A 115,343-nucleotide genomic window follows, 5' to 3' on the forward strand; every position below is an offset into this window, starting at 1 on the left:
CGTTTTTATCGCCTGCATGGTGATCAGCACAATAGTGGTGTCATTGGCTGTGGACTTGGCTTGACTATTGTTAAACATATTGTTGATTTACATCATGCCCACATTCAGTTGGGGACATCTGCTTGGGGCCATGGATTAAAGGTTGATGTCATATTTCCTCTGAGAGCAGTCAATTATGCGTAGAGTTGGTTTGTTTTTATGCTTATCGTTTTTGGTAATGCCGGTGTTGGCTGGCCCTCCCGTGATTGAAATCGAAATTCGTGATCATCTTTTCTTTCCCGATGAAGTCAAAATCCCTGCCAATACCAAAGTCAAACTGTTGGTGAAAAATATGGATCCGACAGCTGAAGAGTTTGAAAGTTATGAACTAAACCGGGAGAAGGTAATTGCAGGCAATAGTCAGGCATTCATCTTTATTGGTCCACTTCCGGCCGGTGTGTATCCGTTCTTTGGCGAATTTTTCCCTAAAACGGCACAAGGCAAGGTCATAGCGGAGTAAATGACGTGTTACTGAATGCAGTAGTGATTGTTTTGCGCGAGGTGTTAGAAGCCTCATTAATTATTAGTGTATTTCTGGCGCTGAGTCAGATTTTGAATCGCAGTTTAAAATGGATGTTATTGGCATTAATCCTGGGGCTGATAAGCGGCGTTATTTATGCGCTAACGATTCGTCATGTATCAATGGCTTTTGGTGGTATTGGGCAGGAGCTTGTCAATGCCTCGATAAATATTCTGATTTTTATAGCCTTGCTCATTTTTGTCCATGTGGTGCCTCACCAAAATGACAGACGTTGTCGAGTTTTGACCATTCTGGCCATCATGAGCACCGTTATTTTGGCTATGATGCGCGAAGGTTCTGAAGTGTTGTTATTTATCACTGGATTCTTTGGCGTACCGGATTTACTAGGGCCAGTATTAATGGGCGGTGCGGTTGGCGCCGGTCTGGGTGTCAGTGTGGGGGTGTTCATTTATTATTTTATTGTGAACCTTATCCCCCGACATGGTGTGTGGGTTGGCTATCTATTATTGTTATTTGTGGCGGGAAGCTTAATGTCACAAGCGATAGAGTTCCTGATTCAGGCAGATCTATTCACCTCATCAGAACCTATCTGGAATAGCTCTAATATCATTGATGAACATTCTGTGGCCGGGCAACTTCTGTTTGCATTAGTAGGCTATGAAGCCACCCCTCAAATTAGTCAGGTTATTGCCTACCTTTTCAGTATGGCTACCTTGTTTTGTGTGGCGATGTTCAGCTTTATAAAGCGAGACCGAAACTCATGAAATACCGTTTAATCACCATTGCTAGTGCTTTATTTCTTACGCCTCTCCTGGTGCAGGCTGATGGTTCATCCATTGATAAAATCTACCATCCCTATGTGCAGCCATTAGAAAAAGAAGTCGAGTGGCGGATGATTAGCGCTGAAGGCGACAGTTTACAAAAACTCAGTTATGGGCAGTCATTGTCTGATCGACTCTATGTTGAAGGCTATCTTACCGCGAGTGAAGAAAACGATAATTTTCGTTTGCATAGCTATGAACTCGAAGCAAAGTGGCAACTAAGCGAGCAGGGAGAGTACTCGATAGACTGGGGACTGGTCACCGAGCTTGAAAAATCCAATATTCGTGATCAATGGGAAGCAGCTACTGGACTACTCATGGAAAAACAATGGGGTAGATGGGTAGGCGCTGCGAATCTGTGGTTAGAATACGAGTGGGGTGATGATATTGAGGAAGAGCTTGAAACAGCCTTAGGCATGCAAGCTCGTTATCGTTTATCCCCCAGCTTTGAACCTGCTGTCGAATATTATGCTGGTGATGAAACTCGTGCTATTGGTCCGGTTGCACTGGGCGATATTCGCTTTTCTGCAGGAAAAAAACTTCACTGGGAAACCGGGGTATTATTTGGTGTGGGCAAACAGTCCCCTGATGCCACATTACGTTTTCTGACTGAGTTTGAATTTTAGTCAATGTAAAGTTTTGTTAATCATTTAAGGTTTTGTTAATAAGCCATCACTAATATGACGACTATCTCATGAGAGTAGAGCCAAGTGATGCAAACAGGGATAATAAAACACCCGATCGAGATAGACAGTGGGCTGGCAAGCCTTATCAACACACATCTTCAAATACCACATCTGACAAACACAGTTTTGACTTTCCGTTTGAAAAAATCACCTGTGTTTTTTCCTCAAAACTGCCATCTATTCGGCTATCTAATAACGACCATACAAGCTCTGGCTCCCCACATACACTCTTTGGTCTTTACGCTTATTTCATCTCTCTTTTATTCAGGAAAACATGATGTTTAGTAATATATTGCGCCCCTTATTGATGACGATGACTCTGGGTTTATCATCGATCCCTGCATATGCGCAAAGTTTGCAGCTGGATAAAACCCAAATGGACAATCTTGGGGTGTCATATCAGGCTGCGGTATCCGTTTCTGAAACTAAAAGTCATCATTATCCCGCCAAAGTGTCTGTGCCTAATGCGAACCGCCATATTGTTCATACCAGTCAGGAAGGTGTCGTCACCCAAATGTTAGTAGCTGAAGGCGATGTTGTTAAGGCAGGTCAAGTGCTGGCCACACTTAATAGTCCAGCCTTGTTGACGCTACAAACCCAATATTTACAGGCTGAGGGCTTGTTATCGCAATTACTGACCGAGATGCAGCGTGATAAACAATTATTTAATGAAGGCATTATTGCCGAGCGTCGTTATCTGGATGCCAAAACACGCTACCAACAGCAAAAAACACTGGTTGATAGTCAAATTAAAACGCTGCAGCTAGCTGGAATGCCATTAGAAGCCATTAAAACATTAAAGCAACAACAAACCATGGACAGCCACTTACACGTTCGCGCCGCCAGTGATGGTGTGGTCATGGCACAAAATGCGGTGATTGGCCAACGGGTAATGGCATCAGATGTTTTATATGAAGTGGCCGATTTATCAACGCTCTGGTTGGAAATCCATGTACCACTTGCCATCGCCAGTAACATTAATACTGGCACAAAAGTGGTGGTGTGCGACAGAGATGTCTCAGCTGCTGTTATGACAGTCGGTAGGCAAGTTCATGATATTGATCAGGGTGTTTTAGTACGAGCTGAAACGGCCGAAAATGCCGATTTACTGACACCTGGCGAATTTGTACAGGTTTGTTTTGTGCAAAATAACAGTTCTGTGCTTTATGAGATTCCCTACAAAGCCATATTACGTATCGATGGCATAACCCATATCTTTTATTTTGATGGTCAATCCATCAGTCTGCGCCCTGTTCATATCATTTCTCAAACAGACAATAAAGTGACTGTATCAGATGAATTCTTAAGTACAGGCTATGTGGTAGAAGAAGGCGTGTCCTCACTTAAATCTGCCTGGCAAGCAGTAGGAGAATAGACATGGATGGTCTTATCCGTTTTTCATTGACGCAGCGTCTGGTGATGCTGATTCTGGTAGTTGTTCTGATCGGCTTTGGCTGGAAAGCCTTTAACGATACACCGATTGATGCCTTTCCTGACGTCTCGACAACACAGGTAAAAATTATCCTCAAAGCGCCTGGTATGACACCGGAAGAGGTGGAAAGCCGCATTACCGCTTTAGTCGAAGTTGAGATGTTGGGGATCCCCAAACAACGCATGTTACGTTCGGTTGTTAAGTATGGCCTGACAGATATTACCGTTGATTTTGAAGAGGGCACGGATATTTACTGGGCCCGCCAACAAGTCGCTGAACGTCTTTCAGCCATTAAGGATACCTTACCAGCCGATATTCAAGGTGGACTGGCACCGTTAACGACACCTTTAGGTGAAATGTTCATGTTTACTGTAAACAGTCCCACGTTGGATTTAATGCAGCGACGTGAATTACTGGATTGGGTTATCAGACCAGCCTTGCGTAGCGTCGAAGGTGTGGCTGATGTGAATTCATTAGGCGGTTATGTCAAAACTTTTGAAATTATTCCGGATTTAGCCAAGCTGGCTGCATTAAATATCAGCCTTGCCGACATCCAGCACACATTGGAAATGAATAATCGTAATGATGGGGCAGGACGCATCGATGAAGGCGAAGAGGTATTACTGGTTCGTGCACAAGGCAGTCTACAAAATCTGGATGATATAAAACGTTTAGTGGTTAAGTCAGATGCAAATGAACCCGTTTTATTGTCACAAGTGGCAGAATGCCGAATTGGTTCGTTGACACGTCATGGTGCGGTCAGTGCCAATGGACAGGGGGAGGCCGTTCAAGGTCTGGTATTGGGTTTGCGCGGTGCTAATGCCAAGAAGGTTGTCGCCGGTATCGAAAAACGTCTCGCCGAGTTACAACCCTCATTACCAGATGATGTGACGATCGACGTCTTTTACAACCGTGGTGAACTGGTCGCTGATGCCATTCATGGCGTGAATAAAGCATTGATTGAAGCCGTCGTATTAGTCTTGGTGTTTTTACTATTATTCCTAGGTGATATCCGTGCGGCTATTGTGGTAGCGCTTGTGTTACCACTATCTGCCATGATTACTTTTATCATGATGCGTCAGTTTGGTTTATCAGCCAACTTGATGAGTTTGGGTGGCTTAACCATTGCCATCGGTATGTTGGTCGATGCCGCCGTGGTAGTAGTTGAAAACATCGTGTCACAACTATCGGATAAATCTCGGTCAGCGGTACTGCCAAGACTGCATTTGATTTATCGTGCAGTGAAAAATGTCTCGGTGCCTGTCACCTCAGGCATCATCATTATCGTTATTGTTTTTCTGCCATTGCTGACTTTACAGGGGCTGGAAGGAAAGCTGTTTATTCCCGTCGCCTTGACGATTGTATTTGCACTGGCCGGCTCCTTACTTTTATCACTGACAGTGATTCCTGTGCTGGCCTCTTTTTTACTGAAACACGTCTCTCATGATGAACCGTTGTTACCGAGACTATTAAAAAGACTCTATTCACCTGTATTAGCCTGGTCTCTGGATCATACAAAAAGCGTGGTGGTGATAGCGCTACTGTTATTAGCATTTGCTGCCGTTTTATACACCCAAGTGGGTAAAGCCTTTATGCCGGTGATGGACGAGGGCGACTTGATTGTGCAATTAGAAAAATTGCCTTCAATCACCTTGGAGCAGTCAGTCGCTTTAGATAAACGCGTGCAACAGACATTATTAAAAAATGTGCCGGAAATTACTGGCGTAGTGGCTAGAACAGGGGCAGATGAACTCGGGTTAGACCCAATGGGATTAAACGAAACAGATATGTTTTTAATCCTGAAACCACGTGAGCAATGGCAAGTTGCAACAAAAGAAGACTTAAAGCTAAAAATAAGGCAGGTTCTGGAACAATTTCCAGGTTTGAATTACGGGTTTACACAACCAATTGAAATGCGTGTGTCAGAAATGCTCACGGGTGTCAGAGGTGATCTTGCCATCAAAATATTTGGTGAAGATGGTGACACGCTCAATGAGCTAGCGAAACAGGTTGTGCAGGTCGTTTCCGGTATTCAAGGTGCTGAAGATGTCATCACCAGCCAGAATGATGGGGCGCAGTATTATCAAATTGATCTGAATGCGTTAACACTAGGTCGTTTAGGCTTAAGTGTTGAAGATGTATTACCACAATTGCGCATGCTGGTTCAGGGAAGTCAGGTAGGCACGATTTATCAAGGGGCCAGACGATACCCTCTGGTCATTCAAGGTGAACGTAACTTACAGAAAATGGCTAGTTTGTTTGCGCATGCACGATTAAATGTCGCCGGTAACAGACAGGTGCAAATTTCTGATCTGGCTACATTAAGACGCGTTGAAGGACCTGTGTCTATTCGTCGAGAGCAAGGACAGCGTATGACGGTCGTAGTAGCAAATGTCGCTGATCGTGATCTAGTGAGTTTTGTTGAAGAAGCCCAGGCGGCGGTAGCAAAAAACATCAAGTTGCCTAGTGGTTATCAGTTTTCCTGGGGCGGTCAGTTTGAAAATCAACAGCGAGCAGCTAAACGCTTAATGGTGGTCATTCCTGTAGCTTTATCTTTAATTTTCTTATTATTGTTTTCCACTTTTCGTTCCCTACGCCAGGCCATACTGGTCATGAGTAATGTGCCTTTTGCTATGGTGGGCGGGATAACCGCACTTTGGCTGACCGGTGAATACTTATCCGTACCAGCTTCTGTTGGCTTTATCGCCTTACTAGGTATTGCTGTATTAAATGGCGTGGTAATGGTGAGTTACTTTAATGAGCTGTTAGAAACAGGTATGGCAGTAGATGATGTAGTCAGAGAGGGCGCGATGCGTCGCTTAAGGCCCGTGATGATGACGGCCACCATTGCTGCCTTCGGTCTCGTGCCTTTGCTGTTTGCCAGCGGGCCTGGTTCAGAAATTCAGCGGCCATTAGCCATTGTGGTTATCGGTGGTCTGGTCAGTGCTACCTTGCTAACCTTGGTTTTATTGCCATTATTATTCAGACGATTTGGAGTCGCAAAATGACATGTTTATTGGCACTGATTGTGAAGCCGACATTAGAAGCAGCATTAAGTGACTGGTTGTTATTACATCCATCCATTGATGGATTTACTACACAACAAGCGTCTGGGCATGGTACTGGACACCCTATGAGTATTACCGAGCAGGTGGCAGGGCAACGGCAACAATTGATTTACTGGTTAGAGCTGGATTCTGCGATAGCTAGTACTATAATTGATGAGTTGGCAGCGAATTTTTCAGGATCAGGAATTCATTACTGGCAATTACCGTTATCAGCAAGTGGGCTTATTCGCTAATCGCTTCTTCTGCCTGTTTTTGCATACGTTTTTCTAAGTCCTGCCATAAAGATAAACGGGATGAACCACCGACACGTTGGCCTTCGCCGCGTGACTTGGCCAGCCACAAACCAGTACCGTTGAAACTATAAACAGGGGTTAAATCGTTACGCTGGCTGGCAGGTTTGATTTCAGTGATTAAGTTATCCAGCACTAATGGCACAGAGCGTTTTGTTTTGAAGTAGGTCAGTACCATATGAGCTTGATTTAATTCTTTTGCTTTAACGTAGGTGATACGTAATTTGTCTTCATCAACACCCAACTCTTTCAAGGTGAAATATTTGGCTATTGAATAGTCTTCACAGTCACCACCGCCGATAGATAGCATTTCCAGTGGGGTTGCCCAGTAGTCTTTTTTATTCCAGAGATCGATGTCATCGATAAACAACACATTGGTGTTAAAAAATTGATTCACCAGTGCCAGCTTTTCAGCTTCCGGTAAGTCTTTATTTTCGTCCACCAGTTTTTGCCAGTCTTCGACACGCTGACGAGCAAATTTATTATATTGCGCCTCAATATTGTCTAACACACGTGTGCTGATATTGAGATCAGCGACAAGCGGCAACGACAATATCAAACATGTCAGTATCAGCAATAACGACAGAGGGCGTTTAAACAGCATGGATAGCTCAGACTTTAACGACTGATACCGTAGATGCCAGCTTGTTTAACAATCGCAAAATCTTCATCGTTTGTGACTGCCTCAGCAAGTACTTTGATATCCAGCAAGCGAGAGACTTCATGCATGATTTCCAAAAAGTCTGGTTTACTGGCGTTACTACCAATGTTCTGTGTCAAATCACGTGCGAGTCTGATGTAATCCAGATGCAAATGTCGTAACTCATCAATGGCAATAATATCCGCAGAATAACGTTTGATAAGACTATTTGCACCCAATGACTTCACAAAACGACTGAAGTTAGTAAAGGCTTTGAGGTTTTTAGTGGCGGCATAGGCCGAGACAGAAAAAGTCAGTAACTCAGCAGAAATAACGGACTGCTCGATACGAGATTCCAGCCATTTATGGAAACTGGCTGAATCAATTGAGTCCATCGTCAGGTTGATACTGACAGGACAGCTAATACGATCTTGCTCCATTTTGAGTAGGACTTTGTTCACAATGCAACGGTCCACAGGTTCCGACAATCCAAACTCTTGTGCCATAGAGAAAAAAGTCCCGACAGACAGGGTGTTACCCGCTTTATCTTTGACAAAGCTAAAGGCTTCCTGCATCACTTTGACAGGCTTAGGACCATCATAATTATAGGCTTCGGCTGTGAAGTAGATTTCTGGCGTATCACGATTAATAGCGTGGGTAATGGCGGCTTTCCATTCTTGTTCAGAAAGAGAACTGATGGAGTCATCTTTAATGAAAAAGGCGTTTTGTCCAATAATACTGGCCTGCTCATAGGCTTCAATTAAAGCAGGCATTAAACGTTCAAACTCACTGGTGCGATCAAATTTAACTAAACCAATGTGAACCAGATCGTCGACTTCATAATGCTCAGCCAGTTCTGTCATTGCCTGTTGCAGATTTTTAGCAAATGACTGAATCAGATTGATATCAGACTCATCATAAATAATGGCAAACTCGGCACCATACAGACGATAGGCATGACCATTGCCGGCCACGGCATTGTTCAGTATACGGGCCATATCTTTTAAGAGTGTATCAGCGAGTTGATTCCCTTTTTGTTTACTGATATCGGCTAAATCAACAAACTTGATGTAACTCACATACCCGGTATGGCCGCTTGATAGTCGCTTTTTCATGTCGGCGGTGAAAGTGGCTTGATTGAGTAATCGGGTTAAGCCATCACGTTTGAGATTATCATTCAGGGCATCGAGCCTTTGATTAAGTCGAGTGATGGTATCGCCAATCTTGACTGACATACTGTTCATAGACTGAGCAACATGGCGGACCTCTTTGGTCCAAGGCAGACGATCAATCGTAGTAAATTGACCGGAAGAAATTTCATTAGCCTGTTTTTGTATCGCTTTAAGTGGTTGTAAGGTAAACCGTAACACCAGCATGAGTAATGCAAATGCACCCACAAAAATAATCACGGAATACAATAAGGTTTCTTTGGCTTGTTTATAGAGTTTCAAATAAGCATAAGCAGGGTTGCTACTGACATACAGTGTGCCGGATATTGACCAGCCAGAGCTGATTTCTGATGAAGCTGTGGCAGACTTCATGGGTAACCAGTTGATTAGCCATTGGGGCACGCCTTCCATTTTGACTGGATTTTTCAGACTCACCAGTGTTTTACCATCAATATCTTCTAAACGCATTTCACGGTAATAACCCATATCAAAAATGGCGCTCATCATTGTTTGTAATATCGGATCATTTTCATCTTCCATATGCGGGCTAAGTGAGAGACCCAACGATGTGGCGGTATCCTGCATATGTATTTCAGATTCAACTTCGAGATAGTCACGGATACTGCCCATGCTGATCACAAAGCTTGCTGAAAAAACAATCAGAAAAAGTAAGCTGATTAGAATTAACAACTGCTTAGAAAGTGACATATTGATTTCCTTATTACGATGTTCAGGCCATTTTAAGTACTGCCTGATGTATATCGGCTAACTTGATGGAATCTGATGAATTATCACCAAAACGCTAACAATACCCTGACCACGACATCACAGCAAGCATCATCAGCGCGGGCAATAAGTCTTTTGTTTCAGCAGGTAGATTGCTACGATCAGCGTTTCATTTATAGGCGATACAGATGTTATTAGTATTAGTGCAGATGGGGCTTCTCATTGCCTGTGGTTTTGCCTGGAAACAATGGGCACCAAGGCATATTCCAGCTCTGGCACACCGCCGCGCCTTAACCGATCTGGTTTTCTTTATTTTACTGCCAGCCCTGGTGTTAGATGTCATCTGGGGCGCACCCATAGATAAGACCTCTCTTAAAATTTCTCTCACGGCATTTTCTGGTTTGCTAACAGCAAGCATTGTTATGTGGTGTTTATTGCGATTTATCAAAACCACGCCTGAACAAAAAGGCGCGCTGATGCTGGCTGCAATCTTTCCGAATGTGACCTACCTTGGTTTACCGGTCACTAATCAGGTACTCGGCTCATGGAGTAATGCCATTGTGCTGCAATATGACTTATTTGCTTGTACACCGGCGTTGATGACTTTTGGCATATTAATGGCGCATCATTTCGGTAGGGCGGGCCAGCAAAAAGTCCATCCCTTAAAAGAACTCACCAAGGTGCCGCCATTGTGGGCGGTTGTGATCGCGCTTTTATTAAATGTGCTGCATGTGCCACGCCCAGAACTGGTTCATCACACATTAACGACATTATCTGGTGGTGTGGTGCCACTGATGCTGATTGCCTTGGGCATGAGTATTCGCTGGGACAGCTTAAGACTACGTTATTTACCGCTTTTATTGCCGGTCGCTGTGATTACCTTATTATTAGTTCCGGTGGCTGTGTTTTTCACGGGGGCTGGTTCGAACTGCCTGCGGATATTGCATTGGCCGTCGTGCTTTTGGCTGCCATGCCGACTATGGTGTTTGGTGTTGTGATATGTGAACGTTACCAATTAGATAGTCCACTCTATGCTGCCGCAGTCACATTGACGACCTTATTAAGCGTTGTCACGTTACCTTTGTGGTTTCATTATTTACCCGGCCTGTAGTCAGACCAGATAAAGCCGGCTGCTTCAACGGCCGCAATCACATGTTGCATGGCTTGCTCAATTTGTTCAGCGTCACCACGCAAGCTGAATTCAATTTGAGGCTCATCGCCGAGTTTGGGCAAGCTTGATAATTTTAACTGCGGATATTGGGCGACAATCTCATTCATTGTCGGCAGTAAATCTGACTCACGCCCTTTCGTAATGGTAATGATTCTTTCCGCTTTGGGACGCAAGCCCTGTAAGTGTGGGTAATGGGTATCTAAAATCCATTCCAGCATGGGCCAGGACATTTCAGGGAAGCCCGGCATAAAGTGATGGTTATCCAGACTAAAACCCGGCACGCGATTAATAGTATTGGGAATAATGCGGCTACCTTCAGGTAAGTGGCCCATCAAAATACGATTAGGATAGGCATCTTTACCAAACTGATCTTCAATTGCTTTGACTGCATCAGGGTGAGGTTTGATCTCAACGCCTTTCACTAAAGCAGCCGTCTGGCGGGTTCTATCATCCGGAGTGGCACCAATACCTCCGAAGCTGAACACCAGATCAGGACTGCTCATTGAAAAGCGTAAGGCGCGTTCCAATTGCTGTGGATCGTCACCAACAATTAGCGTCCAACTTAATTCCAAATCACGTTTGGCCAGAACGGATTGTAAGTGAGCGAAATGCTTATCCTGGCGTTTACCACTCAGAATTTCATCACCAATGATTAGCGCGCCAATATTCATTATTCAGTCTCTGGACGATTACGCATAAAATCGGCTGTCTGTACAAACGACGCCATCAGCTGTTCTGAAAATAAGGGATCTAAATCCATCGATTTTAATGCCTGAGCCATACAATAAAGCCATTGATCACGTTCTTCGATACCAATAGAGAAGGGCAAGTGTCGAGCTCTCAGTCTTGGATGACCGTATTTATCAGTATATAAAGGCGGGCCACCCAACCAGCCAGTCAGAAACAAATATAATTTTTCTTCACTGATACTGATGTCTTTTGGATGGTAATCACGAATATGTTGTGTTTGAGGCGTCTCACACATCACCTCATAAAAAGTTTTGCATAGATGTCTGACACCGGCTTCGCCACCGATACGTTCGTAGGGAGTTGCTATTTCAGCCATGATTGAATTCAACAAAAAAAGACTAGTTTAACCTTGTTGAACAAGACGATAAAGCGAATCAAGGTTGCGAGCTTGGCCGCAGACCGGGATAATTGGCCCATCTTTTAGCAATAAACAGGAGAATTATCCTATGAGCGATAGAATTGTCATGCGTACAGGTGAAGCACTGGTTGGCGGTGGTCCTGCTTTTACAGCGGCTGAGCCAGAAGTCGTTATCGGTGAATTAGACGGTCCATTTGGTACCGCATTCGCTAACCTGATGGGCGACCAAGTACAAGGTCACTCACGCGTATTAGCGCTGATGAACACTGACATGCAAGTTAAACCTGCCACATTAATGGTCAGTAAAGTCACTGTTAAGAAAACAGCTTACACCAACATTCTGATGGGTACAGTTCAAGGCGCTATCGCTAACGGCGTATTAGATGCTGTTCGTAACGGTACTATTCCAAAAGAAAAAGCGAATGATTTAGGTATCATCGTTTCTGTATGGTTGAACCCAAGCATCGTGACTGTAGAAGACTTAGATCACGAAGCTTTATTCAACATTCACCGCGAAGCCACTCGCCGTGCTATCGAAAAAGCCATGAATAACGAGCCAAGCATCGATTATTTATTGGAAAATCAAGATAAATTGGTTCACAAATATTACCAAAAAGAACTTGATGCTAAAAAATAAAAACTGGAAACTCAATGAGTTAGCTGTGGTCTCTGTATAAGAGGAGATATTCACAGCCTCAAGTTTTAAACGGTCTGTCTTTTAAACTGGACAGACCGTTTTTTTTGCCATGTATAATCGGTGGCAAATGAAGAAACATTCAAGGTAGATATGGACCTCTATTCCATTGATAAATTAATGCATGAAACCCGACAGCTTGCGGCGAAATACCGTGAAGCTACTGGGAGCACCTTACCGATTACTGGCGAGATTGCCCGCTTTGATGCAGCAAGAGCGCTCAACCTTTCACTGATTAATGACCCCAACAGTCCGATTGATGCGACCGGCAAGGAAGGGCATCGGCAGGATAAACGTATTATTATCAAAGGCCGAGCCATTTTTGATAGTAGTAAAGCCAGTCCCAGAATTGGACAATTAAATCCTGAACAGGATTGGGATCTGGCTGTATTAGTGCTGTTTGATGAGCACTACGACGTCGATGAAATCTATGAAGCAAGCCGTGAAGCTATTGCGGATGCATTAGATAATAAAAAAGACAGTAACCGAAAAAAGCGCGGTGCCATGTCTATCGCACAATTCAAGATTATTGGTGAACGGGTATGGACCCGCGAAAACGGTCTAGAAACCGACGTATGGGAAAACCAAGACGACTAATCATTTGAGGGTAAATGGATGACTATTACGGGATTTATATTTTGGGCTGTCGTTGTTGTTTTAGTTGTTTACCTCATCATCATCTATAACAATCTGGTCAGTCTCAAACACAATGTCAGTAAAGCCTGGTCAAACATTGATGTATTACTCAAACAACGCCACGATGAACTGCCCAAGCTGGTCGAAACCTGTCGGCAATATATGCAGTACGAACAGGACACCCTGGAAAAAGTCATGCAGGCGCGCGCATCCGTTGCCACTGCTCAACAAAACGGTGATATTTCAGCGTTAGGTTCTGCCGAAGGCGCATTGAGAATGGGATTAGGCAGCTTATTCGCTGTAGCTGAAGCCTATCCGGAGTTGAAAGCAGATCAATCATTCCAGCATTTACAGGCTCGGATTACGGGGTTAGAAAATACTATTGCAGACCGACGTGAATTTTATAATGAAAGCGTCAATATCAATAACGTCCGTATCGAGCAATTTCCCGATGTTATCCTGGCACGCTTTTTTGGCTTTAAATCGTTTACCTTGCTTGAATTTACATCCGAAGAACTTGTTGATCTCGATATCAAGAGCTTGTTTGAACGCTAGATGCAGGACTGGTTGGCTTCACTTTCTATTGAGATAAATAAGCTCACTGTTACTGAGTTTTATATTGCAACGGGCGTCTTATCGGCGATAGTGATCGTCGTGTTTTATCAGATGGTCAAACACTATAAATATGCCAGACTGATTGAAAATGTACCAACGGCTAAAATCCGCTCCGCACCACAGGGATATGTAGAACTGATTGGTGCCACTAAATTAATGGATGGCCCACCGATTATTTCGCCGGTATCAGGTACAAGATGTGTCTGGTTTCGTTATACGATTGAAGAACAAATCACTGAATATGAAGGGAAAGGGCGCATCAAGTCGCGCTGGAAAGTCATTAAAAAACATAGCAGTGATGATATTTTCTTGTTAGATGATACTTCGGATCAGTGTGTAATTGATCCGGATGATGCCAATGTCATTACAAAACGTAAAAATCGCTGGTACAAACGAGATACTTTTCCTGCACGTCGTTATACCGAATGGACCATTCTGGAAGGGGATTATCTTTATGCGCTGGGTGATTTTCAAACCGTTGCCAGTGTTGAAGACACAAGTTTAAAAAATATGATGACCGCCACCTTAAAAGATTGGAAACAGGATCCTAATGATCTTTTACATCGTTATGATACCAACCGTGATGGTCAGCTTAGTCAGCAAGAGTGGGAGCAAGCAAGACAAGATGCTTACCAGCAAGCGAAAGCAAAAGTCGGTGCCATAGCACATGAAAAACCACTGAGTATACTGAAAGCATCAACACAGAAAGACCAGCCATTTATTTTATCTACTGAATCAGAAGCGAACTTGATCAACCGTCACAAAAGCATTGCTTATGCATGTGGACTTGGCTTTTTTATCGTGGGTATCTGTCTGGTGTGGATGATAAATCAACGAATAGGGATAGTATGATCGAACGCATTGATGAACTATTTGCAGACAATGGTTTATTATCCAAACACATTTCAGGTTACACCAGTAGAACCCAGCAATTGGAGATGGCACGGCAGGTCGGTGAAGCGCTAACGCATGGCGATATTCTCATCGCTGAAGCCGGCACGGGTACAGGTAAGACCTTTGCCTACCTTGCACCAGCCATGCTTTCAGGGCAGAAAGTGTTTATCTCAACGGGCACAAAAAACTTACAAGATCAATTATTTAACAAAGACTTACCGAAACTTCGTGAAGTACTTTCTGTGCCATTAAAAACGGCCTTATTGAAAGGCCGAAGTAATTATCTCTGTCATCACCGTCTGGAACTGGCTGAATCTGAACCCGGTCAGCAATACCATCAACACACCTTGCAAACCTTGCGTGAGTGGAGCGGTAAAACAACCACAGGTGATTTAAGTGAAACGGATTTATTAGAAGAAAACTCGCCGTTGTGGCCCAAAGTGACGTCAACGGTTGATAATTGTCTTGGGCAGCAATGTCCCCAATACGATGAATGCTTTATTGTTGAAGCGAGACGTAAAGCACAGGAAGCCGACATTGTCGTGGTGAATCATCATTTATTAATGTCAGATATGGCACTAAAATCATCTGGTCAGGGTGAGGTTTTGCCTGATGCCGATGCGTATATCATTGATGAAGCTCATCAACTTCCTGCCATTGCCAGTCAATTTCTCGGCCATCGGGTCAGCAGTCATCAAATCCAGGAGTTAAGCCGAGACAGTATCCGTGAAATGGAAGCTGAAGCAACGGATATGAACGATATCCGCACTGCGGCAGAACAATTAGATAATCGCTTACATCAATTTAATCTATCCTTGGGTGAACATGAGCAACGCGTTCCCTGGCAACCCGTGTTAGAAAAGTCACAAGATATTATAGAAAAGCTCGATACCTTACTGGAATCATTAGAGAAATTAGAAATTCAACTCGATGCAGCTTCCGAGCGGGGCAGAGGCTTAGAACAATGTCACCAACGCTGTCAGGATTTGATTGAACGTTTGTCCATATTTCAGCAAAACGAACAAACAGACTTAGTTTTATGGCTGGACAACCGTAGTTCGAGTTTTATTTTGCATGCCACGCAACAAGAAGTCAGCCAGTATTTCCAAGCCTGGATAAAAGATAAACCACAGGCTTGGGTCTTCACTTCAGCCACACTCACGGTAGCAGGCAAGTTTAATAACTTTACTCACCAGTTAGGTTTGGAAGATCCAGTGACAGCCAGTTGGCAAAGTCCATTTGATTACGGCAAACAAAGTTTACTTTATATGCCCTCAATCCCGGTCGAGCCATCCAACCCGAATTACAATAGTCATGTGGCAGAAGTCGCAAAATCAGTCATTGAGCACAGCCAGGGGCGAATCTTCTTATTATTCACCAGTTATAAAGCGATGCATGAAGTCGCTGAAGCCTTAAAAGAATCTGATTATCCCGTGCTGGTTCAAGGTTCTGGTGCTAAAACGCAACTGCTCGAAGAGTTTCGCAGTCATGGCAATGCCATTTTGCTAGGTACCAATAGTTTCTGGGAAGGGGTAGACGTTAGGGGAGAAGCTTTATCCTGCGTGTTGATTGATAAAATTCCTTTTGCTTCACCTGGCGATCCGGTGCTGGAAGCACGCATTAATGATTTAAAAGAGCGGGGCGGTAATCCCTTTCGAACGATCCAAATCCCTGCTGCAGTTATTCAGCTGAAACAGGGAATTGGCCGTTTGATTCGTGATACCCATGACTCTGGTGTGTTGGTATTATGTGATCCACGTTTTCTGAGTAAACCCTATGGCAAAGTGTTTATGCGGAGTTTACCGCCAATGCCAATCAGTCAGAATATTGAAGATGTGGAAACTTTTTTGCCAGACGTGTTTGATAACCACTAATTCAGATCAGCTGCATATTCTTTTAACACTTCCATAGGAACCACTTCAATGGCACGCTGATGTGTGGCAGCCAGGTAAATTTTAGGCGCCATATCATGCTCATATGCTTCCAACCAGCGCTGAGCACATAAACACCAACGATCACCTGGTTTCAAACCAGGAAAACCAAACTCTTTCACCGGTGTGGTTAAATCATTACCACGAAAACGTGAATATTCCAGAAATGCCTGACTGACTTGAACGCAGACTGTGTGCTGACCGTAGTCTGCATCACTCGTATTACAACAACCATCACGGTAGAAACCTGTGAGAGGATCTTCACTGCAGCTTTCTAACTTCTCACCAAAGACATTCAGCGATTCATCAATATCCATCTAACTTTCCATTAGTCATATTTAATGTATTTAAAGCGAGCATCATCAGGTGTGCCCACTAAGGCGCCATCATCAAGTCCAGGCTGCCACATCACCACTTCTTCAAATTTTTTCGCTAACTCAAAATCTTTATCGGTAATACCTTTTGCCGCATGATTAGTCAGCTTGACGATAACAAAGGCATAAGACACCGTTAAATCCGGATGGTGAAAACCCGCCTCAGCTAAATGACCAATGGTATTCACTACCATTAAAGTACTTTTCCAACCACTGGTTTTATATTTGCGACGAATCCAACCGTTCTCTAAATACCAATGTGGAAGCTCTTCTTTTAAACGCGCTTCAACTTCTTCATCTGTATAGGTTTTTTCAGTACCATCTTCACGCCAGCCCATAATTAGCTCCTTATGTTTATTTCTATCCACTCCAGTTATACAGAAATGAAATCATGAGTCAAAAACAGATCAGGGTTTGTAAGCAAAGCAGGTAAGCGTAAGATAGGGAGTCAGTAAGCAATCAACGAGGTAATTTATGTCAGAGCAAACAAGTTTTAAGGATGCAGGGTTTTTATCAGAGCAATCAAGAACTGGCACGCTCAGTGTAGAAATGCACCAAACCCCGCAATACCTTGTTTGTGAAGATTTAAGTCAGCTGGGTCAATCAATTTTAAATCACTGCCGTATTCGTCCTGATGATAAAAGCGAAGTTTATTTAAGTCTCTATTTCCAACGTATGTTGTCTCACTTTCAGTCCGTTCTGCTAATGGCTGAACGAGGCATGATCCACGAAACAGAAATCATGTCACGCTGTTTGCTGGAAACCTTATTTAATCTGGCAGCGTTTTATCGTCATGAAGACTTTCTCGAAGCCATGACAGATGGCGACACCGATCAAAGAAGGGAAGTACTGACACGTTTTTATCTAAAACAGCTTGAGGTCCATGCCCTGACAGAACTTGAAATGAATGATTTGGAACGCATGATTAACAGTGCTGATGAAATTAACCGCGGTGATGTCAGCACTGCCATCAAAGCTGAAATGGCTGGTTTGATGAGCGAATACCGAACTGAATATGCGTTTTTGAGCGAAACGGTACATTGCCGAATTCATTCTGTCGAACAAGACTTGGAAATGGACGATCATCAAGTTATCGTTGGTATTGCCACACGTGCAGAAGACACCAATCGTTTAGCCAGTTTATTAATGAATGCGGCTGATTATCTGATTGATGGCATCACCATCATACTTGAGTTACACAAACAGCCTGAACAACACGCTCACTTTGAACAAATCAGACGACAAGTTCAAAAAGTCTGGCAAAACACGACTGTTAAGGTCGCTCATCGTTAAAAACAGTATTTTTCAAATTTTAAAATCTGCAGGGTGATTACCCGAAATAAATGTCAGATTTTAAATTTTGAACGTACAAAGAGAAGGGGCGTTTATACTCATTAAATGCTCCTTTTTTTATAGTCATCATTTCTTCTTTGTTTTTCTGAGTATCATATTCTCTCGATATAGTTCATCCACTAACTGCTGATTGATATGCAAAGCCAGAATTTCACTACTGGTAAATTTCTCCCCGGATGGTGACCAAAGAAAACCATTTCCAAAAGACCATCCTTCAAAACAATGACGTCTTCCAATTGTTGGCATCTTGCCACCAAGCAATAAAAGACACTCAATAATCACTTTAGGGGCACAGTTTGTTTGCTCATAACGGGCCACGGTTCTTGGTGATAATTCCAAATATTCTGCGACTTGTTTCTTTGTCATTCTGGCAGCATATCGAGCCTGTCTAAATGTCTTTTTCATCTTAAATATCTGTTTATCAACTGCCAGAAGAGGCTAATTTTAATAAGAGCATGTAAATACTCACATCTATTACTCACACTGTTCTTAGATATTCTATTTAACATAATATATATTATGCGAACTTATATAGATGTAAAAATGAGAGCCAAATGCCTCGACTTTTAAGATGCTCAGATTATGCTTTGGGATGTTCTTATAATATGGCTTATGACAAATTGACCGTTGTCATTGAGGATGTTTTTTGTGTCGTTTTGTAGGTATTCAAAATTTAAAATCTGACTTTTATTTCGGGTAATCACCCTGCAGATTTTTAAATTCAAAATTCAGTTATGTATACTTTTTTCCAGCTTGTTGACTTATCAATCTGACAATTATGATTTCGTAAATCTGTACTCAGTTATGCTTACTTAATCTTTATGTTCATCTTGATTGTTAAATTAGCAAAGTTATTCTTTTTGAATAAAGCTGATTTCATTTCTATACATTCATGAAGTTGTTTCTTATCTACTAGTTCTTAGTATCTGTCACATCAAAATGAGAAATTAACCTTTCTACTTATTGTTTAATTCGCTTCTGGTCTGATAGTCAGTTTTTTAATGACAGATACCGCTAAAAATGAATGTTATGAGTCAATAATCTTAACCGCTCACCAATGTATACATAGATTATTTCTTATACAGAATACGAATCCATCAGCGTCAAACTCATAACATATTGTTTTTGAATAAGAAAGTTACACGTTTTTGTATCAAAAATCGATCAACAAAACTTTAATGGCCTCATAGTAATAGATGTCATAGATGATTTTGACCAGTTTCCGTACATAGCCGCTCCTTAATAGTAGACTGGCCTCTCGTATACAAAGGAGAGAGAAAAATGATCCAATCCGTAAAAGGTAATGGTCGAGAGCCTGATGGCCCGCCAGACCTGTTTGAATTAATGAAAAAGTTGACTGGCGGTGGTCGCGCCCGTGGCCGGTCACGTGGCAATTTTGGTGGTGGTGTTATTGCCATTATTCTGGTTGTTTTGCTTGTCTGGGGCGCCATGACATCTTTTTACACGGTGCAACCAGAGCAACGCGCTGTGGTAAAACGCTTCGGTTCCGTTACGGGTATTACTGATCCTGGTCTTCATTTCAAAATTCCTTTTGGCATTGACAAGATACAGCTGGTTGCTACCGAACGTGTATTAAAACAAGAGTTTGGTTTTAGCACATTGAAAACCCGTCAAGGCGAGCGTTCAACATACAGTGCCGCACAATTTGAAGATGAGTCGTTAATGCTCACCGGTGATCTGAACATGATCGATGTTGAATGGGTGGTTCAATATCGCATTGAAGACCCTATTAAGTTTCTATACCAAATGCGTGAACCGACACGTACCCTTCGCGATATTTCTGAGTCAGTGATGCGTCGTATCGTCGGTAATATGCTCGGTTCTGAAGTACTGACTATTGGCCGGGTGGAGATTCAACAAAAAGCGGGTGATGAGATTCAGGAAATACTCGACCAATATGATGCAGGAATTCGTATCAGCACCGTTGAAATGCAGGATGTGGTGCCACCTCGTGCCGTTCAACCTGCTTTTAATGAAGTGAATGAAGCTCGCCAAGAACGTGAGCGAATGATTAATGAAGCTCAAAAACGAGTGAATCAGGAAATCCCAAATGCGGAAGGTGCTGCCCTTCGTACTGTCGCAGAAGCTGAAGGTTACGCCACAGAACGAGTAAACCGTGCCGTGGGTGAAAGCGCCCGTTTTAGCGCTGTTCTGCATGAATATCAACAAGCGCCGGTCGTGACACGCTCACGTCTGTATCTGGAAACCTTAAATGAAATGTTGCCAGATATCGGGCAAATTTTGGTTGTTCAAGATGGCCAGATGTCTCCCCTCCCATTACTCGACGTCAACCGTAACGCCACTGGAGGTGACAAATGAAAACGTCTTTACTCGCTTTAGTCGCCGTCTTGGTCATCATCATTGGTAACCTCACGCTTTACACTGTAGATGAAGCCGAACAAGCCATTGTGGTCCAGTTCGGTGAACCGATTGGTGACGTCATTAATGAGCCCGGTCTTAAGTTCAAACTGCCTTGGCAGAATGTACGTTACTTCGACAAACGCCTTTTGGTCTGGGATGGAGATGTCACACAGATTCCAACGTTGGGTCGTGAGTTTATTCTTGTCGATACCACTGCTCGCTGGAGAATTACTGATCCCCTACTCTTTTTGACTAGTGTTCGTGATGAAGCCGGTGCACGCACCCGTCTCGACGACATTATCGACTCTGTGGTCAGAGACATGGTCTCCTCTACTGAGTTGGAAGAGATTGTTCGTTCGAAAGACTGGGAGGTCAATGTTGAAGAGCTGGATGATCCGGCCTTGGCAGAACGCAGTGACGTCAACCTGGAAAAACAACCTAAACTAGGTCGTGAACTGCTAGAAGCTGGTATTCTCAAACGAGCTCGTGACTCTATGCCAGCCCTCGGTATTGAGCTAGATGATGTACGTATTAAACGGGTTAATTACATTGAATCTGTTCGTCGTCAGGTAGAAAGTCGCATGATTGCAGAACGTCAGTCTATTGCTGAACGTTTCCGTTCTGAAGGTCGTGGCCGTAGCCAGGAAATCCTTGGTAATATGGAACGCGATCTTCGTCGTATTCGCTCTGAAGCAGCACGTGACGCCGAGAAAATTCGCGGTGAAGCCGATGCCAAAGCAACCCAAATCTATGGTGATGCCTTCGGTGCCGACGCTGAGTTCTATTCTTTCTTCCGTACGCTGGAAAGCTACCGAGCTTTAGGTCAGAACAGTACGCTCATGCTCAAAGCTGACTCTGATTTCTTCCGTTATCTAGAAGAACCGCAAGCTCAGTAAATCATTGCCTACCAGAGTGTCATGCCCAGCTTGGGTGTGGCACTCTGGATATGGGCATACCCCACCTTTAAATTATCCCTTCTTTGCATTTAGCTAAAACGTACTTAACCCAGTAGCTTCCATTGCCCGATATAACAATCTGGGCCAAAGTCTTTCATCCGCATAGTTTTCATAGTCGACACTGTAATGTCGGCCATAGAGGTTGTACCAGGATTCATCAAACCAGCTTTGGCCTAGTCGAAAAGCTACTGCGTTGGCTGGGCCGGTTAGAACGACACTTGTTTCAAGGTTGAGGTTATGCAGATTACGTCGGGTGAAGTTGGTTGAACCAAGCAGCATAGTTGTTTTGTCTGCTCCGCGATGCATCAGCCATTTAGCATGACATTGTTCGCCGTGGGTATCGCACCAGCGAACGGTGATTCCGGCTTGTGTTAATTCATAAGCGACCGGACGATTGGGTATGCCATTCTTTTCTCTGCCGAACGCGTCTTTGTTCGGGTCCAGTAACACTCTTAATGTTACGCCTCGTTTTTGTGCTGATTTGAGAGCGTCGATAATCTCACGATCAGATAGGTAGAACATCGCCATATCCAGTTTATCGTTAGGTTTTGCTTGGTTAATCATGGCTAACGCGGCTTTTTCTACGGCCTGTTCAGTGACGACCTGAACGGTAAGATTCGTTTCTGTAATATCAGAAGGTTGCTCTAGTTTCACTTTAGGCAAAGCCTTGCCCGACATTGCCAGCACCGCTTTTTCACTCTCCAGTAAATCCCATGCAGCCAGGCCATTAAAACGTAAGGCGACATTGTCGTGAGCGCTGCTGCCATCGTGTGGATTAGCTGAGGTGACTAATGCGGTTAATTCTTCTCCATTATCTGCAACGATCAGTTTGCGATGATTCGCTTTGAAATTCATTAGGTTGAGATAACTTCTTGCGGAAACTTCTCCTTCACCAAAAGGATTCGGAAGCCAGCCACTTTCGCTATTGCCAAATGGCTGAACAAATAAACGCCAAAAACCAGAATAAGTCGGGTTGCTATCACGTAGTTTGGTCAGCTTTGTTTGTGTGACAGGTATGCCAGCCGCTTTAAGTTGAGTGAAATGTTTTGAAGGCAGTCCGCCATAAAGACTATTAAGGGGATCAGAAATAAGCTGTATTTCCAGGTCAGGATAACGCTGTTTTTGTGTAATTAAGGCTTGGGTGAGTTCATCTGACAGTGCCCGATGTTGTTCCGAACTTTTGCCTTGATAGTCGTTAAACAAAAACATATCAACCAGCACCAGGTGGCAAGCATTGGCAATCATCTCGAACACTTCATCGAAAATCTGCTGCTGTGTTTGACGTTCACCTCTTACAGTAAAGGTTCTGTCTGCCAGAAACTGCACGTCACTCGTCATTCGTTGAGGGCCTGAGAAATCAACGCCCGGAGGCAATGGCTTATAAACGTGATAGACGGCGACACAAATAGATATCAAAAGTAATAACAATAGCCAACGCCATTTACCCCTTCTCTGCTTTTTTGTGCTGAATAAAGATCGTTGTTGTTTACTTTTGAATGACATGTTTATCAATAAGTCCGGTTGATACAGAGTGACGTGAGAAACGTTTTATCTTTGTTTCGAATTATGACTATTTACATAAAGTATCACTATTCATCGTTATCTATAAATCAACGTGGTTTGTTTTCGTAGACAATATGACTGCCAATGTCGCCTGTAGTGACTGAGTGAGTGCATTGCCTGATTGTTTCATTTTGCGTAATAGTTTTTTAATCATTCGACCTATTATTTTATAAAACCGAATGAGAAATAATGTCTCCACTGATTCGAAAATCGTCAGTGACTTAATGTTTAAAGAATCAAAACTGTAATTAATACAAACACCTATATGGAGATGTTAACAATGTTAAAACACATTTTATTAAGTACCTCAGCAGCGGTTGCTCTTAGCCTCTCAGCAGCGACATTCGCAGCTGATATTGATATGAATGCCAATGCCAATGACCTGGCTATTCAAGGTTATGACCCGGTGGCTTATTTCACTCAATCAGCACCGACTAAAGGCACGAGTGAATATACAGCGACATATAAAAATGCGATCTATCACTTTAGCAGTGAACAGAATCGTGATTTATTCCGTGCCGAGCCAAGCAAATATGCCCCTCAGTATGGTGGCTTTTGTGCCTTCGGTGTCACCAAAGGTAGAAAGTTTGATACCGACCCAATGGCTTGGCGAGTGGTGGATGGCAAGCTTTATCTGAACCTGAACAAAGATGTACAAAAAATCTGGGTTGAAGATATTCCAGGCTACATCACTAACGCCAATGACACCTGGCCGACTATCAAAACCTTCAGTGATAAAACACTTGAAACGTTCTAGTGCATAAGCCCTGGCTTAACTCAATTGGCTGAGTCAGGGCTTTTTATTAAGGAGTGTAAAAATGCAACGAATCAGATCACATGAAGCGCTAGATGCTGAGAAACAACGTCATGAATATTTATTACTGAAAATCTCAGCCTCATGGTGCAACCCTTGCCAAATCTATACACCGATTATTGAGTCAGTCTCGGCATAACGTAGTGATATCAGCGTGGCTGAAGTCGATGTGGATGATATGCCCGACGTGCGTGAGACCTTTCGTGTGCGGTCTGTGCCAACACTGGTCATGCTTAAAAACGGCCAAGAGGTTGATTCACTCGTGGGTTCACAGCCGGTTGAAAACGTACATACGTGGATTAACCACACTATCGAAGCTTAATACTTATATATAAGGAATGATGATATGAAAAATAACGCAATTATTGCAGCCGCCATTGCTGCGACTGTTTCCCTTGGCGTGACAGCCCCGATTAATGCTTATGCTGCCAGTAAAGAGAAATGCTACGGCGTAGCGAAAGCAGGTCAAAACGATTGTGCCAATCAGGCGGGTACGCATTCATGTGCAGCTCAGTCTAAAAAGGATAATGATCCGGGGAGTGGAAATTAGTACCCGCCGGTACGTGTACTGACCTTGGTGGCTTATCCAAAGATGAAGCGAAAAAGCTTCTCACTAACTAATGACCATGTGCGAACCTATGGAGGCTGAGATCATGCAAGTGGGTGTGGGGCTTCGTTCCAAACATTATGAAGCGGCTTTGCAATCAGCCTCCGTAGATTTCGTTGAAGTGCATACTGAGAATTTTTTTGCTGATGGTGGTGTGTCACATGCCATCCTGGAGATGATTGCTGAGAATTATAAGCTAAGCTTTCATGGGACTTCGCTCGGTTTCGGGTCTTTAACTCCCCCACCACTTGCCCATATCCTAAAGATGCGGCGGTTGATTGAACGTTATTCACCCTTTTTAGTATCTGATCACGCTTGTTTTAGCTGGTCGAATGAGGCTGGCCATACCGTTCATGCTGGTGATTTGCTTCCGATCCGGTTTGATAAAGAAACGTTGAATGTCATGTGTCGTAACATTCGACGCGTGCAGGATATTTTTGGTCAGCAACTATTGATTGAAAATATTTCATCATATTTACCCATCTCAGGCTCTATCATACCCGAAGCAGAGTTTTTCAATTTACTTTGTCAATCAACCGGCTGTGCGATGTTGCTGGATGTTCATAACATTCAAGTAAACGCTGTCAATCAGCAGTCCCCGTCACCTTCAGAGGCCGCTTTGGAATTCATATCTGAGTTAGATACTGGCATTGTCGGTGAAATCCATTTAGCCGGAATAGCTGAGCCCTCAGCTGAGATGTGGATTGATGATCATAGTGGACCAGTGAGTGATGAATGTTGGAGAGCATTTTCAGCAGCCATCAAACGTTTTGGTAAGGTGCCCACCTTAATTGAATGGGATACCAAGTTGCCTGACTGGTCTGAGCTCACCACTCAAGCCACCATGGCTAAAGATTATGCCAATCAGGTGTCTGGTCATGGCTAATTATCAGTCAGACCTATTACAGGCCCTTTGGCATCAGGGTGAGTCATCTTTTGGCTCTGAGGTACTGTCTATTTACAGAAATAATCTGCTAATGAATGCTAACAGAGCCTTAGCCATTACTTACCCAACCGTCGTGCTATTACTTGGTGAGGATGTCTTTAACTCGCTGATTAAAGAGTTTATCCAGCATGAAATATTAGAGGAAGGTGACTGGGGTGTATGGGGCAAAACATTTCCTGACTGGTTAGAGCAGCAAGCTAGCCTGGGTGATTATCCTTTTATTGCTGATTGTGCCCGGCTGGATTGGCTTTGCCATCATGCTGAACGAGCCACTGATATAGAGAATATCATGGGATTTGAGCTTGCCACAGAGACGGAATTGGCAAGTCTTAAACTTCAATATTGTGCTGGAGTGACGCTACTTGAATCCAGCTATCCTGTTGTGGATATCTGGCTGACACATCACTCCCGAGATGAAAATCAACGCCAATCTTTTCTTCAGCAGGCAAAAATCAAACTCACAGATGGTGCAGGTCAACATGCTCTGGTTTGGCGGCCACATTGGAAAGCCAATGTTCGTGAACTGGATGAGACAGAGCTTGATTGGATCAAGCTGACGCTTTCTGGTCACGGTATATCTGATGCACTGGACCAGGTTAATCCTCAATTTGATTTTGAAACGTGGTTACAACAATCCACCAGTGAAGGACTTGTCACTGGTTTCTATCAGGAGAAGTACGATGACTTATCTTAATTTACACGTCCCATATCTGGGACATCTGACAAAAGCACGTTCGGTACTTGAATCTTTAACGTTACTGGGCGTCAGGTTTTACTTGTTCTCTGTCTTTTTCTTTGCTGGTTTTAACAAATTAAAAGACTGGGAATCGACCCTGTTTTTATTTGAATATGAATATATGGTGCCTTTTTTAAGACATGATATTGCGGCTTATCTTGGCACGGCCGCAGAGATTGCTTTACCCGTGTTGCTGCTAATGGGCTTAATCACCCCGGTCGCCGCTACCGGCTTATTTATCTTTAATATTGTGGCGGTTTTTAGCCTCGCTGACATGCCAGCGGCAGCGTTATTACTACATGTTATCTGGGGTGGATTGCTGTTTGCTTTGATATTGTGGGGCCCAGGAAAAATAGCCGTGGATAGATTTGTTTTTAACAGTCACTAATATTCATCCGGCATCAGGAGGTGAGTGACGAAGAGTCACTGCCTCCTTTTGTTTTAGTTCAATGATGTTTGTGAACGTAGGTGCTCTACCATCCAGTCAATCATGGATTTTGTTCTGGCTGAAGAATAGCGACCCTCTCTATGCACCACATGCACTGGCACGGGTGGATGCTCGTAATCACTCAAAATGATTTTTAATGCCCCACTCTCCAGGCTCTCTGCCACCTGATAAGACAGGAAACGTGATATGCCCATATCGGCTAATACGGCTTTTTCTGCCGAGAAGTTATCGCTGACAGCTAAAAATGGGTCAACCCTGACGCTGCTTGCTTTGCCTTTATCAATAAACTTAAGCTCATTACTGGGGCTGAGTCCTCTGGCTAGAATGATTTTGTGATTGGATAAATCTTCTGGTTTTTTCGGATAGCCATATTCTTTCAGATATGCCGTTGACGCACATAACACACGACGAATAGCCCCGACTTTGATGGCTTTATAGGATGAGTCCTGTAACTCACCAATTCGAATTGCGACATCGACACCCTCTTCTAGCATATTGACGACACGATCAACGAATAAAGCATCCACCTGCATTTCAGGGTAGTTTTTTAAATAGCTGATAATGCCATCCATCACATATAGCCGCCCGAATAATACTGAGGCGGTAATTCTGACCATTCCTCTCGGTGTTGCATTTCTGCCTCTGACGGCATCATCCGCTTCTTCAGATAGAGCGACAATCTGCTTGGCATCTTTGTAATAACGCTGGCCTGCATCGGTGATTTGCAGGTGGCGGGTTGTCCTGTGCAATAGCTTTACACCGAGACGTGTTTCCAGTTCTGAAACGGCGCGACTAACGGCTGGAGGACTAAGTCTGAGTTTACGTGCAGCACTGGCAAAGCCTTCATTCTCAACCACGGCCACGAAGACAGTCATTAAATGTAGTCGGTCCATTCATTATTCCACTTTATGCAATAGTTAATTAATCATTTGGCTGATTATTATATTTCTGATAATAGCGAATAATGTTCTCGCTGCAAACACAACAGCATTATTTACTGATAACAGGAGAACAAACATGAGCAGAATCAAAACCATCACTGATGATATAGCCAACAATGAACAAGCTGAATTATTTGCTGCTATCCAATCATCACTGGGCATTGTGCCAAACTTCCTTCGGGTCTTTGCTAACTCACCGGATGCCTTAAAAGCGTTCCTGGGTTTTCATCATATTGCTGGCAATGGCTCTTTGGACGCCGTCACACGTGAACGAATTGCGCTGACGCTGGCTCAGAAAAATGAATGTGGCTATTGCTTATCAGCTCACACCGCTATTGGACGTAAAGCTGGTTTAAATACCGATGAAATCAATGCCAATCGCCAGGGCGACAGTCAGGATGCCAAAGCCGCTGTTGCTGTGAAGTTTGCCCGTACTCTGGCTGAACACACAGGCGAAGTGACGAATGCCGAAGTGCAGGAAATGCGTGATGCCGGTTTCACTGATGCCGATATTGTTGAAGTCATTACCCACACGGGCATGAATTTATTAACCAATATTCTGAGTAAGGCTAGTCGGGTAGATATCGACTTCCCGAAAGTTGAACTGAATCAGGCGGCTTAACGGATATTGCCCGGTCTTTTGCCGATCGGGCAACTATTCTTAGGAGGTGTTATGGCCAGAGCATTTGCAAAAATCGCGTTCACAGACAATGTAAAACAGTTACAGTCTGAAATGGGTAGCCGGCAAACGTATCAGGTATTCGAGCAAGGAGATACCGATGATGTGTGCATTGATAAGCGAACAGAGCAATTCATCAAACAACGGGATAGTGTTTATATTGCCACAAGTAATGATGATGGCTGGCCGTATATTCAGCATCGAGGTGGACCCAAAGGTTTTCTCAAGGTACTGAGTGATAAACAGATTGGTTTTGCTGACTTTCGTGGTAACCGACAGTACCTCACTGTAGGCAATATTCAGGGTAATAATAAAGTCTGTTTGTTTTTGATGGATTATGCTCAAACTCGCCGCCTTAAAATCTGGGGTCATGCTGAGGTGATTCAGAAAGCCGAATACGCTGGCTTGATGGCACAACTTGAACTCGCTGATTTCAGAGCACCTGTTGAGCGAGGCGTTGTCATCACCATTGACGCGGTGGACTGGAACTGTCCGAAGTACATTACACCTCGTTATACTCAGGATGAGTTTGCACAGTTTTTAGTTGATGATTAGCGTGTAATTGTTTGAAAAAGCTATTTTATTTGTCTTTTACATGAGCGACAAAACAATGATTTTATACAATATTGCATTATCGGGTAACTGCCATAAAGTACGGCTGATGTTAGCTTTTTTAGGCTTGGATTATCAGACCTATGATTTGGATTTAGGCACATCTGAACAGTTAAGTGACGACTTCTTGAAGTTAAATCCATTTGGTCAGGCACCGGTGATTGATGATCAAGGTCTTGTCATTCGTGATAGCCAGGCTATTTTGGTGTATTTAGCTAAAAAATACGGTGAAGACAGGTTTTGGTCGGATGATCCTGCTGAGTTAGCTAATATCACATCATGGTTATCGACAGCAGCCAATGAGCTACAAAATGGCCCAGCAAGATTACGTCTGCATCATAAAATGGGGCGACCTATCGACCTTAAACACGCTACAGATACAACGACAAAACTGCTGAATATCATTGACCGTCACTTAGCTGATAAACAATGGCTAATCGTCGACAGACTGAGTCTTGCAGATATCGCTATGTATCCCTATCTGGCTTTAGCACATGAAGGCCAGGTCGATCTTAGTCCCTATCAGAACATCACTGCGTGGCTGACACGGTTTGAAGCTTTACCAAACTATGTATCCATGCCAGGCATTAATTTATAAATCTATTTTGGAGAACAACACTATGACAACCGATATTAAGCCCCCTCTTCCGCCATTTGATGAAGCCTCGGCTACACAAAAAGTGCGTATGGCTGAAGATGCCTGGAACAGCCGTGACCCGGATCGTGTGGCACAGGTGTATACCGAAGATACTATCTGGCGTAACCGTGCTGAATTTCCTCGTGGTCGCGAACAAGTCAAAGACTTTTTGCAAAAGAAATGGGCAAGAGAACTCGATTACCGTCTAATAAAAGAGCTGTGGGCATTTGAACAAAATCGCATAGCTGTGCGATTTGCATACGAATGGCATGATGATAGTGGCAACTGGTTTCGTTCGTATGGTAACGAAAACTGGGAATTTAATGAGCAAGGTCTAATGCAACGTCGCTTTGCCTGCATTAATGATTTGCCGCTTAAAGAATCCGATCGTTTATTTCATTGGGCATTAGGTAGAAGACCTGATGACCACCCAAGTTTGAGTGATTTAAACTTATAAACAAGCAGCTCCGGACTTTTAGTTCGGAGCTTTTTTCACTCTGGCAATAACTGTGATTCTGAATCTTTGATAAAAGTGGCCCATGTTTCGTTGGGTAACCACTCAGTTAATAAAGCACGTTTTGCTTCAAAAACAGGTTTCTCTTCAACAATACGAAGATAAAGATATAAGAAAGCTGATGCACGGTAGTTCATGGCACAGTGAACCCAGATTTTATGCGCTGAGAATGCTTTCATAATATTAAGAAACTGCTCTAAATGAGTCTGACTGGGGGCGTCAAATGGCACAGGTATGTGGATATACGTCATACCTAGACTGGTGACGATACTGCCTTCATTTTCAATAGCTGACGTAGAATCAGGCATTGCCAGATTGATGATGACTTGAACCCCCTGCTCTGCAATTTTCTCAAACTCGTCGATAGTGGGTTGTCCAGAACTGGCAATGTTAAGTGTCACATTCAACGCATTCTTAATGGTGGTTTCCATTATCGAAATACTCCATTTCTTGTTATGGCGCTTTAAGATTATCATGACCTGTTAACAAGAATCATATTGGATAAGCAACGTCATGGCGACTCTTTGTGAACTCTTTGTTGAATTGACACTCTGAATACCTTTAATAATAAAAATAGAATGAACAATAACAATGAAGTTAAAAACAGGATTCGCTTTTTCGTGCTTGCTGATAAGTCAGCTTGTCTCAGCACGTGACTATATAGATGGACATTTACATTACGTCGATTTTTTTCAGGAAACAGATGGCATGCCGGCCTTACTGAAGGTGATGGATGAGAGTGATATAAGCCAGGCTGTCATTATGGGGATTCCCGTTGCCAAGACATGGGATGAAAATGAACCCAAAAAACCACGCTATTATGCGGGGGATGATGCCCCGATTTATTGGTATAGCGGCACTGATCTTGAGCTACACGCTGCGATAAAAAATCTAAGTACTGAACAACAGAAACGCTTTATTCCTTTCTTATCTGGCTTTAACCCAGATGATAAAAATGCGGTGAACCATATCCGTCGGGCATTAGAGCTTAACCCGGGATTCTGGCAAGGTATCGGTGAGGTGTTTACACGACATGATGATCTCACTGCTTTGATTCATGGCAGTGCGCCAAGGGCCAATAGTGAAGCCATGATGAAAGTCTATAAGCTGGCTGCCGAACATGATCTACCCGTCTTAGTTCATAGCAATATCACGTCTCAACGTGAGCGCAACCCCTTGTATCTTGAGGAGTTAGAAGAAGCTCTTGGCAAGAATCCCGAGGTCAAATTCATCTGGGCACATGCTGGTACCAGTAAAGAGTTGCACCGACATCAAGAAGAGCTCGATTTTATTCGGCCACTGTTAAAAACGCTTTTGGATAAATACGAGAATTTGACCATAGACTTGTCATGGACAATGATCGAACCCTATTTACTGGATGAAAAAGGTCAGCCACGAGCTAAGTGGTTGAGTTTGCTTGAGCAGTATCCGACCCGGTTTGTGATTGGCAGTGATGTGGTCGGCAGCTTTGATAATGTCGGTAAAATTATGCATGGGTTTGATACGGTATTAGATGCACTACCAGAGGGCGTAGCAAAAGCGATTGCTCATGATAACTTTCTCGCTCTGTTACCTGACTCTAAAGATATAAATACGATTAAGGAATGATAAAGGTTTTGTCCAGCTTCATTCACAGCAAGACACTAAACATCTTAAGTGTATCTCTTTCTGTAGCGACGTTATGAAACAAAAAGTGGTTTCTCTGCATTCATAATTTGATTGTAACGCGTCTATGATTTACCACGATTGTTAACCGACTATGCGTTGAGATGAGACAGAAAAGCCCAGCCAAGACCGTAAAATTGTTATATTTTGAAACAGGTGTGAAGTTCGTTTAATTATCAAATAATTAAATTCAGCCCCCACTGCATAGTCATTAAGGAGTGAGTCATGCCAAATCGTCGAGTTGGTAATAAATGCGCAGGATACGCACAGAGCTTTTATAAGCAGAATGGAAAAGCACAGCCTATTCTTATCTTGGCTATTGCACTTGTTGTTTTACTCGTGGCTGCCCAGCTGGCGCTACCAACATTAGTCAAAAACTACCTCAATAAAAAACTAGCCAATATGGGCGACTACAGTGCGCATATTGAGGATGTTGATATCGCACTCTGGCGTGGTGCCTATACCTTAAACAGCATTAAGATCGTCAAAACAGATAGAGATATCCCCGTCACCTTCTTTGAGTCGCATAGCATCGATCTTGCTATCAGCTGGTCCGTACTATTCCGTGGTGAAGTGGTAGCTGATGTAGAGCTTATCGAACCTGAAGTACATTTTGTGGATGCAAATGATGACAAGGTGCAAACAGGTGCTGGCACCGATTGGCGAGAGATGTTGCAACAACTGCTACCGATTAGAATCGAACGTCTTGCTATAAAACGAGGGCAGCTTCATTTTCACAACTTTCAGTCTGACCCGCCCGTTCACCTTGTATTGAGCGATTTGAATGGCCAGTTTACCGGTTTGAGCAATCGTGATGATGCTAAAGAATCGACATTATCTTTTAAAGGAACCATGCTAGAAACGGCTAAGTTATCTATCGATGGAAAGCTGAATCCGCTTGGAAGATTTCGCAATTTTGATATTAAATTAAAAGTAGAAAATGTGGATGCCGTCAAACTCAATGAACTGACTGAAGCTTATGCCAACTTTAATATGGAGTCAGGTCAGGGTGAGTTGTTAATGTCCCTTAAAGCTGAGGATGGTCAGTTGAACGGCTATGCCCGGCCCATTTTAGATAACGTGACCATCTTAGATCTTAGTGAAGACAGTGATGAAGGACTCATTAATGTTGTGTGGGAATCAGTTATGGCCGCATTGGGACAAATTTTCCGTAATCAACCTAAGGACAGAATTGCTGCCGAGATTCAAATCAGTGGTAGCTTGGATCAGGAGAATATCAGTCCATGGCAAGCTTTCTTATCCATACTGCATAATGCTTTTGTGGAAGCCTACGATAAACAATTTCGACAAGAATAGTGTGTTTGTTTAGTGATAAACAGCTTAGTCTGCGTAACCACTGCCAATGGCTCGAAATGGCATTTTTAGTCCGAGTTCTTTAACTTGTAAGCCTACCCAGGCCGGAAAAGTGTTGCTATTCGGACCAGGAAATAAAGAATACTCATCTGCCCAGGGGTAATTGGCTACTGCGGTTTTAATTTCAGGAATCAATTCGGCGGCTTTATCTCCTTTTAGAGACAAGATTTTTTCGGGTCTGGCACCATACCAATAGGTGTCTGGTGTAGTGGTTTGAAACTCACGTAATGCAGGTAAACCACGTTTTACTCGCCAGCCCACCACTTCGTAGACCGTATATGTTGCCGCATTTTCTGGTTTTACCGCTATCCAGGAATGCACAGCGAACCAGCCACGCCAGCTAAACGCATCGGCAGCATAGACTTCGATAATGGCTTGTTTTTCTTTATTTGGATCAGCTGCAATGCCTGCTGGTTCACGGCTGGCCGTTCGCCAGTCCTGAGAGGTACAAGCACTCAAGGCGACCACCAACATAAAGGATGTCACAACATTAAGTAAACGTGTCATCACGACCTAAACCTTGACTGGAATGTGGTAAAGAGATTTCAACGCGTAAACCGGTTTTTGTATTGGCAATATTTAACTCACCATTGAGAATATCGACGATGGCTTTGGTGATGCTCAAGCCCAGCCCAAAGTTACCTTTTTTCTTATCATGCACGAAACGATTAGTCACATTGGGTAGTAACTCAGCATCAATGCCCCCTGCTTCATCCGTTATCTTCCAGGTCACAAAATCATCTTGTTCTGTCACCAGGATTGACACTGACTGCTCTGGAACCGAGAACTGAATGGCATTTTTTATGACATTTCTGATGGCAACAGCGACGAGTTCTTGTGGCAAAAATAAATCCTGATCGCTATGAATAATTTTATGAATTTCTACCTGACTTTCTTTGATCATAGAGTGAAGCGGCGTTAATGCTTTGCTAGTGATTTCACTAGCGCTGCTGCTTGCCGTGATCGCTGCCATCTGCTCGGCATCGAGCCTTGCCAGCATTAATAATTGATCAAGCAGTTCTGTTAGCTGTTTAACCGCCAGGTTGGCTTGTTTCAGATTGCAGTCCGCTTCCGCACCTTGTTTGAGCATGGCGACTTGTAGTTGGGTCGTAATGCCTGCCAACGGTGTACGCAGTTCATGAGCAGCATCTGCAGTAAAGCGACGTTCACTTTCCAGCACGGCTTTGACTCTAGCCAACAAAGCATTAAAACCGGCAATCACCCCCTTGACTTCACTTGGCACATCGTCAATTTCGATGGGTGTCAAACTGCTGCCCGTGTGGGTATCAAAATGATCCTGTAGCTGTGTCATGGGTTTAAATACGCGCTGAATAATAAAATAAAGAGAGATAATCAGCGTCAAAACAGCCAGTACCCAGGGAATCACTACCCCAATCAAGACGATATTAAAGAGTTGACGACGTTTATCCAGCTTCTCGGCAGTCGTGACTGAAATGCCGTGCTCGGTTAATTTGAATACGCGCCAGATAGTGCCATTATCCCGAACGAAGCTGTAGCCATCTTTGACAGAGGTTAAGACATCACGGTTATCATCTTCAGTGCTGATAATTAATTCGCCATCAATACGAGTGACATTACAGACAATGACCTCTGTATTTTCTCTATTTTTTTCTATTTGTTGAATCAGTTCATTGGTTAATGATGAGGATGGCTTTTCATTCTTTACATCGTATTGATGAACAATATGAGACAACATTTTTGCTGAGGCGGCTAAGCGATCATCCAGAATCTGTTTCACATCGCTTTTAATGGTGTGGTACATGAATGGACCGATAGCCAAACATAAAATACCGGTGACTAAAAATACCGACAGTAGGAGTTTATTTCTTAGGCTACCTTTCATTGTTTATCCACGGCTAAAAAGTAGCCTAAACGGCGTTCAGTACAAATGAGATCCGTACCCAGCTTTTTACGCAAATTATGAATATGTACTGCGACAGCGTTACTTGCCACGCCCTCAGCCCAGCCATAGAGTCTGTCTTGTAATTGTTCCGTGTTCACCACTTTTCCTGGTTGATGCATCAAGGCTTCAAGCACAATCAGTTCACTTTTAGATAACTTGACGGGAAGACCATTCGCTTTGACTTCACCTTTAGTGGGATTGAAACTAATATGCGCGAAAGTAATCACATTATCTGCCCGGCCAGCGATACGGCGTGTGATGGATTGTAATCGCGCCACTAACTCATCAAAGTCGAAGGGTTTGGTTAGATAATCATCGGCACCAGCAGAAAGACCGGTGACTCTATCCGGGATAGCATCTCGTGCAGTCAGGATAAGTACAGGCAGTAATATTTTATTTTGACGCCACTTGGTCAGTAATGTCATGCCATCGTAATCAGGTAATGTTAAATCAAGTATCACGACATCATAGTTCACATGCTGAATAGCCTGATTGGCGGTATGAGCGTCTTTTACCCAGTCGGTGCTGTGGCCTAATGTTTCCAGCCCCTGTTTGATGCCATCACCGACGATGTCATTGTCTTCAACCAGTAAAATATACATACATGATTCCCAATAATTACACACTCATTATGGTTATTAACATTAAGTGAATATTAAAAACGACATAATGTAGAGCTAATGTTTGACTCATAGACTTGATGTAAATTACACAGCTTCGTGTATATGTTGCTCTGATTAACTAGCCAGTAACCCAATTAAATTTTTTATAAGAGATGTTTACCATGCGAGTCATTCCTTTAACACTCATATCTGCTTTTTCGTTAATGTTAGTTGCTTGTTCCGAGCCTGAGAATCAACCTACTGAACAGGCTGCTCCCCCTCCTGTTGAGGTGGATGTGGCAATTCCACTTCAACATAAACTGACGGATTGGGATGAGTTTACAGGCCGTTTTGAAGCCATCAATAATGTTAATTTAAGAGCACGAGTAACCGGCTATCTCATCGAGAAGAAATTTAAGGATGGTCAACAAGTTAAGAAAGGCGATGTCCTGTATGTGATTGACCCTCGTCCTTTTCGTTATGAGCTAAAACAAATTCAGGCTCAGCATGAACTCGCCAAAAAAGAATTGGATCGCGCCCATCTGTTGCGTGAATCCAATGCGATTTCTCAGGAAGAAGTCGACAGACGTTTCCAGGAACTTCAAATTTCAGAAGCTTCATTGAATAATGCCAAACTACAATTAGGCTTCACAGAAGTCACTTCGCCCATCGACGGTAAAATCAGTGATAGCTACGTCGATATTGGCAACATGATTGAAGAAAATCAGACCATTTTGACCCGTATCGTCAGTACCAACCCTATTCACTTCCGATTTGAAGGATCGCAAGCTGACTTGCTGAAATACCTGCGTCTTGACCGTGCAGGGCAACGCCCCAGCAGCGATTCCAGTCCTAACCCTATCTATATCAAACTGATGGACGAAGATAAGTTCTACCACGAAGGCAAAATGCACTTTGTTGACAATGTGGTCGACAACGCCACCGGTACTATTCAGGCCACCGCAACAGTGAACAACGATGACGGCATTATTTACCCAGGTCTGTTTGGGCGTGCTCGCTTGTTAGGTCGTGCTAACTACGACGCCATACTGGTGCCCGAGAATGCCATCAATACAGATCAGGATAAAAAATTCGTCTATATCAGCGATGAGAATAATGCCATCAAACGTCAATATGTCACTGTCGGCAATCTACTTGAAAACGATCTGATTGTGGTCAGCACCGGCCTAACCGGTAATGAAAAAGTCGTTGTGAACGGTATTCAACGTATTCGAGCCAGTGGTCAGGAAGTGACACCTAATGTTGTCGAACTTGAGTGGAAGCCTCTCGATGTTTTAGGTAAGCAAGCCACTGAAGACACAACGAACATCTCAAAAACTGATAAGGAATAAGCGACTGTGAATTTTCCAAAATTCTTTATTGATAGGCCTATTTTTGCTTCGGTACTTTCCATTATCGTTGTCATTATTGGCTATATGGCCTATTTGAGTTTGCCTATTGAGCAATACCCACAAGTAGCCCCACCGACTATTCAAGTATCAGCAACCTACCCTGGTGCAACAGCAGAGACAGTGGCTGAAACGGTGGCAACACCGATTGAGCAGGAAGTCAACGGGGTTGAGGGCATGCTTTATATGTACTCACAATCCTCTGCCGATGGTTCAATGACGTTGAGCATTACCTTTGAGCTGGGAACGGATCTGGATACAGCCCAAGTATTAGTTCAAAACCGTGTCGCTATCGCTGAAGCCAAATTACCAGAAAGTGTCCGTGCTTTAGGTGTGACTACCAAGAAAAACTCACCTGATCTGATGATCGTTATCAATCTCTCCTCACCAGATGGCACCTACGATCAAAATTATCTCGCTAACTATGGCGTATTAAATATACGTGATCGTATTCGTCGTATTGATGGTGTGGGTGAAGTCCCTGTTTATGGTGCCTCAGATTATGCGATGCGTCTCTGGTTAAAACCTGACTTAATGCAGTCGTATGATATCGCGGCGGGTGATGTTATCTCTGCTATCCGTAATCAAAATGTTCAGGTCGCCAGTGGTACCTTAAACCGTGCACCACAACCCGATCAGAACTATTACGAGTACATCGTCCAGACACAAGGTCGATTAACGACACCAGAAGAGTTTGGTGAAATCATTGTTAAAGCCAGTGATGATAGTCGTATTGTTCGACTACGTGATGTGGCGCGAATAGAACTAGCAGCTCAGGATTACATCACCAAAGGGTATTTAGGTGGAAAACAAGCCGTCGCTTTGCCTATTTTCCAACGTCCTGGTACCAACGCGATTGAAACAGCCAATCAGATCAAAGCCGAAATGGAAGATATCGCGGCTGAATTTCCACCAGGCATGACTTATGAGTTTGCCTACAACCCGACAGACTTTATCGAACAATCGGTTGATGCAGTAAAAATGACCGTTTATGAAGCCGTCTTTTTGGTGGTCATTGTTATTCTGGTTTTCTTACAAACCTGGCGTGCAGCGATTATCCCTATTGTGGCTATTCCAGTATCACTTATTGGTACGTTTGCGGTGATGTCAGCCATTGGTTTCTCGTTAAACAACCTGACATTATTTGGTCTGGTTTTGGCGATTGGTATCGTGGTGGATGATGCGATTGTTATCGTTGAAAATATGGAGCGGAACCTGCGTAATGGACTGTCGCCTCGTGAGTCAGCCCGTAAAACGATGGATGAAGTAGGTTCAGCATTAATTGCCATGGGGCTGGTTTTGGTTGCTGTATTCCTGCCTACCCTGTTCCTTGAAGGCATTTCAGGTGAGTTTTACCAAGCCTTTGGTATTACCATCGCTGTAGCCACCATGATCTCGGTCGCTGTATCACTGACCTTATCACCAGCACTCGCGGCCATTTTGATGAAGTCACACGATCAGGATAAACCAGAGAAACCCGTTAAATGGTACCGCTCACCGGTAAAAGCATTTTTCAATGGTTTCAACCGTGGTATGGAAGGCTTATCAAATCGCTACGGCTGGTTTGTCGGTAAAACCATTCGCATGGGACTGATTATGTTAGTGATTTATGCGGGCCTGATGACCTTAACCGCATTTCAATTTAACCGTGTTCCGACCGGGTTTATTCCGTCACAAGATCAAGGTTCTTTGATCGTGGCTATCACATTGCCTGACGGCGCCTCGTTTGATGCTACGGATAAAGTGGTTCAGGCGGTGACTGAAGAAATGTTAGCCGTACCCGGTCTGAAAAACGCGGTTGGTTTTACAGGGTTTTCTGGCGCGACAAGAACCATTCAATCTAATGCCGCCGTGATATTTACACCACTAGAACCATTTGAAGATCGTATAGCTAAAGGCATTGAATATCAGACTATCTTAAGTGATATGCGTGCTGTGGCTGCCAGCTTCAAAGAAGCCAAGGTGGCGGTATTTGAACGCCCTCCTGTGCCCGGTATTGGTAGTGCTGGCGGCTTCAAGATGATGCTGCAGGATCGTGGTGGCCGTGGCTTAAAAGTATTAGAGCAAGCAGCAACCGATATGGCCGCTGCGGCAAATAGCCCTGATAGCCCTGCTACAACGGCTGTTTATTCTTTCTTTAATACTAATAATCCGCAAATCTATTTGGATATTGACCGTAATAAAGCGGAACGACTGAACGTACCTGTGCCTGATGTGTTTGAGGCATTGGAAGTGTTTATTGGTTCAGTCTATGTTAATGATTTCAACTACTTAGGAAGAACCTTTAGAGTAACCGCTCAAGCTGAAGCTGAGGATCGTTTATCTGTAGATGATGCACTTCGAATCCGTGTCAGAAGTACTAATGGCGATATGGTGCCTCTAGGCTCGTTTGCCACAGTGCGTGATACCTCTGGCCCTTCTCGAGTGCCACGCTATAACTTATATCCAGCAGCAGGTGTTATGGGCAGTAGTGCGGAAGGCTTCAGTAGTGGCCAAACACTTGATGCCATGGAAGAACTAGCAGAAAAAATTCTGCCTGATGGCATTGGTTATGAGTGGACTGAAATTGCCTATCAGGAGAAAGCAACCGGTGATACTGCTGCTTTGGCTTTCCTACTGGCTGTTGTGTTTGTGTTCTTATTATTGGCTGCGCAATATGAAAGCTGGGCATTGCCGTTCTCTATCATCCTGATTGTACCGATGTGTCTGTTATCAGCCATCACCGGTGTGTATCTGGCGAAGATGGATAACAATATCCTGACGCAAATAGGCTTGGTCGTGCTGGTAGGTTTAGCATCAAAAAATGCCATATTGATTGTTGAGTTCGCCCGAGAGCTGGAGCGTCAGGGACGTTCTGTCTGGGATGCAGCCGTTGAAGCAGCCAGACTACGTTTACGCCCTATTTTGATGACATCCTTCGCTTTCATTCTAGGTGTTGTGCCCATGGCCATCGCTCAAGGTGCGGGTGCTGAAATGCGTCAGGCATTAGGTATCGCAGTATTTTCAGGCATGCTTGGCGTGACCTTCTTCGGGTTAATATTTACCCCAGTGTTTTATGTGATTTGTCGTCGGGTTGCGCTTTACTTCAAACCTGAACAGGCGACAGGAGAAAAATCATGAACAAAATGATCTTGTGTACCTTAATTAGCCTGTCCATCACTGGCTGTGCTCAATTTCGAGATTATCAGTCACCCACGACGGATAAGACGGTTGAAGCGACACAACTGAGTGATGACACCTACGAGTTTGCTAATGCACAGCAACCTATCGCAGATTGGTGGACAGCTTTTCAGGATCCACAATTAACGCAACTCGTTGAAAAAGCATTAGTACATAATCTGGATGTACGGATTGCACTGGCGAACCTACAGGCGGCTCGTGCTTTATCCAGAGCAGTGGGTTCAGATAGATACCCGACAGTCGATGCAAACGGTGGTTATAGTCGTAACCTGTATTCTGAGGAAACACAAAATGCGAACACTCGCGCGGCTGATATCTATGAAGCAGGCTTTGATGCCAATTGGGAATTAGATATTTTTGGACGTGTCAGCTATGGCATTGAGTCACAACTGGCTCAGGAACAAGCTATCGCCGCCGACTTGCAACAAATGTATGTCAGTGTCGCCGCAGAAGTCGCCAGACAATACTTTACTCTACGCGGGGCACAGTATCGTTTGGATATTGCTGAGCGAAATGCTGAAAATCAAAATGAAACCTTTGAATTAACAGAAAAGATATTGAATGCAGGCGGAGCCAGTGCTCTGGATGTGAGTCGTGCCAAAACACAACTCAGTCTGACTCGCTCCACGATTCCACCATTAAGAGCGCAGATAGATTCGACCATAAACAGTCTTTCTGTTTTAACAGGGCAAGTACCAGATGCTTTACGTAGTCGTTTGTCTGAGACTAAGGCTCTACCGACATTACCGCTAACAGTAGCCGTGGGTGACGTGCAACAGTTGCTTACCCGACGCCCAGATATCCGCTCAGCTGAACGTTCATTGGCGGCCAGTGTGGCGGATTATAATCTGACCGTGGCGGATTTATTTCCCAAGGTCAGTATTCTTGGCTCTTTAGGTTTTATTTCTACTAACTTGAGTAGCTTTGGTACCACTGCCCTCGCCGGCTCAATTGGTCCATCGATCAGTTGGCAAGTCTTTGATCGTGATCGCTTGAAAGCGTATGTCGATCAAGCTGATGCCCAAACTGAAGTCGCGTTGGCACAATATGAGAAGACGGTATTATCAGCACTTGAAGAATTACAGTCCGCGATGAGTGATTTTTCTAACGAGGAACAACGGCGTGCTGAATTGCAAGAAGCTGCGGCTTCGGCAAAACAATCTGCCACCATGGCCAGAAATCGCTTTGATAGTGGCTATGATAATTTTCTTGATGTGTTAGATGCTGAACGAACATTACTGGAAGCAGAAGATACCTTAGCAAATAGCGAAATTACTTCAGGGCTTAATTTAGTCGCTATTTACAAAGCATTAGGTGGTGGCTGGCAAGTCAAACCTCAGTAGCGTTAATATTATGAGGGCGTTGGCGCACCATTAGTGCCCATTAAATGGCGTTGGTTGTTGTCACTGATTTTAGAGCCGAATTTGCTGTTTGCATTAAGCCACTTCACAATAGCTGCTGAAAATGGCTTATCCCCTACAAATCCGGTATCACAATAGTTCTTCATTGTGTGATATTTTTGTGCTGCATTTATTCTGCTTAAATTATCTTTGAAAAGAAGATAATTTTGACCATTGCCATAAGCAGACTATCTAACATGTTTGATTGAATCTACTACGAAGGAAAGTGACGTGAAAAAGTTTAAAGATGTCGATAATATTGCGGAACAGATATTCAACGATAAGATTGGCAGACCAGCATATGCATTCGGTCTATGGCTTGCTACACTTCAAGCAAAAGAACTCGGTATAAAAAAGCTGAATATATTTGAATTTGGCGTTGCGACTGGCGCGGGACTGATAAACCTATGTGACATCTGCGCCATCATGACTAAATCTACAGACATGCAATATGATATTTATGGCTTCGATTCAGATATTGGTATGCCAGCACTATCAAGTGGATATAAGGATCATCCTGAGCTATGGCATGAAGGACAGTTCCTTGTTGACCATGATGAGATAAGAAAAAAATTGCCTGAAAATGCTCAACTCATTTCAGGAAATATTGCTGATACGATAGAACCTTTCTGTCAAGAACATTTATCTAATGACGCACCGGTTGGTTTTGTTGCTGTAGATGTAGACCTTTACTCTTCAACCTTATCTGTATTTGAGCTTTTTAAACATAATAATCCTGAGCTTTACCTCCCCGTCACTATTATGTATCTAGATGATATCAATGACTTACTGACCAATAACTCATGGTGTGGCGAAATGTTAGCAGTAAGAGAATGGAATGATCAAAATGAACTTCGTAAGATGGAAGAAATGCGTATTAGACAGAATCATAGCCCAGCGGGCTGGCATGATCACATATATGGCCTGCATGTGCTTGATCATCCTGTTCGCAATGGCAAACGTCCAGATGTATGTTTAGACATCAATATAACTGCAATTTAATCAATTCTTACAGAAACCAGTTCCGATAAATGATTTATTATTTTTTTCAAACTAGCTTAGAGAGAAACGAAGTCGTATATAACAAAACAAATCCCGACCGTTTTTAGTTATTTAATCTTGAGGTAAAAAATGATTGCCTCCCAAGCTTTTATATTTATCTGTCTTAATAAGTAAAATATTTACTTGCTAGTCATATCTGCTGCTTGTCTGATAACGCATTGCTGACAAATACAGGCTTTGCCTCTCTGAGTTGAAGGTACCTGCTCTAAAAGGGTCTGGCTAATTATCATATCCGCTTTATGACACCAACAATCAGCCGGGTTACTATCGACTGATAAATTGCCACAATCGTTTGGACCACCACATATGGGACATCTGTCAGCGCAGACGCTTTGACTCTCAGTCATATGTGATGAATTTCATTGAAGTCGAGTATTCAAAAAGTCAAACCTACTCACATTGTTTCCAGCCCTGATAATAAGCTGGTGATAGAAACGTTATAAGCCATAAAAGACCATCAATCATGGTGGCGTGTTTATTTTACTGATTGCAGATTAAGTTCTAGCCAGTCTGACAGTAATAATGGTTTGTAAAAGTAATAACCTTGAATCAGATCACATGCTTTTGAGCGAAGGTACGTCGCTTGTGTAACCGTCTCAACACCTTCTGCAACCACTTTTAACTTCAGGGCTTTTGCCATTGATATCACCATATCCACAATCGGGTAATCCCCATCTTCACTATTTATTTTGTCAATAAACGACTTATCAATTTTTAATTCATCAATTGGTAACTGACTTAGATAGCTCAGGTTGGATTGTCCTGTACCGAAGTCATCAATGGCAATCCCAAACCCGGCTGTTTTAAGTGCATGGATGACAGACGTTAACAGATTGATATTCTCTGCCATCACTGATTCTGTCACCTCGAAAATAATCTGGTGAGTGGGCACATTATGCTGTTTACATATGGCCTCGAAGGTTTCAACTAACTTGGTATCAGCGAGCTGTCGAATACTGAGATTAACCGATATTTTCTTATGAAAGTCAGGAACGCGCTGTCGAATAACTTTGAGCATTTCACACACTTGCTCAAGCACAAAATACCCAACATCCACAATCACACCTGTACTTTCTGCCACACCAATAAAATCTAATAGCGTAAGTGGTGCTGAATTCACATTATCCCAGCGTAATAATGCTTCAGCAGAATCCACCTGATTAACTGAATTGATTTTAGGTTGATAAACCACACTGAGTGAAGAAAAATCCAGACCACTTAACATGGACTGAGCCAGCGCTGCGACTTTCACCGTCCTGCCATAGTTAGTGTTTTCTACAAAAATAAGCTCACCAGATTTGCCTGTTTGTTTATAATTTTTCAGTGCATCTTCCAGCATGGGTAACATAGCACCATTTTTAACGGTGTCACTTTCAAAAAAGACATGACCGCACTAATCGATAATTTATGCTTAAGTTGCTGACTAACTGACTCTAATAAAATAGAAAAGGCATCCTGAACGGTATCTTTTATATTAGCGTAGTTAACCTTTTCAATAGGTTGAATTGATTTGATGATAAATATATCACCACCGACACGATATATTCTGACGGGTAAGTTTTGCATCAAATGCTTGAGCTCGGTGGCGACATCGACGAGTAACTGATTGCAGTGGGCATGGCCATAAACCGCATTCAATTCGTTAAACCTATCAATATTCAGCAGACAGCCGAGGTAGCTTGCCCTGTTACTTTTTTTACCATAGATTTTTTCTAAATCAAGTTCTAGCGCCTCTCTGGAATATACGCCTGTTAAAGAATCATATAGCGCGGCTTTGAGTAAGCGAGCTTGTGTTAATTTCTTCTCAAACTGATCACGGATCACATATAAGAAATGAAAATCCTGCTCGCTTTTATGTAAAGACACGCCTACTTCGACTTCGATAGTCTGACTATTTTGTTTGCTTAAATCCATCTGTTTGAATATGGGCGTGAAGTCATGCTGCTCAGTTATGGTTGACGCTTCTTGGTGATGAGCAAGTTGATCATCGGGAATAATATCTTTGATATTTCTATTGGTCAGGTCATCGAATCCAAAGAGAGACTTACTATAATCGTTAGCCAATTCTATGTTGCCTTCTACATCTGTGATCATGACGGCCTCAGTCAGCATGCTTAACAGATGCACGAATTGCTCTTTCAATTGTTCTAGTTGAGTCTGTGAAGTTGATTTAACGGTATTAGCTATATGCGTTCGATTCATCAGCATCGAACGAATTTTTCTCTCAAGTAACAGTTCGTTTACTGGTTTTGTAATAAAATCTATAGCACCACGAGATAATGACTTGAAGTGATTATCAAATTCGCCATGGGCGGTGATGACGATGACATTGATATGTTTCAGCTGCTCATTGTTGCTGAGTTCAGTTAAAACATCAAAGCCATCGACATCAGGAAGTCCGATATCTAACAAGATGATATCAGGAACGATATCCCTGGCTGTAGCTATGGCACTCGCCCCTGAGTTAGCCACATAAATATCGCCTAAACTTTTTAATACAGTTGATAATTCCAGAATAATGACTGGGTCATCATCAACGATTAAAATTTTTGTTTCCATACTCATGCTATTCACTCATCAGTTACATTCAGTATCAGTTTATTCACTTTCTTCCATACTAGAATAAGCTGCCAATTTATAGTTATTTCTCCCATCATTCTTCACTTCATACAATAAATCATCGGCTTTTTTTATAAATTCATTGATGGTGTGCTTGGTATCGTGTTTGTTGATGACGACACAGCCAAAACTCATCGTCACATTGATGGATATATTGTTGTAACTATATTCGGATGAAGCAATTGCTTGACGAAGTCTTCTTAAAATAATGTCGGCTTCTTCCACGGTCGCTTCACAATAAATTAAGAATTCTTCACCGCCAAACCGGGCAGCGGTTTCGAAAGGCCGAATACTATTTCGTATACGGTTGGATACATCGATTAATACGCGATCACCAATCAGATGACCATAGGTATCATTGATCTGTTTAAAAAAATCAATATCAGCGATGATAAGACAATGACTAGTCGATTTATCAGAACGGGCTAGTCTGGCAAGATGTGTTTCGCAGGCCTTAATGGCAGCGCGTCTATTCAATAAGCTGGTCAGTTCATCGGTATCGGCCAGTGATAAAAGCTTTTGTTGCATCTTAACAATACGCTCACCCACTCTTAACCGAGCGATAAATACGGCACCATGAATAGGCTTTTCAATAAAATCATCAGCCCCCACGTCTAGTGCTTTTCGTTCGATTTGACCAAGAGAATTGGAGGTAATCATGATGATATATGGCGTGAGACTTAAGTTCAGCGCTCTGATTTTCTGACATAACTCCAAGCCATTGACTTCTGGCATCATCCAGTCAACAACAATGATTTCCGGGGTGGTATCTCTGTTTGAGATAATTTCAAACGCTTGAGTGGCGTTATTGGCTATTAACGCATTCATCCCTGCTTTTTGCACGAAGCTACTGATCGTGATGCAGTCAATCTCATTATCGTCCACAATTAATACGTGCATGTACCCTTGTTTCCATGGCAGTTTGATTTGATATCAAGTTTCTACTTCTATAGCTTAACTATCAAGCCTTGATGTTCATTTTATTGGTAAATCGTTTACGATAAGTCCTGATGACAATCAATTGCTCAATACAATGTCTGTTGTGTCGATACAGTAAAAATAAACATCTTAGTCTTTAGGTAAGTGTAATGAATAATCCAGAAGCCTCTACCCAACGAACACAAGAAAATATCTCGGGGGATAGACGCGATTTTATAAAAAAATCTGGTGTATTAGCTGGCCTATCCGTTTTATCAAGCAAAGCGCCTTTTGTGTTCGCCAGAACAACACCAACTTTACGCGTGATGGGCACACACGTGACGCTACAAGAAGAGATAAGACAACAAGCCATGGCTGATCTTGGTATTAATATCGTTTTTGAACCAGGCGGCGAGGCTGAACTTATTCAAAAAGCCACAACCCAACCAGGCTCTTTTGATATCTATGAACAATGGACCGACAGTATCCGACAGCTCTGGCAGGCATCTGTAATTCAGCCCATTGATACGGACCGCTTAAGCTACTGGGATGAAATCAATGCCCTCTCAAAAACAGGGAAAATTGTACCTGAAGCTAATATAGGCTTGGGTGATGCACCACATAAAATTTTAAATATTCAATCTGATGGCAGTTTAGGAACTGAATTCACCGGCAAGATTAGTTTTTTACCCTATGTTCACAATGTGGATTCATTTGGCTACAACACAAATGCCATAAAAAAAGGCATTCCGTATGAAACGGAAAGTTGGTCCTGGTTATTAGATGAGCAGTATCGGGGTAAAGTGGGCATTGTTAATTCACCAACCATCGGTATTTTTGATTTGGCTCTCGCTGCAGAGAGTAAAGGTCTGATTAATTTCAATGATATGAGCGATATGACGCAAACCGAAATTGATGGCCTCTTTTCTATTTTGCTGGATTTCAAAAAACAACATCACTTTGCAGGTTTCTGGAATTCGGTACCTCAATCAATTGATTATATGCGTCAAGGACGGGTACACCTGGAAAGCATGTTTTCACCAGCAGTTTCTGCACTCAATGGCGACGGTATCCCTGTTACGTATGCAGCCCCCAGAGAAGGTTACCGTGCCTGGCATGGTGTGATGTGTTTATCCAGTGAATGCCAGGGGTATGTCAAAGATGCCGCTTATGATTATATGAACTGGTGGCTAAGTGGTTGGGCTGGTGCTTATGTTGCCCGTCAAGGTTATTACATTTCAAATCCGGAACGATCAAAACCTTTATTAGACAAAAATGAATGGGATTACTGGTATGAAGGAAAAGAGGCCACCGCGGATCTAAAAGGTACGGATGGCAAGATTTCAGTCAAGGCTGGTGATATTCGTACCGGGGGAGCGTACACCACACGTTTAAGCAATATCGCTGTCTGGAATACGGTTATGCCAAATTATGATTATTCGCTACAGAAATGGTATGAGTTTTTATTAGCATGAGTAAATGGCATCAAACTACACTGATGAGTCAGCTTGGGATACGCAAGCGTGTCTTTATTGGTTTCGCCAGCCTTGCGTTGATTTCTTTGTTTATTGTCATTGTGAATTTATTTTCTCTGACAAATGTTGAAAAACTATTCAACGACTATACAAAATCGATTTCTTATACACGGCTGATGTCTGAAGTCGAAGCAGATATTATTGAACTTAATCGAAAAATATTAGTGTTTCGCATCACGGATAGTCAGTCGTCCATTACAGATATTCAACGATTATTAAAAAGCCTGAAAACCAGTATCCATAGTCTTTCTGTTTCATCGGAGTCCAGTGAGGAATCAGCCGCCATTTATCCCAAATTTACCGACTCACTTGAGAACCTCTACGAGAAAACGGCAAAATTGAATGATGAGCGTATGGTGTTAAAGCAGTTACATACACAACTGGAGCAACAGTTTAGTTCTGTTTATAACATGCTCGACACCATGACAAAGCAACATAAGAAGTCTGAAGAAGTGATTTTATTGTATGAAATTCGTTCTTCCATCGCTTTTGCTCAGAATCAAATTATTCAATACTTTCAGAGCCGTACCAACAAAACGCGTTTAAATTTCGTTGACACATTTAATCAAGCAAAAACGGATATTGCTGTCTATTCAGAGCTCGCTTCCACCTCTGAAAAAGAAAGACAATTAATCATTAATCTCAACAATCAACTTGATACCATCAAAAATACCTTCTTTCGTACGATTCAAGCAGATCGCAATTTTATTTTTCTGGTTAATGTGGTGATTGCAGGGGAAGCCTCTGAATTAAAAAGCCTGTCTGTGCAATTAAAAGATTATTCCATTGAGAGACAAACAGCACTTTTTAGTAGCACCAATAATAATCTGGAACTGTATAAGTTTATTGCGTTTATCGGTTCCTTTTTTCTGATGGCCATCGCCCTCATGATTTCTGGCAGGGTCAGTCGCGCTATCACGGTCCCCATTTCTGATATCAGTAAGACATTTGAAGATATCAGTGCTGGTCGAGAAACCTTATCTATTCCTGGTATCGATCGGCATGATGAAATAGGCAAGCTAGCCCGATCGGCTACTCTCTTTAAACAAAGTGCGGATGAAACAAAACGCCTCTTAAAAGAAACAGAAGAGCTGGCCGAAGAGTTAAGTTTAAGGGAGGTTGAACTAGAGCTAGCGGCTAAAAAAGCGAATTCAGCCGCCGATGCAAAAAGTGCGTTTCTGGCGAATATGAGTCATGAAATAAGAACACCGATGAATGGCATCCTAGGCATGATTAATCTGCTAAGCGATACCCAGCTTACGGAAAAACAACATCAGTTTGCCCACAATATTAAAATCAGTGCCGAATCATTGATGCGAATTATTAATGATATTCTGGATTATTCAAAAATTGAGTCTGGCAAGCTCTCTATTGAAGAGACGGCATTTAATTTAGAAAAACTGATTTCTGATATTGGCAGAGTGGTTGAACCCAATGCACATAATAAAGGCCTTCAAGTCCTCTGCCCTGCCAATGCAATTGAGAATGTACAAATTATTTCTGATCCGATTCGTCTCAGACAAATCCTGCTTAACCTGCTTTCTAACGCCGTTAAGTTTACCGAAAGTGGTTCAGTCGAACTCATGATTGATATCAAGTCAGTCGATGACAACAGCCTTAACCTTGATTTTTCTGTTACTGATACTGGCATCGGCATATCAGAAAAAGAGCTGACCAATTTATTTGAGCGGTTTAGCCAACTTGATTCAGCTTCAACCAGAAAAGCCGGCGGCACCGGTCTTGGGTTAGCTATCAGTGCTGAGTTAGTGAGCATGCTGGGGGAAACTGGAAGTTGACTCAACTGTTGGGGCTGGCAGTCATTTTTATTTCACCATTACGGTGAAAAAAGATAAGGTTTTACCTCCTCGAGTACTGACCACAAAATTCACGCAGTTTTTTGCCTACACCAGCAATGAAAAATTAAGTACCTATTTAGAAAGCTTATTTTCTAAATGGGGGAATCATCTACATATCACCTCATCATTATTGCTGATTGAGACAACGGTTCGAGAGGAAGATACCGATGTGGTGCTGATGGTTGATAGCGCCATGCTGAACCACATCAACGAAAATAAACTCAAACAGCTCAAATCCAAAAATATTAAGATTATTTTGCTGTCATCATTGGCAGATGATTTGAGCCATTCACTGATAGGCGATTTGTCGGATATCACGGTGATTAAACCTATCAGTGCGTCAGAGTTATTTAATGCGAGTCGCTTATTATCAGAACAGCTTATTGAGCAACACGAACTCAGCAACCATACACCAGCAGATTCTTTATCACTACCTACCTTTTCATCAAGTAAAGTCCTTCTGGTTGAAGACGATGAAATCAATCAAATGGTAGCCAGCGGTATCCTCGAGAAATATGGAATGACGGCTGATATTGCAGAAAATGGTGCAGTCGCTTTAAATAAACTGCGTGAGAAGCAATACGATATTGTCTTTATGGATTGTATGATGCCGGTCATGGATGGCTTTACCGCCACACAACAGCTTCGCTCAGGTCAAGCCGGAGAGTTCAATCTGTCGACCCCGGTTATCGCCCTCACAGCAGATGTGATGGAAGGCGTAAAAGAAAAATGTCTCTCCGCAGGCATGTCGGACTATATTACTAAACCGATTATGCCGAATACCTTATTGGATATATTGCAGAAATGGCTTTAGCGAGTCTTACCGTTTGAGCATTTTCTCCATCAACATTCTCAATTGAACCGGTTTAATCGGTTTATGCAAAAGTTGAAAGTCATGTTGTTTAATTTCGTTCACCACACTTTCACTGGTATCCCCAGTGATAATAACGGTCGGTGTTTTACCCATTATCGTTTCAATATATGAGACAAAACGACAGCCACTATACTGACCAGGCATTCGATAATCGACGAGTAAAAAATCTGGCTTTTCCCCGTTATTTATTGCCCTAATGGCCATTTCTGTCGTGGTATAAGCCTGACAAGTGCAACCCCATCCTTGCAACAGTTCGGTCATCGCCTTAACAATACTGGCTTCATTATCGACGACCATGACATTCAGGTCTTCCAAGATATTGACACGCTGTGGCAGCTCAGCTTCTTGATGTTGGATGAGGTTTTGTTCATTACTCAAGGGCAAAGATAAGGTAATGTTGGTCCCCTTGCTGACTTCAGACTCGATCTCAATGTGATGTTCAAGTAAGTCCATAATTCGGCGCACAATGGCGAGGCCGAGACCTAAACCCTTTTGTCTGTTTCTTTCCGGGTTATCCAGTTGAACAAATTCATCAAAAATATCATCAAGCGAGTCTTTGGGTATGCCGATGCCGGTGTCATTAATATGAAGCTGGATGTGTTTATGATCTTTCACAGAGACGACAACCCTGATCCCGCCCTGCTTTGTATATCGAACCGCATTCACTAACAGGTTTGTGATAACGCGTTCAATCAGTAAAGGATCACTAAAAACGATATGCCTGGTTTTTTCTATGTCCAAACTGAGTCCATGCCTCAGTGCATCAAGTCGAAACTGGGGCTCAATTTTTGCTAACAAGCTGCCGAGATCAAAGCTGATTTTATTTGCCTGAACGATATTAGCATCCAGACGCGATATATCCATTAAGACGTCCAATAATTCATTGAGTGATTGCAAGCCTTGTTGGATATTATCTATGTCTCGCTGCTGTGACGGTGATGTCAGCTTCTCGCTTAACAACTCAGTAAACAGATTAACTGCATGTAGAGGCTGGCGAAGGTCATGGCTGGCTGAAGCCAGAAAACGTGACTTATCTCGATTGGCTTTATCCGCTACTTCTTTTTGTTCCTGTAGATCACGAATGAGATCCAAATTCTCATATTGCAATCTCAGTGATTGAGTAATGACTTTGTAAATATTGAGACAAAAAGCGAATGTGGCAGCTAAATAGACAATTGCACCAAAGCCCATCCAGTTGAAAAAATGCTCATCCTGCAACAACATAATGACACTGAGGGGTAACATGACGGGTAATGCAAACGCGGCATAGGCTATAGGTCTGGCTGAAAGTGACGCTAAACTGCCAGCGAGCATACAAACAAACGTCAAAATGACAAAAGCCAGATTAGAAATAGCCGCAGGGTCAAAAAACAGAATGCCAGCACTGCCCCATACACTGCCAGATAGCAACGCCAACAACACCTGAACTTTACCGTACCTGAAAATATCTTCACTCTGTGCCGTTGATGTATCTAATGTCTGATAGTGCCACCACCGCACAATAATCAAAAGATACAACACACAAAACCAGCTAATGGCTGCCATGGCATAGGATGTATTCTGCATGACTAATGTCATGGGTATCGCACCCAGCGCGTTACCAATAAGTGTCGCCGGGCAATTCCGGTGGGCAATCAGGATTTTTTCAATATCTATCTGTTGCTGATAAGGCCCCAGATCATTTGATGCTGGCTGACTGGTGAGTCGAAACATTAATCCAAACCAAGCTGATGGGCTTTTTTACTGGACTCGGAACGACTTTGTGTCCCCAGTGCCTGAAAAATAGCACTAACGTGTGACTTCACTGTCGGCATGCTGACCGATAATTGTTCTGCAATCGCCTGATTAGAGAAGCCTTGCCTCATCAGTCTTAAAACTTCCAGTTGTCGCTTTGTAATATTGTGCTGTCTTGCCCACTCCTCTGCGCCAGGTTTTAGATCTGAAGCAGCATTGTCTGGAAACACTTTCTGCCCAGTCATCACCTTTTCAATCGTGTTAAGAATGGTTTCACCTGAAGAAGATTTAGGAATAAAACTCATCGCACCGAGGTTAAATGCGGTATCGATATCTATCGGATCGGATGAAGCTGAGACAATAATAATCGGCACCAGACAGGATGAATCAGATAAAGACTGTAACAGTTCAAAACCATCCATTATCGGTAAACGAAGATCAATCAACGCCACATCATATTGCCCTGACATTAACTTTTCAAAAGCCTCTTGGCCGTTATTGACCGTTTCAATGATATCAATACTATCGGCTTTGCTAAGTAAGGCTGTTAAGCCATCTAAAAATAACTGATGGTCATCAACCAGTAATAGTTTCACGTCTGAGCCTCTGTCTTTTATTATTGTTATTGGTCATTATTAATAATTTTGAAAAATCAGCCTAGTTTAAATGAAAAAAAGCCGTCATTAACGACGGCTTTTTCTTCGCGTTTCACATTGACTTTAACGTTGGCTCACACGACGACGTATACCAATGAATCCCAGCAGTGCTGGTGCAAACAAGAAAATGGCTGCCGGTACGGGTACCGCACTGACACTTTCAGTAATCACCAGATTGGCAAAGGTATCACCGAAGATCACATCAAAATCAAAGCCACTCATCAGCGGCAGAATGATGTTATCAAAACTGCCGACTAAGCTGCTGAAGGTCATGAAATTAAAGATCCCGGCTTTAAGCTCTGAACCGATAAAGTCAAAACTCAACACACCCGCCAGTGTCGCCACGCCATTTACAGCAAATATATCCGTGCTATTACCATCAAACTCGATATTCATTACAACAAATGTACCTTGGGTGTAATTGCCATTCACCGTCAGTTTACTGATAGAGTTACCTGGGGTCAGGCTGGCATAATCGCTATAGCTGGTACCGTTCACTAACACATTGCTATTAATCACGCCGTGGCCGTTCAAGTTACCGCCATTAATCTTGACGCTCTTTTGGGTCATGCTGCCATTTACTGTTGTGCTGCCAGCCGTTTGAATAAACTCACCACTGCCAGACACAATGTGGCCATCTGTCGTAATAAATTGACCAGAGTTGGTGATAATGCCGTTATTTTTTAATGTCCCTTGATTGGATAAGACACCTGCATTCTCAATCGTTGCTTGGTTGTTGATCTCACCAAAGTTAGTGAAGTTACCGCTACTTTTATTGCTTATCTTTGAGGTATTCGATAGCGAACCAGTGGAGGCATTGGTCAGTTTTCCTTCATTGGAGACGCTATTTTTATTATACAAAAGCCAGTGATTATTAAACTCACCGGTGTTAGTGATGACACCGTTATTCTCCATGGCCAGAGTATTGAACTCACCGGCATTAGCAAATGTGTTGTTGTTATAAAACTCCCCGGTATTATTAAAAAGCGCACCCGTGTTATTCGTTATGCGACCTGCATTGGTGAGTCTATTATCGCTAATGAATCGACCGCTATTATTGATTTGGCCGGATGAAGCCACATTGAGATCACCTGAGGCTGAGTTAGTCAGCTGACCGCTATTGCTCAGTACCCCCTCAACGTTGAACTCATCGTTATTATTGAGCACGCCGGTATTATTGAGCGTTGCACCGACTTTATTTTTTAAGACAGAGGCATTAGTCAGTGTGCCAGCATTCTCAAAGGTGCCGCTATTTACAAACACGCCAGTATTGACAATATTGCCTCCAGCCAGGTTTGTCACGGTAGCGAAGTTATTGAAGGTACTGGTGTCAGTATTATTTATCACGCCAGTATTGGTAATGGTGTTTTCATTATCCAGCAGCCAATAACTTGTCAGCGTGCCGGAATTGGCAATAGTCCCCGTATTTTGAAGGCCGACAGAGTTAATTGCCCCTTCACTATTCAAGGTGCCATTGTTAAAAAACTCTTCCGTGTTATTGATTGTGCCGTTAACCGCATTATTGATAACACCATAATTTATCAGCCGAGCGTCATTTGACAGCATTCCCCGGTTTGTCATCGTGCCACTACTGGACAGTGTCATCTCAGCCGAACCGGTATTACTGATGTAATTATAGTTAGTTAACTGGCCACTGGTTGAAAATACAGCCGTATTATTTATTTGTCGGTTATTAATCAAGGCGCCATTATTCGCTAAGGTACCTGAGTTATTCAGCGTGCCATCGTTCGTTAAAGAGCCCGAATCACTGTTGGTGAGTAAGGTTTCATTATCAAGCTGACTGTAATAGCTCATATTAAACTCACCTTCATTAGTGATGTTCGAGGGTGAATATTTCTGATTCAGCAATTTACCCTTCAGGTTAAGGGTGCCATCAGATTTATTGATGAGGGTATTAACGTTAGCAACCTCTGCATAGTCATCAATCAAAAACTGGCTGTAATTATTTACTGTGGCGCTATTAACAAATTTACCCTGATCAATAAATTGGCCGTGATTATTGATATCGCCATAATTTGCCATTGTGGAATATAAAGTGGAGGTAAATGTGCCCTTATTGTTCAGCACACCGCCATTGGCAAACACACCGCTGTTGAGGAATTGCCCGTTTTCGTTGTTATTTAAAGTGCCAGCATTAGCAAATTGACCACTATCTGAGTTAATCAAGCTACCCGCATTGTTGAGTGTGCCGGTTTCGTTATTTCTGATAATGCCGTGATTGGTTAAGGTGCCACCGGCCTGATTGCTGAGTATGCCGTTGTTATTCAAACTTGCTGTTGTATGATTAACAAAACTGGCCATATTAGCGTTGTCGAATCTGCCAGTTTGCTGATTGTTGAAAGTTGCGTGATTATTTACGATACCATTTGCTTGATTATTGAAGGCAGAAGCGTTGGTAAATTGAGCACCACTATTATTGTTGACTACACCGTTGTTATTGAACGTGGCATCCTTCTCATTGGACATCGTGGCATTGTTGTTTATTGTGCCAGTATTCTCTAGCTTTCCCTTTTTATACTCGTTACCAAGGTAAGTATAGCCAGCTCTATTTACGAAATTGCTATCATTTGTAATCAAACCTGTATTCGTGAATTTATAAAATGTGGTGAATGAATGACTGGTGGTATTGTTTAGTTGACCTGTGTTAAGGAATATACCCTCATTTTCTACGCTAGAGTCATTTTGAAAAACACCTTCATTTTTAAAAGATGAACCGATTCTATTATGAAGAAATCTATTATTCTGAAATATGCCTGAGGCTCTGTTTTCAACTTCGCCATATCTGTTATTAAAAAACAATCCCGTATTTTCGTATAGACCGGCGTTTGTAATCTTTCCGTAATTTTTTATCGTAGGCAGCGATGTACCGTTGTTTGTTACCACCCCATCTTGGTCAATGAATATATTGCCACCGTTACGATGCTCACCGGTCATTTCCCATCTACCATTGGTAGAGATATAACCGCCACTAAAATTCTCAAGGTAATGAGACTTAAAGACGGAGTTACTGCCATTTTGGATAGCCGCTTTATTCCAAATATTGCCTCTATAACTATCAAAGGTGGCATTATTCTCGATTAAGTGCTCATTGGTTATCCAACCCCGGTTATCGATTAAGCCATTATTAATTACAGTGCCAGAAGTCATATTGACAAAACTATTACCACCACCCGATTTAGATAGATTGCCACCTGCTGTAATAGTTATTTTACTCGCGTTTTTATATCCATCTAAGCCGATATAACCATCGCTAACGGTGATGGGAGATGTGTTTGTACCGTGGAGTCCTGTGACAGCATGCACAACTGACGGTGTCAGTAAAAATGAGCTGCACAGCAACGTAGTTGAGAGCGACAGAAACTGTCGTTGTTTATTTATCATCACTCGGATTCCTTGCGTTTGTGCAACCCAGCCACCTTGTTAAACAACAAGGCCTGTGGCTTTCCGTCCCTGATTCACACCAAGTTTGGCCGATTAAATAACACGTCGATCATAATGAAAGGGGGTATAGCGACTATCAGCCAAAAGTATGATTTTGTGAGAAAAATAAAATAAGCAATAAAAAAGGGAGTCACTGACTCCCTTCTAAATATGGTGTGATAAAAGAAATTAACTTTCTTTCTTGTCTTTGCAGGATGGGCCTTTATCGCCCTTATGTTTTTTATGGGCGGCTTTGGCTTCTTCTTTGGTCACTTGACCATCACCATTGGCATCCAATTTTTCAAAACGTTTTAATGCCGCTGCGGTCGCTTCCTCTTTTGTAATTACACCATCACCATTGGTGTCGATATGAGCGAAATATCCTTTTTTATCGTGTTTAGCCATATCGTCAGTTGATACTGGTTCAGCAAATGTAGCTGAGCTAATGGCCATCGCAGCTAAGGCTGTGAAAAGTGTTGTTGATAATGTTTTCATCATAAATCCCTCTTTTGTTTGTTGGGATTTTTAGACTACGCCGACCCAAGTTAAGAAATGGTTATTACATCCAAACAAATCAATATTATTTTTCTATCGCTAGTTTTATCTCAGCTACAGCGTGTTTAATTTGTGCTTCATCTGAGAAGCGTCCCAAACTGATGCGTAAAGATGATCCTGCTTCTTCATCTGTCAGCCCAATCGCTTTTAATACATGCGAAAGCAAGACCATTTCACTATTACATGCTGATCCAGTAGAGGCACAGACATTGGGTTGGAGTTTTTCTAATAGCTTATTCGCATCGCAACCAATGAATTGCACATTAATATTGCCAGGGTGACACTGAGTTTGTGTGCCATTCAATTTAAATGGAATATGTGTCGCTTCCAGTTGTTGTAGAAACAAACGTTTCAAATGCGTTAATTGTTCACGGTGAGTTTTTGCTTCTTGTTTGGTGATACGCATCGCTTCAGCAAAACCAACACACAGTGGGGTGGCCAAGGTGCCTGAACGCATTCCAAACTGCTGCCCTCCTCCCTGAATGAAAGGCGGTAACTCGGCTTGAAGATCATTTTTAATATAAAGCGCACCGATGCCTTTGGGACCATAGACTTTATGGGCAGACAAACTCAGCATATCGACATTCCAGTCTTTCACGTCAATATCCATCGCTTCCGGTGCTTGAGCCGCATCACAATGAAACAGAGCGCCTGCCGCGTGTGCCATTTCAGCAAAAGTTTTCACATCCTGAATGGTGCCAATTTCATTATTGACCGCCATAATGCAGACCAACAATGTCTGATCAGACAATAATGATTGATAAGCGTCTACATCAATCAGCCCCGTGCTATCGACTGGAATTTCTTTGACTTTGTAACCTAGTTTTGCGGCATAAAAATAGGCGGCATTTTTAATACATTTATGTTCGATTTCACTGATAAGGATGTCACGGCGATCTGTTGTATTGCCAAATAACACACTGGCAATCGCCTGATTATTTGACTCTGTCGCACCCGAAGTAAAAATCACTTCTTCAGAAGAGGCATTAATACAGTTTTCAATTGTACTGCGTGCGGCCTCAACCGCTGCCGCTGACTGCTGACCTAGAACATGGGCAGTGGAATGTGGATTAGCAAAAATCTCATGGTTATAGGGTGCCATTGCGCTAACAACGCGAGGCTCTATCGGCGTTGTTGCCTGATAGTCTAGGTAAATTGAACTACCGGTTTGCATTGACTGCTCCACTTTTTAATATCAGATAATCAGAGGGTGATATAAAGATTGACGTCATAGGATAGCGAGAAACACCAGCTATTGGCTACGCATAAACGTATTTATTGCACTGATAAAATCAACATGACGCTCAGATAACAGGCAAAAAAAGCTGTTACCGAGGAGGAGTAAAATCGGTAACAGCTTGAAGGATCATTAGCATTTTATTTTTTTATTATTTCCTGATGCGCTTTGTTGCTTGCTTCATTCGAAGAGAGCTTGTGACTTTCAACCAGACTGGTTTCAATTTTATTTATATTTTTGGGATCAACGTTTTTGCTATCGGCAACGGCGACAGAAGCAGAGCTGGCGATACTCAACGCACTAATAGAGAGAAAGGTATTTAATCTGTTCATAGGATGACTCCTTAAATTGACTGAGCTAATGATTAGCTACAGTTCAGTTATAGACCCTGGATACTGAATTTTTGCTGAACGAGATTAAGGAAGGCTTAAGTAATTAAGTAATAAAACAAAATGTGTTAGCTACTTCAAATTATTGTGCAAATAAATGATAAGGCGAGCTTCCAGTCCAACGCTTAAAGGCTCGTCGAAAATTATTCATGTCATTAAAACAGAGGTACTCGGCTATTTCCTGGCTATTCATCTGTTTAACCTCATACAAATAAATAGCGGTATGTTTTCTGACCAAATCTAATTGTTGTTGAAAGCTGGTTTGATGCTTTTTGAGCTTTCGTTTCATGGAGGCCGGGCTGAGGCCAAATGAAAATGACACTTTATCCAAATTAAGCGGTTCGTCTATATGTGACTGAAGGTAGCTGTATATTTGATCAAGAAAACTATACGGGCTGTATTCTTCAGAGAGTTGCTTGTCACTCTCTTTTAAGGCGCCCTGCATGCCAAACTTAGATGCATTCGGCCAAGGTGTATCTAAACAGTATCTGGGTAGGCGTATTCGGTTCATCTGTTGATTAAAGCGAATAGCTTGTCCAAAGTTGACCCAATATTGTTCAACGTATTCAGGTTCATCGTAGCTAAATTCAAACTGCCAAGGCATTTTTTCACCAGCTAACCACGCCACCATCGACACAAAAGCGGACATGTAAGACTCAATAATAAATCTGTGTTGTTCTATGCTCCCAGTACTGTCAACCCAATACAAAAATAGCTCATCATCATTTTCATAATATCGGGGCGTGAATAGTGGCGACAAAATGGCATGATATTCACAAAGAATCGTTATTGCCTGACGTAAGTTATTCGCTTGCTGTAAAGCTTGACTCACAGAACCATAAAATCCAGGAAATAAACGCTGACCATATAAAAAGCTTATATCATCAGCATCCGTTAGTTTCTGACAGTTTTTGATTAACGTCAGATATTGGTCAGGACTAATGCGCTCTTCAGCCTGCTCAAAATCACCAAGCTGTAAACGCGTTCCTTTCAGTAGATGATACTCAGACACATCACGTGACAGTGCCAATTCGACTAATACAGCGGGCTGATAATGAGGTGTGATACAGGGGGTATCTAGCTCATATCCCAGCGTTTTTACCAGCTTTGCCATGGTTCAGATGACAGGTGCAGCTGTTTGTTTACGCTGGCTAAGAAGTTGATTTAATCGTTTAATTAACGAATCAGAATCATCCCTTTTTGCCATGGTAATGGCGGTCGTTGCTGTTAAATAGACACGCTGCTGTGACTCCTGCGTACGGTAAGCAAAACTGGCTACCGCATGTTGCAGATCCTGACTCAGCTGTTTTGCCTCAGCCTCATCGGTGTCGTGTAAGAGGATGACGAAACGGTCGCCAGCCAAGCGACAGATCAAATCCTTATCACGCAGGTTTAACAGTAATAGCTGACAGACCAGCTGGAGGATGTGATCGCCCTCTTTTATGCCATACAAACGATTAATCACATTGAAATCATCAAGATCAATGGCGATGAGCGCCAATGGTTGCTGATTCTTTTTACTCTCTGCCAAGGATAGCTTGAGCTGTTTTTTTAAATAAGCGCCGCCGCCAACAGGCATAAGCTTGTCAAACAAACGGTGCTCGCGAAAATACCGTTCACGTTTTACCATTTGAGCACTGATAGCAATTTCTTCCTGATGCCAATGATAGATACCAATACTTAATAATATTAAGGCAATAGGTATCGGCATACTTTCAAGCCAGTTGTGCCAGATTAAGGTTGATGGCATACGAATGAACTCATCCATAAAGTCCATCGACCAGGAAAAAACAATGGCGCATAAACCAAATGCCAACAGCCGCGTTACTCTGCCTGCAGGTCGACTCCGAAGTAATAAGGCCAACCAGAAAAAGGCTAGGATGACCATGCCGCCCTCTGACATAACATCCAACCAGTTCACCTCGCTTATCGGCTTTACGTCACCCCTTGCTCGTAAAATGAGGGTCCCGGAAACAATAGCTGTCGCCAAGCCATAAAAATAAGAAGTCTGTAAAAACGGTCGTTTTTTCATTGATTTAAGTGCACTAAATATCAGCTAGAAACATTGAATGTTGGCGACACTACGCTAAAAAAATGACAGTGTTGTGACATCACATGCAGTCAATTTAGCTCACAAAAAAATGACCATTTCTTCATTTTTTTGATGTTTAAACCGTGCAGCAAATAGTCATATGACGTTGTTTTTAAAGAATTAAGCTAGGTGGGATAGGCTTATTTCCAACTCAACATTTTTAACTTCGTCATGGTCATTTCAGCTCAAATATACGGTCACCACTAATCTATCTTATTGTTTTTAAATGCTTTTAAATTTTTCTGTCATCTAACTGTCATTTAGCCTACCTACACTTGCCGCCATCGAACCACTATGACGACAAGGATATTTATGAAAAAGACAAACCTGATGTTAGAGCGACCCAGTTTTAAGTTAAGTCTGATTGCTCTCGGGATAAGTAGTTTTATCAGTAATGGCGTCCAAGCTGAGGATGACCTCAATCTGGAAACTGTTCGCGTGATTGGACAGGCAGTACAGATTGACAAAGCACTCACTGAACAACGCAACTCAAATAGTATTGAGAGTGTGGTGCATGCGGATGGCATTGGCCAGTTACCCGATGATAACGCTGCTGAAGCATTACAGCGTTTACCGGGTGTGTCTGTGGCAAACGATCAGGGTGAAGGACGTTTTGTTACTGTTCGTGGACTGGCTCCTGAACTGAATGCCGTTACTATCAATGGTACTAATGTGCCCTCACCTGAGAGTGATACCCGGGCTGTTGCACTGGATGTTTTGCCGAGTGAGTTGGTGCAATCTCTTTCAGTGGTAAAAACATTAACCCCTGATATGGATGCGAACTCGCTGGGCGGCACCATCAATGTCAGAAGTCTGTCAGCCTTTGATCATGATGGCCTGTTCTATACGCTCTCAACAGAAGGTAGTTTTGATGATAATACTGACCAAATCAGCCCTAAAGGCTCAGGTGCAGTCAGTAATATTTTCAGTATTGGCGATGGGGTCGATAACTTTGGTGTGGCCGCGGCCTTGAGTTGGCAAAAACGGGACTTTGGTTCAGATAATGTTGAAACCGGTGGCGCCTGGGATTTCGATGGTAGTCAACCGCGTCTCGAGGAACTGGAACAACGTGATTACGAAATTTCACGTGAGCGTCTGGGTTTAGGGGTCAATTTTGATTACAAAGCCGACGTCAATACCAGTTACTACCTGCGTACTTTATTCAGTCGTTTTACAGATACGGAAACCCGTAACGCGGCTGGTATTGAATTTGCCGATCCCCTACTCCCAAATGAATCAGGCGATGACGCTGAAGGTTTCCGTGAATTAAAAGATCGTGAAGAGACCCAAGAAATTCAGTCTTATGTATTCGGTGGTGAGAAAACTATCGGTTTATGGAAGATTGATGGTCAGATTGGATATAGCCGTGCCAGTGAAGACACGCCAGGTCATCTTGCTGGTGCCAAGTTTGTTGGTGATTTCGATAATGTCAGCTACAGCGGCACCTCAAAACCGAGATTAAATGCCGGATCAGATTATTACGACCCAGCCAGCTTTGAACTTGATGAAGTGGAATGGGAAGAACAAAAAACTACCGATACCGAAAAGAATATCAAAATTGATCTTGCCAGAGACTTTGATATTCAAGGTTACGCTTCGCAATTGAAATTTGGCGGTAAGTTATCACGCCGTGAAAAAGATAATGAAGTTGATGCCTGGGCTTTTGAAGACTTTGGTACCAACGATACCAGTCTTGCTGCCTATAGTGCTGGTAATGTGGATTACAGTCTAAACCGATATGGTCAAGGTATTAGTAGCTCGGCATTAGAGCGTCTTATCGGTCGACTAGATAAAGCAGGCAATGTGGATGCTGAAGAGTCACAAATTAATGACTTTGTGATGAATGAAGATATTAACGCTGCCTATGTCATGAATACCTTAGACCTCGACGACTGGACGATTATCGCCGGCCTTCGTTATGAGGGAACAGAGTTTAAAGCAAAAGGTACAGGTATCAGAGACGGTAACTTTGAAGCTATTTCCAGCAAAAACAGTTACCACAACTGGTTACCAGGCTTACATTTACGTTATTACCTTGATGATAAAACTCAGGTTCGTGCGGCATGGACCAATAGTGTTGTCCGCCCAACATTTGAAGCCTTAGCCCCAGGATTTGCCATTGATGGTGATGAAGCAAGCTTTGGTAATCCAGATTTAGATCCGATGACATCAAAAAATCTGGACTTAGGTATCGAACATTACATGGGACGAGCGGGCGCGGTGTCGGCGTATGTGTTCTATAAAGATATCTCTGATTTTGTCTATAACACTGACCTCGGTGGTACAGGTATGTTTACAGACTTTGATCAGGCAGAAACTTTTGATAACGGTGATACAGCAAAAGTCTATGGTCTTGAGCTGGCCTATACACAAAAGCTGAGTTGGCTACCCGCCCCGTGGAATGGCTTGTTACTGGGAGCAAATGCCACATTCAGTCAATCCGATGCTGAAATTGAAGGTTTAGGACAAAAACGTGATATCGATTTACCAGGTCAATCCAACCAAGTCGCCAACTTGATGGTTGGTTGGGAAAACGACAAACTCAGCATGCGTTTATCGGCTAACTACAAGTCTTCTTATCTATCAGAAGTCGCAGGTATTGATGATAAAGAACATGATCAATATGTCGACTCACAGCTCTTCCTCGACTTTAGCACCAGCTACTTTGTAACCAAAAATGCCCAGATTACTTTGGAAGCAAAAAATCTTACTGATGAAGAGTATTACGTCTATACCGGCAGCAGTGCTTACAACGCTCAATATGAAGAATATGGGCCAAGCATTAAACTTGGTTTCACATTAACTAACTTCTAAAACATATTGAAATATATAGATATATAACATGAATAAATTACGATTAAAACCGACCTTATTAGCCTCGTGCCTGATGGCCTTTTTACCGCTATCAGCATTGGCTGATAAGACACTACACGCAGTTGATAATCAACATAACCGCCATATTGAATCAACACAGCTACTTAACAAAACAGTCATAAATCATGCTGACCGTCTTGTTGCTTATACACAAAAAGGCATTGCACTTGAATCTGTAGATGGCAAAACCATGAGCCTGCTTAAAGGTAACTTTGGTAGCGTTGACCATCGTCAGGTAAAGCAAGGCCTGTTATTGGCAAGCGTTGATCTGGATCGACAGCAGGCCATGGTGGCATTGTTTGATGACACTTCACAAGATTGGGTTGCTAGCACCTATCTCCCACAACCTGATTTTAAAATTGAAAGTGTCTGTCTATATCAAGATGAGACACAAAATGGGTTCTTGTTTCTGGTTGGTGAGCAGGGACAAGGAGAGCAATGGCTGGTGGCTGATGCCTCCTCTCCCATTGCTCTCCCTCAATTAATTCGCCACATAAGCACACCACCTGAAAGTGAATACTGCCAGGTTGATGATGCTCTTTCACGTTTCTATATTAACGAAGAAAGCGTTGGCATATGGGCTTATGATGCTCATCCTGAGGCCGACCTCAGCCGCTATCCTGTTGCGCTTGTTGAGCCATTTGGCCAATTAAAAGACAGCGCTGCAGGTATGACGATTGTGCCAGGTGGTTTATTAGTCCTTGATGCTGAATCATCTAGCTTATCAGTTTATGTAGAACATCAAGAACAATGGCAGCTTGAGACAACCTTTCCATTAAAGCAGTTGATCGAACCTGAAGCCATCAGTGCCAGAATGGATGGCGAAAAGTTAGATATTATTATCAAACACGATATGGGCACGGCTTCTTATACTCTGACTTGGCCACATAAAAAGACGTCGTCACCAGAAGCGATACCACTTGTTACACCTTTAAAACAAACAGACCCTGTACCCAGTTTAGGTGATGCTGCCGATGATCCTGCTATCTGGGTTAATCAACGTGATCCTGAACAAAGTCTGATATTGGGTACAGATAAGCAAGGTGGTCTGGGCGTCTACGACCTAGATGGTAAAACACAGTCCTTTTTAGCAGTGGGGAGACTCAATAATGTCGATGTTCGTCACGGCTTTCACTTCAACGGTAAACAAGTTGATTTAGCGATTGCCAGCAACCGAGATAACAACTCACTTCATGTATTTGCCATCGATCCCGACAGCAGAAAAGTCAGCGAAATAGGTGAAGTGGCTACCCATGCACAGGATATTTATGGTCTGTGTATGTATAAAAATAAACAAGGTGATATCTACACCATTGTTAATGATAAAGATGGTCGTTTTTTTCAGTATCTGATGCAGGATAAACACGGCAATATCGCTGGTGAACTAGTACGTCAGTTCAAGGTGGCTACCCAACCTGAAGGCTGTGTAGCAGATGATAAACATGATCGACTGTTTATTGGTGAAGAAAACAGAGCGGTCTGGACACTGGATGCCAGGGCTGATGAACCGACTGTGATGACACAGGTCATGCCAGTTGCGGAGCACCTCAAAGAAGATATTGAAGGCATCAGTTTGTATCAGACACAACAGCAGAACTTTTTAGTGATATCCAGTCAAGGTAATAACAGTTATGTGATTTTGGATGCCCTGCCTCCTTTTGCCTACCGTGGTGTGTTTCGTATTGGTTTTAATACGGCTGCAGGCATTGATGGCGTGTCGGAAACAGATGGCCTTGATGTGACTAGCATCAACCTTGGCCAATCTTGGCAGCAAGGCATGTTGGTTGTGCAAGATGGTCGTAACCGTATGCCTCGGGCAAACCAGAACTTCAAATATGTGCCATGGTCAGCCATTGCTGATCAGCTTGGCCTGACAGACATCAGTAAATAAGGAGTCAATCATGGAAACAGCAATGCATGAAATGACCATTTGGGGGCTGGTGAGTGATGCCAGTATATTAGTCAAAATAGTCATGTTAATTCTGGTATTGGCATCGATGGTGAGCTGGTATCTGATTCTTTGGCGTTCAAATGTACTCAGTCGTCTGGAGAAACAAAATAAGCTGTTTCAACAGCAATTCAGACAAACGGCGGATATGACGTCATTACCTGAAGCAACAACAAAAGCGACTTTACACAAAGCGATTCCAGCCATATTTCAGGCTGGCTGGCAGGAGTATGAGAAATATCAGCATATCGGCACCATGGCAGAAGATGAAAAAGTGGAAAATATTGAACGAGCCATGTTGGTCAATATTGGCGAGCAGGAAGCCGAACTTGAAAAAGGTCTTTCTTACCTGGCTACCATTGGTTCAGTCAGCCCCTACATCGGCTTGTTCGGTACGGTCTGGGGCATTATGAACTCATTTATTGGCCTGTCCCAGGTTGAACAAGCGACATTAAACACCGTGGCCCCAGGTATTGCTGAAGCCTTGATTGCCACCGCAATCGGCTTATTTGCAGCGATCCCGGCAGTGGTTGCCTATAACCAGCTGAGTAAACGTGCTGGTGCTATCAGCACACTTTATTATCATTTTGGTAATGAGTTCATCACGCGTTTACAGCGTGTGATGCACCGTGCGCCTTTAGCCAAGGCAGCGTGAGGTTGTCATGCTAAGAAAACCAGTTGCTAAACAAGCCTTAAAGGCAGAAATGAATGTGGTGCCTTATATCGACGTGATGCTTGTGTTATTGGTCATTTTTATGGTGACGGCTCCCCTTTTGGTACAGGGTGTCAAACTGGAGTTACCTAAAATCGCATCTGAAGCACTACCTACAGACAGTCAAAAGACGATTCTGACCTTATCCGTCGTGTCTGATGGGAGTTACTACTGGAATGTCGGTCCTGAAGTCGATATTCAATCCCGCTCAGATCAGGCTGTCAGCTTAGATGACATGGTCGAGAAAATAGAACAAATCAAACAACAACACGAGGCGTTATTGTTTTTTATCCGTGGTGATAAAAGCACAGACTATGCTTCAGTTGTAAAAGCCATCGCTGCGTTACAAAAAGTGGGCATTGCTGATGTGGGTCTGATTACGGAGTCACCAGATGCCTGAATTAGTAATACGTCAACACGATTACTTGAGTGAACCATTTTCTGCGGCCAAACTCAACAAATCTGCTTTAGTGGAAGTGGCGGTGTTTCATTTAGCCATAGCCGCTTTATTGCTTCACTCATGGACGCCTGCAGCCCAGATGGCGCCAGCGGTAAAAACAGTCAATATTCAAATGTTTGAACTGCCGAAACAGAAAAAGGTCATTGAAGAAAAAGTGATTGAAAAGACGCCACCGCCTATTGAGCCTGAGCCTGTTATTAAGCCAGAGCCCCCGTTAAAAAAGCGGTGGTAGAAAATGATCTTGCATTCAAACGTGTTGAAAAACCGGTAAAGAAAGTTATGCCGAAAAAGCCAGTGCAAAAGAAGGTTGAGAAGGTCATAAAACCCATTGAGAAAAAGCCTGAGAAACCGGTGAGCAAACCGCTGACTCAAGAAAAGTCGATAAAGCCTCCGACGAACAAACCCGTGGTCGCCACCAATAAAAGTACGAATTCACCTCAAAAAACACAAATAAGTACGAATAAGGTAGAAACTGACACAGTTTCTGTAGAACACTATAAACCGATAGAAAAACAGGCACCCGATTATCCAAGAGGCGCTTTACGAAAAGGGTTGGAAGGTGATTGCACGGTTCGTTATACCGTTAACACTCAAGGACAGGTTGAATCGCCTGAGGTGATGAATGATTGCCATCCCTTATTCAAACGGCCATCATTAGCCGCCGCTAAGACTTTTCGATATACGCCACGAATGGTCAATGGCAAGGCCGTAAAAGTGCCTGATGTCCGTAATACTTTTGAATACCGTATTCACTAATGGAATATAAACGCATATGACACACCCAACATCATCTGATTTTCATCAACGTCTGGCGTCATACGATGATGAGGTTATTAATCACACTGAAGAGAAAAGCCTGAATTCAATCGCGATGTCACGACGTGATGTATTAAAAGGCAGTTTAAATGCGGCTGCTTTAGGTTTTTTAGGGCTAAACCTTTCCAGTCGTCTAGCCTTCGCCGGTGATCATGCTCACCCTCCCGTGCCTTATATTGGTTTTCAAGCCATTCAGCCACGCACCGATGCCTTATTCGATCAGGTCGTGGTAGCAGAGGGTTATCAGGCCAAGGCTTTCTTTTCTTGGGGCGATCCTGTTGAATCGGGCGCGACAAAATGGAAAGCCGATGCCAGTAATACCTGGCAGGAACAGCTAAAGCAGGCGGGTGACAATCACGATGGTATGCATTTTTTTGCCTTCCCCAACGATAATAATCGTGGATTGATGGTCATCAACCATGAATACATTAACCCAACACTTCACCAAAACGGACTGAACTATGATGACCAAGGCAAGCGCTTGCTTGATGATGTCAAAAAAGAACAAGCTGCGCATGGCGTCAGTGTTATTGAAGTCAAAAAAGATAGTCTCGGTGAATGGCAACGCGTCTACCCTTCTCTATATAACCGTCGTATATCAGCATTAACGCCAATGAAGGTCAGCGGCCCTTTAGCAGGTCATGCCTTATTTAAAACGGCTTCTGATCCAAGTGCGATGGAAATTATTGGCACTTTAAATAATTGTTCGAACGGCTTCACGCCTTGGGGTACTTATCTGGCATGTGAAGAAAACTGGCATAACTATTTTGTAAATCATGACAAAAAGGATTATCAGTCACGTGTTTCACATAAACGTTATGGCATCTCAACAGGTAAAGAAGACAATTATTATGGCTGGAGCACGATTGATGCGCGTTTCGATGCTACGCCAAATGACGCTTTACCCCATCAAGGCTATGTGAATGAACCTAATCGTTTTGGCTGGGTGGTGGAAATTGATCCCTTTGATCCACAGAGTAAACCTGTAAAACGCACGGCATTTGGTCGCTTCTGCCGCGAATGTGTCGCACCAGCTATGGCTGACAATGGCCAACTGGCCTTCTATTCTGGCGATGATACCCGTGGTGAATACGTGTATAAATTTGTGCCTTCACAACGTTTTGATAAAGCAGATATGCACAAGAATCGCGACATACTGGATGAAGGCACACTCTATGTCGGTCGGTTTAATGATGATGGCACAGGACGTTGGTTACCATTAATTCATGGCAATGAAGGATTAACCGCTGAAAATGGCTTCCCCAGTCAGGCCGAAGTGCTGGTTAATGCCCGTGCAGCAGCTGATATGTTAGGTGCAACGCCAATGGACAGACCTGAGTGGGCAACAGTGAACCCACACAATCTGGATGTTTATATCTCCTTAACCAATAACTATAAACGAGGTAAAGCATTTGAGGTCAATGCGGCTAACCCTCGTCCCGATAACCGTCATGGCCAAATTATTAAAATCATGGAAGATCATGCTGATCCGGCAGCAACCACATTTAACTGGTCATTATTTGTATTGGCTGGTGAAAAACCGGGTTCTACAGACGTCAATGGCAATAAGGTTCCCGATCATTTAGTCGGCAATATTCAAGGGGATATTTTTTCATCGCCTGATGGCTTGGGTTTTGATCGTGATGGACGCTTATGGATTATGACGGACTACGATGATGACGATCCGGTGATGGCTAATATGGGCTGTAACCAAGTCTTATGTGCTAATCCACAAACACAAGAAATCAAACGCTTTTTGGTTGGTCCGAGAGGTTGTGAATTGACCGGGATTACCTGGAGCCCTGATTACAAAGCCATGTGGGTGAATATTCAGCATCCGGGCATAAGCTACCCTGCTTCTGATGGACAAACACGCCCACGCTCAACAACTGTGCTAATCACTAAAAATGATGGCGGTGTAATTGGTACATAGCGACTGAATAAAGAGATACTTTTAGCATGATAGGTTTTGAATGGCCTATCATGCCTACTCTCTGTCTTAGCAGCTTCTTTAGTGTCATTTCCGAATAACTGGGTTAAAAACAGGTACTGGTCTTATTTCTCTTTTAACAATTGTTTTTTACAGGCTTGCAACTCAGCGCGGTGTTCATTACTGACTTGCGGATATTCCATTTTTAATGATTCAAATGTATCAAGAATGATCTGAGAGGTAATTAACCGCGCATTTTTTTTATCGTCTGCCGGAATCACATACCAAGGCGCTTTCTCACTACTGGTCTCAGTTAAACATTTTTCATAAGCCGTCATATACTCATCCCAATAGCCTCGTTCATTCATATCGGCTGAGGTGAACTTCCAATTTTTTCTGGCTTGTCGATCCGTGCAATAAAACGCTTACGCTGTTCCTCTTTAGACAAGTGCAAGAAAAACTTAATTACCCGCGTGCCGTTTTGGAATAAATGATTTTCCAAATCATTAATGGAGTTGTAGCGCTGTTGCCATATCGCCTCATCTTTCAGCAATTTATCGGGCAGATTTTGACTATGCAGGATCTCAGGATGGACGCGAACTACTAATACCTCTTCATAATAGGAACGGTTAAATATGCCGATACGACCACGTTCAGGTAAACATTGGTTAGTGCGCCATAAAAAATCATGTTGCAGCTCTGAATAGCTGGGATGCTTAAAGCTGAAAACCTGGCAGCCCTGGGGATTAATACCTGACATAATATGACGAATGGTGCCATCTTTACCGGCTGAGTCCATCGCTTGAAAGATGATTAATACGGAATAACGGTTGGAGGCATAAAGTCGCCGTTGTAATTCACTTAACTGCGTCACATGTGATTTTAATTGTTTTTTGTAGTCTTTTTTAGAGTCATAGATAGCATTAATGTCAGTAGGCCATTTTTTCAAGTTCACCTTATGTCCCGCATGAACTTGAAATGTGTCGCTCTCTATTTTCATTGTCGCTATCCCCCGATTAGAACCCGTGTTATTTGAGTGTGTCACAATTTAGCCGGGAATACAGTCGTTTTTTTGGCCAACCACCGAGTAAAGATATTCAGCTCCAATCAATGGTCGTCTAAAGCTTAAAGTGTTGTTAGCTTAGTTTTTGAATAAGTTTGTGGGTAAGCATAAAGGGTGGAAAGCACTCACAAGTGGACGACATAAATTTATAGTAAAAAATTGAATGTACTTTTGTGAGTGCTTTCCATCGCGAATGCCTGAGTGTAGTTAAAGTTTGCCAAAGTCACAATATGTGTTTGTTATTAATATGAATTAACACACATAATCAGAGCCGGAAAATCAGGCTTGCTTTGATACTGCTAACGGACTAGGCACGAGTAAACTTGTCTTGTTTTACCGCTATCAGGAATCCCATGCCAACCAACATGACTAACGCCGTTGCCCACAATGCTACGTGATAATTACCATAGTAACTGGCAAGATATCCGGCTGCTGCTGGTGCAATGATCTGTGCAGTACCATAACAAATAGTGAGTCGGGCCATAGCTTTAGCTGGATTCAATGGGAATTTATGACCAATAAAGGTCAACATCAGGCTCACAATTCCAGTGAATGTACCACCAAATATGGCCGCTGCTATCAAATTAGTGATCAGCGAATCAGACAATACCGGCATAATGACAGCGACCATCTGTAAGGCATAGGTCAGCAATAAAGTGTTTAACTCTCCAAACTTATTCGCCACTTTATCCCATAAGAAACAGGCTGGTGCAGCAGCAAGACCAAGAATCACCCATATCCAGTCACCCTTACCGCTCAGTTGTGGCATTTCTTCTAGTATCGCGACAATAAACGTGGCACTCACAACGTACCCCACTCCGGCACAGGCATAAGCCAGGATTAGCTTTATCATCCAGCTACGGGAGGCTCTATAAGTGGCTGGCTCGTTTTATGTTGCGTCAGCTGTGGCTGAGGTATCCAGAACCAGGCAGGAATAAAAAAGAGTATGCCAAACAGCCCCATCACAATCCATTGGCTATCCCATGGCAAAAAATGATTCATTAACACCACGGCTGATCCAGGTATAGCAATGCCAAGTCCCAATCCCATAAAATGCAGCCCTAGTTCTGGCTTAAATTGATGGTGTTTAAGCCAACTGAGCACAAATCCCGATGACAATATGACCCCCGCCGTACCACTGATACCTGCAATAAATCGTAATATTACCCAGCGATACAATTCTGTTGTCATACCCATGGCTATAGTGGATAACACCGCAATCACTAAACACCACTGATAAAAACGAAACTTAAACACAAGGTTATTTGTAAACGAGACTAGAACCACACCCAACAAGTAACCAATATAGTTAAATGTCGCCAGCCAGCCACTATTCACCAGCGATAAGTCTGTCTGGTTCAGCATTAAAGGAAGAAACGGTGTATATGAAAATCGTGCTATGCCCACCGCTAGAATGACTGCACAGATACCCGCTGTAATGACTTTTATTCGTTGAAACTGTATGGCGCTGTCATGATGTGTCATGTTGAGTACTGTCAATCAAAATATGAAGTCGGCATCTTAGCACTAGCCATACATAAGTCACATGCTCATAGGTAAAATACATACGCTGGAAAGCAGCGCTTTCCAGCGTATGAAGATACGATCAGGTCGTCAGCGCTATGGTGCTATAAATACCGCTTTGTAACGATTACTGATAGCAGAACTTCCCACACTTGTAGCGATGAAATGGAATGCATGTAATCCTGATTCCGTTGTTTCAGAAGGTAATCTGACTAAGGCTGTTACAGGGACGATTTTACCTGGCTGTATCGTAATGCCCTGTTCTAAACCATCTACACTGGCTGATGGCAAACCCTCAATGTGATAGTTCACAACGAGTGGCTGATCTGTTTTATTTAGTAGCTTTAAGGTGTATTTATTTTGAATATCACCGTTACTCATTTGGATATATAACGGTCTTCTCTCATGCACCACATTAAACTCGGTGGGTTCAAAGTGGGTAAAGCCATAACCCACACCCATAATTGAAAAAGCCATAATCAAACTGTAAACAATCACTCGCGGACGTTTCCATAGGCTAACTTCAGCTTTACCTTGATGTAGTTCTTTATGAGATGCGTAACGAATCAGGCCTCTGGGCTCATTGATTTTGTCCATAATGCTGTCACAAGCATCGATACATAAACCACAGGTGATACAGCCCTCTTGCTGACCTTTACGAATATCGATACCCGTCGGACACACTGCCACGCAGAGTTTACAGTCGATACATGAGCCTTTATTGGCATCTTGTGTACCTGAACGGGATAACTTACCCCTGGGTTCCCCACGTACTGCATCATAAGCAGGTAATACAGTTTCCTGGTCATACATCACACCCTGTAAACGCGCATAGGGACACAACCAAAAACACACTTGTTCACGCATAAACCCCGCGAACCAATATGTGAAAAAGGTAAAGATACCCATTGCCACCCAGACTGGTGTGGGCGCTTGAAGAGAGAAGATATCACCCCACAATTGATAGGCATCTGTAAACCAGGCTGAAAACGTAATACCTGTCAGTATGGCAATTGCTAACCAAACACCGTGCTTACCGACTTTTCTGAAGGCTTTAGATGCAGTCCAGGGCTCAGTGTTAAACTTACGCTGTTTTTGTGGTGTTTTGCCTTCAAACTGTCCTTCAATAAAAGTAAATATATCTGTCCAGACTGTTTGGAAACAAAAATAGCCACAAAAGACTCGTCCTGCAATGCTGGTTGCCGCCGCTAACAATATGGCAAAGAACAGCAGTGTTAGCGACAACACCCATATATCTTGTGGATATAGGGTCAAAGCAAATAAATGAAATTGCTGCTCAGGAATGTCCAGCAATACAGCTTGATGACCATCCCAACGTAGATAAGGCCCCAAAAAGTAAATCAACCACACCGACATGCCAAAGTTTTTTAAGGTGCGAAACCGTCCTTTCATGCGCCTGGCAACGACATTCTCACCTTGTCCTGTATGTACCTCCCAGTCGGATAAGGCATCATAAACTTCAACTTTAATAGGTACTTCTGATAGTTTGCTCATCACAGGATCTCCTCTGTGGCTAAATGCTGAAAACGAGGTGTTTTTTATAGTTATACGATGGTTTTTGAATGAATTAAGCCTGGCCGGTACAAATCCGACAATAAGGTTAACCCTTGTTTTAATGACTCAAAATCACTACTGGCACCAAGCGAAATGCGTACGGCCTGACTATGGCTCCGAGACATGACAAATGCTGTTGAAGGCACAATAGAAACGCCAATTCGGCTCGCTTGTTCAGCAAAATCTAATGCTTTGTAGCCATGAGGCAACTTTAGCCACAGGTGTGGTGAAGCAGGATGTGACCATACATCGCTTTGCTGGAAAATTGACTTGGCTAATGATTGCCTTATGATATTTTCAACCTTAATCGCCTGGGTAATCTCATTGATTTTGTGGTGTGTTATCCAATGCGAGACAACGGCAGTCATCAGTGGTGGTGCCATTAAATGACTGATTCGCATTTCTTCGGTGAGGCCTAATGCATCATTAATATTCGGTGATGCAATATAAGCAACACGTAACGATGGGCTAAGGCATTTAGAGATCGTGGCAACATGCCAAGTACGATGTCTGGCAAGGTTATATAGCGACGGCAATTTCTCATCGAGAAAATGATAGTAAGGATCGTCTTCGATAATGGTGACGTTGAACTGATCTGCTAACGCTGCTAAAGACTCTCTTCGCTTTACAGACAAGGTCGCCGTGGTGGGATTATCAATATTTGGAATAACATATAAAACATCGATTGATTGTTTTACGCATTGCAGTTGAAACTGTTCTGGAATGATCCCCTGCTCATCCATGCTGATACCGATGACGTCCAGTTGCAACTGATCTGCCATCGCTCTCAATCCTGGATAAGAAAACTCAGGAGCGGCTATCGTTTTTGCTCCTTTGCGTTTGAGATAGCTTAATAAACAAAACAAAGCACTGTGAGCACCGCTAGAAATCAGAAGTTGATCGCTATTGAGCCCTGTCAGTTTCGGTGACAACCATTGCTGGCCGGCAAGCCGGTCATCCGGATGGCCAGCTGTTTCCTGGTAACACAGGTGGTGTGAGGCAGAAATACCTGACAGACTAAGTTCGCTGATGGCTTCGGCAATGCTCTTCTCGAGATTCAGCTCATTAGGTATAGGCGGGTTGTTCATGCTTAAATCCAGCGTTTTGCCTTCAATAAGCTGTGATGAGTTGTAATGAGAAAAAGTGGTTTGAGCAATAAAACAGCCATTGCCTCTTTGGGTTTCAACTAATCCCCTTCTGGCTGCTTCATTAATGGCTCTTGTTACCGTAGTGAGATCGACAGAGAGTGCATCAGCCATTTGACGTTGTGCGGGTAATCTGTCACCCGGTTTGAGAATACGGTTTTTGATGTCTGTTTCTATCGCATCAACAATACCGATGTATTTAACGCGAGCATTTGAATCTATTCTTGCTGACCAGGTAGACATAGCTTTCTCCATTGACGCTAACCGTACAATTTGGAGTAAATGCTATGCCTCACTTATTTTGTATGCAATAAAAACATACAAAACAAGTGTTTGTATGGATTATTATTTTTATATATACCTACAATCAGGACGTTTTAGACAAGAATAACAAGTCTATTTGCGCAAAATTGGGGCTGAACATCATTCCCACATGATGTCTGCATCAGCTTTTGCAGCTGCGTCGAATAATTCAATTAATGGCAGAGCACGTTTTGATATAGACACTGGAGGATTATCTTCGTCCTCATTATCAGTATTGCCTTCATCATTTGCTTTGGCTCTATTTACTGCTTGCTCCAGACGTTGTTTATAGTCATTAACGTCTTCTGCCTGGATAGCACCTGGAACAGTTCCACTATGTCCCATCAGTTTTAATAAATGAACAGCCACATCACCAAACAGGGTGATATCAGCATAAGCTTTTGTTTTAAATGTAACAATCATAAGGACTCCTGCTAGTAGAAATATGAACAAACATCATACGTTGAATCAGGTATCAAGACATTAACAAAGAAAGGAAGGAGTCGCTGGATTCAGTTATTGGTAGATATAACGGATTTCCTTAGCAGGAAGCGGCGCACAAAAATAGTAGCCCTGCACAGTCACCGCATAGTCGTTATCTCTAAAAAAGGCAAGTTGTTCTTCTGTTTCTACCCCTTCTACGACGACTTCCAGCTTTAATTGTTTAGCCATGGCAATGATGGCTGTCACTATGGCGGCATCGTTCTCATCATTGACCAAATCGTCAATAAAGGATTTATCTATTTTTAAAGCATGTATCGGAAATTTTTTGATGTAGCTTAGTGATGAGTACCCCGTTCCGAAGTCATCGATGAATATTTTTACACCAATATTTTTGAGTTTTTCTAATATGGCAAAACTTTCATTCAGATGATGCATCATCAGGTTTTCTGTGATTTCGACTTCAAGGTATTCCGCTGGGAGCTGATATCGATTCAAACTTGATTCAATTAACTCGAAAAGTTTGTTTGGTTTGCCAGTATGTAAAAACTGCCTCGCGGAAAGGTTAACTGATATATGTGCGGGAAAACCGGCATCCAGCCATTGTTTAGCTTGTTTACAAGCTTGGTCAATGACCCACTCGCCAATCGAAACAATAAGACCACTTTTTTCAGCAATAGGAATAAAAATGGAAGGTGAAATGTCGCCATGCTCAGCATTATGCCAGCGCAGTAATGCTTCAAACCCCACTGTGTCGCCATTCACAATATCAATCTTGGGCTGATAATATAACTGCAATTCATTGTCAGCAATCGCACGTCGAAGTCGGTTTTCCAGCTCAAAATGATTTTGTACTGAATTATTCATTTCATCACTGAAAAAATGATACTGGTTTTTACCCAATGCCTTTGCATGGCGTAAGGCATTATCCGCGTCGGACAAGGCTTGGTCGACGCTGTCTATCCCTTCATTGAAGAAAGCGATGCCAATACTGATAGAAACAAAGACTTCATGCTCATCGATTACAAACGGCTGGTGAAAGCTACTGATGATTTTTTCAGCAATATTAGCTGCATCAACAGGTTCGTTGATATAGGTCATCAATACAACAAATTCATCACCAGCAAAACGTGTCAAAGTATCGTTTTTACTGAGACTCTCAGGAAGTCGTTTCGCCACCTCAGCGAGAAGTGCATCACCCACCATATGACCGAGTGAATCATTAACGCGTTTAAAATCATCGAGATCGATAAACAGTAATGCTTGTGACACCTTTTTTTGCGCTGCAAGCTTAACTGCCTGCTGGAGTCTATCTGTGAGTAATGCACGATTAGGTAAGCCGGTTAAGGCATCAAAATGGGCTAAATAATCCAAGTCATGTCTGACTTTTTCTACCTGTTTCAGTTTTTGTGCGTTATCCAACGCAAGCGACAGAGTGTGAGCAAAACTTAAAGCAAACAGTTCATCATTTTTATCAAATTGCTGACCTGACAATTTTTCGCTTAGCAGAATATATCCAAAAGTATGTGCATCACGTCGTATGGGTACTAGTAATACAGGAGACAGATTATGCGATCTTTCTTTGCACTCTGGGCATAAATCATTGAGTAACTCAGGTGTATTAGGCAGTGAGTTTTTGTGTAGTGTTAGACATTGGTGGAGTACTGATAACTGTTGTTCTGTGAAACCGATACCGACGGTATCCGTGATGGAATAGTGGTTATCAACAAGTTGAACGGATGCCGAATGACATTGCACGATTTTTGCTAACGCGTTGATGCCTTGGTATTTTACTTCTGGCTCTGTAGAAATCCTTGCCAGGCAAGCTAATAAATCTCGAGAACGATCATGCAGCTCTTCCAAGCGTTTGGACCAGGAAAGGAGTTGTTGATGCTCCTGTTCGATCTGTTCTAATGAAGTATGGGACTCCGTGAGAAGATGTTGTTTACGACTGACAATACGTTCAAAAATCGCTGTACGTGTGATAACCCCGGCGAATCGATCCTTATCGAGTACGGGCAATAATTCTTGCCCATTGATATCCAGCATGGCCAGACTTTGCTCTATGGGTGTTTCAGGGGTGACAAAAATAGAAGAACTGGACTTACAGAGATCGGCAAATATCCAGTTAGGGTGTTTCGAGACTTCTTGTAATGTGACTAAACCACAAAACTTGCCGTCTTTGGGATTGTCATTAAAAACAGCAAAAATCGTGTTTTTATCAATTTTCCGAGGTCGTTCTTCATCCAGTACATACTGAACCAAATCAGTCTGTACACAATCCCTGACAAATAACGTATTCATTTTACTCTTGATAGGTGCACATCAATATCAAGCTCCATATGGAGAACCTCGTCTGAACCTAATAGGGATTTCGTATGGGTTAACACAAAATCCATCAGCTGCTCCTTACTGATTCTTCTTAACAATGACTGACGAATGAGAATATCGCCTATCACTTCATCATCTACTTCAATATGTTCGTAGGGTGTTTTTACCAGAAGATCTAACGCCCTTTTCATGGCAATGCAGCCGATCGGTGCATCCTTCCCCATCACTAGCATATCTCTCAGTGGGGGCATTTTATACTCACTAATTCTGGCTGAGATATATGAACCAGACTCTGAACCTAATGGCATCCTTTTCCTCATTTTTATTAGTATCGTTATTAACAAAAGCTAAAATGATGGCCGACTGTTTAATCGAGCTAAACTATTAAAAACAGATTTTTTATTAATTGCAAATAATAGTAAAAACCTAAATATCCATAGCTTCTCAAACTTCTAAAATGAGAATAACAAAACACATTTAAATGATTGATATGGATTATGAATACTGTATTCGTATCACACTAAATCCATACAGTTTGATAGCCCAATATAAAATTTGTTCAGAGTCATTCAGACGTCAGCATTGCTTTGCATCGCGCTTAGCAATCCTGAGTTTTCAGAAGAGTCTACCGTATGAATGGGCTCGCTTTATTAGGAATTACTCCTAAACAACGAAAACTGTGAATTAATCGGTATAAAAAAATAATTGCTCACATCAGATAGTTGAAATCGACTTGAAACAGCTTCTCCACAGCCATAATGTCGCGTTGATTGGAGATAAAAATAATCAGATGATCGTCAGGCTCAATCACAAGTGATTTATCTGAAAATAAAACGTGCTCATTTCTTAAAATCGCCGCAACAGAGGCGCTTGCTGGCAATTTTATTTGCTCAATATGACGGCCAACGACTTTCGATGTGGTCAAGTCACCATGTGCTATCACCTCGATGGCTTCAGCCGCCCCTTGTCGAAGTGAATGGACGGTCACGACATCCCCTTTACGAATATGCGTTAACAAACTGCCTATCGTGATCTGAGCCGGCGAAATAGCTAAATCAATGCTGGTGCCCCTGACCAGTTCCACATGGCTGGCTTTACCAATTATTGAGATCACTTTTCTTGCGCCCATTCGCTTGGCAAGCATCGCGGAAAGAATATTCACTTCATCATCATTCGTCACAGCACAAAACACATCTGTTTTGCTGATATTCTCTTCCTGCAATAGGTTAGCGTCACCCGCATCGCCATGTAGAACAACGGACTTCTTCAAGCCCTCGGCAATAAAGCGAGCACGTTTTGGGTCCATTTCAATAATTTTGACCTTATGGTTAGTCTCTATACGCTTGGCCAGTTGACGCCCTATATTACCGCCGCCGGCAATGAGTATGCGTTCATAAGTTTTATAGGCATGACGAAATACTTTGACCAGTTTCGAAATATGCTGAGTGAGTGCTAAAAAGAAAATTTCATCACCGGGTTGCAAAGCCTCTCTGCCTGTTGCTTGAATGGCTTGATTATCTCTGAATATCGCCGCGACACGCATTTTGATATCGGGAAGGATGTCGAGTAATTTACTGATAGGCTTGCCAGCCATGGGGCTTTGTTCACTGACTTCCACCGCCACAAGTTGGGCCATGCCATCAAAAAACTCAACAACCTGTAACACTTCAGGCTGTTCAATTAGTCGTTGTATGTAAGCCGTAACCAGTTGTTCTGGACTTATAATGACATCGGTTGCAAAGGCGTCAGGTGAGAATAAGGCGGGATACTCAACATAATCCGAAGCTCTTATTCTTGCCAGCTTTTTAGGTGTTTTGAATAAGGCATTGGCAACCTGACACGCGACCATATTGACTTCATCATTTTGTGTCACCGCAATCAGCATATCGGCATCCTCAATACCCGCCGCGATCAACGTCTCTGGCGAGGATGCATGACCATTCACAGCACGAATATCTAATCGATCCTGAATGCGTTCCAGTAAGTAACTGTCTGTGTCGACGACGGTGACATCATTTCCCTCGTTGACCAAACTCTCAGCAGTCGAACCACCTACCTGACCTGCCCCTAAAATGATAATTTTCATCGGATTTCCTCAACAGCTATCAATGACGCCAATAAGCGGGAATCAACAATATTAATAGTGTGAATATTTCTAATCTTCCGGCTAACATGCCAAACACACCTAACCATTTCACTACATCATTCACGCTGACAAAATTAACCGCCACCTCACCTAGACCTGGCCCCAGTAGATTAATGGTAGCGACCACAGCACCAAATGCACTTTCAAGATCTAAACCGGCTGCCATCATCGCTACTGTCAGAAATAATGAGACAACCACATAAAGCACATAGAAACCCCAGACTGAATACAATACCTCTTCGGAGACTGCCCTCTCACCTTGTTTAACCACAACCACAGCTCGGGGATGTGCTAAATGAAATAATTGTCGTAAGCCCAACTTGGCAAGCAGCATAACTCGCATGACTTTGACACCCCCTGCTGTTGAACCTGCACAACCACCAGTGAATGACAAAATCACCATGATAAGAGGGATATGCAATGGCCAACTGGCAAAAGTAGCCGTCCCAAAACCGGTACTGGTCAGCACGGAAGCAACCTGAAATGCCGCATAGCGTAGTGATTCTAATACCGTGCCATAAGCATGAGAAAGATAAAGGCTGAAAGCAACAAACAGACTAGCCAATAAAAACACTAAACCATAGGTTCTGACTTCAGCATCTTTTACATAGGGTGAAAGCAATTTCTTTCTAAAAACAATAAAGTGGACAGCAAAGTTAATGCCGCCTGCCAACATAAATATAATGGTGATGAATTCGATTAACGGGCTGTTATAAAAGCCCAGACTGTCGTCATGTGTCGAAAAGCCACCTGTCGCCACAGTCGTAAAAGCATGACCCACGGCATCGAATAAAGTCATACCGGCAAAATAATAAGCAACACCACACAAGGCCGTCAGGATAAGGTAGATAATCCATAAGGAGCGCGCTGTTTCAGCAATTCTCGGAGTCAGCTTTTCATCTTTAGCGACACCCGATGTTTCTGCCCGGTAGAGCTGCATGCCCCCCACACCCAATAATGGCATGATGGCAACGGCTAAAACGATGATCCCCATCCCACCCAGCCACTGAATTTGTTGTCTGTGATACAAAATAGATGGGGGTAATTGATCCAGGCCGGTAATCACTGTAGCGCCTGTTGTGGTAAAACCAGAGATGGACTCAAACACGGCATCCGTCACATCCAGATGTAATCCAAAAAGAAAAGGCAATGCGCCAACCAGCCCCAGTAGAATCCAAAATAAGGTGACCACCAGGAAACCATCACGCACCGATAGCTCTTGACGTTCCTGAGCGTTTGCTCTCCAAAGAAGCGTACCGATTGCAATCACGGATAGCATAGAAAGTAAAAAGACATCCAGTTCGCCATCCTGATAAAAAAGCGAAACAAGAATGGAAGGCACAAAGTTCAGACTGTAAAACATCAACAATATGCCAAATAACCTCAGTATCGCTCGCCAATGCATGTCTCGACTATCCTTATTGTTGTGAGGGTGTCACAGACGAAAAACAGAGTGTGATAAATAACTAAATACCGTTAACAAATCGTTTTACCTGTCATAATTGAAAAACTTAACGGCATTATGCCGCGCTGATATAACAAGATTGTAAAAATAATATAAAAATCCATGAGCAAAAATGACGCCCCTGCTAACAGTGACTAAGGCCATCTCTCCCATAAAAGGGTATTTACTGGCGACGCTCACCATGACTGGTATCAGTCTTGTCACCGCGTTGCTGACTCCCCTATTTCTTCACACCAGCCTGTTAATGCTGTTTATGGCTGGGATTGTATTTATATCCGCCAAAACGGCGCTAGGTCCCGCCATTTATGCCAGCGCTTTAAGTTTCACGATCTTTAACTTCTTTTTTACTGAGCCTTATTACACACTGGATATCACCCATCGTCATGATGTGGCGACCTTGGTGTTATTTATTTTTGTCAGCTTGATAACCGGAAATTTAGCATCAAAAATGCGGCTGGCCATTGCTGAATCGAAACAAGCACTTGAGCGGCAGCATCGCTTTTTTGCATTCAGCCAGAAAATGACATCAGCTATGAATGCAGCGCTTGTTTTAGACACGCTGCAGCAGGCTATTCAACACTCGTTATCCTCGGCGTTCTACCTGATTGAAAAAAACCAGCAAGAACTCGTTTTTACGCCATCCACACCCCCATCTCCCTCCATCAGCCTATTGGAAACAATCTGGGAGAACCCAGAAAATAGCGAACTAATAGATGGGGAAGTTATTGCACTTAGGACAGAGAATAAAACACGGGCACTTATCTACGTGCCATCGCCTTTAACTGAGGAGCAGTCAGCGGCGCTGCAGACTTTTTCGAATCTCGCGGCATTGGCGCTTCAACGCATTTTGCTTGCTGAAGATCTGGAAGCAAGCAGGCGGCTTTCAGAAACAGAACAGTTACGCTCCGCACTATTGTCTTCTGTATCACATGACTTACGGACACCGCTTTCATCTATTATTGGTTCGGCATCGAGTCTGCTTGAGTATCAGGAAAAACTGACAGCTGATGATCAAAAACAGCTGCTTCTCACCGTCCTGGATGAATCACAGCGTCTGGATCGTCATATTCAGAATTTATTAGATATGACACGTTTTGGTCAGGGCAAAGTCACGCTGAATAGAGATTGGGTTGATATCCGAGATATCATTGCGAGCACGCTATACCGACTACGTGATGCATTAGATTCATGCCATTTGAATATCTCAGTGCAAGATAATATTCCCATCATATGGGTACATGGTTTATTAATAGAACAAGCACTTGTCAACATCATTGATAATGCCGCCAGAGTGACACCAGCAGACGGTGACATTGATATTTCCGTTAAACTCACCACAACCAGTCTCGACATTGATATTAGTGATAATGGACCGGGCATTGCAGATCATGAAAAAGTAAAAATATTCGATATGTTTTATAGCGTGACGCATGATGATTCTGAAACCAAAACAGGCACAGGACTTGGTCTGGCGATTTCGAAAGGTATGATTGCTGCTCATAGTGGCAATATTGAGGTAATAGATAATTCATCTGGTGGCACCATCATGCATATCACCTTACCGAAACATCCTGTTGTGTACGGACCTCAAGAATGAGCATGTCATCAAAAAAATTCTGATTATCGAAGATGAACCACAGATCAGGCAATTTTTACGAATCAGTCTAGAGGCCCAAACCTATGATGTCTCTTTGGCTGTTACTGCCAAAGAAGCGATTGCCTTCTCTGAGTCGCTGCATTGTGATCTCATTATCCTCGATCTGGGACTACCCGATAGAGATGGTCAGGATGTTATCCGGATATTGAGAAAACAAACTCAAGCTCCGATAATTGTGTTGTCTGTAAGAGCGAGTGAAGATGAAAAAGTCCGAGCACTTGATTCAGGTGCCAATGATTATGTGACCAAACCTTTTGGTATCAGTGAGCTCATGGCCAGAGTACGGGCATTGATACGGATTCATGATAATCAGCCAAGACCCCATGCGATTATCCATGTTGATAATTTAACAGTGAACACGCAAACTCGAGAAGTCTGGTTAGATGACCACAGTATTCACCTATCACGCAAAGAGTTTGCCCTGTTGTATGAGCTGATAGCGACACCAGGTCGGATTCTGACGCATCAACAATTACTCAAGCAAATTTGGGGCGAACATTTTATGACCGAAACCCATTATTTGCGGATTTTAGTGGGACATCTTCGGCAGAAGTTGAATGACGACCCTATGCAGCCTAAATTTATCATTACCGTTCAGGGTGTTGGTTACCGTTTCAAATTTTAATGCCTTATGTATTGAAGGTCTGCTTCAATACCAATAGCATCAACATCCTAGTGACTCAACGTTCTTATCAGGAAACAAGTATGCTTACCCATTTAGTTAACATCATTTTTCTGCTTTTTTTGCTTAGCAGCGTGAGTGTACAGGCGACAACTTTAACCGTGGATGGTTTAGCAAATAAGAACACGCCTAAGGCAACGGATGTCGCTTTCCATTTAATTGATATGAAAACCGGTAAAACCCTGATTGCTCAGCGTGAAGATCAGTTACAGCCCCCAGCGAGTTTACAAAAGTTAGTCACTGCCCTCGCGGCAAAACTCTATCTGAAAGATGACTTTCGTTTTGTAACACGCCTTGAACGGAATAAAGAGGATGTCATTATACGCTTCAGTGGCGATCCTAACTTTAGCTCAGATGACCTGGATGGATTATTTAAAACCCTGCGAGCAAATCAGTCGGTTATCAAAGGTAATCTATATATTAATGGTGCCGCTTTTGATGATTACGAACGGGCCATCGGGCTTCCATGGGATAACCTTGGTGTTTGTTATAGCGCCCCTTCCAGCAGTATTTCCATTGATAAAAACTGTGCCATGGGCAATTTATATGTCAAACCTGGTGCAAGCAAAGCACAAGTATTACTGTCAGCTAAAAAGCCCATCAATATCGATACCTCATCGCTACAAATTATCAAAACAACCGTGAGTGATGATGATTACTGTCAGATGAAATTACTCGCTGATGAACAGAATCACTATCAAATCGGTGGCTGCATCAATGAAGCATCACTACCAGTGAAATTGAAGTTTGCTTTGCAAAACACCACAGCCTATGCAAAATCGTCTATTGAAGAAGCGTTAAATAAAGCCGGTATTCAGTTAAAAGGAAAAATCATCCGAGATGACAACAAAAATGGCGCCGTCATCACGGAACATCAATCAGCACCGCTGGATGTACTTATCAGACAAATGCTCAAGCGTTCAGATAATCTTATTGCTGACAATATCTTAAAAACAATTGGTCATCAGTTTTATAAACAATCTGGTAGCTACGAAAATGGTATTGCGGCACTGCAGCACATACTCAAACAACAGGCGAATATTGATCTCAGCCATGCCATGTTAGTGGATGGTTCTGGTCTGTCCAGAAATAACAGGTTGTCAGCTTCACAACTGATACAAGTGGTGTCTTATATATTCAAACATCCTGAACTCGGCCTGATTAGTGATCTACCCGTGTCAGGTGAGAGTGGCACACTGGCCTTCAGAAGCAGTGTGAATAAACCGCCCTTAAAAGGTCAGATACAAGCCAAGACCGGTACGCTCTATGGTACATACAATTTAGCGGGTAAGATTCGCACAAAAAGTAACCGGGACTTGCTATTCGTTCAAATCGTCACTAATTTTCACCCTGCGGATGAAAAACAGTCACGCTGGCCCGTGATGAAATTTGAAAAGTCGTTGTATGAGTCGATTTATCAACGTTTCTAACCGTGAGGCCTCTCGCAATTTAAGGTCGAAATAGGTAGAATTTTCGGCTTCTTATCACGTCAAATTCTTGGAAGATTAACCATGGCTCAGTACGTATACAGTATGAATCGGGTGGGCAAAATTGTTCCGCCAAAACGAGAAATACTTAAAGATATTTCTTTATCCTTTTTCCCTGGCGCAAAAATCGGGGTGCTTGGCCTGAACGGTTCAGGTAAATCAAGTCTGCTTCGTATTATGGCGGGCATCGATCAAGATTACATTGGTGAAGCACGTCCAATGCCTGACTTGAATATCGGTTACTTACCTCAGGAACCCGAACTGGATGACAGCAAAACCGTGCGCGAAGTAGTTGAGGAAGCCGTCTCCGATGTGAAAGGTGCGCTCGATGAACTTGATGCTATTTATGCTGCCTATGCCGATCCTGATGCCGACTTTGATGCCTTAGCCAAGAAACAGGCTGAATTAGAAAATCTGATTCAGGCAAAAGATGGGCATAATCTTGAAAATGCTTTGGAACGTGCAGCTGACGCCTTACGTCTCCCAGCATGGGAGACACCTGTTTCAGTCTTATCCGGTGGTGAACGTCGTCGCGTTGCCTTATGTCGATTATTGCTCGACCATCCTGATATGCTACTTCTTGATGAGCCAACCAACCATTTAGATGCGGAATCCATTGCCTGGATTGAGCGGTTCTTACAGGAATACCCTGGCACCGTGGTTGCCATCACCCATGATCGCTACTTCCTGGATAATGCAGCAGGCTGGATTTTGGAGCTTGATCGTGGTCGTGGCATTCCATATGAAGGCAACTACTCTTCATGGTTGGAGCAAAAAGACCAGCGCTTGCAACAAGAAGCTAAAGAAGAAGCGTCTCACCAAAAAGCCATTAAGGCAGAACTGGAATGGGTCAAACAAGGGGCAAAAGGTCGTCAGACTAAATCAAAAGCCCGTCTGAAATCATTTGAAGAAATGAATTCACGTGAATTCCAGAAACGCAATGAAACACAGGAAATTTATATTCCACCCGGTCCACGCCTGGGTGATAAAGTCATTGAACTCAATAACGTGACAAAATCTTACGGTGAGAAGCTGCTCTTTGAAAACCTGAGCTTATCGATTCCAGCAGGTGCCATTGTCGGTATTATCGGTCCTAACGGGGCGGGTAAATCGACCCTCTTCCGCATGATTTCTGGTGAAGAACAACCAGACTCTGGAGAAATCGAAATTGGCAGTACCGTTGAGTTAGCCTATGTGAATCAGTCACGTGAGCTGGATGGTAAAAAAACCGTGTTTGAAGAGATTTCTGATGGTGCTGATGTGATTACCGTCGGAAATTATCAAACACCCTCTCGCGCTTATTGCGGCCGTTTCAACTTCAAAGGCTCAGATCAGCAGAAGTTTGTTAAAGATTTATCGGGTGGTGAACGTAACCGTCTGCATATGGCAAAACTGCTTAAGTCTGGTGGTAATGTGTTATTGCTTGACGAGCCCACCAATGATCTTGATGTAGAAACACTTCGTGCCCTAGAAGAAGCCATTCTTGCATTCCCTGGTTCTGCCGTCGTGATATCGCATGATCGTTGGTTCCTTGACAGAATATGTACACACATCATTGCCTATGAGGGTGACTCTTCGGTTGTCTTCTTTGAGGGGAACTATAGTGAGTATGCTGAGGATTATGCGAAACGTTTTGGCAAAGACCATCAACCTGAACGTATCAAATACCGTCGTATTGGTTAATTCATCAGGCTGCCTGTTCACACAGGCAGCCAATCTTTCTTTGTACCAGTCAACACTGAATCTTTTTTCATCCTTCGCGTGTCTATGTGTCGATGAGTAATATGTTGTGATAGATCAACCATGAAAAACGCACAAAAAGCCCGCTTAAAACTTCGTTGCCCAATTACCCTGGGTCGTCAACATGAAATCAATGTGCCATCAGGCTGGTTCGAACTGGTTTTTAACCTCTGTGCCGCTATCGAGGATGTGGCTCAAGAGATCAATAAAAAACACCGACAACGCATGTTTCTACCAAGAATAGTCTTCATCGAGGAACATCAAGGTAAAATTCTATGTGATGTCATCAATGGCACTCGTGATATCAATCACATCATCAAACAAGCGCAAATGCGGTCAACTAAATGCTGCATGATTTGCGGTGACGAAGGCTCACAATTCCGTTTGGGTAGAACGCTGGTCACACGATGTGAAAAGCATCGTTCATATGAGATGTACTATTAATTATCCCTGTGTTCCAAACAGTTTTCATAAACGGCTTTCTCAATCTGCTCTTCTGACTGCGATTCAGGGAAAGTAAAAGCCAGGTTTATCGCCAGTTCAATCTTTCTCAAAAACGCCGTATGCTTGAACTCGGAGGGCGTTGCCTGTTGCATCTCTGCTTTCGTTTTACCGTCTAATCGTTGAGCGAAATAGTCTCCGGTTAAACTTGAAATTTGCAGACACTCTTTATGTGCTTCATCTTGGGCCATGACCATGGGGGCAAACCATACAGCTAGTAACATCAGCGCGACGTTCAATTTCATCATATCCTCGCATTAAGTGACTTATCACCCTCATTGAGACTAAAAAGAAATGATTTAATTTCTTCACACAAATTTTTAGTCAGATACCCGATAATAACGGCCTAAAGAATAAAGAATAAAGAATAAAGAAGGAAAAGCATGAAAGCGTTACTCATTATTGCTCATGGCAGCCGTCGACAAGCATCAAATGATGAAGTGAAAAAGATTGCTACACAAATAAGAGAACACGGACAACATGACTTTGATATTGTCGAATCTGCTTTTTTGGAGTTGGCTTCTCCCCTTATCCCTGAGGGTATAGAACACTGTGTAAAATCAGGCGCTAAACAGATTGTTGTTTCACCTTATTTTCTAAACTCGGGCAAACATGTCACGGAAGACATTCCAGAGATCATTGCAGAAGTCAAAGCGGCGCACCCAGACATCATTATTGAGGTCACACCTCACGTAGGCTCCTCACCTATTATGCTTGATCTGATACTAAAAACAGCATCAGGCTCATAACTAACTAGGTTCAATAAAGTCTTCATCGAGTCGATAAACAATTTAATAATTGACTCGAGACGCACATGTCACACCGCTGTTTGTACCTGATCATTTTTTTATTATCGTCATCGATATCATTCGCCGAAGACAGACCTAAGTGGCGTGCCAGCAATATTCAGTTTTTATATGGTAATCAATATGAACTGGGCCCCTCATCAAGAGAGTCAATAACAATTGAACATGCGTCATCGTGGCAGTTCGGAGAGAGTTATTTTTTCACCAATGTCTTTAATCGTTCTGATACAAGTACTGAATTCTATGCAGAGTTTTATCCCCGTCTTACCTGGAAGGCCCTAACAGCACGGCCACTCCCTCTCACTCTATTTGATGATATCTCTATTGTTGCTGGTATCAATGCAGGTAATTTACCCAAATCAGACCCGTTCAAGGCTTATCTGCTGGGTGCCGGTGTCAAGTTTAAAACGTCTGTATTTGACTATCTCAAATTAGATGTTATGGCTTTTAAAGCCGAACACCTTGAAACCACTGGCATACAAGTTTCTCCAATTTGGGGAATGACTTTTGATATTGCTCAACATCGCTTTTTATTTAAAGGCTTTATTGACTGGCAAAGTGCTGAAGCGACAGGCGGGCATGCCAGTCTGTTGGCTCAACCTCAACTACTCATTGATGTCGGTCATTACTGGCAACATGACAATCAATTCTATGCAGGTATAGAGTATTCATACTGGTACAATAAATTTGGACTTGATGGTGTGATTGAGTCTGTTCCACAAGTTATGTTCTTACTTCCCTTCTAAGCTAAGGCAGAAAATGAAACAACTTTATGCTTGGATATACGTCTATCGCAGTTACCTATTAATTTTACTGATAGGCAGCATGGCCACTGCGTATTTGATGCTGCAAGAAATGCATGAAATTGATGTACAAAGAGAACAAATCGCCAGTGCCTTTATCGCAAAACACGCATCATCATTACAAAGTACATTATCAGAACGTTTATCGAGCCTGGAATCCTTAAACGCATTTGTGATTGAAAATGCACACTATAATCTGCAAGTGAAAGAAGATGAGCAACAATTCCAAAAGCGCTTCGATCGTTTTGCCAATCAGCTTCACCAATCCGTAGATGGTTTTTTGAGCTTACAACTAGCACCACAAGGTGTTATTCGTTATTTAACTGGGCCTGAAAATAACAAAAAAGCATTAGGCTATGATTTATTTAAAGATGATGCTCGGAGAGAGCAGATCATCAGTGCTATTTATTTATACGAACAAGTCATAACCGGACCAATAAACCTGATTCAAGGCGGTAGCGCTATCATCGCCCGCAAGGCCATCTTTAGTAAATTATCGCCAAATTCATCCTCCGATAGGCTTGTTGATCATCACCTGTTAGCTGACACAAACCTTAAACCAAGGAATGATTTTTGGGGCTTGGCAACGATTCTTTTTACAACGGAAAGCTTACTCAATGAAGCGGGCTTACTCGACTCAGACATGAATGGCTTTGAATTGGCGTTAAAAGGCAGGCATGGCTTGGGTGAAGATGGCGAAGTATTCTGGGGACAAGCGGCTATTTTTGATAAGCCCGATCATATATCGCCTATCCATTTTCGTTCCGGTAGTTGGCTGCTTGCAGTCAAAAATACCAGCACTTACCCCATTGCTAGAGTGCTTAACTTTGCTGCACTTGGCACGCTATTGACGATTACCTTACTTGTGGCGGTATACATGCGGCAAAGAAATCGCTCCGCCAAACAACGTGAAACAGCTAAAGATGCTTTTTTAGCCATGGTAAGTCATGAGCTTCGTTCACCGTTAAATGGTGTTATCGGTTTGACGAGTTTGTTAAATAAAACAGCGTTAGATACAGAACAACGTCAACTGGTTGAATCATTATCAATCAGCTCCAAACAACTCTCCTCTATCATTGGCGACATACTGGACTTTTCAAAAATATCAGCCGGGAAGTTAGAGCTTGACTATCAAGCCGTTAATCTAGCCAGCACTATTGAGGATTGTGTACGTATTACTACCCCACTGGCCGAGCAAAAAGATTTACCTATTACGGTGAATATCGCACCGGTTCTTATGGAACAACTCATCATGACCGATGAGATCCGTCTGAAACAGATTGTTCTTAATTTGCTCAACAATGCTGTCAAGTTTACTCAATCAGGAAGTATTAAAGTCGATATCGATGCTATTGAAAATTTTGGACAGCAACGGTTAATCATAAAAGTCACGGATACTGGCGTAGGGATGAGTGCTAAACAGATGACAGGGTTATTTGAACACTTCAATCAACTGGACCAGACGACAAACCGTAAATATGGCGGAACAGGCTTAGGACTGGCTATATCTAAAAGTCTAGCCGTGTTGATGGACGGTGATATTCATGTGCAAAGCAGCATCAATAAAGGCTCCTCTTTCACGCTCGATTTACCCCTATCGTTGGTAGAAAAAACCAGACAGAGAGTGAAACGCCCCATCTTGCTATTGAAAACAAAATTTCTCAGCTATCTATTCTTGTCGTTGACGATCTTGAAATGAACCGCTTTATGATGCAAATGATTATCAAAAAACTGGGTGGGGATGCCGCATTAGCAGAAAACGGGATTGAAGCCATTAATCTGCAAAATGAACATCACTACGATCTCATCTTTATGGATTGGCAGATGCCGGATTGTGATGGTGTTGAAGCGACCAAACGCATCAGAAAACACTTCAACAATAATAATCCCTGGATTGTGGCACTAACTGCTAATGCTTCAACGACAGATAAGCAAGAAGCAATTGAGTCGGGCATGAATGATTATCTTCTTAAACCGGTCAGTGTAGAAGATATACAGCAGGCATTTGAACGTTATTTTGCTCTAGCCGATACAGAATAAAGCGAACAATGTTACATTTAAGTTCAACAATAATTAAAAAATAATATAACCATCATTTAACACAACAATAATGTCATATAGGTAACAATATGGAGAGAGAAACCACACACGCACTATGGGACCGTGAAGGTGCTTACAACAGATTACTGAATGATGAAGCCCTACTACAAAAGATGATGCAGATGTTTTTAGATAATGTTGAAAAAGCGATGTCTGTACTGGAGTCGGCACTATCACAGAAAGACTTCGTATCCATAAAAGCCCATGCACACAAATTAAAAGGCAGTGCAGCTGCAGTAGGTGCTTTAAGAGTTGTAGATGATTGTATTGCCATTGAAGAAGCTGCTAATGCGACTGATATCGAAAGAATTGAAAGTGAGATGTCATTGTTAAAGAACGATATATCAGATATCCAGTTGACCATGACTGATTACCTCAACCACAATACCACCTAGATATATAACCATCTTGTAACTGACAACCACAAGGTCTAATTGATGAAAGTCTTAATTGCTGATGATGATGAAGTGAGTCGTCTCACACTCTCTTCCCTACTTAAAGGTTATGGCTGTGAGTTACACGTTACCAAAGACGGTCACGAGGCCATGGCTGTCATCAATCAAACTGAAGCACCTGAATTAATCTTTCTCGACTGGAATATGCCAGGTATTAATGGCGTTGAGATTACCAGCCTAATTCGTCAAAACCTGATCGACTCTCCTCCTTACGTTATTATTGTTTCTTCAAACAATAAAAAAGAACAGATTATTGAAGCCTTGGCTGCAGGCGCGGATGACTTTATCACCAAACCCATCGATGGCCTCTTTTTAAAAGCAAAATATGCTGTAGCCGAGCGCATTCTGCGAGTGCAGGATCGCTTAATCAATACAAACAAAATGCTTGAAAAACTTGCGTATTATGATGAACTAACCGGTGTAATGAACCGTCGTGCTGGCTTCGTTGCTGTAGATATTGAGATAGAACGGTGTATTAGAAAGAACGAATTTCTGGCAGTGGCTTTACTTGATATTGATCATTTCAAACACATTAACGACTACTTCGGCCACCCGGAAGGCGATAAAGTGCTTAAACAATTAAGTAAACACGTTCAACAAACTTTACGTCCATATGATGTATTGTGTCGCTATGGTGGAGAAGAGTTTCTTATCGCTGCCTGTTTAAAGAAACGTGATGAAAGTGAGCTGCTTTTTGAACGAATCCGATCTACTGTTGAAAAGATGGATATGGAATTCAATCAAGCTATCGATGTGACAACGAGCATTGGCGTTTGTATTCACCAGCCAAGTCAGCACTCTAAGGTTGCTAATCTTATTAAACAAGCAGACGAAGCCCTTTATGAGGCGAAAGGCGCTGGGCGTAATAAGATTGTTACCGTTCAGAATTAATCAATCCAGAGGGCGAGTTGCTCTGCAATCTTTTTATAACCGATGGCATTAGGATGAATCGGATCCGATTTCCATTCTATTTCAGCTTCAACCTTTGCGATGATGCTGTCTTCAATGGCAACGCCCTTAGCTTCAGCTACACGTTGGTAGACTGGTGAAGCTTGCATCAATAACCCCGGTTTAGGCACCGAGACTAAAAGTACATCAGCACCACTTTGCTGGATGAGATCAACCATCTTGCCCAGGTTTGATTCCAGTTCGCCTACATTCAGCTTTCTCAATAAGTCATTGCCACCATGACATAAAATCACCAGTTGAGGATGATGTTTATTTAACAATTCAGGCAATCGCTCCAGTGCCTTCTCACTTATCTCACCGGGCACACCAGCGTTAATAACGGTTCGACCAGTAAGCTTTGCAAGTTGAGCAGGATAACTTTGTTCAGGGTTAGCGCCAGTGCCAAACGTCAGGCTATCACCAAACGCTAATATGACAGCGGAATCGGTGAGTTCAAATTTCTGTTTTTCATCTGAACAAGCTTGAAGGAATACAAGCGCGATGATTAATAAAAGAAATGTCCATTTTCTATTTATCTGTCTCATACTCTTAAGCTGCCACTGTAGGAAATAAGCGTCTAAAATTCTGACTGGTGACAGCAGCAATATTTTCAACCGTATCACCACGTAACTCAGCTAAAAACTCGGCCACATGTTTTACAAAAACCGGCTTATTGGTTTTCCCGCGGTGTGGCACTGGTGCCAGATACGGTGCGTCAGTCTCTATCAATACTCTGTCTAATGGCAATTTTTTAGCGACTTCCTGTAACTCTTTCGCACTTTTAAAGGTCACAATGCCTGATAGCGAAATATAAAAACCAATATCCAGTGCTCGCTGAGCCGTTTCCCAATTTTCAGTGAAACAATGAATAATGCCGCCGGCATCTCTTGCATTTTCATTTTCAAGTATCGTCATCGTATCTTCGCGTGCTTCACGCGTGTGAATGATTAAGGGTTTCTTCGTTTGTTTACCCGCTTCAATATGCACACGAAAACGATCACGTTGCCAGGCAAGATCACCTTCACTACGAAAATAGTCGAGACCGGTTTCACCGATAGCAATAACTTTAGGATGATTAGCTTCTACTACCAATGTATCCACAGAATATTGCTCATCTGCTTCGACATTAGGATGAATCCCTACACTAGCACTGACATTAGGGTAACGATCAGCAATGTTTTTTACATCCAGCGAGCTTTTTTATCGATAGCGATACAGAGAATATGATCTATTCCCTGACTTTCTGCCTCGGAAACCATAGCATCTATGCCGCCCTCTTCATCGGCAAGCAAATTGAGGTGACAATGTGAATCTATATACATAAACAATAACAACTTGAAATAGGGGAATGGAAGCCGTTAAGAATAGGCTTACATGGTATAAGTGGCTTTATCTGATTTAAGCTTATCGACTAAATAGTTTTCAATCTTACCTCTGACAACAGCAGCACTCCCGTCAATATCACTGAAATGGACACCAATACCGGCTGCCTGATTACCTTGAGCACCACGTGGTGTTATCCAGACGATAGTTCCCGCCACCGGTAACTTTTCTGCCTCATCCATCAGTGACAAAAGAATAAATACCTCTTCACCGAGCTGATAGCTTTTGGTTGTGGGAATAAACAAACCACCATTTTTTACATAAGGCATATAAGAGTGATACAGCATATTCTGATCGGTAATTTTCAGTGACAAAATGCCTTTTCTTGGATTAGAAGCCATTGTATTACCTGTTTATTGTTGATGCTGCTGAATCTGACGTGCATGTTGCATAATCGACACCATCAAATCTTCTAAAAGTAAGGTTTTATTTAGGTTATTCTGAGAGGATAGTAACTTCATTGTATGGATGATGCAATCTGAAATAGCCCAATAATGCTTGAGGAGATGGGATTCTAGCTGCTCTTTTCCATCTAACAGTGAAGCCAGTTTGGTTTGTATCATGGCTTGTAATTGATGTAACACAGAAATCAGATCAAACGCTTGCCATTGAGAGGCGAGTTGCACAGGATTGGCTTCAGCACGCATTAATGCTGCCATACCTCGAAAAACCTGTTTGCTCTGCTCAATCCCTTCTTCACCTATATCTAGTGCAGCTACTGGCCCACCATGAGCCAGTTTCAGCACAGTCTCAATCTCCTGCTGATTCCAGTCGGATTGGCTCTGTAACCATTCAGCAGCCAGAGCATATTCTGGTCGTGAGATAGTAATCGTTTGACAACGGCTTTTTATCGTTATTGGAAGTCTGTGGAGCGAGCTGGCCACCAGAATTAGGATGGTATTATCCTGCGGTTCCTCAAGCAGCTTTAACAAACTGTTAAAAGCATTGGTATTCATATGATCTGCTTGCTGGATAATAACAGTTTTAGCTGGAGAAACCTTAGGCATTAAGGACTGTAAATCTTTCAGCTGCCGGATTTGATCGACTTTTATCTGCTTACCGGCCTCCTCTGGCTTTAGAACAGTATGATCTGGATGACTTTCTGCTGAAAATAACTGACAGCTATGACAAGTATTGCAGCTCTCAAAGTCCTCCGTCGGATTTAGACATAACAGACTTTTAGTCAGCTTGTTGGCAAGCACATCATTGTCTAGTCCATAGATTCCGTTTAGCAAAAGAGCATGAGGCATTCGTTTAGACTGATAAAGTGAAACAATATGTTGCCAAGCAAGCTGATGCCAGGGATATAGCTCTGTTTTCATACTTTTTTCAGTAATTTATCAAGTATGTTAGAAACTTGCTGTTCAATAGCCGTAATAGACTTCTCTGCATCGATAATCTGAATACGTTCAGGCTCAGCGGCTGCACGTTCAAGATAACAATGACGAATTTTCTCAAAAAAGTCAGTTTTTTCTTGCTCAAACCGATCTTTCTGCAACAATCTCTGGTTAACACGTTGCTGCCCCACATCGACAGGCAAATCAAAGAGTAACGTTAAATCGGTTTTCAGACCTGCCAGCGTCCACTCAGACAGAGCGGCAATGCGTTCTTCATGAATACCTCGTCCCGCCCCCTGATATGCAAACGTTGCATCAACAAAGCGGTCACATACGACCCACTTTCCTTCTGATAAAGCAGGAAGAATGACCTGATTAATATGCTGAGCACGTGCAGCAAACATAAGTAATAATTCTGTATCATCACTCATCCGCTCTTCTCGTGGTTTGAGTAATAACTCACGAATTTCTTCAGCCAGTGGTGTACCACCGGGTTCGCGTGTGACGACGACAGTTTGATTGAACCGCTCTAAATAGGTTTTGATAAACTGGATTTGCGTTGACTTGCCAGCACCTTCAATACCTTCAATACTGATAAATTTACCGATCATTGTTTATTCAATTGATACTTTCTTACCGCTTTATTGTGGTCGGCCAGATTGGATGAAAAGATATGTCTGCCATCTATACCCGTTGCTACAAAGTATAAGCTGTTACCTTTAGCTGGATGAAGTGCAGCGTTGATTGATTCTCTACTTGGTAAACAAATAGGGGTCGGTGGTAAACCACTACGTGTGTATGTATTGTAGGGAGTGTCAGTTCTCAGATCTTTCTTACGTAAATTACCATCAAAGTTTTTCCTGATGCCATAAATCACAGTTGGATCTGTTTGTAGCCGCATGCCTTTTTCTAGTCTGCGCACAAATACACCAGCAATTTCTGGTCGCTCATCAGCCACGGCGGTTTCTTTTTCGATAATAGACGCCATGATCAACACCTCATAAGGTGATTCATATGGAAGGTCCTTAGCACGATATTCCCATGCTTGTTTTAAGACCGTCTGCATCTGTTCGTATGCACGTTTCAAAAATTCAATATCGGTGGTACCAGTAGGAAAATGATATGTTTCAGGAAGAAACCAACCCTCACCTACTACATCTGGTTTGCCTAAGGCTTTCATGACCTCACTTAGCTCCGCCTTTTCTATGGTGTGTTTGATTTTTGGATGAGCGGCTACTACATCAATAAGTGACTGTGCTGTCATTCCCTCAACGATGGTCAGTGAGTTCATTATCACTTTGCCAGAGACGAGTTTATTCATGACTTCTGGCAAGGTATCACTCGGGGACAACTCATATTCACCTGCTTTAATCTTGCTGGCTAAGTCATTGACTCTTCCATAAATTCGCAAGTGTATCGGCGTGATTGGAGTAATATTTTGCTCGTATAATTGCTGACTGACACGCTTAAGATTACTACCCGGTTCGACAACAAATGCTACCGGCTCAGCAATGGAAAGCGGTGTGGTCATAAAACGGTTGTATTGGATAACAATATAGGTACAGATGACAGCAGCTAACAACGCCGGCATGAGAGTTTTTAATAAAATCGTATTCTTCATATCAATTGTCAGTAGTGCTCAATGCCTTTTGCAAACGTTGTGTTATAGTGCCGTGAGACCATGTTTTATTGGTTCCGCTCAGTGCAGTGACTGGCCATATGTTAATCAGACTGTTTGTGAGGAAGACTTCATCCGCTTGGTACAAATCATCCATGTTTAAGGTCGTTATTTCAGTGGGCATATTTAAAACTGAGGCAAGTTCTATTACTCGCTGACGCATAATCCCTTCTATCCCGCTCTCATTCAGATTCGGTGTCAATAAATGTTCATCTTTGACCAGAAACAGATTACTCATTGTCCCTTCAACAAGCCGGTCTTGGTAGTCTAACATCAAGCCTTCTGCAATCGCGTCAGTAGACCATTCATTACGCGCTAGCACTTGTTCAAGACGGTTCAAATGCTTTATGCCAGCCAATAGTGGATTCGAAGAAAGTCGTATTGAACAGAGTTGAACTGTGACGCCTTCGGAATAATGAGTGGGATAGTCTGGTAAAGGATGACTGGCAATAATACGTTGGGGCAATGCATCCAGAGGCGGTTTATAGCCGCGCCCACCGCTACCACGAGTAATCATGATTTTTATCACAGCATCTTCTGCTGTCTGCGCACAAAGTGTGACTAACTCATGCTGAAGTAATGCTAAATCAGTGAAGTCGATTTGTAAGCGATTGCACCCGCGAAGTAATCGTTCAATATGGGCATCGAGGTATTCTAGTTTTCCATGTCGAAAAGGGATAGTTTCAAACAGACCGTCGCCGTATTGAAGGCCACGGTCTGCTACTGAAAGCGTTGTTGCCGGTTGACCATTTATCAGAATCACCGGTTCACTCAACTTAACTTAACTTTTTGAATATTACAGTACCGTTCGTACCGCCAAAACCAAATGAGTTAGACATGGCGACATCAATTTTCATTTGTCGTGCAGTGTTAGGTACGTAATCGAGGTCACAACTTTCATCCTGATTATCAAGGTTAATTGTTGGTGGTGCAACTTGGTCACGTATTGCAAGTAAGCTAAATACCGCTTCTACGCCACCTGCAGCACCCAATAGGTGGCCAATCATCGATTTAGTTGAACTTATCGCTACGTTGTTTGCCGCATCACCTAATGCTTTTTTGATGGCTTGTGTCTCAGCGGCATCACCTGCAGGAGTCGATGTGCCATGTGCATTGATATAATCGATTGCTTCAGGATTTAAACCTGCATCCTTGATCGCATTGACCATACAGCGTGCAGCGCCTTCTCCGCCTTCAGAAGGTGATGTCATATGATACGCGTCACTGCTCATGCCTGAACCAACAAGTTCAGCATAGATAGTGGCACCACGCTTCACTGCATGTTCATACTCTTCCAGGACAATGACACCCGCACCATCACCTAATACAAAACCATCACGGTCTTTATCCCACGGACGACTAGCCGCTGCAGGATCATCATTTCGCGTTGACAATGCACGTGCTGCGGCGAAGCCACCAAGACCGGTTTTCGATGTGGCCATTTCTGCGCCACCGGCAATCATGACATCGGCATCACCATATTGAATCATGCGTCCCGCAGCAGAGATACAGTGTGTACCCGTTGAGCAAGCTGTTACGATAGCCGTATTAGGCCCTTTCATTCCATACATGATGGATAAATTGCCCGATATCATATTAATGATATTACTCGGTACAAAGAAAGGTGAGATTTTACGAGGTCCACCATTCAAATAACTGTCGTAACCTGCTTCGATACCGGGTAAGCCGCCAATACCTGAACCAATAGCAACACCAATTCTTTCTGCATTTTCATCGGTAATAACCAGTCCAGCGTCTTCAATAGCTTCTTTGGCTGCTGCGATACCGTAATGAATGAAGGTATCCATTTTTTTGGCGTCTTTTTTAGGAATGACTGATGTGACGTCAAAATTTTTCACGCTCGCACCAAAGCGAACAGTAAAATCTGAAACATCAAACAACGTCAGCGGTGCTACACCACTTTTTCCTGCAACAATATTTTCCCAGCTTTCTTTTACTGTCAGCCCGACTGGCGTAACAGCTCCAAGACCAGTAACGACAACGCGTCTTTTCGACATCAGGTTTTCCCCTTAAACCTACAGGTATACATGACATAGCCGCCTAGCATGTTCTCACACACTAGACGGCTATCATAAGCGCTTTTAATTATATTAAGACTGATGTGCGTTAATATAAGAAACGGCTTCTTTAACTGTAGTGATTTTCTCAGCTTCTTCGTCTGGGATTTCACATTCGAAAGCTTCTTCCAAAGCCATAACCAACTCTACTGTATCCAGAGAGTCTGCGCCCAGGTCGTCGATAAATGAAGCATCCGCAGTTACTTCATCAGCGTTGACACCTAATTGTTCAACAACAATTTCTTTTACGCGAGCTTCGATATCACTCATAACTAATATTTCCTTTGGTGGTTAATACATCAAACAATGTGCAGGCATTTTATAGTGCCTGCACCATTGAGACAAGCTAAATGGCATTCATCTAACTTGACTCATAATTAAATTACTTAATTAATAGTCAGTTACAGACTATTAGCTCATATACATGCCGCCATTAACGTGCAATGTTTCTCCCGTCACATATCCAGCATGGGTACTGGCAAGATAACTCACCGCAGCGGCAATCTCCTCAGGTAACCCCAATCGCTTCAATGGGACTTGCTCAAGCAGCGCAGTCTTGTGAGCTTCTGGCAAAGAACTTGTCATATCGGTATCGATAAAGCCAGGAGCAACAGTATTGACCGTAATGCCGCGGGCACCCACTTCGCGAGCTAGAGACTTGCTGAAGCCGATTACACCAGCTTTTGCCGCTGCATAGTTAGTCTGGCCAGCATTGCCCATTGCACCCACTACAGACGTGATCGTAATAATTCTACCCCAGCGCGCTTTAGTCATCGCTCTTAGGCAACGTTTACTAAGCTTATAAATCGGAGTGAGGTTTGTATTAATGATGTCATCCCACTCATCATCTTTCATACGCATTAATAAGTTGTCACGTGTGATGCCAGCATTATTAACCAGAATTTCCGGCGCACCAAACTCAGACTCAATCGTCGAGACAACATTATCAATAGCATCAGCATCGGTGACATTAAGAACGATACCACGGCCTTGAATGTTGGCTTCTTTTAGAAAGTCTGAAATAGTCACGGCACCATTTTCAGATGTTGCTGTACCGATAACAGTTGCACCTTGCTCCCCCAAACTGATCGCAATCGCCTTACCAATGCCGCGTGTAGCTCCAGTGACCAGAGCAATTTTTCCATCTAAGCTCATTTTATTCTCCTAATGCTTGTTGTGCTTTCTCAAGCGTGGTCAAATCAAATAATGGCACTGCGTTAACTGATTTATCGATACGCTTTGTTAAGCCTGCTAAGACTTTTCCAGGACCACACTCAACAAGTTGACTCACATTTTCTGCTGCAAACCACTGCACTGTTTCCACCCAACGGACAGGACTGTATAACTGCTGAGCTAAAAGCGATTTAACAGACACCACATCGTCTGCTGCAGTTACGCTTGCATTGTGGATAACAGGCGTTGTTGGCATATGGATTGAAATTTCATCAAGTTTTTGAGCTAATTGCTCAGCCGCCGGGCGCATTAATGCACAGTGTGATGGCACGCTTACAGGCAGTATTAAGGCGCGCTTTGCACCTTTCTCTGTTGCTATTTCAGTGGCTTTTTTACCGCAGCTGTCGAACCAGCAATGACAACCTGACCAGGCGAGTTAAAATTTACAGCCTCAACAACACCGATAATGGATGCTTCGCTGCAGACATCACGTACGATATCATCTGACAGACCAAGAATCGCAGCCATAGCACCTTCACCAGCAGGGACAGCTTGCTGCATATATTGACCACGTAATTCAACCAATTTGACAGCGTCACTAAAATCGATAGCTTCTGCAGCGACAAGCGCTGTATATTCACCAAGACTGTGACCAGCAAAATAATCTGGCTTGATAGCAGAAACTGATTGCCATACACGCCACATGGCAATACCTGCTGTTAACATGGCAGGTTGAGTACGGTCTGTCTGGTTTAACGATTCTTCAGGACCATTTGAAACTAAATCCCATAGATCATAATTAAGTGCATCAGATGCTTGCTGGAATGTTTCTTTAACGATGTCATGTTCAGTAGCTATCTCAGATAACATACCGATTGATTGAGATCCCTGACCGGGAAAAACAAAAGCTGATTTCATTCATTACCCCTGAATATCAGTACTGAATAAGGGCTGAACCCCATGTGAATCCGCCACCAAAGGCTTCAAACAATAAAGTCTCACCACGTTTTATGCGACCATCACGTACCGCTACATCAAGCGCCAACGGTATTGATGCCGCTGAAGTATTACCATGTTTATCTACAGTAACCACAACGTGATCCATAGACATCTGTAGCTTTCGTGCTGTAGCCGCGATAATTCGAATATTAGCTTGATGGGGAATTAACCAATCGATATCGCTTTTATCAAGCTGATTAGCCTCCAGTGTTTCATCAACAATACTACTGAGCGTTTTGACGGCAACCTTGAATACTTCATTACCCTGCATATCGATATATGGAGATTCATCAGTCACTACGGAACCGGGACCCGTTGGGACTTGTAACAAACGATTGAAACTGCCATCTGAATGGATATGTGTTGAAATAATACCATGCTGTTCTGAGGCTTGAAGCACTACCGCTCCTGCCCCATCACCAAATAGCACACATGTATTTCTGTCAGTCCAATCGATGATGCGTGAAATAGTTTCAGCACCAACAACAAGCACATTCTTAACACCGCCAGATTTGATGAATTTATCGGCCACAGTCAGCGCATAAACAAAACCGGTACATACAGCTTGAATATCAAAGGCAGGACAGCCAGCGATGTTAAGTTTGGCTTGTAATAATGAGGCAGTACTTGGAAATATTTGTGTCGGTGTCGTCGTCGCCACAATAATCAGATCAATGTCATCATTGTTGATTCCAGCCGCTTCAATTGCTTTTAAAGACGCTTGATAAGCCAGATCTGTGGTTGTTTCATTCTCTGCAGCAATGTGACGCTCTTTGATTCCCGTCCGTTCTTTAATCCATTGATCACTGGTTTCTACCATTGACTCAAGATCATGATTGCTGAGTACTTTTTCTGGCAGATAGCTACCTGTACCCGCTATACGAGAATACATCACAATACTTGTCCTTCCAGTAACACTTCCAAGTGTTTTGTTATATTTTTAGGTACGTCCTGGGCGGCTTCTACAATAGCAATGTTAATGGCATTAGCGAACGCAAACTCATCTGCGCCACCGTGACTTTTAATCACGATACCTTGTAAGCCAATTAAATTCGCACCATTGTATGCACGCGGATCTAACTCGTTACGGAAATGTTTTAATACTGGTGAGGCAATTAATCCGGCCAATTTCGTCAACCAGTTTCGGGTAAATGATTGTCGCAAGTAATGACGAATCATATGAACAACGCCTTCACTCGTTTTCAACGCCACATTGCCGACAAAACCGTCACAAACAAGCACATCTGCTTCACCATGGTATAAACCATCACCTTCAACGTAACCGATGTAGTTAAGATCCGTTTGCTCTAGCAGCCGAGAGGCTTCTTTTACCCGCTCATTACCTTTGATTTCTTCTGAACCAATATTAAGTAAGCCAACCTTGGGTTTATCTTTACCATCAACCAATTCAGCAAGAACAGAGCCCATTAAAGCAAACTGAACCAGGTGTGCAGCACTTGAATCAACATTAGCCCCTAGATCCAGAACATAGGTATGCCCTTTCATCGTTGGCAAAGCTGAAACAATAGCGGGTCTTTCGATACCTGGTAATGTTTTTAAAACAAATCTGGCTGTAGCCATCAAGGCACCAGTATTACCGGCACTGACACAAGCAGCAGCTTGACCTTCTTTGACTAAGTTAATAGCCACTCGCATTGAGGAATCTTTCTTTCCGCGTAGTGCTTGGGAGGGTAATTCATCCATCTCTACCTGCTGAGAAGCATGATGGACAATTAATCTTGGTTCGTTATCAACACCATTTTTTTGAAGGTGTGAATGAATAGTTTCTTCATCACCAACAAGAATTAATGTGACATCTGGATGTTTTTTTAATGCTGATATGGCAGCGGGGATCACGACTTGAGGTCCGTGATCCCCGCCCATTGCATCAATTGATATCGTCAGGCTCAATTGTGTTTATGCCTTATTCGCTTTTATCCGCAACGACTTTACGACCACGGTAGTAGCCATCAGCTGATACGTGATGACGACGGTGTAACTCACCTGATGTAGAATCAACAGATAATGTTGTTTCTGTTAACGCATCATGTGAACGACGCATTCCACGACGTGATGCACTTTTTTTGTTTTGTTGAACAGCCATGACTAAAACTCCTAAGCCTTTTAAAAATTCAAAATTATTTTTTTGATTTCAATGCAGATAACACTGCAAACGGAGATGCCTGTTTTTCAGGTGTCTCCTCTATCTCTTCATCCCCAGATTGCCAGACTTCTTTCGGCAGACAATCAAAATCATGTTTAGGCACCAGGGGAAGTGCCAAGATTAATTCATCTTCAACCACGTCAGCAGGGTTCACAAACTCTGTTTCGTCAATTATCCAAGGCTCATACTGCTCTGATAATCGGCTAACAAGACGTTCATGCTTTACCAAACCTAACAGCGTATTGACTTCTACAGGGTAGAGTAACTCTTCCATACACCGCTCACAGGTCAGTGATAGTGTCGTCACAAAGTTACCTTGCATGTAGGGTGTGCCGGTTTGGTCAATATCAAATCGCATTTTGATTTTGACTGTACCTGAGTCACTAAATAAAGATGGCTTCAAACGTGACAGTTCTGTCAGTTCAATTTCACCTTCAAGTTCCCGTCCATTATGAGAAAATCGAAACGGATCAATTTCTTTTGGTAATTGCTGGCGCATAATCGACGGGATTATATAAGAAATATCGAAAAACAGCAAAGTGGATGCATTGTTGGCCTAATCATATTCAATTATTGTGTAACTCAATCACAGCATTACTTTTGTCAGAGTTTTGTTTGTTTAGATCGTTTCTCATGGCATCGATGTAATATAAGTAGTTCGCATCAATATCCCCAGTAATGTATTCACCATCAAAACATGATGTATCAAAACGCTCTACGTCCGACTTTTTATTGATCGCCGCTACCAAGTCAGGAAGATCTTGATAGACGAGCCAGTCGACACCTAATTGTTTTGATATTTCTTCAACATTTCTATCATGAGCCACAAATTCATTTGCTGATGGCATATCAATACCGTAAACGTTCGGGAAACGAACAGGTGGCGCGGCAGAAGCTAAATACACTTTATTAGCGCCTGCATCTCTTGCCATCTGAACAATTTGCTGTGATGTCGTACCACGAACAATAGAGTCATCTACTAAGAGAACATTTTTGCCCCTGAACTCTAAATCAATAGCATTTAATTTTTGACGAACGGACTTCTTACGCATGGTTTGGCCAGGCATAATAAATGTGCGACCGATATAGCGATTTTTAATAAAGCCCTCTCGATACACGACGCCCAAATCATAAGAAAGCTGTAAAGCGGCACTTCGACTGGTATCAGGTATCGGAATAACGACATCAATATCGTGTTCAGGAAATTCACGTTTAATTTTCTGCGCGAGTTTTGTACCCATGCGCATGCGACTTTTATGCACAGAAATGCCATCCATCATCGAGTCAGGACGAGCAAAATAAACGTACTCAAAAATACAAGGTGATTTCACTGGATTTTCAGCACATTGCTGAGAATAGAAGTTACCTTTTGTATCAATAAAGACACATTCACCCGGTTCAATATCACGGACTAATTCATAGTCGAGAATATCAACGGCAACACTTTCTGAGGCAACAACATACTCTGTACCCTGCTCTGTTTCGCGTTTACCGATGACCGCTGGTCGAATGCCATATGGGTCACGAAATGCCATGACGCCAACCCCTGAGATCATGGCAACAGCAGCATAAGCGCCTCTGCAACGACGATGAACCTGTGCGACCGCATTAAAAATATCTTGCGGTTGAGGTGTTAATTTTGAGCTGTTTTGTAACTCATGAGCTAATACATTGAGCAAAACTTCTGAATCAGAATCCGTATTCAAATGTCGACGATCTGTCTGAAATAATTCATCTTTCAGAACTTTTGTATTGGTAAGGTTACCGTTATGGGCAAGGGCAATACCAAATGGAGAGTTGACATAAAACGGCTGCGATTCAGCTGATGTCGAACAGCCAGCTGTAGGATAGCGGATATGACCAATACCCATCTTTCCTTTTAGGCGAATCATATGGCGAGTATGAAAGACATCCTTGACGAGACCATTATCCTTACGAAGAAAAAACTTGCCATCATCGTCACAAGTCATTATTCCAGCAGCATCTTGTCCACGATGCTGTAATACGGTCAATCCATCATATAAGGCCTGGTTAACCTCAGAATGACCAACAATACCAATAATTCCGCACATAATTTGCCCTGTCAGGAAGTTAATTGTAGTTGATATGCTGGGCGATATCTGCTGGTAACAGATCACGTACCCACACTGCTAACTTGATAAAATGTTCTAATAATATCGAGTTTTGCCACCAAGAATCTGCCGGCATAGGGGTTGCACCAGCGGCTAAAACCAAAATAGTCACTAACGCCACACCACGTATTAGTCCAAAAATAATACCGAGGGCGCGGTCTGTCCCCGTTAGTCCAGTTTTTTCGACAACTTGTGATATTAGATGGTTAACCATCGCACCGAGTATGAGCGTCACAGCAAATAAAACGAAAAAAGCAAGAAACAATCTTATTGAAGGCGTTGATATATATTCAGCTAACAATGTTGAGAGGTTTGAGTAAAAAAGTATGGCTACCCAAAAAGCTAGAATCCAGCTAGCCAATGAGAGTACTTCTTTCATGAAGCCTCGGACAATACTGATAGCGGCTGACATAAAAATCAGACCAATTATCAGATAGTCAACCCAAACCATAGTTACCCCGCAATCAGCTGCGATCTAAACGAGAAATTTTAACAGATTAACTATCAACAACCCAGAAGTTTTACAGTTATATTTCATGGTTGGATAGTTAGCTGAAAACACTTGTTAATATTGCAAAATCTGCGTAGATAACTTCAACTTTTTGTTCAATATTTTAGCCGTTTCTTCTAATTTATCGCGGTCTGAAACAGGTTGTAAGCGAACACGATAGATAGGTTTATCGTCTGTTTTGAGTATTTCAATCAAAGGATTGTAGCCCATAGACTCAAGTTCTTTTGATAAAGCGTCAGCATTATCACGAACACCGAAACTGGCGAGCTGTAACACCCATAACGTTTCGTTGTTTTTAGCTTCTGGAGCTGGAGCTGGAGCTGGAGCTGGAGCTGGAGCTGGAGCTGGAGCTGGAGCTGGAGCTGGAGCTGGAGCTGGAGCTGGAGCTGGAGCTGGAGCTGGAGCTGGAGCTGGAGCTGGAGCTGGAGCTGGAGCTGGAGCTGGAGCTGGAGCTGGAGCTGGAGCTGGAGCAGTATCTTGTTTTTCTGGCAGAGGTGTATCTTTTTCTGCTATTTTTTCGCCTTCGTCAGTTAGGCTAACATCGACTTCGGTAATTGGCTCGTCTCGTTCTGGCTCATCATCTAATGGTTCGATAACAGAGTCAAAAGGAATAGGCTTTTCAACGATATCTTCTATATCTTTTTTTGCAACGGATGCTAATAAGAACCAGGCAATGACACCAATCACTAAAACTAATAAGGCGGCGCCAATTAAGCGTTGCTTTTGTACTAGTGTCATTACCTGCTACTCCATTACTTAATGATGACTAGGTGAGTTTACCTCATGATACTTATTTTTATCACTGGTAATCACGCCCGCATCATCGGAAGGTGATGGCATATGCTGCAGAGCAACGTCCAGCACTTCATAAATCCATTTCACCGGTGTAATAGTCAAACCTTGTTTTACATTTTCAGGAATTTCTTTTAAATCCTTGATGTTATCGTGAGGTATCAGAACTGTATCGATACCACCGCGATGGGCAGCAAGTAATTTTTCTTTTAAACCACCAATGGCTAAGACTTCCCCACGAAGTGTGATTTCGCCGGTCATAGCCACATTGGCTTTGACAGGAATACCTGTAATCGCTGAAACAAGTGCTGTACACATACCGATACCAGCACTAGGCCCATCTTTTGGTGTTGCGCCTTCCGGTACGTGTACGTGCAAATCATGTGTTTGCAAGAAATCATCACTTATCCCCCAGTCAGCAGAACGTGAGCGTACAACGGTGGTCGCTGCTTGAATAGATTCTTGCATAACGTCACCCAGTTTACCGGTATAGGCAGACTTACCTTTGCCCGGCATAACCGCTGACTCAATGGTTAAGAGCTCACCGCCAACTTCTGTCCAAGCCAGACCGGTTACTTGACCTACACGATCGCTCTCTTCGGCCATTCCGTAACGGTAATGATAGACACCAAGGTAGGTTTCAATGTTTTCAGCAGTGACGACAACTTGTTGTTCTGGCTTTTCCGTCAAAATCTGTTTAACTAATTTGCGACAGATTTTTGAGATTTCACGCTGTAAGTTACGCACACCAGCTTCACGCGTATATCGGCGGATAATTTCCATTACCGCATCTTCTCTGATGTCGACTTCTTTCTCTTTAAGACCGTTATCTTTAATCGCTTTCGGCAAGAGATATTTCATCGCGATATTGAGTTTCTCGTCTTCTGTGTAACCCGCAAGGCGTATGATTTCCATACGGTCACGCAAAGCGTCAGGAATATTAAGTGTATTGGCTGTACAGACAAACATGACATCAGATAAATCATATTCAACTTCTAAATAATGATCAGCAAATGTCGAGTTTTGTTCAGGATCTAACACTTCTAATAATGCAGAAGCAGGATCACCACGGAAATCTTGCGCCATTTTGTCAATTTCATCTAATAGAAATAATGGGTTTTTAACTTCCGTTTTACAGATATTCTGTATCACTTTACCTGGCATAGAGCCGATATAAGTTCTACGGTGCCCGCGTATTTCAGCCTCATCTCTAACACCACCCAAAGCCATTCTTGTAAATTTACGATTAGTGGCTCTGGCTATTGATTGAGCAATAGATGTTTTACCCACACCAGGTGGGCCAACCAGGCAAAGAATCGGACCTTTTGATTTTTTGACACGCTTTTGTACAGCCAAGTATTCAACGATTCGTTCTTTGACTTTTTCCAGACCATAGTGATCTTCATCTAGGACATTTTCAGCCTTGTTTAAATCAAGGGTCACTTTAGAACGTTTTTTCCAAGGGACTTCTAACAAAGATTCAATATAGTTTCTGACAACAGTTGCTTCTGCAGACATCGGTGACATCATTCGAAGCTTTTTAAGTTCAGCATCAGCTTTAGCGCGTGCTTCTGCCGGCATTCCTGCCTTCTCAATGTTCGCAGCCAGTTCGTCAGTTTCGTTACCAGCCTCGTCAATTTCACCGAGTTCTTTTTGAACCGCTTTTAACTGCTCATTAAGATAATATTCGCGTTGGCTTTTTTCCATCTGCTTTTTAACGCGGTTACGAATACGTTTCTCAATTTGTTGAATATCGATTTCACCTTCAAGGAAAGCCATCAACTTTTCGACTCTGGCTTTAACGTCACTCATTTCAAGCAAGGCTTGCTTGTCTTCAAGTTTTAACGTCATATGAGCTGCGACGGTATCAGACATCCGCGAAACATCTTCAATACTGGAAAGCGACGAAATAACCTCTGGTGGTATTTTTTTGTTCAGTTTTACGTACTGCTCAAACTGTCCTAGCAAGGTCCGCATTAAAACATCGGCTTCTCTATCGTCATCAACTTCATCTAAGAACGGCGCGACTTCAGCCTCTATGTGAGTTTCATGGTTAGTGAAGTAGGCCACACTGGCACGCTGAACACCTTCAACCAAAACTTTAACTGTTCCGTCAGGCAGTTTTAATAATTGTAAAATATTCGCGAGTGAGCCGGTTTCATATAAACCGTCGGTGTCAGGTGCATCTTCAGAAGAATCTTTCTGAGCCACCAGTAGAATCTGTTTACTCTCGTCAGTCGCTTGTTCGAGGGCTTTGATAGATTTATCTCTCCCTACAAAAAGCGGTATTACCATATAGGGATATACGACAACATCACGAAGTGGTAAAACAGGGACAACCTTCATACTGTTATCGCTAGAAGTGGTGGTTAATTCATTTTCCATTAAGGCAAACCTCATACATGTGTCTGTCGACACCCAATTTTCAACATAAAATTAATATGGGGACAGACAATAAAAAATCAAGCATATTGAGAAATATGCTTGATTTAGTGTGTAAACAGAATGGTTCGTTTGACCGATTATTTGTCGCCGGATGCTAAGTCCGTATTTTGATCTTCATAAATCAAAATTGGTGCATTTTCACCAGCGATGACACTCTCATCAATCACCACTTTTGAGACATTATCGGCTGATGGTAGCTCAAACATGGTATCAAGTAAGACATTTTCGATAATCGAACGGAGCCCACGTGCACCTGTCTTTCTCTCCATTGCTTTCCTTGCAATCGCACGTAATGCATCATCTCTGAACTCAAGCTCAGCATTTTCCATATTGAATAATTGCTGATACTGCTTGGTTAGCGCGTTTTTCGGTTCAGTCAAAATCTGAACTAAGGCTTTTTCGTCAAGCTCATCCAGAGTAGCAACAACAGGTAAGCGACCAACAAACTCAGGAATTAGCCCATACTGAATCAGATCTTCAGGCTCGACAGTTCGTAATGACTCGCTCAAAGGTCTATTATCGTCAACACTTTTCACTTCAGCAGAAAAACCTATGCCACCTTTCTGGGTGCGGTTTCTGATAACTTTATCAAGACCAGCAAAAGCGCCGCCACAAATAAATAAGATTTTACTGGTGTCAACTTGCAAAAATTCTTGCTGAGGATGTTTCCTTCCGCCTTGAGGAGGAACAGAAGCAATCGTGCCTTCAATCAGCTTGAGGAGTGCTTGTTGTACACCTTCACCGCTAACATCACGTGTGATAGATGGATTATCAGATTTACGAGATATCTTATCTATCTCGTCGATATAAACGATACCTGTTTCAGCCTTGTCGACATCATAGTCACATTTTTGTAGAAGCTTTTGAATGATATTTTCAACATCTTCACCGACATAGCCCGCTTCAGTCAGGGTGGTTGCATCAGCCATAGTGAAAGGCACATTTAGCTGTCTTGCTAATGTTTCTGCTAGCAATGTTTTACCACTACCAGTCGGGCCGATTAAAAGTATATTACTTTTAGAAAGCTCAACATCACTTCCCTTGTGCGCTGTACGGAGACGCTTGTAGTGATTGTAGACTGCAACAGAAAGATAACGCTTCGCTCTTTCTTGCCCAATAACATAGTTATCAAGTGCTTCGTTAATTTCACGTGGCGTTGGCAGTTTTGATTCAGCCTCTTCAGTAGCCATTTCCTGCATTTCTTCACGGATGATGTCATTACATAGTTCGACGCATTCATCACACACAAATACGGATGGACCAGCGATTAATTTCTTGACTTCATGCTGGCTTTTTCCACAAAAAGAGCAATAAAGCAATTTATCATCGTTATTTTTGTCGTCACTCATATTTTTACTACCTTACGCGTCATCTATAAATTTTATCGACCGATACTACTTATTCTGTAGGTCGGCTTGTCAATACTGAGTCAATTAAGCCGTATTCAACAGCTTGTTCACCATTCATGAAGTTATCACGATCAGTATCTTTGCGAATAGCTTCTATATCTTGACCAGTATGTTTTGCAAGAATTCCATTTAGACGATCACGAATACTCAGAATCTCTTTTGCATGAATGTCAAAGTCAGACGCCTGTCCTTGGAATCCGCCTAATGGTTGATGAACCATAATACGAGAGTTAGGTAGACAATAACGTTTGCCTTCAGCACCACCGGCTAACAATACTGCCCCCATACTGGCTGCTTGTCCGATACACAATGTGCTGACATTGGGTTTAATAAATTGCATCGTATCGTAAATTGCCAAGCCAGCTGTAACAGCGCCGCCAGGTGAATTAATGTATAGATGGATATCTTTATCAGGATTTTCCGATTCAAGAAATAGTAACTGTGCAACAACCAAATTTGCCATTTGGTCTTCTACCGGACCAACTAAAAATATGACACGTTCTTTTAATAAGCGAGAAAAGATGTCATACGAGCGTTCACCACGAGATGTTTGCTCTACAACGATAGGTACCAATGCATTCTGAATCATACTGGTTTCATCACCAGAAAATTTATTTGTCATAACCATCCTAATTTCAAGGTCCCAATAAAAAAACAGCCCATACCCATTTCACATGAGTACGGGCTGCATTCAGTATCAGCGTTGTTAATTAGTTAGACACTGCATTAACGACGTCTGAGAATGTTGATGTACTCTCTTCTACTTTAACATGGTCGTAAATCCATTCAACCACCATGTCTTCAACGACTGTCATTTGAATTTCAGACAATCTTTCTTGATTGTTCATGTAGAAAGTAACCACTTCTTCTGGATCTTCATAGCTCGCAGCAATTGCGTCAATAGCTTCTTTAACGCGATCTTCATCAGGACGAATTTCGTTATCCGAAATAATCTTACCAATCAAAAGACTTAACTTAACGCGTTTTTCTGCATTATCTTTAAAATTATCTGGATTAAATGGCAAGCCTTCGACATTCACGCCTTGATTGCGGAGATTGTTCTTTGCTTGTTCTACTAGATACTGAGCTTCACGCTCTACTGGCGCTGATGGTAGAGCGATGTCATTATTTTCTGCTATCGAATCCATCGCTTTGCGTTTGTTTAACGTTTTTAGTGCAGACTTAAGTTCACGTTCCATATTAGCGCGAACTTCTTTTTCAATGCGGCAATACCCTCTTCAACACCGCATAGTGCTGCAAATTCTTTATCTAGCTTAGGTAGCTTTTTCTTAGCGACTTGTTTAACTGTCACTGCGAACTTAGCTTCTTTACCTTGTAAATGCTCAGCGCGGTAGTCTTCAGGGAATGTCAATGTCACATCTACTTCTTGATCCGCTTTTTTGCCAATCAATTGCTCTTCAAACTCTGGCAACATACGGCCCTGACCAAGCTCAAGAAGTACATCCTGGCCTTTACCACCTTGGAATTCTTCACCATCGATGGTGCCAACAAAATCAATGGTGACGCCATCACCATCTTTTGCACCACGTTTTAAAGGTTCCCATGTCATTCGTTGTTCGCGTAATGTTTCAAGCATCCGGTCAACGTCTTCATCAGTGACTTCAGCAACTGTTTTTTCCAAGTTGATATCGTCTAGTTTGACATTGTCTACTTCAGGGAAGACTTCATAGTTGAGTGTATAGATGAAGTTGCTGCCTTTTTCATCCATGCTATCTATATGAGGAGGACTTGCTGGGTTGATTCCTTCTTGAGTGAAGGCTTCACGCATGCTTTCTTGTACAAGAGAGTCGATTACTTCGCGACGAGCTGATGGACCGTGTGTTTTCGCGACCATGTTCATCGGTACTTTACCTGGACGGAAACCGGCCATTTTCACATTAGGTCTAATTGACTTAAGGCGATCCTGTACTGCTTGTTCGATATTGGCATCTTCGACTGTGACGGTCATACGGCGACCAAGTTCGCTCACGTTTTCTACAGTAACTTGCATTCTCTAACCTCAAACATGGGGATTTAGGCATGGCGGTTTCGCCATCCGCCTATTTGTAGTAATGGTACGAGAGGAGAGACTCGAACTCTCACAGGTTACCCTACTGGAACCTAAATCCAGCGCGTCTACCAATTCCGCCACTCTCGCATATTTATTTATCAGACATGCCTGATGCCTGAAAGAAGTCGGCTATTATAGCGATAACATTCCTATAAAACTAGCCTTGAATTGCTAAAAAACTAATTCCCATGTTTGTTTGTTGGCAAAACTGCTGAAATGCAATGAATTCTTGTTGAGAAATTTCTCGCTGAGTTTGATGTCGATCAGCCATAAAAATACCAATAACTTTGTTTTTAACCACGACAGGCATCAGCAAATGCGGCGGATTACCTAATGTGGTTTGTATCTGCTTGGAAAGCTGACCTGCTTCGTCAACTGATACAAATACGGCATGGCGCTGCTCTACGCATAGACTAAAAGCTGGATTCTTGTCTAAAGTGATGGTTAATCGCTGTTTGAGATATTCTGTCTGCTCACCTAAAACTGACTTACAAATTAAGTCAGTTTTAGCCTCATTCAATATCATGAATATGGCTCGATCCATGGCTAAGCCACGTATCAATCCTTCTAGAGTCATCTCAAGCATGATGTTAATCGAGGGTAATGGTATGTCTTCAAGGGCTTGTACCATTTCCTGAGATACTTTCATCAGGTAATCAAAATCAGCTTCCAACTTTTTATTATGATTGTTAACGTCGGGCACATCTGTCTTTTCATGATGCTCATCTAAGTAATCTGGGAGCTGTATAGCACGGCTTATTTGCTCGCTACCGTATAAAATAGTGAGTTCTTTTGCTTTATTGACATTTAATAGAACCAGGTTTTTCGCTTTTTCAATTGAAAGCTCACAGATACTTGAAGCCTGTTTCGCGACAAGCTCAAGCTCAGCTTCATTCCAGCCATGCTGGGCAGATTCAGCCACATCAATGGCTAATGAAATAAGCTGGGTATTTTTTTCTGATAATCGGTTATTAAGATAATCATTCAGCAAATCGCCTAAAGCCCAGTCATGACACAAAGCTTTGGTTAAGTCGACAATCCTGAACCCTAAGACCTTCAGTTCTGCTTGGGTGGATTCATTATCTTTTTGTAAATCATTGAGTAAGACCTGACTTTCTTTATCAGCAAATGCCCAAAAAGCCATATAGCCCAGACGCGAAAGTAACGTTGCTATAAAGATATCTTCAGCATCATTGCGCTTTAAATGCTTAGCAAATTCTCGTGCCTGAGTAGCAGCATGAAAAGCAAATGCCATTTCTTGTATCAGTTGTGTACGCTGTTCACCTGCTTGTAAATTGTCAATCAGGGCCATTGACAGGGTTAAGACCTTGATTTGCTCAAAGCCCATGACCATGACTGCACGAGATACCGTGCTGATACTGTGCTTGGTTGGATTGAAATGAACAGTATTAACCGCTTTTAAAACCCGGCTGGTCAAAGAGGCATCTTGAAGAATAATATTGGCAACATCTGACGCTGAACTTTTTCCACTATTTAGAGCTTTTGTGACGTTGGCAACCGTTCCCGAAAAGATCGGCATATCCACTTCACTAAGTTGTTTGACCCAATTAGAAAGTGCAGCGTTTTCCATTCAAAATTAATCCAAAGACTTTTTCTGATTAGCTACACCATGTGGCACATGGCCTGTAGCGACGTGCTCAAGCGCTGATTGACAATGCTTTTCTTGATCATCAAAAAATATGTCAGCGCCAAATGATTTTAAAAATGGTCCTTTGTCCATGCCACCTAGAAATATTGCTTCGTCGATACGGATCTCCCAAGCCCTTAGCGTTCTGATAACACGTTCATGTGCTGGTGCAGATCGCGCAGTTACCAGTGCTGTTCTAATCGGTGAAGCATTTTCGCCATATTCCGTCTGAATTTGATTTAGCGCCATTAAAAAATCTTTAAACGGCCCACCAGGCAGAGGTTCACGTGCGGTCTGTTGTTCATTTTCAGTAAATGCTTTTAATCCCTTTTCTTTGAAAATTCGCTCCGAATCGTCAGAGAACAGAACGGCATCACCATCAAATGCAATTCTAAGTTGATCGCTATCATTATTATTCCTAATGTGTGAAGGCAGAATTGTCGCAGCAGCAATACCTGCTTCTAACGCCATTCCGACATCCTCAGGACTGGTTGATAAAAATAAATGTGCATTAAACGGCGCCACATAACGATACGGACTGCTTCCAGATGTAAATACTGCGCGGGTAATGGCTAATCCATGATGTTGAATAGAATTAAAAACACGAAGCCCCGTATCAGCACTATTGCGAGACAATAAAATAATCTCAACCTTGGGTGTGTTTGGGTTGTTGTCATTTAACGCGAGTAATTTACGTACCAGACTAAAGGCACCGCCTGGCGCTAAGGGGACATCTTCATTTTCTATTTGATAGCGACAATAAGCTTCTGTGCCCTGATCTTCATAGATGCGATGACTTTCATCCAAGTCAAATAAGGCGCGAGATGAAATAGCGAGAACAAGCGGTTTTGTATCCATCATGGTTCAAACATCCCTTAATAATGACTGTCCATCAGTCCGTGCAACTCGGATAATACGCTCCCAGGCAATCTGCCCTTGTTGATTTATACTGGGATATTCAGAAAGACTTTTGAGGTCGTCACTCAAACTATCAATGACAGACACCTCCTCGGGTTTGCCTTTTGGAAAGTTACTATTTTCAGAAAACACGATTCGGCAAAAAATAGGAATCTTCGGTGCCAGTGTCTGAAGTGCGTGTTTGGAGTTATAGATTCTATGCAGTGGG

At 42.7% G+C, this 115,343-nt stretch carries 114 protein-coding genes, 1 tRNA gene, 3 pseudogenes and 1 riboswitch (2 of these 119 running past the window's edge); of the genes and pseudogenes, 55 read left to right on the top strand and 63 right to left on the bottom strand.

The window, feature by feature from the left end; all coding sequences use genetic code 11:
- From QUE24_RS14900 to QUE24_RS14930, 7 genes are all read left to right on the top strand, one after another.
- Positions 1-183 carry the final stretch of a sensor histidine kinase gene (locus QUE24_RS14900; protein WP_286304571.1) on the top strand. The gene continues 1,149 nt to the left of window position 1, outside the view, so the window shows 183 of its 1,332 coding nt (coding positions 1,150-1,332); its start codon lies beyond the left edge, outside the window; it ends in the stop codon at positions 181-183.
- Positions 176-499: a cupredoxin domain-containing protein gene (locus QUE24_RS14905; protein WP_286304572.1), complete on the top strand. Its 324-nt coding sequence runs from the start codon at positions 176-178 to the stop codon at positions 497-499. The genes QUE24_RS14900 and QUE24_RS14905 overlap by 8 nt, the downstream gene beginning before the upstream one ends.
- Before the next feature lie 5 nt (positions 500-504).
- Positions 505-1,284, top strand: a complete 780-nt coding sequence (locus tag QUE24_RS14910; RefSeq protein WP_286304573.1) for an FTR1 family protein — start codon at positions 505-507, stop codon at positions 1,282-1,284.
- On the top strand, positions 1,281-1,967 hold the full coding sequence (locus tag QUE24_RS14915; RefSeq protein WP_286304574.1) for a hypothetical protein: 687 nt from the start codon (positions 1,281-1,283) through the stop codon (positions 1,965-1,967). Before QUE24_RS14910 ends, QUE24_RS14915 begins: the two co-directional genes overlap by 4 nt.
- 334 nt (positions 1,968-2,301) lie before the next feature.
- Entirely contained in the window at positions 2,302-3,402 is a 1,101-nt protein-coding gene (locus QUE24_RS14920; protein WP_286304575.1) for an efflux RND transporter periplasmic adaptor subunit, read from the top strand.
- Positions 3,403-3,404: 2 nt separating this feature from the next.
- Entirely contained in the window at positions 3,405-6,467 is a 3,063-nt protein-coding gene (locus tag QUE24_RS14925) for an efflux RND transporter permease subunit (RefSeq protein ID WP_286304576.1), read from the top strand.
- The gene (locus tag QUE24_RS14930; protein WP_286304577.1) at positions 6,464-6,760 is read left to right on the top strand and encodes a DUF3240 family protein; all 297 of its coding nucleotides are present in this window, start codon (positions 6,464-6,466) and stop codon (positions 6,758-6,760) included. The genes QUE24_RS14925 and QUE24_RS14930 overlap by 4 nt, the downstream gene beginning before the upstream one ends.
- On the opposite strand, the gene QUE24_RS14935 is transcribed toward QUE24_RS14930, so the two are convergent.
- Entirely contained in the window at positions 6,750-7,421 is a 672-nt protein-coding gene (locus QUE24_RS14935) for a transglutaminase-like cysteine peptidase (protein ID WP_286304578.1), read from the bottom strand. The genes QUE24_RS14930 and QUE24_RS14935 overlap by 11 nt on opposite strands.
- Before the next feature lie 14 nt (positions 7,422-7,435).
- Positions 7,436-9,334, bottom strand: a complete 1,899-nt coding sequence (locus QUE24_RS14940) for a bifunctional diguanylate cyclase/phosphodiesterase (RefSeq protein ID WP_286304579.1) — start codon at positions 9,332-9,334, stop codon at positions 7,436-7,438.
- Between the two features lie 206 nt (positions 9,335-9,540).
- Here QUE24_RS14940 and QUE24_RS14945 point away from each other — a divergent pair, with 206 nt between their 5' ends.
- Positions 9,541-10,350, top strand: coding sequence for an AEC family transporter (locus QUE24_RS14945; RefSeq protein WP_286304580.1), 810 nt, complete (start codon positions 9,541-9,543; stop codon positions 10,348-10,350).
- Positions 10,332-10,463: a hypothetical protein gene (locus tag QUE24_RS14950; RefSeq protein ID WP_286306139.1), complete on the top strand. Its 132-nt coding sequence runs from the start codon at positions 10,332-10,334 to the stop codon at positions 10,461-10,463. The genes QUE24_RS14945 and QUE24_RS14950 overlap by 19 nt, the downstream gene beginning before the upstream one ends.
- Here QUE24_RS14950 and QUE24_RS14955 read toward each other — a convergent pair.
- Both QUE24_RS14955 and QUE24_RS14960 read right to left on the bottom strand, forming a co-directional pair.
- Positions 10,445-11,194, bottom strand: coding sequence for a competence/damage-inducible protein A (locus QUE24_RS14955; protein WP_286304581.1), 750 nt, complete (start codon positions 11,192-11,194; stop codon positions 10,445-10,447). The two genes, QUE24_RS14950 and QUE24_RS14955, sit on opposite strands and share 19 nt — an antisense overlap.
- Positions 11,194-11,589, bottom strand: coding sequence for a group II truncated hemoglobin (locus QUE24_RS14960; RefSeq protein ID WP_286304582.1), 396 nt, complete (start codon positions 11,587-11,589; stop codon positions 11,194-11,196). Before QUE24_RS14960 ends, QUE24_RS14955 begins: the two co-directional genes overlap by 1 nt.
- A gap of 130 nt (positions 11,590-11,719) precedes the next feature.
- Between QUE24_RS14960 and fae the strand changes: the two genes are divergently transcribed.
- The 5 genes from fae to yoaA all read left to right on the top strand — a co-directional run bounded on the left by fae (position 11,720) and on the right by yoaA (position 16,344).
- Complete coding sequence (gene fae, locus QUE24_RS14965; protein WP_286304583.1) at positions 11,720-12,268, top strand: formaldehyde-activating enzyme; 549 nt, start codon at positions 11,720-11,722, stop codon at positions 12,266-12,268.
- Positions 12,269-12,388: 120 nt separating this feature from the next.
- On the top strand, positions 12,389-12,922 hold the full coding sequence (locus tag QUE24_RS14970; RefSeq protein ID WP_286304584.1) for a hypothetical protein: 534 nt from the start codon (positions 12,389-12,391) through the stop codon (positions 12,920-12,922).
- An 18-nt stretch (positions 12,923-12,940) separates the two neighbouring features.
- Entirely contained in the window at positions 12,941-13,516 is a 576-nt protein-coding gene (locus QUE24_RS14975; protein ID WP_286304585.1) for a LemA family protein, read from the top strand.
- Positions 13,517-14,428 (top strand): hypothetical protein, encoded by a 912-nt coding sequence (locus tag QUE24_RS14980; RefSeq protein ID WP_286304586.1) that lies wholly within the window; start codon positions 13,517-13,519, stop codon positions 14,426-14,428.
- Entirely contained in the window at positions 14,425-16,344 is a 1,920-nt protein-coding gene (gene yoaA, locus QUE24_RS14985) for a DNA repair helicase YoaA (protein WP_286304587.1), read from the top strand. Before QUE24_RS14980 ends, yoaA begins: the two co-directional genes overlap by 4 nt.
- On the opposite strand, the gene QUE24_RS14990 is transcribed toward yoaA, so the two are convergent.
- Both QUE24_RS14990 and QUE24_RS14995 read right to left on the bottom strand, forming a co-directional pair.
- Positions 16,341-16,712: a DUF2237 family protein gene (locus tag QUE24_RS14990; protein ID WP_286306140.1), complete on the bottom strand. Its 372-nt coding sequence runs from the start codon at positions 16,710-16,712 to the stop codon at positions 16,341-16,343. The genes yoaA and QUE24_RS14990 overlap by 4 nt on opposite strands.
- Positions 16,713-16,729: 17 nt before the next feature.
- Complete coding sequence (locus tag QUE24_RS14995) at positions 16,730-17,113, bottom strand: 4a-hydroxytetrahydrobiopterin dehydratase (protein WP_286304588.1); 384 nt, start codon at positions 17,111-17,113, stop codon at positions 16,730-16,732.
- 136 nt (positions 17,114-17,249) lie between these two features.
- Between QUE24_RS14995 and QUE24_RS15000 the strand changes: the two genes are divergently transcribed.
- On the top strand, positions 17,250-18,068 hold the full coding sequence (locus tag QUE24_RS15000; protein ID WP_286304589.1) for a DUF5677 domain-containing protein: 819 nt from the start codon (positions 17,250-17,252) through the stop codon (positions 18,066-18,068).
- Positions 18,069-18,194: 126 nt separating this feature from the next.
- Here the strand turns inward: QUE24_RS15000 and QUE24_RS15005 are convergent, their stop codons facing one another.
- On the bottom strand, positions 18,195-18,533 hold the full coding sequence (locus QUE24_RS15005) for a helix-turn-helix domain-containing protein (RefSeq protein WP_286304590.1): 339 nt from the start codon (positions 18,531-18,533) through the stop codon (positions 18,195-18,197).
- 876 nt (positions 18,534-19,409) lie between these two features.
- On the opposite strand from QUE24_RS15005, the gene hflK reads away from it, so the two are divergent.
- Together hflK and hflC are read left to right on the top strand one after the other, a co-directional pair.
- Complete coding sequence (hflK, locus tag QUE24_RS15010) at positions 19,410-20,468, top strand: FtsH protease activity modulator HflK (RefSeq protein ID WP_286304591.1); 1,059 nt, start codon at positions 19,410-19,412, stop codon at positions 20,466-20,468.
- Positions 20,465-21,406 (top strand): protease modulator HflC, encoded by a 942-nt coding sequence (gene hflC, locus QUE24_RS15015; RefSeq protein ID WP_286304592.1) that lies wholly within the window; start codon positions 20,465-20,467, stop codon positions 21,404-21,406. The genes hflK and hflC overlap by 4 nt, the downstream gene beginning before the upstream one ends.
- 93 nt (positions 21,407-21,499) lie before the next feature.
- Here the strand turns inward: hflC and QUE24_RS15020 are convergent, their stop codons facing one another.
- On the bottom strand, positions 21,500-22,804 hold the full coding sequence (locus tag QUE24_RS15020; RefSeq protein ID WP_286304593.1) for a phospholipase D family protein: 1,305 nt from the start codon (positions 22,802-22,804) through the stop codon (positions 21,500-21,502).
- 505 nt (positions 22,805-23,309) lie between these two features.
- Between QUE24_RS15020 and QUE24_RS15025 the strand changes: the two genes are divergently transcribed.
- The 7 genes from QUE24_RS15025 (at position 23,310) to QUE24_RS15050 (ending at position 26,520) form a co-directional block, all read left to right on the top strand.
- Positions 23,310-23,786: a YHS domain-containing (seleno)protein gene (locus QUE24_RS15025; protein ID WP_286304594.1), complete on the top strand. Its 477-nt coding sequence runs from the start codon at positions 23,310-23,312 to the stop codon at positions 23,784-23,786.
- Between the two features lie 61 nt (positions 23,787-23,847).
- Positions 23,848-23,982, top strand: coding sequence for a thioredoxin family protein (locus QUE24_RS15030; RefSeq protein WP_286304595.1), 135 nt, complete (start codon positions 23,848-23,850; stop codon positions 23,980-23,982).
- Between the two features lie 15 nt (positions 23,983-23,997).
- The gene (locus tag QUE24_RS15900) at positions 23,998-24,165 is read left to right on the top strand and encodes a thioredoxin family protein (RefSeq protein WP_350226595.1); all 168 of its coding nucleotides are present in this window, start codon (positions 23,998-24,000) and stop codon (positions 24,163-24,165) included.
- 24 nt (positions 24,166-24,189) lie between these two features.
- Positions 24,190-24,393 (top strand): BufA1 family periplasmic bufferin-type metallophore, encoded by a 204-nt coding sequence (gene bufA1, locus QUE24_RS15035; RefSeq protein ID WP_286304596.1) that lies wholly within the window; start codon positions 24,190-24,192, stop codon positions 24,391-24,393.
- An 88-nt stretch (positions 24,394-24,481) separates the two neighbouring features.
- Entirely contained in the window at positions 24,482-25,336 is an 855-nt protein-coding gene (locus tag QUE24_RS15040; protein ID WP_286304597.1) for an MbnB/TglH/ChrH family RiPP precursor modification enzyme, read from the top strand.
- Entirely contained in the window at positions 25,329-26,090 is a 762-nt protein-coding gene (locus tag QUE24_RS15045) for an HvfC/BufC N-terminal domain-containing protein (protein WP_286304598.1), read from the top strand. Before QUE24_RS15040 ends, QUE24_RS15045 begins: the two co-directional genes overlap by 8 nt.
- On the top strand, positions 26,077-26,520 hold the full coding sequence (locus QUE24_RS15050) for a DoxX family protein (RefSeq protein ID WP_286304599.1): 444 nt from the start codon (positions 26,077-26,079) through the stop codon (positions 26,518-26,520). Before QUE24_RS15045 ends, QUE24_RS15050 begins: the two co-directional genes overlap by 14 nt.
- Positions 26,521-26,573: 53 nt before the next feature.
- Here the strand turns inward: QUE24_RS15050 and QUE24_RS15055 are convergent, their stop codons facing one another.
- Positions 26,574-27,473 (bottom strand): LysR family transcriptional regulator, encoded by a 900-nt coding sequence (locus QUE24_RS15055; protein ID WP_286304600.1) that lies wholly within the window; start codon positions 27,471-27,473, stop codon positions 26,574-26,576.
- Positions 27,474-27,597: 124 nt separating this feature from the next.
- Between QUE24_RS15055 and QUE24_RS15060 the strand changes: the two genes are divergently transcribed.
- Genes QUE24_RS15060 through QUE24_RS15075 form a run of 4 tightly spaced genes read left to right on the top strand, consistent with a single transcriptional unit; the run spans position 27,598 to position 29,906 of the window.
- Positions 27,598-28,143 carry a carboxymuconolactone decarboxylase family protein gene (locus QUE24_RS15060; protein ID WP_286304601.1) on the top strand — a complete coding sequence of 182 codons (546 nt, stop codon included), beginning with the start codon at positions 27,598-27,600 and terminating at the stop codon, positions 28,141-28,143.
- A 51-nt stretch (positions 28,144-28,194) separates the two neighbouring features.
- Positions 28,195-28,755, top strand: coding sequence for a pyridoxamine 5'-phosphate oxidase family protein (locus tag QUE24_RS15065; RefSeq protein ID WP_286304602.1), 561 nt, complete (start codon positions 28,195-28,197; stop codon positions 28,753-28,755).
- Between the two features lie 40 nt (positions 28,756-28,795).
- Entirely contained in the window at positions 28,796-29,410 is a 615-nt protein-coding gene (locus QUE24_RS15070) for a glutathione S-transferase family protein (RefSeq protein WP_286304603.1), read from the top strand.
- A gap of 22 nt (positions 29,411-29,432) precedes the next feature.
- Positions 29,433-29,906: a nuclear transport factor 2 family protein gene (locus tag QUE24_RS15075; RefSeq protein ID WP_286304604.1), complete on the top strand. Its 474-nt coding sequence runs from the start codon at positions 29,433-29,435 to the stop codon at positions 29,904-29,906.
- Positions 29,907-29,941: 35 nt separating this feature from the next.
- Here the strand turns inward: QUE24_RS15075 and QUE24_RS15080 are convergent, their stop codons facing one another.
- Positions 29,942-30,394: a protein tyrosine phosphatase family protein gene (locus QUE24_RS15080; RefSeq protein ID WP_286304605.1), complete on the bottom strand. Its 453-nt coding sequence runs from the start codon at positions 30,392-30,394 to the stop codon at positions 29,942-29,944.
- A gap of 160 nt (positions 30,395-30,554) precedes the next feature.
- On the opposite strand from QUE24_RS15080, the gene QUE24_RS15085 reads away from it, so the two are divergent.
- Positions 30,555-31,571 carry an amidohydrolase family protein gene (locus QUE24_RS15085; protein WP_286304606.1) on the top strand — a complete coding sequence of 339 codons (1,017 nt, stop codon included), beginning with the start codon at positions 30,555-30,557 and terminating at the stop codon, positions 31,569-31,571.
- A gap of 282 nt (positions 31,572-31,853) precedes the next feature.
- A complete protein-coding gene (locus tag QUE24_RS15090; protein ID WP_286304607.1) occupies positions 31,854-32,945 on the top strand; it encodes a DUF748 domain-containing protein in 1,092 nt (363 codons plus the stop codon).
- 24 nt (positions 32,946-32,969) lie between these two features.
- Here QUE24_RS15090 and QUE24_RS15095 read toward each other — a convergent pair whose 3' ends face one another.
- From QUE24_RS15095 to QUE24_RS15105, 3 genes are read right to left on the bottom strand one after another with little or no spacing between them, the layout of a single operon-like run.
- Entirely contained in the window at positions 32,970-33,509 is a 540-nt protein-coding gene (locus tag QUE24_RS15095; protein ID WP_286304608.1) for a DUF3750 domain-containing protein, read from the bottom strand.
- Complete coding sequence (locus tag QUE24_RS15100) at positions 33,493-34,866, bottom strand: ATP-binding protein (RefSeq protein WP_286304609.1); 1,374 nt, start codon at positions 34,864-34,866, stop codon at positions 33,493-33,495. The genes QUE24_RS15095 and QUE24_RS15100 overlap by 17 nt, the downstream gene beginning before the upstream one ends.
- Positions 34,863-35,528 carry a response regulator gene (locus tag QUE24_RS15105; protein ID WP_286304610.1) on the bottom strand — a complete coding sequence of 222 codons (666 nt, stop codon included), beginning with the start codon at positions 35,526-35,528 and terminating at the stop codon, positions 34,863-34,865. Before QUE24_RS15105 ends, QUE24_RS15100 begins: the two co-directional genes overlap by 4 nt.
- Before the next feature lie 182 nt (positions 35,529-35,710).
- Between QUE24_RS15105 and QUE24_RS15110 the strand changes: the two genes are divergently transcribed.
- The 4 genes from QUE24_RS15110 to QUE24_RS15125 all read left to right on the top strand — a co-directional run bounded on the left by QUE24_RS15110 (position 35,711) and on the right by QUE24_RS15125 (position 42,519).
- On the top strand, positions 35,711-36,880 hold the full coding sequence (locus tag QUE24_RS15110) for an efflux RND transporter periplasmic adaptor subunit (RefSeq protein WP_286304611.1): 1,170 nt from the start codon (positions 35,711-35,713) through the stop codon (positions 36,878-36,880).
- Positions 36,881-36,886: 6 nt separating this feature from the next.
- A complete protein-coding gene (locus QUE24_RS15115; protein WP_286304612.1) occupies positions 36,887-40,057 on the top strand; it encodes an efflux RND transporter permease subunit in 3,171 nt (1,056 codons plus the stop codon).
- Positions 40,054-41,460, top strand: coding sequence for an efflux transporter outer membrane subunit (locus QUE24_RS15120; protein WP_286304613.1), 1,407 nt, complete (start codon positions 40,054-40,056; stop codon positions 41,458-41,460). Before QUE24_RS15115 ends, QUE24_RS15120 begins: the two co-directional genes overlap by 4 nt.
- Before the next feature lie 288 nt (positions 41,461-41,748).
- Entirely contained in the window at positions 41,749-42,519 is a 771-nt protein-coding gene (locus QUE24_RS15125; protein WP_286304614.1) for a hypothetical protein, read from the top strand.
- Between the two features lie 179 nt (positions 42,520-42,698).
- On the opposite strand, the gene QUE24_RS15130 is transcribed toward QUE24_RS15125, so the two are convergent.
- The 4 genes from QUE24_RS15130 to QUE24_RS15145 form a co-directional block, all read right to left on the bottom strand.
- On the bottom strand, positions 42,699-42,926 hold the full coding sequence (locus QUE24_RS15130; RefSeq protein WP_286304615.1) for a cysteine-rich CWC family protein: 228 nt from the start codon (positions 42,924-42,926) through the stop codon (positions 42,699-42,701).
- Positions 42,927-43,054: 128 nt separating this feature from the next.
- Positions 43,055-43,918 (bottom strand): EAL domain-containing protein, encoded by an 864-nt coding sequence (locus QUE24_RS15135; protein WP_286304616.1) that lies wholly within the window; start codon positions 43,916-43,918, stop codon positions 43,055-43,057.
- Complete coding sequence (locus QUE24_RS15140; RefSeq protein ID WP_286304617.1) at positions 43,900-45,144, bottom strand: response regulator; 1,245 nt, start codon at positions 45,142-45,144, stop codon at positions 43,900-43,902. Before QUE24_RS15140 ends, QUE24_RS15135 begins: the two co-directional genes overlap by 19 nt.
- Before the next feature lie 33 nt (positions 45,145-45,177).
- Positions 45,178-46,098, bottom strand: a complete 921-nt coding sequence (locus tag QUE24_RS15145) for a GGDEF domain-containing response regulator (protein WP_286304618.1) — start codon at positions 46,096-46,098, stop codon at positions 45,178-45,180.
- A 188-nt stretch (positions 46,099-46,286) separates the two neighbouring features.
- On the opposite strand from QUE24_RS15145, the gene QUE24_RS15150 reads away from it, so the two are divergent.
- Genes QUE24_RS15150 through QUE24_RS15160 form a run of 3 tightly spaced genes read left to right on the top strand, consistent with a single transcriptional unit; the run spans position 46,287 to position 50,321 of the window.
- Entirely contained in the window at positions 46,287-47,591 is a 1,305-nt protein-coding gene (locus QUE24_RS15150) for an ABC transporter substrate-binding protein (RefSeq protein WP_286304619.1), read from the top strand.
- Positions 47,588-49,447, top strand: a complete 1,860-nt coding sequence (locus tag QUE24_RS15155; RefSeq protein ID WP_286304620.1) for a histidine kinase dimerization/phospho-acceptor domain-containing protein — start codon at positions 47,588-47,590, stop codon at positions 49,445-49,447. Before QUE24_RS15150 ends, QUE24_RS15155 begins: the two co-directional genes overlap by 4 nt.
- 43 nt (positions 49,448-49,490) lie before the next feature.
- A complete protein-coding gene (locus tag QUE24_RS15160; protein WP_286304621.1) occupies positions 49,491-50,321 on the top strand; it encodes a response regulator in 831 nt (276 codons plus the stop codon).
- 6 nt (positions 50,322-50,327) lie between these two features.
- On the opposite strand, the gene QUE24_RS15165 is transcribed toward QUE24_RS15160, so the two are convergent.
- The 8 genes from QUE24_RS15165 to QUE24_RS15200 all read right to left on the bottom strand — a co-directional run bounded on the left by QUE24_RS15165 (position 50,328) and on the right by QUE24_RS15200 (position 60,425).
- Entirely contained in the window at positions 50,328-51,626 is a 1,299-nt protein-coding gene (locus QUE24_RS15165) for an ATP-binding response regulator (protein ID WP_425541717.1), read from the bottom strand.
- Positions 51,627-52,093: 467 nt separating this feature from the next.
- On the bottom strand, positions 52,094-52,711 hold the full coding sequence (locus QUE24_RS15170) for a response regulator transcription factor (RefSeq protein WP_286304623.1): 618 nt from the start codon (positions 52,709-52,711) through the stop codon (positions 52,094-52,096).
- A gap of 123 nt (positions 52,712-52,834) precedes the next feature.
- On the bottom strand, positions 52,835-56,173 hold the full coding sequence (locus QUE24_RS15175) for a beta strand repeat-containing protein (protein ID WP_286304624.1): 3,339 nt from the start codon (positions 56,171-56,173) through the stop codon (positions 52,835-52,837).
- 18 nt (positions 56,174-56,191) lie between these two features.
- A riboswitch (cyclic di-GMP riboswitch) is annotated at positions 56,192-56,273 on the bottom strand.
- A gap of 128 nt (positions 56,274-56,401) precedes the next feature.
- On the bottom strand, positions 56,402-56,710 hold the full coding sequence (locus QUE24_RS15180; RefSeq protein ID WP_286304625.1) for an EF-hand domain-containing protein: 309 nt from the start codon (positions 56,708-56,710) through the stop codon (positions 56,402-56,404).
- An 82-nt stretch (positions 56,711-56,792) separates the two neighbouring features.
- On the bottom strand, positions 56,793-57,941 hold the full coding sequence (locus QUE24_RS15185) for a cysteine desulfurase family protein (RefSeq protein ID WP_286304626.1): 1,149 nt from the start codon (positions 57,939-57,941) through the stop codon (positions 56,793-56,795).
- Positions 57,942-58,144: 203 nt separating this feature from the next.
- Entirely contained in the window at positions 58,145-58,336 is a 192-nt protein-coding gene (locus QUE24_RS15190; RefSeq protein WP_286304627.1) for a hypothetical protein, read from the bottom strand.
- A 139-nt stretch (positions 58,337-58,475) separates the two neighbouring features.
- Positions 58,476-59,507 carry an AraC family transcriptional regulator gene (locus tag QUE24_RS15195; RefSeq protein WP_286304628.1) on the bottom strand — a complete coding sequence of 344 codons (1,032 nt, stop codon included), beginning with the start codon at positions 59,505-59,507 and terminating at the stop codon, positions 58,476-58,478.
- A 3-nt stretch (positions 59,508-59,510) separates the two neighbouring features.
- Positions 59,511-60,425 carry a GGDEF domain-containing protein gene (locus QUE24_RS15200; protein WP_286304629.1) on the bottom strand — a complete coding sequence of 305 codons (915 nt, stop codon included), beginning with the start codon at positions 60,423-60,425 and terminating at the stop codon, positions 59,511-59,513.
- Between the two features lie 372 nt (positions 60,426-60,797).
- On the opposite strand from QUE24_RS15200, the gene QUE24_RS15205 reads away from it, so the two are divergent.
- Genes QUE24_RS15205 through QUE24_RS15235 form a run of 7 tightly spaced genes read left to right on the top strand, consistent with a single transcriptional unit; the run spans position 60,798 to position 69,228 of the window.
- On the top strand, positions 60,798-63,299 hold the full coding sequence (locus QUE24_RS15205) for a TonB-dependent receptor (protein WP_286304630.1): 2,502 nt from the start codon (positions 60,798-60,800) through the stop codon (positions 63,297-63,299).
- Positions 63,300-63,327: 28 nt separating this feature from the next.
- Complete coding sequence (locus tag QUE24_RS15210) at positions 63,328-65,250, top strand: phytase (protein WP_286304631.1); 1,923 nt, start codon at positions 63,328-63,330, stop codon at positions 65,248-65,250.
- 10 nt (positions 65,251-65,260) lie between these two features.
- Positions 65,261-65,962, top strand: a complete 702-nt coding sequence (gene tolQ, locus QUE24_RS15215; RefSeq protein ID WP_286304632.1) for a protein TolQ — start codon at positions 65,261-65,263, stop codon at positions 65,960-65,962.
- A 7-nt stretch (positions 65,963-65,969) separates the two neighbouring features.
- Complete coding sequence (tolR, locus tag QUE24_RS15220; protein WP_286304633.1) at positions 65,970-66,419, top strand: protein TolR; 450 nt, start codon at positions 65,970-65,972, stop codon at positions 66,417-66,419.
- Complete coding sequence (locus QUE24_RS15225) at positions 66,412-66,711, top strand: hypothetical protein (protein WP_286304634.1); 300 nt, start codon at positions 66,412-66,414, stop codon at positions 66,709-66,711. The genes tolR and QUE24_RS15225 overlap by 8 nt, the downstream gene beginning before the upstream one ends.
- Before the next feature lie 47 nt (positions 66,712-66,758).
- A complete protein-coding gene (locus tag QUE24_RS15230; protein WP_286304635.1) occupies positions 66,759-67,235 on the top strand; it encodes an energy transducer TonB in 477 nt (158 codons plus the stop codon).
- 16 nt (positions 67,236-67,251) lie between these two features.
- Positions 67,252-69,228 carry a PhoX family protein gene (locus tag QUE24_RS15235; RefSeq protein WP_286304636.1) on the top strand — a complete coding sequence of 659 codons (1,977 nt, stop codon included), beginning with the start codon at positions 67,252-67,254 and terminating at the stop codon, positions 69,226-69,228.
- Positions 69,229-69,350: 122 nt separating this feature from the next.
- On the opposite strand, the pseudogene QUE24_RS15245 reads toward QUE24_RS15235, so the two are convergent.
- The 10 genes and pseudogenes from QUE24_RS15245 to QUE24_RS15290 form a co-directional block, all read right to left on the bottom strand.
- A pseudogene (locus QUE24_RS15245) lies at positions 69,351-70,225 on the bottom strand (ADP-polyphosphate phosphotransferase).
- 370 nt (positions 70,226-70,595) lie between these two features.
- Complete coding sequence (locus QUE24_RS15250; protein ID WP_286304639.1) at positions 70,596-71,141, bottom strand: YbfB/YjiJ family MFS transporter; 546 nt, start codon at positions 71,139-71,141, stop codon at positions 70,596-70,598.
- Entirely contained in the window at positions 71,138-71,773 is a 636-nt protein-coding gene (locus tag QUE24_RS15255; protein WP_286304640.1) for a YbfB/YjiJ family MFS transporter, read from the bottom strand. The genes QUE24_RS15250 and QUE24_RS15255 overlap by 4 nt, the downstream gene beginning before the upstream one ends.
- A gap of 135 nt (positions 71,774-71,908) precedes the next feature.
- Complete coding sequence (gene ccoG / locus QUE24_RS15260) at positions 71,909-73,327, bottom strand: cytochrome c oxidase accessory protein CcoG (protein ID WP_286304641.1); 1,419 nt, start codon at positions 73,325-73,327, stop codon at positions 71,909-71,911.
- A gap of 50 nt (positions 73,328-73,377) precedes the next feature.
- A complete protein-coding gene (locus tag QUE24_RS15265; RefSeq protein WP_286304642.1) occupies positions 73,378-74,775 on the bottom strand; it encodes an aminotransferase-like domain-containing protein in 1,398 nt (465 codons plus the stop codon).
- 180 nt (positions 74,776-74,955) lie between these two features.
- Entirely contained in the window at positions 74,956-75,258 is a 303-nt protein-coding gene (locus tag QUE24_RS15270; protein ID WP_286304643.1) for a DUF1840 domain-containing protein, read from the bottom strand.
- 93 nt (positions 75,259-75,351) lie between these two features.
- Entirely contained in the window at positions 75,352-77,580 is a 2,229-nt protein-coding gene (locus QUE24_RS15275; protein ID WP_286304644.1) for an EAL domain-containing protein, read from the bottom strand.
- Positions 77,577-77,915, bottom strand: a complete 339-nt coding sequence (locus QUE24_RS15280) for a hypothetical protein (RefSeq protein WP_286304645.1) — start codon at positions 77,913-77,915, stop codon at positions 77,577-77,579. The genes QUE24_RS15275 and QUE24_RS15280 overlap by 4 nt, the downstream gene beginning before the upstream one ends.
- 401 nt (positions 77,916-78,316) lie before the next feature.
- Entirely contained in the window at positions 78,317-79,693 is a 1,377-nt protein-coding gene (gene trkA, locus QUE24_RS15285; protein WP_286304646.1) for a Trk system potassium transporter TrkA, read from the bottom strand.
- A gap of 19 nt (positions 79,694-79,712) precedes the next feature.
- Positions 79,713-81,158 (bottom strand): TrkH family potassium uptake protein, encoded by a 1,446-nt coding sequence (locus QUE24_RS15290; protein WP_286304647.1) that lies wholly within the window; start codon positions 81,156-81,158, stop codon positions 79,713-79,715.
- Between the two features lie 172 nt (positions 81,159-81,330).
- Here QUE24_RS15290 and QUE24_RS15295 point away from each other — a divergent pair, with 172 nt between their 5' ends.
- The 5 genes from QUE24_RS15295 to QUE24_RS15315 all read left to right on the top strand — a co-directional run bounded on the left by QUE24_RS15295 (position 81,331) and on the right by QUE24_RS15315 (position 87,228).
- Complete coding sequence (locus QUE24_RS15295) at positions 81,331-82,815, top strand: DUF4118 domain-containing protein (protein WP_286304648.1); 1,485 nt, start codon at positions 81,331-81,333, stop codon at positions 82,813-82,815.
- Complete coding sequence (locus tag QUE24_RS15300; protein ID WP_286304649.1) at positions 82,793-83,500, top strand: response regulator; 708 nt, start codon at positions 82,793-82,795, stop codon at positions 83,498-83,500. The genes QUE24_RS15295 and QUE24_RS15300 overlap by 23 nt, the downstream gene beginning before the upstream one ends.
- 80 nt (positions 83,501-83,580) lie before the next feature.
- The gene (dacB, locus tag QUE24_RS15305) at positions 83,581-84,987 is read left to right on the top strand and encodes a D-alanyl-D-alanine carboxypeptidase/D-alanyl-D-alanine endopeptidase (protein WP_286304650.1); all 1,407 of its coding nucleotides are present in this window, start codon (positions 83,581-83,583) and stop codon (positions 84,985-84,987) included.
- 81 nt (positions 84,988-85,068) lie between these two features.
- Positions 85,069-86,727, top strand: a complete 1,659-nt coding sequence (gene ettA / locus QUE24_RS15310; protein ID WP_286304651.1) for an energy-dependent translational throttle protein EttA — start codon at positions 85,069-85,071, stop codon at positions 86,725-86,727.
- A 120-nt stretch (positions 86,728-86,847) separates the two neighbouring features.
- Positions 86,848-87,228, top strand: a complete 381-nt coding sequence (locus QUE24_RS15315) for a hypothetical protein (RefSeq protein WP_286304652.1) — start codon at positions 86,848-86,850, stop codon at positions 87,226-87,228.
- On the opposite strand, the gene QUE24_RS15320 is transcribed toward QUE24_RS15315, so the two are convergent.
- Complete coding sequence (locus tag QUE24_RS15320; protein WP_286304653.1) at positions 87,225-87,533, bottom strand: hypothetical protein; 309 nt, start codon at positions 87,531-87,533, stop codon at positions 87,225-87,227. The two genes, QUE24_RS15315 and QUE24_RS15320, sit on opposite strands and share 4 nt — an antisense overlap.
- Positions 87,534-87,668: 135 nt before the next feature.
- On the opposite strand from QUE24_RS15320, the gene QUE24_RS15325 reads away from it, so the two are divergent.
- From QUE24_RS15325 to QUE24_RS15350, 6 genes are all read left to right on the top strand, one after another.
- Positions 87,669-88,034 carry a sirohydrochlorin chelatase gene (locus QUE24_RS15325; RefSeq protein WP_286304654.1) on the top strand — a complete coding sequence of 122 codons (366 nt, stop codon included), beginning with the start codon at positions 87,669-87,671 and terminating at the stop codon, positions 88,032-88,034.
- A gap of 65 nt (positions 88,035-88,099) precedes the next feature.
- Positions 88,100-88,837: a DUF5020 family protein gene (locus QUE24_RS15330; protein ID WP_286304655.1), complete on the top strand. Its 738-nt coding sequence runs from the start codon at positions 88,100-88,102 to the stop codon at positions 88,835-88,837.
- Positions 88,838-88,850: 13 nt separating this feature from the next.
- Complete coding sequence (locus QUE24_RS15335; protein WP_286304656.1) at positions 88,851-90,593, top strand: sensor histidine kinase; 1,743 nt, start codon at positions 88,851-88,853, stop codon at positions 90,591-90,593.
- An 8-nt stretch (positions 90,594-90,601) separates the two neighbouring features.
- Positions 90,602-90,934 (top strand): response regulator, encoded by a 333-nt coding sequence (locus QUE24_RS15340; RefSeq protein WP_286304657.1) that lies wholly within the window; start codon positions 90,602-90,604, stop codon positions 90,932-90,934.
- An 89-nt stretch (positions 90,935-91,023) separates the two neighbouring features.
- Positions 91,024-91,389 (top strand): Hpt domain-containing protein, encoded by a 366-nt coding sequence (locus QUE24_RS15345; RefSeq protein ID WP_286304658.1) that lies wholly within the window; start codon positions 91,024-91,026, stop codon positions 91,387-91,389.
- Positions 91,390-91,431: 42 nt separating this feature from the next.
- Positions 91,432-92,340: a GGDEF domain-containing response regulator gene (locus QUE24_RS15350; RefSeq protein ID WP_286304659.1), complete on the top strand. Its 909-nt coding sequence runs from the start codon at positions 91,432-91,434 to the stop codon at positions 92,338-92,340.
- Here the strand turns inward: QUE24_RS15350 and QUE24_RS15355 are convergent.
- From QUE24_RS15355 to QUE24_RS15485, 27 genes and pseudogenes are all read right to left on the bottom strand, one after another.
- Complete coding sequence (locus QUE24_RS15355; protein WP_286304660.1) at positions 92,337-92,942, bottom strand: arylesterase; 606 nt, start codon at positions 92,940-92,942, stop codon at positions 92,337-92,339. The two genes, QUE24_RS15350 and QUE24_RS15355, sit on opposite strands and share 4 nt — an antisense overlap.
- Positions 92,943-92,946: 4 nt before the next feature.
- A pseudogene (locus QUE24_RS15360) lies at positions 92,947-93,719 on the bottom strand (TatD family hydrolase).
- A 48-nt stretch (positions 93,720-93,767) separates the two neighbouring features.
- Positions 93,768-94,121 carry a PilZ domain-containing protein gene (locus QUE24_RS15365; protein ID WP_286304661.1) on the bottom strand — a complete coding sequence of 118 codons (354 nt, stop codon included), beginning with the start codon at positions 94,119-94,121 and terminating at the stop codon, positions 93,768-93,770.
- Between the two features lie 12 nt (positions 94,122-94,133).
- On the bottom strand, positions 94,134-95,102 hold the full coding sequence (locus QUE24_RS15370; protein WP_286304662.1) for a DNA polymerase III delta subunit-related protein: 969 nt from the start codon (positions 95,100-95,102) through the stop codon (positions 94,134-94,136).
- The gene (tmk, locus tag QUE24_RS15375) at positions 95,099-95,728 is read right to left on the bottom strand and encodes a dTMP kinase (RefSeq protein WP_286304663.1); all 630 of its coding nucleotides are present in this window, start codon (positions 95,726-95,728) and stop codon (positions 95,099-95,101) included. The genes QUE24_RS15370 and tmk overlap by 4 nt, the downstream gene beginning before the upstream one ends.
- Positions 95,725-96,738 carry an endolytic transglycosylase MltG gene (gene mltG, locus QUE24_RS15380; RefSeq protein WP_286304664.1) on the bottom strand — a complete coding sequence of 338 codons (1,014 nt, stop codon included), beginning with the start codon at positions 96,736-96,738 and terminating at the stop codon, positions 95,725-95,727. Before mltG ends, tmk begins: the two co-directional genes overlap by 4 nt.
- A 1-nt stretch (position 96,739) precedes the next feature.
- Positions 96,740-97,570, bottom strand: a complete 831-nt coding sequence (gene pabC / locus QUE24_RS15385; protein ID WP_286304665.1) for an aminodeoxychorismate lyase — start codon at positions 97,568-97,570, stop codon at positions 96,740-96,742.
- Between the two features lies 1 nt (position 97,571).
- Positions 97,572-98,813 carry a beta-ketoacyl-ACP synthase II gene (fabF, locus tag QUE24_RS15390; protein ID WP_286304666.1) on the bottom strand — a complete coding sequence of 414 codons (1,242 nt, stop codon included), beginning with the start codon at positions 98,811-98,813 and terminating at the stop codon, positions 97,572-97,574.
- 93 nt (positions 98,814-98,906) lie between these two features.
- Positions 98,907-99,143 (bottom strand): acyl carrier protein, encoded by a 237-nt coding sequence (gene acpP / locus QUE24_RS15395; protein WP_007145140.1) that lies wholly within the window; start codon positions 99,141-99,143, stop codon positions 98,907-98,909.
- Positions 99,144-99,284: 141 nt separating this feature from the next.
- Complete coding sequence (gene fabG / locus QUE24_RS15400) at positions 99,285-100,028, bottom strand: 3-oxoacyl-ACP reductase FabG (protein WP_286304667.1); 744 nt, start codon at positions 100,026-100,028, stop codon at positions 99,285-99,287.
- Position 100,029: 1 nt separating this feature from the next.
- A pseudogene (gene fabD / locus QUE24_RS15405) lies at positions 100,030-100,964 on the bottom strand (ACP S-malonyltransferase).
- Positions 100,965-100,980: 16 nt separating this feature from the next.
- On the bottom strand, positions 100,981-101,940 hold the full coding sequence (locus QUE24_RS15410) for a beta-ketoacyl-ACP synthase III (protein WP_286304668.1): 960 nt from the start codon (positions 101,938-101,940) through the stop codon (positions 100,981-100,983).
- Positions 101,937-102,956, bottom strand: coding sequence for a phosphate acyltransferase PlsX (gene plsX, locus QUE24_RS15415; RefSeq protein ID WP_286304669.1), 1,020 nt, complete (start codon positions 102,954-102,956; stop codon positions 101,937-101,939). The genes QUE24_RS15410 and plsX overlap by 4 nt, the downstream gene beginning before the upstream one ends.
- A 13-nt stretch (positions 102,957-102,969) precedes the next feature.
- Positions 102,970-103,149, bottom strand: a complete 180-nt coding sequence (gene rpmF, locus QUE24_RS15420; protein ID WP_007145145.1) for a 50S ribosomal protein L32 — start codon at positions 103,147-103,149, stop codon at positions 102,970-102,972.
- Between the two features lie 34 nt (positions 103,150-103,183).
- Entirely contained in the window at positions 103,184-103,708 is a 525-nt protein-coding gene (locus QUE24_RS15425; RefSeq protein ID WP_286304670.1) for a YceD family protein, read from the bottom strand.
- 67 nt (positions 103,709-103,775) lie between these two features.
- Positions 103,776-105,281 carry an amidophosphoribosyltransferase gene (purF, locus tag QUE24_RS15430; RefSeq protein ID WP_286304671.1) on the bottom strand — a complete coding sequence of 502 codons (1,506 nt, stop codon included), beginning with the start codon at positions 105,279-105,281 and terminating at the stop codon, positions 103,776-103,778.
- 19 nt (positions 105,282-105,300) lie between these two features.
- Positions 105,301-105,792, bottom strand: a complete 492-nt coding sequence (locus QUE24_RS15435) for a CvpA family protein (protein WP_286304672.1) — start codon at positions 105,790-105,792, stop codon at positions 105,301-105,303.
- A 114-nt stretch (positions 105,793-105,906) separates the two neighbouring features.
- The gene (locus tag QUE24_RS15440; protein ID WP_286304673.1) at positions 105,907-106,590 is read right to left on the bottom strand and encodes an SPOR domain-containing protein; all 684 of its coding nucleotides are present in this window, start codon (positions 106,588-106,590) and stop codon (positions 105,907-105,909) included.
- Between the two features lie 18 nt (positions 106,591-106,608).
- Positions 106,609-109,029 carry an endopeptidase La gene (gene lon / locus QUE24_RS15445; protein WP_286304674.1) on the bottom strand — a complete coding sequence of 807 codons (2,421 nt, stop codon included), beginning with the start codon at positions 109,027-109,029 and terminating at the stop codon, positions 106,609-106,611.
- 137 nt (positions 109,030-109,166) lie between these two features.
- Positions 109,167-110,438 (bottom strand): ATP-dependent Clp protease ATP-binding subunit ClpX, encoded by a 1,272-nt coding sequence (gene clpX / locus QUE24_RS15450; RefSeq protein WP_286304675.1) that lies wholly within the window; start codon positions 110,436-110,438, stop codon positions 109,167-109,169.
- A 49-nt stretch (positions 110,439-110,487) separates the two neighbouring features.
- Entirely contained in the window at positions 110,488-111,120 is a 633-nt protein-coding gene (gene clpP / locus QUE24_RS15455) for an ATP-dependent Clp endopeptidase proteolytic subunit ClpP (protein ID WP_286304676.1), read from the bottom strand.
- Positions 111,121-111,208: 88 nt separating this feature from the next.
- Positions 111,209-111,697 (bottom strand): trigger factor, encoded by a 489-nt coding sequence (locus QUE24_RS15460; RefSeq protein WP_286304677.1) that lies wholly within the window; start codon positions 111,695-111,697, stop codon positions 111,209-111,211.
- Positions 111,670-112,509: a trigger factor gene (gene tig / locus QUE24_RS15465; protein WP_286304678.1), complete on the bottom strand. Its 840-nt coding sequence runs from the start codon at positions 112,507-112,509 to the stop codon at positions 111,670-111,672. Before tig ends, QUE24_RS15460 begins: the two co-directional genes overlap by 28 nt.
- A 62-nt stretch (positions 112,510-112,571) precedes the next feature.
- Positions 112,572-112,656: transfer RNA gene (locus tag QUE24_RS15470), tRNA-Leu, on the bottom strand.
- Between the two features lie 70 nt (positions 112,657-112,726).
- Positions 112,727-114,160, bottom strand: coding sequence for an HDOD domain-containing protein (locus QUE24_RS15475; RefSeq protein WP_286304679.1), 1,434 nt, complete (start codon positions 114,158-114,160; stop codon positions 112,727-112,729).
- A 6-nt stretch (positions 114,161-114,166) separates the two neighbouring features.
- Entirely contained in the window at positions 114,167-115,075 is a 909-nt protein-coding gene (locus QUE24_RS15480; protein ID WP_286306141.1) for a 5'-nucleotidase, read from the bottom strand.
- Between the two features lie 6 nt (positions 115,076-115,081).
- Positions 115,082-115,343, bottom strand: the final stretch of a protein-coding gene (locus tag QUE24_RS15485) for a nuclease-related domain-containing protein (RefSeq protein WP_286304680.1). Its footprint extends 272 nt past the window's final position; 262 of the gene's 534 nt are visible here — the last part of the coding sequence; its start codon lies beyond the right edge, outside the window; the stop codon is at positions 115,082-115,084.

The sequence above is a fragment of the Methylophaga marina genome, assembly GCF_030296755.1.
Taxonomy (GTDB): domain Bacteria; phylum Pseudomonadota; class Gammaproteobacteria; order Nitrosococcales; family Methylophagaceae; genus Methylophaga; species Methylophaga marina.

What these genes read in the sequence shown, in the direction of transcription:
- tig (WP_286304678.1), bottom strand. Translation starts at nt 112,509, where the DNA reads ATGCAAGTTACTGTAGAAAACGTGAGCGAACTTGGTCGCCGTATGACC.
- QUE24_RS15140 (WP_286304617.1), bottom strand. Translation starts at nt 45,144, where the DNA reads ATGAGTATGGAAACAAAAATTTTAATCGTTGATGATGACCCAGTCATT.
- QUE24_RS15110 (WP_286304611.1), top strand. Translation starts at nt 35,711, where the DNA reads ATGCGAGTCATTCCTTTAACACTCATATCTGCTTTTTCGTTAATGTTA.
- QUE24_RS14945 (WP_286304580.1), top strand. Translation starts at nt 9,541, where the DNA reads ATGTTATTAGTATTAGTGCAGATGGGGCTTCTCATTGCCTGTGGTTTT.
- QUE24_RS15165 (WP_425541717.1), bottom strand. Translation starts at nt 51,626, where the DNA reads ATGTTACCCCTCAGTGTCATTATGTTGTTGCAGGATGAGCATTTTTTC.
- QUE24_RS15270 (WP_286304643.1), bottom strand. Translation starts at nt 75,258, where the DNA reads ATGATTGTTACATTTAAAACAAAAGCTTATGCTGATATCACCCTGTTT.
- QUE24_RS14995 (WP_286304588.1), bottom strand. Translation starts at nt 17,113, where the DNA reads ATGGGCTGGCGTGAAGATGGTACTGAAAAAACCTATACAGATGAAGAA.
- QUE24_RS14915 (WP_286304574.1), top strand. Translation starts at nt 1,281, where the DNA reads ATGAAATACCGTTTAATCACCATTGCTAGTGCTTTATTTCTTACGCCT.
- yoaA (WP_286304587.1), top strand. Translation starts at nt 14,425, where the DNA reads ATGATCGAACGCATTGATGAACTATTTGCAGACAATGGTTTATTATCC.
- QUE24_RS15150 (WP_286304619.1), top strand. Translation starts at nt 46,287, where the DNA reads ATGAATAATCCAGAAGCCTCTACCCAACGAACACAAGAAAATATCTCG.
- QUE24_RS15075 (WP_286304604.1), top strand. Translation starts at nt 29,433, where the DNA reads ATGACAACCGATATTAAGCCCCCTCTTCCGCCATTTGATGAAGCCTCG.
- QUE24_RS15025 (WP_286304594.1), top strand. Translation starts at nt 23,310, where the DNA reads ATGTTAAAACACATTTTATTAAGTACCTCAGCAGCGGTTGCTCTTAGC.
- QUE24_RS15090 (WP_286304607.1), top strand. Translation starts at nt 31,854, where the DNA reads ATGCCAAATCGTCGAGTTGGTAATAAATGCGCAGGATACGCACAGAGC.
- QUE24_RS15255 (WP_286304640.1), bottom strand. Translation starts at nt 71,773, where the DNA reads ATGACACATCATGACAGCGCCATACAGTTTCAACGAATAAAAGTCATT.
- fae (WP_286304583.1), top strand. Translation starts at nt 11,720, where the DNA reads ATGAGCGATAGAATTGTCATGCGTACAGGTGAAGCACTGGTTGGCGGT.
- QUE24_RS15210 (WP_286304631.1), top strand. Translation starts at nt 63,328, where the DNA reads ATGAATAAATTACGATTAAAACCGACCTTATTAGCCTCGTGCCTGATG.
- QUE24_RS15235 (WP_286304636.1), top strand. Translation starts at nt 67,252, where the DNA reads ATGACACACCCAACATCATCTGATTTTCATCAACGTCTGGCGTCATAC.
- QUE24_RS14950 (WP_286306139.1), top strand. Translation starts at nt 10,332, where the DNA reads ATGGTGTTTGGTGTTGTGATATGTGAACGTTACCAATTAGATAGTCCA.
- hflC (WP_286304592.1), top strand. Translation starts at nt 20,465, where the DNA reads ATGAAAACGTCTTTACTCGCTTTAGTCGCCGTCTTGGTCATCATCATT.
- QUE24_RS15295 (WP_286304648.1), top strand. Translation starts at nt 81,331, where the DNA reads ATGACGCCCCTGCTAACAGTGACTAAGGCCATCTCTCCCATAAAAGGG.
- QUE24_RS15230 (WP_286304635.1), top strand. Translation starts at nt 66,759, where the DNA reads ATGCCGAAAAAGCCAGTGCAAAAGAAGGTTGAGAAGGTCATAAAACCC.
- QUE24_RS15020 (WP_286304593.1), bottom strand. Translation starts at nt 22,804, where the DNA reads ATGACGAGTGACGTGCAGTTTCTGGCAGACAGAACCTTTACTGTAAGA.
- QUE24_RS15475 (WP_286304679.1), bottom strand. Translation starts at nt 114,160, where the DNA reads ATGGAAAACGCTGCACTTTCTAATTGGGTCAAACAACTTAGTGAAGTG.
- QUE24_RS15280 (WP_286304645.1), bottom strand. Translation starts at nt 77,915, where the DNA reads ATGCCATTAGGTTCAGAGTCTGGTTCATATATCTCAGCCAGAATTAGT.
- QUE24_RS15030 (WP_286304595.1), top strand. Translation starts at nt 23,848, where the DNA reads ATGCAACGAATCAGATCACATGAAGCGCTAGATGCTGAGAAACAACGT.
- QUE24_RS14930 (WP_286304577.1), top strand. Translation starts at nt 6,464, where the DNA reads ATGACATGTTTATTGGCACTGATTGTGAAGCCGACATTAGAAGCAGCA.
- tolQ (WP_286304632.1), top strand. Translation starts at nt 65,261, where the DNA reads ATGGAAACAGCAATGCATGAAATGACCATTTGGGGGCTGGTGAGTGAT.
- bufA1 (WP_286304596.1), top strand. Translation starts at nt 24,190, where the DNA reads ATGAAAAATAACGCAATTATTGCAGCCGCCATTGCTGCGACTGTTTCC.
- QUE24_RS15435 (WP_286304672.1), bottom strand. Translation starts at nt 105,792, where the DNA reads ATGGTTTGGGTTGACTATCTGATAATTGGTCTGATTTTTATGTCAGCC.
- QUE24_RS14905 (WP_286304572.1), top strand. Translation starts at nt 176, where the DNA reads ATGCGTAGAGTTGGTTTGTTTTTATGCTTATCGTTTTTGGTAATGCCG.
- tolR (WP_286304633.1), top strand. Translation starts at nt 65,970, where the DNA reads ATGCTAAGAAAACCAGTTGCTAAACAAGCCTTAAAGGCAGAAATGAAT.
- QUE24_RS15095 (WP_286304608.1), bottom strand. Translation starts at nt 33,509, where the DNA reads ATGACACGTTTACTTAATGTTGTGACATCCTTTATGTTGGTGGTCGCC.
- QUE24_RS15275 (WP_286304644.1), bottom strand. Translation starts at nt 77,580, where the DNA reads ATGAATACGTTATTTGTCAGGGATTGTGTACAGACTGATTTGGTTCAG.
- QUE24_RS15085 (WP_286304606.1), top strand. Translation starts at nt 30,555, where the DNA reads ATGAAGTTAAAAACAGGATTCGCTTTTTCGTGCTTGCTGATAAGTCAG.
- QUE24_RS15040 (WP_286304597.1), top strand. Translation starts at nt 24,482, where the DNA reads ATGGAGGCTGAGATCATGCAAGTGGGTGTGGGGCTTCGTTCCAAACAT.
- QUE24_RS15055 (WP_286304600.1), bottom strand. Translation starts at nt 27,473, where the DNA reads ATGGACCGACTACATTTAATGACTGTCTTCGTGGCCGTGGTTGAGAAT.
- QUE24_RS15000 (WP_286304589.1), top strand. Translation starts at nt 17,250, where the DNA reads ATGTCAGAGCAAACAAGTTTTAAGGATGCAGGGTTTTTATCAGAGCAA.
- QUE24_RS15250 (WP_286304639.1), bottom strand. Translation starts at nt 71,141, where the DNA reads ATGATAAAGCTAATCCTGGCTTATGCCTGTGCCGGAGTGGGGTACGTT.
- QUE24_RS15205 (WP_286304630.1), top strand. Translation starts at nt 60,798, where the DNA reads ATGAAAAAGACAAACCTGATGTTAGAGCGACCCAGTTTTAAGTTAAGT.
- QUE24_RS15365 (WP_286304661.1), bottom strand. Translation starts at nt 94,121, where the DNA reads ATGGCTTCTAATCCAAGAAAAGGCATTTTGTCACTGAAAATTACCGAT.
- mltG (WP_286304664.1), bottom strand. Translation starts at nt 96,738, where the DNA reads ATGAAGAATACGATTTTATTAAAAACTCTCATGCCGGCGTTGTTAGCT.
- QUE24_RS15175 (WP_286304624.1), bottom strand. Translation starts at nt 56,173, where the DNA reads ATGATAAATAAACAACGACAGTTTCTGTCGCTCTCAACTACGTTGCTG.
- QUE24_RS15080 (WP_286304605.1), bottom strand. Translation starts at nt 30,394, where the DNA reads ATGGAAACCACCATTAAGAATGCGTTGAATGTGACACTTAACATTGCC.
- QUE24_RS15050 (WP_286304599.1), top strand. Translation starts at nt 26,077, where the DNA reads ATGACTTATCTTAATTTACACGTCCCATATCTGGGACATCTGACAAAA.
- QUE24_RS15440 (WP_286304673.1), bottom strand. Translation starts at nt 106,590, where the DNA reads ATGACACTAGTACAAAAGCAACGCTTAATTGGCGCCGCCTTATTAGTT.
- lon (WP_286304674.1), bottom strand. Translation starts at nt 109,029, where the DNA reads ATGGAAAATGAATTAACCACCACTTCTAGCGATAACAGTATGAAGGTT.
- QUE24_RS15335 (WP_286304656.1), top strand. Translation starts at nt 88,851, where the DNA reads ATGAAACAACTTTATGCTTGGATATACGTCTATCGCAGTTACCTATTA.
- clpX (WP_286304675.1), bottom strand. Translation starts at nt 110,438, where the DNA reads ATGAGTGACGACAAAAATAACGATGATAAATTGCTTTATTGCTCTTTT.
- QUE24_RS15340 (WP_286304657.1), top strand. Translation starts at nt 90,602, where the DNA reads ATGATGCAAATGATTATCAAAAAACTGGGTGGGGATGCCGCATTAGCA.
- tmk (WP_286304663.1), bottom strand. Translation starts at nt 95,728, where the DNA reads ATGATCGGTAAATTTATCAGTATTGAAGGTATTGAAGGTGCTGGCAAG.
- QUE24_RS15185 (WP_286304626.1), bottom strand. Translation starts at nt 57,941, where the DNA reads ATGCAAACCGGTAGTTCAATTTACCTAGACTATCAGGCAACAACGCCG.
- QUE24_RS15155 (WP_286304620.1), top strand. Translation starts at nt 47,588, where the DNA reads ATGAGTAAATGGCATCAAACTACACTGATGAGTCAGCTTGGGATACGC.
- fabG (WP_286304667.1), bottom strand. Translation starts at nt 100,028, where the DNA reads ATGAGCTTAGATGGAAAAATTGCTCTGGTCACTGGAGCTACACGCGGC.
- QUE24_RS15195 (WP_286304628.1), bottom strand. Translation starts at nt 59,507, where the DNA reads ATGGCAAAGCTGGTAAAAACGCTGGGATATGAGCTAGATACCCCCTGT.
- QUE24_RS15060 (WP_286304601.1), top strand. Translation starts at nt 27,598, where the DNA reads ATGAGCAGAATCAAAACCATCACTGATGATATAGCCAACAATGAACAA.
- QUE24_RS15315 (WP_286304652.1), top strand. Translation starts at nt 86,848, where the DNA reads ATGAAAAACGCACAAAAAGCCCGCTTAAAACTTCGTTGCCCAATTACC.
- QUE24_RS15100 (WP_286304609.1), bottom strand. Translation starts at nt 34,866, where the DNA reads ATGAAAGGTAGCCTAAGAAATAAACTCCTACTGTCGGTATTTTTAGTC.
- QUE24_RS15130 (WP_286304615.1), bottom strand. Translation starts at nt 42,926, where the DNA reads ATGACTGAGAGTCAAAGCGTCTGCGCTGACAGATGTCCCATATGTGGT.
- QUE24_RS15145 (WP_286304618.1), bottom strand. Translation starts at nt 46,098, where the DNA reads ATGCACGTATTAATTGTGGACGATAATGAGATTGACTGCATCACGATC.
- QUE24_RS15325 (WP_286304654.1), top strand. Translation starts at nt 87,669, where the DNA reads ATGAAAGCGTTACTCATTATTGCTCATGGCAGCCGTCGACAAGCATCA.
- hflK (WP_286304591.1), top strand. Translation starts at nt 19,410, where the DNA reads ATGATCCAATCCGTAAAAGGTAATGGTCGAGAGCCTGATGGCCCGCCA.
- QUE24_RS14940 (WP_286304579.1), bottom strand. Translation starts at nt 9,334, where the DNA reads ATGTCACTTTCTAAGCAGTTGTTAATTCTAATCAGCTTACTTTTTCTG.
- QUE24_RS15355 (WP_286304660.1), bottom strand. Translation starts at nt 92,942, where the DNA reads ATGAGACAGATAAATAGAAAATGGACATTTCTTTTATTAATCATCGCG.
- QUE24_RS14980 (WP_286304586.1), top strand. Translation starts at nt 13,517, where the DNA reads ATGCAGGACTGGTTGGCTTCACTTTCTATTGAGATAAATAAGCTCACT.
- QUE24_RS14960 (WP_286304582.1), bottom strand. Translation starts at nt 11,589, where the DNA reads ATGGCTGAAATAGCAACTCCCTACGAACGTATCGGTGGCGAAGCCGGT.
- QUE24_RS15425 (WP_286304670.1), bottom strand. Translation starts at nt 103,708, where the DNA reads ATGCGCCAGCAATTACCAAAAGAAATTGATCCGTTTCGATTTTCTCAT.
- QUE24_RS15065 (WP_286304602.1), top strand. Translation starts at nt 28,195, where the DNA reads ATGGCCAGAGCATTTGCAAAAATCGCGTTCACAGACAATGTAAAACAG.
- QUE24_RS15045 (WP_286304598.1), top strand. Translation starts at nt 25,329, where the DNA reads ATGGCTAATTATCAGTCAGACCTATTACAGGCCCTTTGGCATCAGGGT.
- QUE24_RS14975 (WP_286304585.1), top strand. Translation starts at nt 12,941, where the DNA reads ATGACTATTACGGGATTTATATTTTGGGCTGTCGTTGTTGTTTTAGTT.
- QUE24_RS15190 (WP_286304627.1), bottom strand. Translation starts at nt 58,336, where the DNA reads ATGAACAGATTAAATACCTTTCTCTCTATTAGTGCGTTGAGTATCGCC.
- QUE24_RS15350 (WP_286304659.1), top strand. Translation starts at nt 91,432, where the DNA reads ATGAAAGTCTTAATTGCTGATGATGATGAAGTGAGTCGTCTCACACTC.
- QUE24_RS15120 (WP_286304613.1), top strand. Translation starts at nt 40,054, where the DNA reads ATGAACAAAATGATCTTGTGTACCTTAATTAGCCTGTCCATCACTGGC.
- QUE24_RS15135 (WP_286304616.1), bottom strand. Translation starts at nt 43,918, where the DNA reads ATGCTGGAAGATGCACTGAAAAATTATAAACAAACAGGCAAATCTGGT.
- ettA (WP_286304651.1), top strand. Translation starts at nt 85,069, where the DNA reads ATGGCTCAGTACGTATACAGTATGAATCGGGTGGGCAAAATTGTTCCG.
- rpmF (WP_007145145.1), bottom strand. Translation starts at nt 103,149, where the DNA reads ATGGCTGTTCAACAAAACAAAAAAAGTGCATCACGTCGTGGAATGCGT.
- QUE24_RS14925 (WP_286304576.1), top strand. Translation starts at nt 3,405, where the DNA reads ATGGATGGTCTTATCCGTTTTTCATTGACGCAGCGTCTGGTGATGCTG.
- QUE24_RS14955 (WP_286304581.1), bottom strand. Translation starts at nt 11,194, where the DNA reads ATGAATATTGGCGCGCTAATCATTGGTGATGAAATTCTGAGTGGTAAA.
- QUE24_RS15460 (WP_286304677.1), bottom strand. Translation starts at nt 111,697, where the DNA reads ATGGAACGTGAACTTAAGTCTGCACTAAAAACGTTAAACAAACGCAAA.
- QUE24_RS15345 (WP_286304658.1), top strand. Translation starts at nt 91,024, where the DNA reads ATGGAGAGAGAAACCACACACGCACTATGGGACCGTGAAGGTGCTTAC.
- QUE24_RS15320 (WP_286304653.1), bottom strand. Translation starts at nt 87,533, where the DNA reads ATGATGAAATTGAACGTCGCGCTGATGTTACTAGCTGTATGGTTTGCC.
- QUE24_RS14920 (WP_286304575.1), top strand. Translation starts at nt 2,302, where the DNA reads ATGATGTTTAGTAATATATTGCGCCCCTTATTGATGACGATGACTCTG.
- QUE24_RS15005 (WP_286304590.1), bottom strand. Translation starts at nt 18,533, where the DNA reads ATGAAAAAGACATTTAGACAGGCTCGATATGCTGCCAGAATGACAAAG.
- QUE24_RS15290 (WP_286304647.1), bottom strand. Translation starts at nt 81,158, where the DNA reads ATGCATTGGCGAGCGATACTGAGGTTATTTGGCATATTGTTGATGTTT.
- QUE24_RS15265 (WP_286304642.1), bottom strand. Translation starts at nt 74,775, where the DNA reads ATGTCTACCTGGTCAGCAAGAATAGATTCAAATGCTCGCGTTAAATAC.
- clpP (WP_286304676.1), bottom strand. Translation starts at nt 111,120, where the DNA reads ATGACAAATAAATTTTCTGGTGATGAAACCAGTATGATTCAGAATGCA.
- fabF (WP_286304666.1), bottom strand. Translation starts at nt 98,813, where the DNA reads ATGTCGAAAAGACGCGTTGTCGTTACTGGTCTTGGAGCTGTTACGCCA.
- acpP (WP_007145140.1), bottom strand. Translation starts at nt 99,143, where the DNA reads ATGAGTGATATCGAAGCTCGCGTAAAAGAAATTGTTGTTGAACAATTA.
- QUE24_RS15225 (WP_286304634.1), top strand. Translation starts at nt 66,412, where the DNA reads ATGCCTGAATTAGTAATACGTCAACACGATTACTTGAGTGAACCATTT.
- QUE24_RS15370 (WP_286304662.1), bottom strand. Translation starts at nt 95,102, where the DNA reads ATGAAAACAGAGCTATATCCCTGGCATCAGCTTGCTTGGCAACATATT.
- QUE24_RS15480 (WP_286306141.1), bottom strand. Translation starts at nt 115,075, where the DNA reads ATGGATACAAAACCGCTTGTTCTCGCTATTTCATCTCGCGCCTTATTT.
- QUE24_RS14935 (WP_286304578.1), bottom strand. Translation starts at nt 7,421, where the DNA reads ATGCTGTTTAAACGCCCTCTGTCGTTATTGCTGATACTGACATGTTTG.
- QUE24_RS15070 (WP_286304603.1), top strand. Translation starts at nt 28,796, where the DNA reads ATGAGCGACAAAACAATGATTTTATACAATATTGCATTATCGGGTAAC.
- QUE24_RS15180 (WP_286304625.1), bottom strand. Translation starts at nt 56,710, where the DNA reads ATGATGAAAACATTATCAACAACACTTTTCACAGCCTTAGCTGCGATG.
- QUE24_RS15330 (WP_286304655.1), top strand. Translation starts at nt 88,100, where the DNA reads ATGTCACACCGCTGTTTGTACCTGATCATTTTTTTATTATCGTCATCG.
- purF (WP_286304671.1), bottom strand. Translation starts at nt 105,281, where the DNA reads ATGTGCGGAATTATTGGTATTGTTGGTCATTCTGAGGTTAACCAGGCC.
- dacB (WP_286304650.1), top strand. Translation starts at nt 83,581, where the DNA reads ATGCTTACCCATTTAGTTAACATCATTTTTCTGCTTTTTTTGCTTAGC.
- ccoG (WP_286304641.1), bottom strand. Translation starts at nt 73,327, where the DNA reads ATGAGCAAACTATCAGAAGTACCTATTAAAGTTGAAGTTTATGATGCC.
- QUE24_RS15200 (WP_286304629.1), bottom strand. Translation starts at nt 60,425, where the DNA reads ATGAAAAAACGACCGTTTTTACAGACTTCTTATTTTTATGGCTTGGCG.
- trkA (WP_286304646.1), bottom strand. Translation starts at nt 79,693, where the DNA reads ATGAAAATTATCATTTTAGGGGCAGGTCAGGTAGGTGGTTCGACTGCT.
- QUE24_RS15105 (WP_286304610.1), bottom strand. Translation starts at nt 35,528, where the DNA reads ATGTATATTTTACTGGTTGAAGACAATGACATCGTCGGTGATGGCATC.